The following is a 110,303-nucleotide window of genomic DNA, read 5'->3' as shown; positions in this document are numbered from 1 at the left end:
GTCTTTGATGGTGATGATGGCCAGCTGCGCATCTGATTCGATCAGATCGCCGGCGTCGACCAGCTCGCCGTTGACGCGGCCGGCGATACAGGCTTTCGCCAGGCCAGGGCCGATATCGCGCGCGACATCCATCGGGGAAACGGGGTGATCGAAATGACGCTGACTTCCGTCAGGAAGGGTAATAACAGGCATTAATAATTCCTTATCTACAGTGGTGACCCACACGACAGATCACATGCAGTACGAAAATTGGATTTTGGGTTTGGTCAGCCAGGTTTCAGATCTCGCCCACAATTGCCAGATTGAAACCTCACTGGGTATACAGAATGGAACGCATACCTTCTCAGCCGCATTCGGCTAAGCGAATAGTATCACTAAAATTGTTCCGGATAAATAAAGCGCCGCCGCCCTCACGCTTTCGCTCTGTCCGGCGCAAACACGCCTTTCAGGTAGCTAAGGGTGGCCAGCAGGCACAGGCCGTAGCCCAGCAGTTCGCATCCCTCTTCCACCATGTTTTTCACCACCCGGTTGTAACCGTCCAGCATCAGCGTTTGCCACAGCGCGCTCATGCCGAACAGGCGTGAAAACACCAGGATGCACAGCAGGCCGGCGCACATCATGCCGTAGCCGGGGTGCGACACGATATAGACCAGGCCGCGCGCCGTCGCCGCAATATGCCTTGCGGCATGCCACAGACAGCCCAAGGCGACCGCCAGCGCGAACCACACCCAGGCGCCGTGCCACAACGCATCGAAAGCGAAGTCCATCTCGCGGATCAGCATGCAGAGAAAGAAGCCGCCAACCAGCAGCCAGGCGGAACGACGCTCGGCCTGTCGCCGAGCCGCGGTGAAGAAACCGCCGGAGATGGCGAGCAGCAACAGTTCCTGCGCCGCTTCGGTCAACGAGGTTTCATGCACGAAGTTATGCAGCCAGTGCACATCGATAAACACCAGGCCGACCAATGCCGCCATGAAGGCGGCGGAAAGCGCGAATGCGCCGATTTTCCCCAGTAAAATATGCAGTTCTTGTTTCATAATCACACTCATTATTATTTACAGCGCATCTATGGTATCCACCTGTTCTCAGGGATCGTGGCAATTGATGCCTAATGCCCTGCGCCGCGCGAAAGGTGGTCGTTAATTACGCCGAAACAATAAAAAACCCCGGCACCTGGGCCGGGGTAAGGCCAGTCTTTCCTGGCAGTCACTTCATCGTCGTCAGTATTCCAGGCTCTCATCCCTATATCATCGAGACGCGCAAAGGAGCTTGAAGATTACGCCTGCGCAGGTGATACCGCGATACGGCGGACATTGGTGTTAACGCCCCACAAGCCGGCCAACGCACTGACCACTGCGCCAATCAACAGCGCAAAGAACGACCACAATGCGGCCCGCGACAATTCGTCCGCAGCAGCGGCAGCCTGTTCGCGCGCCTTCTGTTTCAGCTCCACATACTCCTGTTTTGCCTGATTGATTTTTGCTTCGGCGTCATCCAAACGCTGATTAACCAGCTGCGCAGTTTTATTTTTGGCTTCGACCAAATTCTTCACCGTCTGGTCCACTTCCTGCGGCGTCATATCGGTATTTTCCGCCAAGGCCTTTTTCAGGGCGTCTTGATCCACATCTTGCGAGATGGCCTCACCCTGTTTTTTAAGCTTGGCGACCAGTTGATTAATAATGGCGTCGCTATTGTCAGGCTGAAGTGCCAGAGCTTTTACTGCGTCCGCCAAATCAGTTTTGGCCGCATTCAACTGCTGTTGCATGAATTCAGGCTGCAATGACGGGATACCGCTTTTTTTAAGCGCCGTAACCACATCGCCTTGCAGCTGTTCAGGTTCCAAGGTTGTGTCAATGCCCAACTTGTCAAACACTTTACCGCCGGCGTCAGCCAATCCGGATGCCCCTTTGCCAATCGCTGAACCGGCGCCGGAGAGCAAGCTGCCGGAGGTCGAAGCGATAGCGCCCAGCGCATTGCCGGTCGCCTTCACGGCAGACCCGACCAGCATCCCCCCCAGCACCGCCGCCACAATCAGTGAGGTCGCCCATACCAGGAAGCCATGAATAAGTCCGTCATTAGCAGCCAAACGCCCGGCAATAAAAGCGCCGGCGGCCAAACTAATAATGATTGAAACAGCGGACCAAATCACTACGGTGGTACCGGCGCCGTTTATCGGATCGTCTGATGTCGGATCCACGATGGAGAATCCAAGACTGGTGCCTAACGTCGACAGCAACAGTGAAACAGCCAATACGGTGATCACGCCGCCGATGACGCTGCCCCAGGAGATTTTTTTCGCCGCTACCCATTCTTTTGCCACTTCCATAGTAAAACTCCTTTTAAGTTTTCGATTATAAAGAAATGCCAGAAAGCCTTACCATTATAGACTCGCTTCATCAATCAGGCGGTTAAAGGGTGAAAACAGTTAAAAATAATTAATGATAGTAACTTCAGACGTGCGTTTATTTTCAGCGGCGCTACGCTGACAGACCGCCTTAGCGTCACTATTCTTACGCTATCCACCAATGAACAAGGTCTTAGCGCACAACATGAACCGGTTACTCGCAGCCCTCATCGTGGCGTGCGCGGCATTGGCGACGTTATATGGGCTGGTGCATTTTGGCGCACGTTCGGTGCCGCGCGCGATTGCGGTCAACGAGGCGCCGCTGGGGTGTGAGGATGAACCTGAGCTCGCCGGCGAGTGCGGCGATGACGATGAGTCTCGCGCCGACGAATTTCGCCGGCCGGCGACGCTGACCGCCCGGGCCGACGGTTAATTAACGTTACGAGCTATCCCCATTGCCGCCAGGCGTACGGCAGGCTAGGCTGTTCAGCTCATGGGCCGCCGTTTGGCGGCTTGAACGTTGCACAGGGAGTCTATTTTATGACGGGTATTTTGCAGTTATTCCAGGCCATCGGACTGGGTTTGGTGCTGCTGTTGCCGCTGGCCAACCCGCTGACCACGGTGGCGTTGCTGCTCGGGTTGTCCGGCAATATGACGCGCGAAGAGCGTAATCAGCAGTCGCTGATGGCCTCGGTTTATGTGTTCTGCATCATGACGGTGGCGTTTTACGCCGGGCAGGTGGTGATGAACACCTTCGGCATTTCGATCCCCGGCCTGCGCATCGCCGGCGGCCTGATCGTCGCCTTCATCGGTTTTCGCATGCTGTTCCCGCAGCAGAGCCCCGAAGACGCGCCGGAGGTGGAGAGCAAGTCGCACGAGCTGCGCCACAAGACGTCGGCCAACATCGCCTTCGTGCCGCTGGCCATGCCGAGCACCGCCGGGCCGGGTACCATCGCGATGATCATCAGCTCGGCGTCGAGCGTCAAAGCGAACTCGCTGGGTTTTGAACCCTGGGTGTTGGCCGTGGCGCCGGTCGCCATCTTCCTGACGGTCGCGGTGATCCTGTGGGCCTGCCTGCTCAGTTCCGGCGCCATCATGCGGTTGGTCGGGAAAAGCGGCATCGAGGCGATCTCGCGCCTGATGGGGTTCCTGCTGGTGTGCATGGGCGTTCAGTTCATCATCAACGGCGTGCTGGAGATCATCTCCACCTATACACCGGCCGCCGCCTGACCATGAAAAACGGGCGCGACACCGCGCCCGTTGCCGTTATTTCCCCGCCGGCGCCTGCGCGCCCAAAATGCCCTTGCCTTCCGGCACTTCGGTAAAGCGACTGAGGATCTCGCTGTAGGTCTTGGCCGGATCCAAATCCGGGAACTGCGCCGGATAGATAAACTTCGCCAGATACTCTAGCCCGACGATGTTGTACGGGTGGTTGTAGAAGTTATGGTAGATGCCGTAGAACCGCCCTTCCTTCACCGCCGACACCTGCGAGAACCCCGGGCGCTGCTTCATGCGGTTGAAGGCCTCATCCACCTGCTGCTGCGTCACGCCATAGCCGAACGGCACCGCGGCGTTGGTCTTGCTGGCCCACTGTGAGCCGGAAACGATATACGCATCCGGTTTCATGCTGATCACTTTTTCCAGCGCCACGTCGCCGGTCGCACCTGGCAGCAGCGCAGAACCGATGTTGCGCGCGCCGACCGCTTCGACCAACGCGCCCCAGCCGACGTGCGCATGGGTGAAGCAGCAGGATTCCAGGCCATTCAGACCGGCCTTGGCTTCAAAGAACACCAACGGTTTAGGTTCCACCGCCTGCGTTTTGGCCAGAATGGCCTGATAATGCTGCTGATAATAATCGGTATATTGCTTGGCTTCGCTTTCACGGTTGAGGGTTTCCCCCAGCAGCGTCACGCTTTTCGGCGTGTTTTCCACCGGCTTGAGCATGGTATCGATAAACAACACCGGCACGTTCAGCGCCTTCAGCTTATCCAGCACGCCGGTTTGGCTCAGCGAAGGCTTGGAGCGCAGCTGGGCGATCATCAGATCGGGGCGCTTGGCGATCACGCTCTCCAGATTCACTTCGCCTTTATCGCTGAATCCCATGTCGATGATGTTTTTCGCCGCCGGCCATTTGCTCTGCAAGATTTCCCAGGTCGCAGCGTCGCTTTTCTTCAGCAGGTTATTCCAGGCCACCAGCCGGCCGAACGGGTTGGCGCGATCGAGCAGCGCCAGCGTGAGAATGTCGCGCCCGTCCTGCACCACGATGCGTTTCGGCTCCTGCGGGAGGGTGACCGTCTGGCCGGAGGTGTCGGTCAGGGTCAACGGATAGGTAGTGGCCATCGCCGGAGAGGCGAGTAAGGCGGCGCAAACCAGCGCCGGCAAAGTGATTCGACGGTGCACGAAAGACTCCTTAGTCATGAATACATTCAGGAAATACTAATGAGAATGGCTTGCATTATCAAAGATAACGCCCGGCATGCCTGCGATTAATTGCAAAGGGATGTGTAAAGGAAGGATAAGAGGCGCGCCGGAGCCGGCGCGCCCAGGGGATCATATCAGGCCGTAGATCAGCGCCGAGAGCGCGATCAGCCCCATCACCAGCACGAAGACGTTGCTCGCCGCGCGATATTGGCGCATGGCCGGCACCGCACGCACGGCGTACATCGGCAGGATGAACAGGATCGCCGCAATCAGCGGGCCGCTGATGGTTTCGATGATATGCAGCGCGCTGGGGTTCCACACCGTCGCCGCCCAGGTGAGCAGGAACAGCGACACCGCCGAGATGCGGTGCGTCATGCGCGAGCTGAGCGGCTTGCCGACCGCGCGCGTGACGCCGTCGATCAGGCTGGTCGCCCCTTCCGTCACCCCCAGCGAGGTGCCGAGATAGGATTTGGCCATCGCTAGCATCGCCATCACCGGGCCAAGGTAGGCGATCAGCGGGTTGGAGAACTTGTTGGCCAGCGTGGTCAGCACCGTGATGTTCTGCTCTTTCGCCTGCAGCATGTCTTCATGAGACAGGCTCAGCACGCAGCTGAACACGAAGAACAGCACGGTAACGCAGATCAGCACATAGCTGTAGCGCATGATGCGCGCGCAGCGGCGTTCCGCCTTGTCACCGTACAGGCTCTTCTGGGTCGAGGCGAAGGAAGAGATGATCGGCGCATGGCTGAAGGAAAACACCATCACCGGCACGGCCAGCCACAGTGAATGCCACAACCCCGGCGTGTCGAAGCGGGTGGCGGCCAGGCCATGCACGAAGTTGGCGGTATTCCAGCTCGGCATCAGATAGAGCGAAATGCCCATCAGGAACACCAGCAGTGGGAACACCAGCATGCCCATCGCCGCCACGATGCTGTCTTTGCCGCGCAGCAGCACCAGATTGAGCACCACCACCACGGCCAGGCTCAGCCACAGGCGCGGCAGCGGCGCCACGTGAAACTGATGGATCAGGAAGCTGTCCAGCGCGTTGGTGATCGAAATGCTGTACACCAGCACGATCGGGAAGAACGCCATCAGATACAGCACCATGATGATTTTGCCGGCCAGCACGCCGAAGTGTTCCACCACCACATCGTGAATGTTGCCGTCGCGGCTGGAACCGGAAAGCACGAAGCGGCTGAGCGCGCGGTGCGGCAAATAGGTCAGCGGGAAAGCGAACAGCGCCATCAACAGCAGCACCAGCGGGCCGTTCAGGCCGGCGTTGATCGGCAAGAACAACGTACCTGCGCCCACCGCAGTCGCATAGAGACCGAACATCCAGACGGTGTCGGTTTTGTTCCATTTGGCAGTCTGAGCGGCCGTCAGCGTGCCTGAATCGGGAGAAATCGTACTCATGAGACAGTCTACCTTAATCTGCGGCGACAACGATTGCGCCTAACGGGATATCCTTCTCCGCGAGTTTTTTAATAATAATCAGTGAATTAAAGCGATATTTCATACTTACGCCTGATGAAAGGACGGCAAAGGATAATGAAAAATCCGCTGCGGGTCTATGTTTTATCGGCTGAACGGACGATTTGCGAACACAATCTGCTGAAAAAGCAGGCGGCAGCAGAAAAACTAAGGGCCCCTTGCGGAGCCCTTAAACGGTTTACTTCTTCGCGTCCGGATGGTCCGGCACCTCGGCGCTGCCCATCTCCTTCTCATCGCGGATCATCGAGCGGTCTTTACGCACGTCGGCCACGTCGGAGGCGCTCACCGGTTTGGCGCTGTTGCCCCAGCTGGAGCGGATGAAGTTCACCACGTCCGCCACCTGCTGATCGTTCAAACGCCAGCCAAACGGCGGCATGGTGATGTTGGACACCGCGCCCTGCACCGCCGGCGTGGTGTTGCCGGTCAGCACGATGTGGATCAGCGAGGTCGCGTCCTCGGTCTGCACCACCGGATTGCCCTTCAGCGACGGGAAGGCGCGCTTGTAGCCCACGCCGTCGGTGCGGTGGCAGGCCGCGCAGTTATCAACATACAGGGCCGCGCCGGGCTTGCTGTCATTCCCGCGCCACAGATCCTTGGCCACGCTGTCTTCGACCGGCGCCGCCTGCTGCTTGCCGTCTTTCGGCGGCAGCGATTTCAGGTAGCGCGCGATGGCGGTCAGATCGTCGTCGCTCAGGTATTGCAGGCTGTGCTCCACGACGTCGCTCATGCCGCCGAACACGATGGCTTTGTCGTTACGGCCGGTTTTCAGGAACTCGGTCAGCTCGGCTTCGCTCCAGCTGCCCAGGCCGTCCTTGCGGTCGCCGCGCAGGCTGGAAGCCACCCACCCGTCGATCGGCGCGTTGCTCCCGGACAGGTAGTCGTCGCTTTCGCTGTTGCTCAACGCTTTCTCCTGCATGGTGATGCTGCGCGGGGTATGGCAGGCGCCGCAGTGGCCCAGGCCTTCCACCAGGTAGCGGCCGCGCTCAATCACCGGATCGGCCTTGGCGTCGGCGACAAAATCCGCCGGCGACGGCGCAAACATGCCGCGCCAGATGCTCAGCGGCCAGCGCATCGACAGCGGCCACGGGATGTCGGAGTCCTTGTTGGCCTGCTCCACCGGCTGCACGCCGTGCATGAAATAGGCATACATGGCGCGCATGTCGTCCTCTTTCACCAGCGCGAACGACGGGTACGGCATCGCCGGGTACAGGGTGCTGCCGTTTTTGGCTACGCCCTTACGCACCGCGTTGTCGAAATCCTCGAAGCTGTAATCGCCAATGCCGGTTTTCTTGTCCGGCGTGATGTTGGTCGAGTAGATGGTGCCGATTGGCGTCTCCATCGCCAGGCCGCCGGCGAAGGTCTTGCCGTTCTTGCCATCGGTATGGCAGGCCACGCAGTCACCGGCGCGCGCCAGGTACTCGCCGCGCTTGATCAGCTCGCTGCTGACGGTGGCGTCCTGCGCCCAAACGGAGAAACTCACTGCACTGAGAACCAGTGCCGGTACAAATGCTTTCATCGTTCGCCGTCCTTATGCCTGCACCAATGGGCCTGGGTTTTTCAGATACTGCTCGCGAATGGCGCGGGCAGACCAATAAGCCAGCGCCGCCACGGTGCCGGTCGGGTTGTAGCCCAGCCCTTGCGGGAAGGCCGATGCGCCGATCGAGAACACGTTGTGCACATCCCAGCTCTGCAGATAGCGGTTGACCGCGCTGGTCTTCGGATCTTCCCCCATCACCGCACCGCCGTTCATGTGGGTGGTCTGGTAGCTGGTGGTATCGAAGTGGCTGTTGGCGTTTTTCGGGCTGCCGGCGATCAGTTTCGGGTTCATCGCCTTGGCGATCGGCGCCATCTTGTCGTACATGAACTGCGCCATCTTGATGTCGTTTTCCTGCCAGTCGAACGTCATGCGCAGCAGCGGCTGGCCGAACACGTTCTTGTAGTTGGGATCGAGATCCAGATAGTTGTTGCGGTACGACTGGTGCGCGCCGTGGGCGTCCATCGAGACGTGGTGGGTGTAGGCATCCGCCACCGCCGCTTTCCACTTGCTGCCCCAGGCCGGGGTACCCGGCGGGGTCGGCAGGCCGGAGATCGGCTTGGTGCCCGCCTGGTTGACCCAGAACGGCGAACCGCCGACGAAGCCTTCTTTGGCGTGATCGAAGTTGTCGGCGTTGAAGTCATCCACGCCCACGCCGTTGCCGCCGGCGCCGATGAACGGGTTGGTGAAGACGTCTTTATCAAAGAACGCCTTGATGGTGGTCATGTTCTGGTAGGCGAAGTTGCGCCCGACCACGCCTTCGCCGGTCACCGGATCGTAAGGCTTGCCGATGCCGGACAGCAGCATCAGGTGCACGTTGTGGAACTGGAACGCGCCCAGGATCACCAGGTCGGCCGGCTGTTCAATCTCACGGCCCTGCGCATCGACGTAGTTCACGCCGGTGGCGCGGGACTTGTCATCGGTCAGGTTGACCTTCAGCACGTTGGCGTTGGTGCGCAGCTCGAAGCGTTTCTCCATGCGCAGCGCCGGCAAGATGTTGACGTTCGGCGAGGCTTTGGAATACATGTAGCAGGCGTAGCCGCTGCAGAAACCGCAGAAGTTGCATGGGCCCATCTGCGCGCCGTACGGGTTGGTGTAAGAGTCCGAGGTGTTGGCGGACGGCAGGTTGTAAGGGTGGTAACCCACCTCCAGCGCCGCTTTCTCGAACAGCTGGGCGGAGTAGGTGTTTTTCTGCGCCGGCAGCGGGAAGTCGTCGGAGCGATCCGGCGCAAAGCGGTTGCCGCCCTTCTGCGCCACTTTCTGCCCCTTGATGGTCCAGGCGGTGCCGGAGGTGCCGAACACTTTCTCCGCTTTGTCGAAGAACGGTTCCAGCTCGTCGTAGGTCACGCCGAAGTCCTGGATGGTCATGTCCTTCGGAATGAAGTTTTTGCCGTAGCGCTCTTCATAATGGCTGCGCATGCGCAGTTCGATCGGATCGACGCGGAAATGCACGCCCGACCAGTGCAGACCGGCGCCGCCGACGCCGGTGCCCGGCAGGAACGCCGCCAGCTGGCGGTAAGGCACCGCGGTCTGGCTGCTGTTGTGGCGAATGGTGACGGTGCTTTTCGACAGATCCTGGAACAGCTTGCGTCGAATGTTATAGGTCAGCTCGTCGATCACCTGCGGATAAGAACCGTCCGGGTAGGTGTCGCGCATCGGGCCGCGCTCCAGCGCCACCACGTTGAGGCCGGCCTCGGTCAGCTCTTTGGCCATGATCGCGCCCACCCAGCCGAAGCCGACGATCACCGCGTCTACTTTTTTCATTACCGTTGCCATGGTTAGCCCCTCTCCCCACGAATCGAGACCGGCGGGAAGGGATAACGCTCCCCTCGCTCAACCCAGTCCATAAAATCGGCGCGCGCGCCCGGAAAATTAATCAGCTTCCAGCCAACCATGTCTTTGTTGCCGCCATGGATCGGATCGCTGAAGAAACCTTCACGGGTGTTTTGCAGCAGATAGGAGAAGAACAGTTTCGACGGCAGTTGCTGGAACTCCGCCTCGCCGGACTCGAACTTTTGCAGCAGGGCGTCTTGCTGCGCGCCATCCAGTTCGGCGAAAGGCTTGCCGGCGGTTTTCTTGCTGTAGGCGTCGGCGTCATGGATGCCGAGGTTGTAGATTTGCTTGGGCACCAGCGGCAGCTGGTAGCCCATCTCCTTCGGCACATCGGGGTTGAACGGCCCCTGCATGTACCAGATGGAACCGGTGGCGTACGGCGTGTTCATCTGGCGATCGATAAACTCCGGCACGCCGGCTTCCAGCGCGCCAGGGCCGCGTTCGTCGGCCGGGATCAGGCGCGCGACGGCGGCCTTGATGAAGGCCCACTCTTCCGGGGTGAAAAAGGTCGGTTGGTAATCGTTCTGCGTTGAAGTGTTCGAGGCAGCGACCGCTGGTGCTGGGGCCGTCAGCGCGCCAACGCCGCTGCCACCAATTACCGCCGCAGGAATTAAGGTCATCGATTTCAACAAGAAATCGCGCCGCGAATTGTTGGTTTTATGATTCGACATGTCACATTCCATCCAAAGATAGTCACAACTATTTAACCGCAACCTTGCGATCGATACGGGTTTTTAAAATAATTTGTTACTTATTTGTCTATTTATTGAAGGTCAGAATGCGAGCAAAAGCAAAAATGTTACCGGTAACTTATTGAATGAACGTAAAGATTTATCTGCTAACGTAAATTTAACTTTTTGTGCGGTTTTTCTGATAAGCGATGAGGAAATAACGAAAAATGAGAGGCGGGTCGCGCTAAAAACTGACGCCGAAAACAAAATCGGCCGCGTTCGGCGGCCGATTCAAAGGATGGGATTACTGCGACATCGCCTGATAAGCGGTGGTCACTTTCCATAAATAGCGCGGCGCCTGCGGTGCCGGGTGCTTTTTCTGGATGTGCTGATAAAACTCATCCGGACTCATCTGATTGATGCGATTAACCGCCACGCGCTTGTCCGAGGAGAAAGTGCGCAACATGGCGCCCGCCCCGTTCACATACGAAACGATGGTGGCGTAACGCAAAGTCTGTGGGTTGTTGATCCCGGCTAGCTGCTGGCTTTGAAGAATATTGATATAGGCCGTTCCCAGATCAATATTGACCGCCGGATCCTTCAGCTCACGCGAGCTGGGTTGCCCGCTTCGTCCTTTCATGCGATAGGCGTCGCGGCCGGCGGTAGAAGCCTTCAGCTGCATCAATCCCACTGCGTTCGAGGTGCTGACCACGTTCGGGTTAAACCCGGACTCCACCTGAATAATCGCTTTAATCAGCGTTTCGTCGACGCCGTAGTTGCTGGCGGCCTGACGAATGTAATCGTTATAAGCAACCGGGGTGCCTGTGCGGTTTACCGGTGCCTGCGGAGGGGGTTTTAACCAACCGCCGCGCGTTGTGCCACTGCCTGAAATATTGCTCGCCGTTTGCGGGTCTTTGGCGCACCCCGACAAAAGCAAAATTGCCGTAAGGCAACCTATTTTTGTTTTCACAGAATCCCTCACTCCTTTCAATGAGTTGCGTAGCATATACAACTTGTAAGGACACCTGCAGTAATTTTTTGGACTAATCTCAAGCTATCCATATACCAAGAGGTGATTTATGAGTCAATCTGCAACAAGCTGCTTTGTGGTGACTTTTCGCTATCAGGAAGCGGGACTGACCGACCTGGCCAAGCTGACCGGGCAATTGACCCGTGAAGGTTTTGTCACGTCGGTGACAGACGAAAATGGCGTTCATCATGAGCTCGGCAGCAACAGTTTTGCGTTCATAACCGTTCTGGATCAAGAGGATGTGCAGCGACTTGCGCAGGGGTTCGGGCAGTTGGCGTTGGGAAAACAGCCGGAGGTGGCGATCTGCACCTGTAAGGACTACCTTCAGCGGTTACATACTGATACATAAAATGCTATAACTCCCCGGACGGAATTATTTTTCAGTTGGAGAAATAGCCCCGCCGGCGGTGGGCAAGTGACGCTTGACTTCGCTTCAATTGATATTGATAATCATTTTCATTTGAACCAGGAGACGTCATCATGCCATTGATAACTTGCGCTTTTCGTCGCAGTCGCCCTCCCCGCGCTGCCGCACTGTTACGCCCCTTCACGCTCGCCTGTTTGCTGCTCGGCGCCGCTCTGGTCAGCCAACCCGCGCTGGCAGAAAAAAAGCTGCGCGTGGTGACCACTTTCACCATCATTCAGGATATCGCCCAGAACGTGGCGGGTGACGCCGCCGTCGTGGAATCCATCACCAAACCGGGCGCCGAGATCCACGATTACCAGCCCACCCCGCGCGATATCGTCAAAGCGCAGCACGCCGACCTGATCCTGTGGAACGGCATGAACCTGGAACGCTGGTTCCAGCGCTTCTTCGAGAACATCAAGCAGGTGCCGGCGGCGGTCGTGACCGAAGGCATCACCCCGCTGCCGATCCGTGAAGGGCCCTATAACGGCAACCCGAACCCGCATGCCTGGATGTCACCGAGCAACGCGCTGGTATATATCGAAAACATCCGCAAAGCGCTGGTGGCGCACGATCCGGCCAATGCGGAAACCTACAACCGCAACGCCAAGGCCTACGCAGAGAAAATCGGCGCGCTGGACGCCCCGCTGCGCGAACGCCTGGCGCGCATTCCGGCCGCGCAGCGTTGGCTGGTGACCAGTGAAGGCGCCTTCAGCTACCTGGCGCAGGACTATCAGCTGAAAGAAGTCTATCTGTGGCCGATCAACGCCGATGAGCAAGGCTCGCCGCAACAGGTCCGCCGGGTGATCGACGCGGTGCGCGCCCATCATATTCCGGTGGTGTTCAGCGAGAGCACCATTTCCGACAAGCCGGCCAGACAGGTGGCGAAAGAGACCGGCGCCAAATACGGCGGCGTGTTGTACGTGGACTCGCTGTCCACCCGCGATGGCCCGGTGCCGACCTATATCGATCTGCTTAACACCACCGTGCAAACCATCGCCAAAGGATTCGATCAATGACCCATGAGCTGTTTGTCCGCCCTGAATTGAGCGTGGACGACGTCACCGTGACCTACAACAACGGGCACACCGCCATTCATAACGCCAGTTTTACCCTGAGCGGCGGTTCTATCTGCGCGCTGGTGGGCGTTAACGGCAGCGGTAAATCGACGCTGTTCAAAAGCATCATGGGGCTGGTCAAGCCCACCAGCGGCCGGGTGTCGCTGAGCGACAAACCGGTAGCGGACGCGCTGAAAAAGAACCTGATCGCCTACGTGCCGCAAACCGAAGACGTCGACTGGAACTTCCCGGTGCTGGTGGAAGACGTGGTGATGATGGGCCGCTACGGCAAGATGAATTTCCTGCGCATTCCGTCGCGCGAGGATCGCTTGCGGGTCGACAAGGCGCTGGAGCGCGTCGGCCTCAGCGAGCTGCGCGGCCGGCAGATCGGCGAACTCTCCGGCGGTCAGAAAAAGCGCGTGTTTCTGGCGCGCGCCCTGGCGCAGCAGGGCACGGTGCTGCTGCTGGATGAGCCTTTCACCGGCGTGGATGTGAAAACCGAGAATGCCATTATCGATCTGCTGCGCTCGCTGCGCGACGAGGGGCATCTGATCCTGGTTTCCACCCATAACCTCGGCAGCGTGCCGGAGTTCTGCGATCGAGTGATCCTCATCAACCGCACGGTGTTGGCCGCCGGCCCGACCGAAACCACCTTCACCCAGAGCAATCTGGAGCTGGCGTTCGGCGGCGTGCTGCGCCATATCAACCTCTCCGGCCCGGATCTGCACGACGACAACGATCCGCGCACCGTCACGGTGTTGACCGACGATGAACGCCCGGCGGTGTTCTATGGCCACACCAAGAGCGATCCGCCTGCCAACAGTCAGGCCAGGGAGAAACAATCCTGATGCTGGACCTTCTGCTGCAACCTTTCAGTTATAACTACATGGTGAAGGCCATCTGGGTCAGCGCCATCGTCGGCGCCGCCTGCGCGTTTCTGTCCGCCTACCTGATGCTGAAAGGGTGGTCGCTGATGGGCGATGCGCTGTCGCACTCGGTGGTGCCCGGCGTGGCCGGCGCCTATGCCCTCGGCCTGCCCTACGCCGCCGGCGCCTTCTTCACCGGCATGCTGGCGGCGCTGGCGATGACGCTGGTGCGCCACATCACCCGGCTGCGCGAAGACGCCATCATCGGCTTTATCTTCTCCACCTTCTTTGCCGTCGGCCTGCTGATCGTGTCGCTCAACCCCACCTCGGTCAACGTACAGTCGATCATCTTCGGCAATATCCTCGGCATCGCCGACGAAGACGTGCTGCAGGTGGAAATCATCATCGGCGTTTCGCTGCTGATCCTGTGCCTGGTGTGGAAAGATCTGCTGGCGGTGTTCTTTGACGAAAGCCACGCGGTGTCGATCGGCCTGTCGCCGCTGAAGCTGAAGATCCTGTTCTTCACCCTGCTCAGCGCCTGCACCGTCGCCGCACTGCAAACCGTCGGCGCCATTTTGGTGATCGCCATGGTGATCACGCCGGGCGCCACCGCCTATCTGCTGACCGACCGCTTCAGCCGGCTGGTGATCATCGCCATCATCATCGGCGCATTGACCAGCGGCATCGGCGCCTACCTGAGTTTCTTCCTCGACGGCGCCACCGGCGGGGTGATCGTCACCCTGCAAACGCTGGTGTTCCTGGCGGCGTTCTGCTTCGCGCCGAAACACGGCCTGCTGGCGGCAAAACGTCGCGTAGCACAGTCACCAACCGGAGGCCGCTGATGGACACGCTCTACCAACTGCTCAGCGAACCCTTCGCCTACCCGTTCATGCAGCGGGCGATCGTCGCCGCCATCGTCACCGGCGTGGTATGCGCCGTGCTCTCCTGCTATCTGGTGCTCAAGGGCTGGTCGCTGATGGGCGACGCCATCTCGCACGCCGTCTTGCCCGGCATCGTAGTGGCGTTCGTCATCGGCATTCCGCTGGCGATCGGCGCCTTCCTCTCCGGCATCTTCTGCGCGGTGGCCACCGGCTACCTGAAAGAGAACAGCCGGGTGAAAGAAGACACGGTGATGGGCATCGTTTTCTCCGGCATGTTCGCCTTCGGCCTGGTGCTGTTCTCGCGCATCGACACCGACCAGCACCTGAGCCACATTCTGTTCGGCAACATGCTGGGCATCACCGACGGCGAGCTGAAGCAAACCCTGCTGATCGCCGGCTTCACCCTGGCGGTGGTGTTGCTTAAACGCAAAGACTTCATGCTCTACTGTTTCGATCCGCACCATGCGCGGGTGATTGGCCTGCCGGTCAAGCTGCTGCACTACGGGCTGCTGTGTCTGCTGGCGATGACCATCGTCGCCTCGCTGCAGGCTGTGGGGGTGATCCTGGTGATCGCCATGCTGATCGCCCCCGGCATCATCGCCTTTATGCTGTGCCGCCGCTTCGATCGCATGCTGATGGTGGCGACGGTGGTGTCGGTGTTCTCTTGCGTGCTCGGCACGCTGATCAGTTTCCACATCGACGGCGCAACCGGGCCCTGCATCGTCATTGTACAGGCCGTGCTGTTCGTTATCGCCTTACTGTACGGTAAACTGCGTCCGTTACAGCGTAACCAAACCGCCCTGGGCGACAGTTAAACGCCCTCCTCTGATGCGGCGGCGCTCTCCGCCGCATCCTGTTTCCTCTGCCCCCTTATCCGTTGTCATCAAGTTGCAACCGGTATTGCGCTTAAATTAATCAATAGGGTATATACTGTGAGCTGGCGGGATGCTGAAAAAATCGCCGCCTTTGACGCCGGCTGTGCGCCGCGTCGTGTTTTCACCACGGGAAAGACGCTAACCTAATGAATTATCAGGCAGCACAGAGGGGGAAATACCATGTGGCAAGCCGTTAGCCGTCTGTTAAGTGAACATCTTGGCAGCGCAGAGATACGCGAAAGGATTGAACTGCCCGGGGGCGACATTCACCCGGCGTGGCGCGTGAGTTACGGTGACAACGAGGTGTTCGTGAAATGCGACGCCCGTGAACAACTGCCGATATTCACCGCCGAGGCCGATCAGCTGGCGCTGCTGGCGCGCAGCAAAAGCGTGCGGGTGCCGGAAGTGTACGGCGTCGGCAGCGATCGCGACTACAGCTTCCTGCTGCTGGAGTATCAGCAGTTGAAACCCCTCGACGCCCATGGCGCCTACTGCCTGGGGCAACAACTGGCGCATCTGCACCAGTGGAGCGAGCAACCGCAGTTCGGTCTCGACTTCGACAGCGATCTGACCACCACCCCGCAACCCAACGCCTGGCAACGCCGCTGGTCGGAATTCTTCGCCGAGCAGCGCATCGGCTGGCAGCTGCAGCTGGCGGCGGAAAAAGGCATGACCTTCGGCGACATCGACGACATCGTCGATCGGGTGTATCTGCGCTTGCAGCACCACCAGCCGCAGCCTTCCCTGCTGCACGGCAACCTGTGGCCGGGCAACTGCGCGATGACCGCCAACGGGCCGATACTGTTCGATCCGGCCAGCTACTGGGGCGACAGAGAGTGCGATTTGGCGATGCTGCCGCTGTATCCGGAGCTGCCGCCGCAGATCTACGACGGCTATCAGAGCGTGTGGCCGCTGGGGGCCGGATTTATCGAACGCCAGCCGCTGTATCAGCTGTACTACCTGCTCAACCGCAGCAATCTGTTCGGCGGCCAGCATTTGGTGGCTGCCCAACGCGCGGTGGAGGCGCTGTTGCAGCCCGAAGCGTCATAACGTTCCGGGGCGCCGAGCGGCGCCCCGTTCATGGTTCAGGCCGCGCCGGCCAACTGCCCCAACAGGCGGATCACGAACCAGGCGATCACCGCAATCACGATCGGCAGGATGTACAGCGGGAAGTACTGCAGGAAGATGGTGTGGTGCGGCAGCGTAATGCGCTCCTCAAGCTGTTGGCGCGTGTGCCCTTCGCTGCCCTTGGCCTGCTCCAGGATCATCTGGTCTTCCAACCCTTCGCGGATGAACTTGACCTGACGCGACATGCGCGCGCCGGAAGCCTGCAGCGCCAGCCCGACGAAGATCAGAATATAGATGATGATGAACATCAGATTGGCGCCGCTGAACAGGCTTTTATCCACGTCGGGCACCGGTGAGTTGTACCAGAAAAGGTTCAGGAACGGCGTGTTGAAACGCACCATGTCCACCATCACGTGGACGAAATCCAGCATCACCGCGTTGATGCCCTTGGTTTTTTCACTGTGCTGATAGATAAAACCCAGCACGGAAATCAGCGTCGACAGCAACGCCGGGATAAAAACCACCCATCCGAGAATGCGTTTCAAAATGGCGAGACGCCCGGCCTGTTGATACGTCATGTGTTCCCCTTGTTAGCGACGTAACCGAATCGGCTAAGTCTACCTGCTGTTGGCGAAACTCGCCCACCGTTTTCTTCACTCCCGCTGTGCTACAAGCTTAGCCGAATTAGTCGAAATCAAAAACTTAACCGCGCCGGCACACTATCATTGAAGAGATAACGTTATCCATTCGGGCAGAGGCCGCCATGATTCGACTGATTATCTTATTGCTGGGCGCGCAGGCGCTGCACGGTCAGCGCCGTCTGCTGGTGCTGTTCGGTTGGCTGTGGATAGCCGCAGGGGCGCTGATGCTGTTCGACATCCTGCAGGATGGCCGGTCGGTGCTGGCGCTGGATGCGCTGGCGGTCATCCTGGCGCTGGAGGGGTTGGTGGCGGTATCCGCCGCGCTGGTGATCGGCTCTTCGGCCAGCAGGCCGGTGCTGCTGAAAGGATTGGGTTTTGTCTTTATGGCCTTTTTAATGCTGGACGTGCCCGCAGACGATAACATCGTCGCCACCGTGGTGTTTGGCAGCGCGCTGCTGCTTGACGGCGCCGTGCGCATCGCCTCCTCCACGGTGATTCAACACAGTCGATGGAAAGGCGTGGCGCTGGCGGGCAGCGGCGAGATCCTGCTTTCGTTGATGATTTTTGTCGGCTGGCCGGCGCCGCATCGGATGACGGTGCCCTTTTGCCTCGGCGTGATGATGGTGCTTTCCGGCTGGGCCTTATTGCGTATCGCCCGGAGACTGACAAGCTTCTCTCTGAATCAGCACCCCGCGCGGCAGCCACCGCACCCGGAGGATGAGACTGCGCCGCTCACGGTGTATGTCTGGACACCGATTGGTGCGGCTAAAGATCCGCGCCGGCGTTACATCGTCGACCGATACATCGCGGCGGTCGACGGCGGCGGCAATATCTCCACCGGTCACGCCGCCCTGGCGCTCGCGCCGGATGTGTATATCAGTCACTACCCGCTCAACGACATCAGCCATTCCGTTCAGGATTTCCGCCAGTTGTTGCATGCCGGCGAACAGAACAACGTCGACGGGCGTTTCCTGCCCGACCTGGCGGGCGAGATCGCCGCCTGGTGCCCCCCGGACAAGAAAATTCAATTCTACCGCTATAACCCGGCGGCGCTGCGCGCATTCTGGCTGCGTTATCGGCAGGACGCCACCTACAATCTGACCCGGCGCAACTGCTCCACCACGGTCATCGGCGCGCTCGACAGCGCGTTGGAAGGCGTGCTGGGCGATAAACATCTGTGGCGCCGCTTTCTGTTGCTGGTGCTCGATCCCAACCTGTGGATGCTGGCGGTACTGCGCAGCCGCGGCGAAAGCATGACCTGGACGCCGGGTTTGGTGCTGGACTACGCACGCATGTTGCAACAGGTCACCGAGCGTCAACACCAGCGCTGGTGGCTAAAATTGCGCGAGGTGTGGAATATCCTGCGTTTTGGCAAAAGCCAAACGCGCAGGCAAAGGTTTTAGTCTCGTCACCGGCGATGATAAAGTGTCGGGCACATTCACCCGCGCCGGCAGGAGTTAACCGTTAATGGCTTATTCGCAACGCATTGAAACCGCAATTTTTGATATGGACGGCTTGTTGATCGACTCGGAACCGCTGTGGCTGCAGGCTGAGTTGGATATCTTCGGCGCGCTGGGTTTGGATCTGTCCGACCGTCACAAGCTGCCGGACACGCTGGGGCTGCGCATCGATCTGGTGGTGAAGATGTGGTATCAGGCGATGCCGTGGCAAGGGGTTTCGCTTGATGAGGTGTCGGCGCGGATTATCGAGCGCGCCATCGAGCTGGTGCACGAGACGCGCCCGCTGCTGCCGGGCGTTCAGCAGGCGCTGGAGCTGTGCCGCCGCCAGGGGCTGAACATCGGTCTCGCCTCCGCCTCGCCGCTGCACATGCAACGGCAGGTGCTGAAGATGTTCGAGCTTGAGGATTACTTCGATCAGCTGGTTTCCGCCGAATACCTGCCGTACAGCAAGCCGCACCCGGAGGTCTACCTGATCGCCGCCGAACGCCTGGGCAGCGATCCGCTGCGCTGCATCACGCTGGAAGACTCGTTTAACGGCATGATCGCCACCAAGGCCGCACGCATGCGTTCCATCGTGATCCCGGCAGCCGAATACCGTCACGATCCGCGCTGGGCGCTGGCGGACCACAAGCTGGACACCCTGGAACAGCTCACCCCCGCCCACTTTGCCTGACCTGCGACGCCGGCCATCGGCGCCCTGGGTTTGCCGCTCTGCGTCATAAAAGGGATCCGCACCGCAAAATAAACGAAACACCGTTTCATTTTATTGAATTGGCATGACGTTCTCATTATGCTGCATGGCAGGGAAAGCGACGGCCCGCGGCGCGTTGTCACTGCCACGCAGCGCGGTTCAAGGCCGCCGCTTCCTCCCGCCACACGCCGAGCAACCGTCTTTTTTCTCACCGCCATACGTCCCCCATCGCCCGCTTTTTGTTCTCGCCCGTCAAAATCGATGCTTTGTTACCCATTGCCGTAACAAGCCGTTGTAAAACAGGGGAAAATAAACAATTGGTTACAGGGTAACTGCTTCCACTACTGGGAATTTTCCCATATACTGGATAAATTAACAGTTTACCAGTCGGAATCGCAACAGCATGACCGCGGAAGGACACCTTATATTCTCTGTCGCTTGCGCGATCTTCGCCAAGAAGGCGGAAGTGACGCCAGAGCTGGCTACCGGCGACTGGTGGCACATCATACCCGCCGCGCTGCTGACCTCACTGCTGCCGGACATAGATCACCCCAAGTCGGTGCTGGGCCAGCGTCTGCGCTGGATCGCCATTCCCATCGCCCGCGCCTTCGGCCACCGCGGTTTCACCCACAGCCTGCTGGCGATCGCCGGCGGCATGGCGCTGTTTCAGCTTGATGTGCCGCGCAGTTGGCCGATCCCGGCCGACGCGCTGCACGCCATGATCATCGGTTACTTCAGCCATCTGCTGGCCGACATGCTCACGCCCGCCGGCGTACCGCTGCTGTGGCCGTGCCGCTGGCGTTTTCGCCTGCCGCTGCTCAACTCGCAAAAAGGCAATCAGTTGGAGCGCGTGCTGTGCCTCTGCCTGGTGGCGTTTGCCATCTGCTGGCAAGGTGATTTCACCCTCCCGGTGCAATCCTACGTAGAGCAAATCAGAAATATTAGACTCTGATCACAAAAAATCGCTCAACCCATCACCCATGTGTATATAAAACGAACAAAGTCACACAAAAAGCTATATTAAATTCCATTTGGATATAAGTAGGCCCCTCGGCAAACTGTTACGATATTTACATCGCGACACACCTAATGGTGCGTAGTCGTTTTTATATAAGAAAGATTATTGGAGATATTGGGGATGAATCTTCCGCTCGTGATTAACGTGCTGGTGTTTGTCGCGCTCCTTTTGCTGCTGGCGCAAACCCGCCACAAGCAATGGAGCCTGGCGAAAAAAGTGCTGGTCGGCCTGGTGGTCGGCGTGGTGTTCGGTCTGGGGCTGCAGCTGGTGTACGGCGCCGACAACCCGGTACTGAAAGAATCCATCAGTTGGTTCAACATCGTCGGCAACGGCTATGTGCAACTGCTGCAAATGATCGTCATGCCGCTGGTCTTCGCCTCTATCCTGAGCGCGGTCGCCAAATTGCATAACGCCTCTTCGCTGGGCAAAATCAGCGTTCTGACTATCGGCACATTGCTGTTCACCACGCTGATCTCGGCGCTGGTGGGCGTGCTGGTCACCAACCTGTTCGGCCTGACCGCCGAAGGCCTGGTGCAGGGGGCGCAGGAAAGCGCGCGCCTGACGGCGATCCAGACCAACTACGTAGGCAAACTGGCCGATCTGACCGTGCCGCAGATGGTGCTGTCGTTCATCCCGAAAAACCCGTTCGCCGATCTGACCGGCGCCAGCCCGACCTCAATCATCAGCGTGGTGATTTTCGCCACCTTCCTCGGCGTGGCGGCGCTGCAGCTGCTGAAAGACGACAAGCCGAAAGGCGAGCGCGTGCTGGTGGCTATCGATACCCTGCAGGCCTGGGTGATGAAGCTGGTGCGTCTGGTCATGAAGCTGACGCCGTACGGCGTGCTGGCGCTGATGACCAAAGTGGTCGCCGGCTCCAACATTCATGACATCGTCAAGCTCGGCAGCTTCGTGGTGGCCTCCTATATCGGTCTCGCCATCATGTTCGTGGTACACGCCATCCTGCTGGCCTTCACCGGCGTGAACCCGATGAAGTTCTTCCGCAAGGTGTGGCCGGTAATCACCTTCGCCTTCACCAGCCGCTCGAGCGCCGCCAGCATTCCATTGAACGTGGAAGCGCAGACTCGCCGCCTGGGCGTGCCGGAATCCATCGCCAGCTTCTCGGCGTCGTTCGGCGCCACCATCGGCCAGAACGGCTGTGCGGGCCTCTACCCGGCGATGCTGGCGGTGATGGTTGCGCCGACCGTCGGCATCAACCCGCTGGATCCGGTGTGGATCGCCACCCTGGTCGGCATCGTCACCCTCAGCTCCGCCGGTGTGGCGGGCGTGGGCGGCGGCGCCACCTTCGCCGCGCTGATCGTGCTGCCGGCGATGGGCCTGCCGGTGACGCTGGTCGCGCTGCTGATCTCGGTCGAACCGCTGATCGACATGGGCCGTACCGCGCTGAACGTCAACGGTTCCATGGCGGCGGGCACCATCACCAGCCAACTGATGAAGCAAACCGATAAAGCCGTGATGGACAGCGAAGACGAAGTCGAATTGGCTCACCGTTAACGCCTTCCGCGAACGAAAAAACCGGGGATGATCCCCGGTTTTTTTATGCCCTGCGTTCGGTCGTTACGGCCGCTCGCCGTTCGCCAGCCGCCGGTTGATATCGGCGATCACACCCGGCAATTGCGCCAGCGTATCTATCACATAGTGCGCGCCCGCCGCGTACAGCTTGTCGGCGGCGGCCGTGCGGCGGCGCTCGATCTCCCCTTGCGGCATTTGGCGATACTCCTGCCAGGTCGCGCCAAACTCGTTGCCGGACAGCGCCAGCCCGACGCTCCACATCCCGGCGTTCAGCCCTTCGGCAATGCCCGGCACCGCGTCATCCACCTTCACGCAATGCGTCACCGCATCGATGCCCAGCGCAATCACGTTTTGCAACGCCATCCACGGCCCCGGTCGCCCGCCGGCCGCGAGATCGTCGGTGGCGACCCAGTAATCCGGCGCGTAGCCGCGCTGCGCTGCGGCAGGCGCCAGCACCGCCATCACCGCGCGCGGATAACCGGAGCAGGAGCCGATTTTGATGCCCTGTTCACGCAGAGCGGCAATCACCTGCGGCACGCCCTCGATGGGATCGGCGAAGTCGACCACTTTGGCGATTTGCAGCGGCATAAACGCTTGATACAGCGCGTCGATATCCTGGTGGCTCATCGAGCGGCCCAGCTTCTGCCGCCAGCGCGCGTCAACCGCCGGCAACTTGCCCAGCGCCTCGATGTGTTGCCATTTGCCGAGCCCCATCGGAATGCGCGCTTCCGCCAGGCTGATGTCGATATCGAAAGTGCGTTTGAACGCCTCGACGAAAATCTGCGTCGGCGCAAAGGAGCCGAAGTCCACCGTGGTGCCGGCCCAGTCGAGGATCACTGCCTTGATCTGTTTCATGGTCAATCCTTATTGATTCCAGTACATCGCCTGCCCGACGGCCGCCAGCAAACGTTCGATATCCTGCGGATAAATTTCGCCGATGTTGCCGATGCGGAAGCAGTCGCTCTGCGACACTTTGCCGGGATAAATCACGAAGCCCTGCTGCTTCAGGCGCTGATAAAACTCGGCGAAGCGGTAAGTGTCGGCCTTCGGCGAATAGAACGCCGTGATGATCGGCGAATGCAGCGCATCGTCCAGCAGGGTCTCAAAGCCCAGTTCACGCATGCCCGCCACCAGCCGACGCTGATTGGCGTGATAGCGGTCGTGACGCGCGGCAATGCCGCCCTCTTGTTCCAGCTCTTTCAGCGCCTGCGCGAAGGCCAGTACGGTGTGAGTGGGCGACGTAAAGCGCCATTTGCCGGCCTGGTCTTCCATACAGCGCCACTGGGCATACAAATCCAGTGACAGCGAGCGCGAACGGCCGGCGCATTTCTCCAGTTCGCTGCGGCGGGCGATGACGAAAGCGAAGCCCGGCACGCCCTGAATGCATTTGTTGGCGGAGCTGATCAGAAAATCGATGCCCAGCGCGTCCACATCCAGCGGAATGCCGCCGAAGCTGCTCATGGCGTCGACGATAAAGGTCTTGCCGTTGCGCGCCGCCAGGCCGGCGACTTTCTGCAGCGGGTTGAGCATGCCGGTGGTGGTTTCGCAGTGCACCATGGCGATATGGCTGATGCGCGCATCGCTTTTCAGCACCGCCTCCATCACCGCCACGTCCGGCTCATTGACCTCGCCGCAGTCGAAAGCGTGGTGGTCGATATCCATCAGCCGCGCCATTTCGATCATCCGTGCCCCGTAGGCGCCGTTGTTGACGATCAGCAGCTTGTCCTGCGGGCCGATGACCGTGCCCAGCACGCCTTCCACCGCAAAGCTGCCGCTGCCCTGCAGCAACACCGAGGTGTAACCGGCGGACGGCGTCGCCAGCGCCACCAACTGCTGGCGGATGCGCTGCACCACGCCGAGGTTGTAATCTTCATCCCAGGTGCAGCTGTCAAACAGCATCGCCTCTTTTACCGTTTTCGACGTGGTCAATGGGCCGGGGGTCAACAGCAGGTAGTTACGATCGGACATGTTATTCACCTATTTGGTCTATACCAGATTGCAATCATTGTGGCGGCAAATTCCTTCCCCGGTCAAACGACAAAGCGCGGTGAAACAAAAAATTCATCTGGCTATGTATAATAAGCGCGTGCCGGAATGTCGGGCCGATGCCATAGCGAGATGAAATGAAAGAACATCAGGGCGATATGCCCCACTACCTGCAGATCAAGGATCAGCTTCAGGCGCGTATCACCCGCGGCGCGCTGCAGGCGGGCGACAAGCTGCCTTCGGAGCGCGAGCTGTGCGCCATCTTCTCCACCACCCGCGTTACCATTCGCGAGAGCCTGGCGCAGTTGGAGGCCACCGGCGCCATCTACCGCGCCGATCGCCGCGGTTGGTTCGTCACGCCGGAGCGGCTGTGGCTGGACCCGACGCAGAACACCAACTTCCACCGCCTCTGCCAGGAGCAGGGGCGCGCGCCGCGCACCGCGCTGCTGTCCGGCGAAAAAACCACGGTGCCGCTCGACGTGATGCAGCCGCTGGCGCTCGAACCGTTCGATCAGGTGTATCTGCTACGCCGCGTGCGTTACGCCGACGGCCGCGCCATCTGCTATTGCGAAAACCACTGCCTGCCGCAGCGGGTGCCGGAACTGCTCAGCCACGATCTCAACGGCAGCCTGACCGAGGTTTATCAGCAGCATTACGATTTGATTTACAGCAACATGCACCTGTCGTTCTACCCGACTGCCCTGCCTTATCGCGCCGCCAACGCGCTGGGTGCCATGGTCGGCCTGCCCGCGTTGCTGCTGCGCCGCTTGAATTACGATCAGCACGGCCGCATTCTCGATTTCGATATCGAATACTGGCGCCACGACAGCCTGCGCATCGAAGTCGATACGCTTTAACCCCCTGCCCAACGGGGCCTGCGCACGCAGGCCCGCCTTTCTCTCCCGCGTCGTCCTCCCCGTTTCCGGCAATGATATTTTGCTGATTTCATTTGTTTGTCATATTCGCCGATTAGCGTGGCCGCATATCTGGTGTATACCAGTTTCGCATTAACCCGTAACAGTGAGGCTGAAGCTATGAAACTTTCTCGACTGGTCGTGATGACCGCCATCGCACTCGGCTCCGCGCCGCTCTGGGCCGCCGAGGCGGTGGTGACCGTCTACTCCGCCGATGGTTTGCACGACGGCGATCACAGCTGGTATCAAACGCAGTTCGACGCCTTCACCCAGGCGACCGGCGTCAAGGTGCAGTACGTCGAAGGTGGCTCCGGCGCCATCGTGGAACGCCTGTCGAAAGAGCGCAGCAACCCGCAGGCCGACGTGCTCGTGACGCTGCCGCCGTTCATTCAACGCGCGGCGGCGGAAAAACTGCTGCAGGACTTTACCCCGCAGGCGGCCGCGCAGATCGCCAACGCCCAGCCGCAGTTCGTGCCGCTGGTGAACAACTACCTGAGCTTCATCTATAACGCCAAACTGCTGCCGCAGGCGCCCGCCAGCTACCAACAGCTGCTGGACGCGCAGTTCCGCAATAAGCTGCAGTACTCCACGCCGGGCCAGGCGGGCGACGGCACTGCGGTGATGCTGCAAGCGTTCCACAGCTTCGGCGGCAAAGACGCCGGTTTCGACTACCTCGGCAAGCTGCAAAGCAACAACGTCGGCCCTTCCGCCTCCACCGGCAAGCTGACCGCGCTGGTCAATAAAGGGGAGCTGCTGGTGGCCAACGGCGATCTGCAGATGAACCTGGCGCAGATGCGCAGCAACCCGAACGTGAAGGTGTTCTGGCCGGCCGGGCCGGACGGCAAGCGCAGCACGCTGGTGCTGCCTTACTACATCGGCCTGGTGCAAGGCGCGCCGCAAAGCGCCAACGGCAAAAAGCTGATCGATTTCCTGCTGAGCAAAGAGGCGCAGAGCAGCGTCAGCGCCATTTCCTACGGCATGCCGGTGCGTAAAGACGTGACCCCGGCCGACGATAACTTCAGGCAGTCGCAGGCTGCGCTGCAGGGCGTGGATATCTGGGCGCCGGACTGGAATCAGGTGGTGAGCAGCCTGCCCGCCGACATTTCCCGCTGGCACAAGGTGACAGAATGACGCTGACCATGCATTCCCTTCTCGCTTCCCGCGCCGAGGCGCGGGATAACAGCCAGGACATCGCCGGGCCGTCGGGCATTCAGCTCGACCGCGTCAGCGTGTCGTACCGCGGCACCGAAGTGCTGAAACCCCTGACGCTCACCATCGCGCCCGGCGAAGTGCTGGCGCTGATCGGCCCCTCCGGCTCGGGCAAAACCACCGTACTGCGAGCGATTGCCGGTTTCGTGCAGCCGTCCGCCGGACGCATCGCCATCGGCGATATCGATGTCACCGACGTGCCGCCCTATGAACGCGGCCTGGGCATGGTGGTGCAGAACTATGCGCTGTTTCCGCATATGCGCGTCGAGGACAATGTGGCGTTCGGCCTGCGCGCCCAGGGCAAGCCGCGCGGCCTGACCGCCGAGCGCGTCGAAGAAGCGTTGGCCATCGTCGGCATGTCCGCCTACGCCAGGCGCTATCCCAGCCAGCTTTCCGGCGGCCAGCAACAGCGGGTGGCGATCGCCCGCGCCATTGCGGTGCGCCCCAAAGTGCTGTTGCTGGATGAACCGCTGTCGGCGCTGGACGCGCAAATCCGCCACAGCATGGTGGAAGAGATCGCCCGCCTGCACCGCGAGCTGCCGGATCTGACCATCCTGTACGTCACCCACGATCAGGGCGAAGCGCTGACGCTGGCGGACAAGATCGGCATCATGCGCGACGGCCACCTGATCGCCCACGGCGAAACCCGCGCGTTGTACCACCATCCGACGAACCGCTTCGCCGCCGAGTTTCTCGGCCGCGCCAACCTGCTGCCGGCCACCGCGCTGGAGACCACCACCGGGCAAGGCATGACCACCGTCAGCTGCGCCGGCAAAGTGATCGGCTGTTTCACCTACGGCGCACAACGCGGCTTCGACAAGCTGCTGTGCATCCGGCCGCAGCATATTGCGCTCGATGCCGACGCTCAGCGCAGCAACTGCCTTATCGGCACGCTACGCGATATTCATTGGCAGGGTGAACTGACGCACCTGCAGTTCGACGCGCAAGGCCACCCGCTGCGCGTGGTCACCACCCATCGCAGCCGGATGCCGCAGATCGGCGAACGGGTGCCGCTCTATTTCGCCCCCGACGATGCGGTACTGATCGAGGACTGACATGACCGACTCTACGCTTACTCGCCCGGCCCAGCGGCTGCGTTTGTCGCGCCGCCTGTGGATCCTGTTGCCGCTGCTGGCGCTGGCGACGCTGTTTTTCTACCCGCTGGCGTTGATCGTCAAACAGGCATTTACCGACGACCAAGGGCTGTTCAGCGCCGCTGCGCTGCAGCAGGCGTTCGAATCACGCCGCTTTGTCGGCGCCCTTCTCAACACGCTGCAGATCGCGCTGCTGGCGACGCTGGGCTGCCTGGTGCTCGGCACCCTGCTGTCGCTGTTGCTGGTGTTCACGCCGTTCCCCGGCAGCCGTCTGATCGCCCGGGTGATCGATACCTTTATCGCCATGCCGACCTTCCTCATCACGCTGGCCTTCACGTTCATCTACGGTTCCGCCGGCCTGCTGAACGGCACGCTGATGGCGACCTTTGGTTTCACCTTGCCGCCGGTGGATTTTCTTTACTCCATCTGGGGGGTGATCCTGGCGGAAATCACCGTGTTTACCCCGCTGGTGATGCGCCCGCTGATGGCGGCGCTGTCGCAGATCGATCGTAGCCAGCTCGAGGCCGCCAGCATCCTCGGCGCCCGGCCGGGACGGGTGGTGCGCCAGGTGATTTTACCGGCCGCGCTGCCGGCCTTGCTGGCCGGCGGCAGCCTGTGTTTGTTGTTGACCACCAATGAGTTCGGCATCGTGCTGTTTATCGGCGCCAAGGGCGTCACCACGCTGCCGATGATGGTCTACGCCAAAGCGATTTTGGAATCGGACTACGCCGTCGCCTGCGCGATCGCCGTCGTGAATATCGCGCTGTCGCTCGGGCTGTTCTCCCTTTACCGCTACGCCGCGGCGCGCGCCGGGCTGAGGAACTGACGATGTTGATTTGGTCTCGCACCGGACGCACCCTGACCTGCACACTGGCGGTCACGCTGTTCGCCCTGTTCTTCTGCCTGCCGCTGGCGGTGATCCTGATGTCCAGCCTCAGTGAACAGTGGAGCGGCGTGCTGCCGAGCGGCTTCACCCTCAGCCACTTCCGCCAGGCGTTCAGCGGCGCCTCCTGGGACGCGCTGATCGCCAGTCTGGCTATCGGTTTCAGCGCCAGCCTGTTCGCGTTGTTGTGCGGCACCTGGGCGGCGTTGGCGCTGCGCCACGTGCCTGAACGCGGCCGACGGCTGCTGGGCACGCTGTTTTTCATTCCCAGCGCGGTGCCTTCGGTCTCTATCGGTTTGGGGATGCTGGTGGCGTTCAGCCAGGGGCCGCTGCAGATGAACGGCACCTTCCTGATCGTGCCCGCCGCCCACTTCGTGCTGATTTCCGCCTTTACCTTCGGCAACGTCATGGCCGGGCTGACCCGGCTGCCTGACGACTACGAGAACGTCGCCGCCAGCCTGGGCGCTTCGCCGCTGTTTCGCCTGCGCCACGTCACCCTGCCGATGATCGCCCCCTACATGATCTCCGCCTTCGCGCTCAGCCTGTCGCTGTCGATGGGGGAGCTGGGCGCGACCATGATGATCTACCCGCCGAGCTGGGCGACGCTGCCGGTCACCATTTTTAGTCTGACCGATCGCGGCAGCATCGCCAATGGCGCAACGCTGACCATGATCCTGGTGGCGGCCACGCTGTTGCTGATGTTGGTGCTGGAGCGGATTTCTCAGCGGCTGACGCCCGGCGCAAAATAACAGCAAGGCGCCGTCATGGCGGCGCCTTGCTCATCGAAACGCAGGTCAGAACGGGTAGTCGTGATAGCCCTGCTGTTCGGAAATGCGTCGGGCGGCGACGTGCAGCAACGCCACATACTCCTCCCGCGCCGCTTCGGAAAAGCGCAGCGTCGGGAAAGAGATGCTCAGCCCGGCGATCGCCACCCCGAACCTGTCAAAGACCGGTACCGCGATGCAGCGGATCCCCGCTTCTTGCTCTTCGGCATCTTCGCCGTATCCCTGCGCACGCACCCGATCCAGCACCGGCAACAGTTCGGCGGCGCTGGTCAGGGTATGCTCGGTGCTGCGGGTAAATTCAATCTGCGACAGGATCCGCGCCACCTCATCCCGCTCGCGCCAGGCCAGCAGCACCTTGCCGATGGCGGTGCTGTGCAGCGGGTTGCGGCGGCCGATGCGCGAATACATGCGCAGGTTGTACATCGCGTCGATCTTGTGGATGTAGACGATGCCATCCTCGTCCAGGGCGCCGAGGTGGATGGTTTCACGGGTATGATTCGACAGCTCGCGCATCTGCACGTCGGCGCTGCGGATCAGATCGACGTTCTGCAACGATTTGGCGCCCAGTTCGAACAGCTTGAGCGTCAGCGCATACTTTTCCGTCTCGCCCTCCTGTGAAACGTAACCCAGCGCTTTCATGGTCTGCAGAAACCGGTAGACGGTGCTTTTAGACATCATCACCCGCTGGGACAGTTCGGTAATGCCGATCTCGCGCTCATCGCCGAGCGCCTGCAAAATGCCGAACACTTTCATCACGGATGAGACGGCATCCGGTTGCTTGTCTGAATCTGCGTTAGCCATGGCGAATACCCTACTTAACGGTTTTGTTTCAGGAAATTTAAACAAGGGTTTCAGTATAATCGGAACAGATCGCGACGCGCAACGCAGCTGAAGGCTAAGCGATTGAAGCCAAATGAATAACCGCCTGCCGCTCACCGCCGTTTACAATTAAGCGGACAAGGGGCATGCAATCGCAGGCGAATATGATTAGCATGATAATACTCTCCTGAATAAATACCGCTGAGACCTGCATGCGTCCTTGTTCCGACGGCCTCCCCGTCCCGCAACGCTATGGGGCGATCCTCGCCATCGCCCTCGGCATTACCGTATCCGTGCTCGACGGCGCGATAGCCAACGTGGCGCTGCCCACCATCGCGCGCGATCTCAACGCCAGTCCGGCCAGTTCCATCTGGGTGGTTAACGCCTATCAACTGGCGATCACCGTCTCTTTGCTGTCGCTGGCGTCGCTCGGCGATCTGGTCGGCTATCGCCGCATCTATCAAGCTGGATTGCTGGTGTTCAGCATCACCTCACTGTTCTGCGCCCTGTCCGACTCGCTGCTCACCCTGACCATCGCCCGCGTGCTGCAGGGCTTTGGCGCCGCCGCCATCATGAGCGTCAACACCGCGCTGATCCGCATCATCTACCCGCAGCGTTTTCTCGGCCGCGGCATGGGCATCAACTCGCTGATCGTCGCCTGCTCCTCGGCGGCCGGGCCGACGGTGGCGGCCGCTATCCTGTCGGTCGCGTCCTGGCAATGGCTGTTCGCCATCAACCTGCCGATCGGCATCGTCGCGCTGCTGCTGGGGATGAAATTCCTGCCGGCCAACGGCCAAAAAAGCGATAACCGCCGTTTCGATCCCACCAGCGCCGTGCTGAACGCGCTGACCTTCGGCCTGCTGATCACCGCCATCAGCGGCTTCGCCCAGGGCCAGAGCCTGACGCTGATCTTCAGCGAGATCGCCGCGCTGCTGGCGATTGGCGCGCTGTTCGTGCGCCGCCAGCTGCGCCAGGAATTTCCGTTGCTGCCGGTCGATCTGCTGCGCATTCCGATCTTCGCCCTGTCGATGGGCACCTCAATCTGCTCGTTTGCCGCGCAAATGCTGGCGATGGTGTCGCTGCCGTTCTTCTTGCAAAGCGCATTGGGCCGCGACGAGGTGGCGACCGGGCTGCTGCTGACGCCGTGGCCGCTGGCGATCGTGGTGATGGCCCCGATCGCCGGCCGGTTGGTGGAACGCGTGCATGCCGGCCTGCTGGGCTGCATCGGGCTGGCGGTGTTCGCGCTCGGGCTGTTCTCGCTGGCGCTGCTGCCCGCGGCGCCGTCGAATATGGACATCATCTGGCGCATGGTGCTGTGCGGCGCCGGTTTCGGCCTGTTTCAGTCGCCCAACAACCACACCATCATCTCCGCCGCACCGCGCAACCGCAGCGGCGGCGCCAGCGGCATGCTGGGCACTGCCCGTCTGCTGGGACAAACCTCGGGAGCCGCCCTGGTGGCGCTGATGTTCAACCTGTTCCCAGCCTCCGGCACCCACGCTTCACTGATCCTGGCTGGGGTGTTCGCCACCCTGGCGGCGGCCGTCAGCAGCCTGCGCATCACTCAACCGACGACGCAAACGGCGCAGCCCAGCCGCGAGGTGAAATAGCGCACATAAAAGAGCCGAGCCCTCATCGATTGTAAAACCGACGGGGCCAGCACTGGCGGCCGGGCCGCGTCGGGTGCGGTGCCGGGAGCATGGCAGGCCAGGCGTCAGTCGCCGCACCTCAACGGGCTGCGGCCTTGTCGTAAACAGGCTAAATAGGCGTCGTCATCCGGATACCAGCCAACAAGGCGTTGGCCGTCGTTATCCATCCCCTCGAAGGCCTTGAGCAGGCCGGGGGCGAACATGCGCTTTATCAGATCTTCGGACTGCGCGCTGTCGATGCGGCAGTCGCAGCGCGTTTCTCCGTCAACCTGAACGAAGTTCTGCAACGAAGCGAGACATCGCGCGTCGAGATCGCCATGAACATGGATAAACTCCCCCGTTTCTACCAGGGTGAGCGCGGTCAGGTCTCCCCCCACCACGAACGCGCCGTCGTTTCCTGAGCTGCAATAGGCATGGCGTATGCGGACATCGTCACGCACGACCAGCCCGCCCCAGCAAATCAGCGTATCCGCCTGCAGCCGCCCCAGCACGACAATGCCGCCGTCCTCTCGCTGCGGTGACACCGCCAGGCATCCCTCCACGATCACATCGCCGTCCACGATCAGGTAATCGTAATCGTGGCCGTCGTGCTCGTCGGGGAAAAACGCCGGCTGGCGCAGATCGCCTGAATGCCAGCGAATAACCGGTGGCTCATCATCGTCATCATGCCGGTTCAACAATTCCGCAACCGCATCGGCGACACCGCCAGCCAATGCGGCCAGGCGCGCCGACACCTCATCACCGTTGAGTAAGGGAAGGTGGTTGATTTTCATAGGGCCTCAGGGACAAATGTCATTGTGCCAAAGCATATAACATGCGCTTCCAAAGCCAAACAGGCGGTCGTGACCGGGCCCGATGCGGCTTGCCCTCTCACCGGGTGATCTGGCACCGCGCCAGCCCAGGCTGAGAGGCCGAAAGACGCGGTTTGCAGGTGGGATTCAGGGACTTCGGGCGCTGCTGCACGGCATTTACGCCCGCAAACTTTGGTGAAGCGCTCACCCCATTCATTGCCGAATTTCATTGTTGAATCCGTCGCCGCCGCTGAAAAAGCGGTTCAGGCATGCCATAAAAAAACCCCGGCAAGCCGGGGTTTTTCATTTCATTCAGCCGATTACTTCAGGTACTGACCGGTGCGCAGCGCTTCGATGCGCTTGTCGAGCGGCGGGTGCGACATGAACAGCTCGCTGAACGACTTGGATTTGCCGTTGATGCAGAACGCCATCATGCTACCCGCTTCCTGCGGTTCATAGCTGGTTTTCAGACGCTGCAAGGCGGCGATCATCTTCTCGCGGCCCACCAGTTTGGCGGAACCGGCGTCGGCATAGAATTCGCGGTGACGCGAGAACCACATGGTGATGATGCTCGCCAGGATGCCGAACACCAGTTCCAGCACCATCGACACGGCGAAGTAAATCATCGGGTTGCCGTTGCCTTCCCCTTCACCGTCGCGGTTGCCCAGGAAGCCGGCGGCAACCTGTGCGATCAGGCGCGAAATGAAGATGACGAAGGTGTTCACGATCCCTTGGATCAGGGTCATGGTCACCATATCGCCGTTGGCGACGTGGCTGATTTCGTGCGCAATAACCGCTTCCGCTTCGTCGCGGCTCATGCTCTGCAGCAGGCCGGTGCTGACGGCGACCAGCGAAGCGTCGCGCCGTGCGCCGGTGGCGAAGGCGTTGATGTCCGGCGCGTGGTAGATAGCGACCTGCGGCATGGCGATGCCCGCCTGCTGCGATTGACGGCGCACCGTTTCCAGCAGCCAGTTTTCGGTTTCGTTACGCGGCTGTTCAATCACTTCCCCGCCCACGGAGCGCAGCGCCATCCATTTGGACATCAGCAACGACACGAAAGCGCCGCCGAAGCCGAACAGACCGGCCATGATCATCAGGCCCTGAACGCTACTGGATTGGATTCCTGTCAGGCTGAGCACCAGCCCGAAAACCAACATCACCGCCAGGTTGGTGAGCAGGAACAGAGCTATACGCATCATAAAATGTTTACTTCCTCATAAATGTTAACAAAACACTGTCCAGATACCCTGGATCGTATGGGCATTCGTCACAGTTTCAAGAGTTGCGCGCCATTAACCTACTAAAAATACGAAACTTTACAAAAACGACGCGCGACCGGGATTTGGCAAATTGTAAACGATTGTTGCGCAAGGCGGAGGGATTTTGCAGAAAAATTTCTTTGCCCGCACGCCATGACAACGAGAACCGTTATCCTCACGCTTTATAGGCCAATATCCGCTCAGCGCGTTTCATCATACCCCGCCTGATTCAGCGGCGATGAAAGTTTGAATCTCGCGATTAATTGTTACATTATAACATCACAATTAATCGTAAAGGGATGTCAATCATGTTATCGCGTATCGTCTGGATGCTGGCGACGTGGCTGCTTTTCTGCCAGGTCGCGCACGCTGAAATTCACCTCACCGACGTTGAAGGACGCCAGGTTACCCTGGCCGCCCCCGCACAGCGCGCCTATATCGGCTTTTACTACGAAGATTTTCTGGCGGTGAACGGCCCGGAGAGTTATCAACAGGTCGTCGCCTTCTCCAAAAGCGACTGGGCGTTGCGCGCCAGCCAATGGACGCGCTATCAGGCGGCGCTGCCACGGCTCGCTCAACTGGTCGATGTCGGTTCGCTCTATAACCAGAGCTTCGATTTTGAACGCCTGCTGACCACGCGGCCAGACCTGCTGATCCTGGCGAAGTGGCAGCTCGACGGCTTCGCCAACTACCTGCCGGTGCTGCAACAGCTCAACATTCCTTACATCGTCGTCGACTTCAATCAGGGCGTTGAAGTCAAGCTCGCCAGCATCCGGTTAATGGGCCAGGCGATGGGCCACGCCGAGCGAGCGGAACGGCTGGCCGACGAATATCGCCAAAGTCTCGAGGATACCCGGCGGCGCATCCGCCAGGCGCAGCTGCCGCCGCCGGTCACCTACATTGAGCTGGGGGACAAGGGCCCCGGCGAGTACGGCAGCAGCTATGGCGCATCGATCTGGGGGCCGCTGCTGCAGCTGGCCGGCGCCGACAATATCGCCGCCGGCGTCGTCGGCAGCCCTTCCCCCTTGCGCGCCGACTATGTCCTGACCCAACGGCCCGAGGTGATTTTTCTCGCCGGTGGCGACTGGGAAAACATGCCGAACGCCGTGCCGATGGGTTACGGCACGCAGGCAGCCCCCCTACAGACGCGCCTGACGCAATACGCCCGGCGGGCGGGATGGCCGCAACTGCCGGCGGTAAAAAATCAGCGTCTTTATGCGCTTTACCATGGCGGCGCGCGCACGATTTACGATTTTATCTTTGTCCAGTATCTGGCGAAAGCGCTCTATCCCGCCGCGTTTGCCGATGTTGATCCCGCGCGCAATCTGGCGCAGTTCTACCATCAATATTTGCCGATAGAGGCGGACGGCGTCTTCTTGCAACGCTGGCAAGGAGAATAACCGTGGCCCACACAGGACGTGCGTTTTTGCGACGGCGCAGGCTGCGCCGCGGGCTATTGACGCTGGCGCTGCTCGGCGCGCTGCTGGCGGCGACCGCCATCGATCTCACCGTCGGCGCCGCGCAACTTGGCCTCACGGATATCGTGCGGATGCTTTGGCCCGGCTCTGCACCTGGCAACGCACTGCATCAGGCGGTTTTCTGGTCGATTCGCTTGCCGATGACGCTCACCGCCTTGGTGGTCGGCGCCAGCCTGGCGCTGGCGGGCCTGCTGATGCAGACCGTGCTGGCCAATCCCCTCGCCAGCCCCTATACGCTGGGGATCTCTGCCGCGGCGGGGTTCGGCGCGGCGCTGGCGATCCTCACCGGCTTCAGCCTGGGCGGCGCGTTGGCGCTGGGCACGCCGTTGCTGGCTTCGCTGATGGCGCTGTTGGCTTGCGTGCCTATCTATCTGCTGGGACAACGCCGCGGCATGACGCCGCAAATATTAGTGTTGAGCGGCATCGTGGTGCTGTTTTTCTTTCAGTCGCTGCAATCGCTGCTGCTGTTTCTGGCCTCGCCGGAAGCCATGCAGCAAATTGTCTTTTGGCTGTTCGGCAGCCTGCTCAAAGCCAATATGCACGGCGTGGCGATCACCGGCGTCGTGTTGCTGTGCGCGCTGTTCGTCAGTCTGCGGCTCGCCTGGCGGCTGACGGCGCTGTCCGCCGGCGAAGAGCAGGCCCAGGGGCTGGGCATCAATGTCAGCGCCTTGCGCAAGCTGGCCTTTCTGCTGGCGACCTTGCTGACGGCCGCCTCGGTCTCGTTTGTCGGCACCATCGGGTTCGTCGGGCTGATCGCCCCGCATTTCGCCCGCTTTCTAGTGGGTGAGGATCAGCGCTACCTGATCTGCATTTCCGCCCTCTGCGGCAGCCTGCTGCTGCTGTGCGCCTCGATCGTCGCCAAGCTGGTGATGCCGAACGGCGTGGTGCCCATCGGCATCGTTATCGCCCTGATCGGCGTGCCGGTGCTGTTTTACTTCGTCACTCGACAGGTTAAACGCCCATGACTCAACTGACCCTCACCCGCGTCGGCGTCTCGCTGCATCGCCGCTCGCTATTGGCAGACGTTTCATTGAGCTGGCCGGAGGCGCAGCTCGGCGGCATCATCGGCCCCAACGGCGCCGGCAAATCGACGCTGCTGAAAGCGATTAACCGCATGGTGCCGTGCAGCGGCGAGATCGCTTACCGCGAGCGCCCTCTCGATCCGAAAACCAGCCGTATCGCCTATGTGCCGCAGCTTAATCGCTGCGATTCGGCATTGACCGCTTTTGACATGGTGCTGCTGGGCAAGGTACGCCAGTTGAGCTGGCGCGTCAGCGCCGCCCAGGCCGATGCGGTCGAGCAGGCGCTTACGGAATGCGGCATTTCCGCGCTCGCCGATCGCCCCTTCAACCGTCTCAGCGGCGGCCAGCGACAGTTGGTGATGCTGGCTCAGGCCTTCGTCTCTCAGCCGCAGATCATTTTGCTCGACGAACCCACCAGCGCGCTGGATATCCACCACCAGCTGCGCGTGCTCAATCAGATCGCCGACTACGGCCGGCGCCACCGCTGCATCACGCTGCTGGTGATCCACGATCTGGGATTGGCGCTGCGCTATTGCCACTCACTCACGCTGCTCGCGCACGGACGCGTCGTTTGCCACGGCGATACCCATCAGATGATGGGACATCCGATGGTGTCTCGCGTATTTGGCGTCGGCATCGAAAACGGCGTCAGCCCGCAGGGCTACCCCTATCTGCTGCCGACACAGCTGTTACACGCACACGGAGAATCCCCATGTACACTCTGACCAAGGCGGACATGCTGGCGCAACTCGCCGGCTTGCAACAGGAAATTCACCAGCTTCACCGCTCCGCCCGGCAAGACAGGCGCCATTTTTCCCTGCTGGAACGTCGTTTCAGCCGCCTGCAGGCCTTTAACGACGAACCGCAGCTGCAGGCCTATCGTCAAAAGCTGGAAAACGACCGTTTGATAACGGCGCAGATCACCCAACTGCGGGCGACGGCCAACGCCGCGTTGTGCGACTACGAGAAGCATCGCGTCTCGGCGCTGTGCCGGGAACCGGCGCAAACCAACGCCTACCTGAACAGTTTCGACCGCGCGCTGCAGCTGGAGATCGCGGCCGCCGACATTAAACCCGGCGAACGGGTGCTGCTGGTGGGCAGCGGCGCATTGCCCACCACGGCGCTGGCGCTGGTCGCCAGGCTCTCCGCCACCGTCATTTGCTACGATTGCGATCCGGCGGCCCAGCGTTTTGCCCGCCGGCTTACGCGCCACCTGGGGCTGGTGCAGCAGATGCCCTGCATCGACAAGCTGAACGGCCTGACGCGCAACGATATCGATCACATCATCATCGCCTCCCTGGTGGCGGACAAGCAGGGTTTGCTGAAGGCGCTGCGGCCTTTGCTGCCCCAGTGCGGCAAATTGCTGGTGCGCTATGGCAATGGCCTCAAGTCGATCTTCAACTGCCCTTACCACCACCAGGCCGCCGGCTCGCCCTGGCGCGTCAGCGGTAAACCGCTCAGCACCCCGCTGTACGATCTCTTGATTTTGGAGCCTCACCGCCATGAATAATGCCTTTCCCACCCTGATCCTCGGCGCCGGCCCGGCGGCGATCCAACTGGCGGCGGACATCAAGGCCGCGGGCAATGCGCGCATCGGCCTGTACAACCGCCCCAGCGAAAAAGGGCGCCGCCTGAAGCAACATCTGGCGCACACGCCCAGCCTGTGGCTGACAGGCGCCGGTAAGGCGCAGCGCACCCAAGACGATGCGCAGGTGACGATTGATCGCTATTGCGATGATCTGGCGCTCGTCGGCGGCGACTGGCGCAGACTGATCCTTGCCGTCCCCGCCGATCAATACCATGACGTGCTGCAACAGGTGCCATGGGCGGCGTTGCCCCAACTGCGCTCACTGATCCTGCTCTCTCCCTCCATCGGCTCCGGCTTGATGGTGCAAAGCCTGCTGCAGGAGGCCGGGCAATCCCACGTCGAGGTCATCAGCCTGTCGAGCTACTACGCCGACACCAAATACCAGAACGCCGAACAGCCTTACCGCGCCTACACCAAGGCGTTCAAGCAGCGGATTTATCTGGCCGGCGCAGGCGCAAGGTCAGACTGCGCCGAACTCGACTGGCTTTGCTCGCTGCTGGCGCGTCACGGCATTGACGCCCAACGCTGCGACAGCCTGCTCGCCGCCGAGCGCTTCAGCATCACCAATTATGTTCATCCTCCGCTGGCGCTGGCCGAAACCACGCTGCAGGCGATATTCCAGCCGCAGGCGCCGATCCAGTACCTGTATAAAACCCACCCTGAGGGCCCCATCTGTCCCGAGGCGATCGCCGACATGCTGGCGCTCTCGCAGGATTACCAGCAGTTGCTCAACCGGCTCGGCATCGAGGCCATTAACCTGCTGCGCTTTTTGAATGACGACAACTACCCGGTTCCGCCCCGTATGGTGAGCCGCCGCTGGATTGACCAATTCCCGCAGCTCGCGCCGACGGAGCAATGCTATGCGCTGTTTACGCGTTATACCGCGCTGCTGGTCGACCCCTATTCCGAGCCGGACGCGCAGGGCCGCTACTATGATTTTTCCGCCGTCAGGGTCGCCCGCGTCTTCCAGGATGCCCAGGGGCGCTGGCGCCTGCCGCGCGTGCCGCAAGAGGACGTGCGCAAACTGCGCGTCCTGGTCTTGCTGGCGCAGCGGCTTGACGTCGAGATGCCCGCCGCCCAGCGTCTGTTGGCCCGCTTTCAGCAGGCGCTGCAGCACTTCGTCACCCGGATCGGCGCCGAGCATTGCCATCGCTCGTTGCTGGACGATACCTGCGACGAGCAGGCGGACATCATTTACCGACAATGGCGGAGGCAAGCATGAATCAGGGTGCGCTACTGGCCATTTTTGCCTCATTGATTTTCAGCGTCATGAACGCGCTGGTTAAAACTATCTCCGATGCTATTCCCACCGGTGAAATCGTGTTCTTTCGCAGCAGCATCGGCTGTGTGCTGGTTCTGCTGCTGATGTACCGCCACCGCATCGCCTTCAGCCGCGTAGACCGGCCGCTGCTGGTGTTGCGCGGCACCATGGGCGGGCTGTATCTCATTTGTTATTTTTACAGCATCGCCCATCTGACGCTGGCCGACGCCAGCATGCTGGCCTATCTGTCGCCGTTTTTCTCCATTTTGCTCTCCTTGCTGGTGCTGCGTGAACGGGTCAGCGCCTGCACCGCGTTTTGGCTGGCGATGGTCATCATCGGCGCCGTGCTGCTGGTGCGGCCGTGGCACTTCTCGGCCTATACCCTGGCGTCGCTGGTCGGCGTGATGAGCGCGGTGTTCGCCTCGATCGCCTATCTGTCGGTCAACAAACTCAGCAAGCGCCACCACAACTACGAGATCGTGTTCTACTTCCTGTTCATCGCAACGCTGATCTCGCTGCCGCTGATGTGGAACGCGTTCGTTTGGCCCAACGCCTATCAGTTCGCCATTCTGCTCGCCATCGCTCTGGTGTCGCTGTTGGGGCAGGTCGTCTTAACCCAGGCCTTCTCTTCCGATAACCTGATCGTGGTCTCGGTGGTGCGCTATATCGGCATCGTGTTCAACATCGCCTGGGGTTGGCTGTTCTGGCATGAGATCCCGCTGCTGCTGTCGCTGTTCGGCTGTCTGCTGGTGGTGGTTTCCTGCATTCAGCTCGGGCTGCGTCACCGTAAGAAACCGGCTTAAGCCGGGCTTGCCGCAACCAAAAAAAAACGCACCCGAGGGTGCGTTTTTCACAGGCAAAGCCGTGGCCTTATTTGGCCGGCGTCGGCTGCTGAGCAGGCTGATCCTTTTCCAGATGAGCCAGGTCCAGCGCGATATGCACGGTTTCATCCAGGTACGGATCCGGCTCCTGGTAATCCTTCGGCAGATCGTCGAGCGATTTCAGCGGCTTCTTGCCCGCACGTTCCAGACGCTCGTTGATGCGTTTCAGACGGGTCGCGTCGTCATCGTGATTCTCTTTCTCGCGTACCGCCAGATTGAGGGACACGATGTTGCGTTTATCCTTCAGCGCCTTGTAATGCGCGATATCCTGCGCGATGTACTGGAACTCCGGATTTTGCGCGATGCGCTGCTGGTGATCTTTCAGCAGCTCCGGCTCGAACGGCGCCATATCGCCGGTCTTGCTGTAGGTCGCCGCATTGATGCTGTCCCACGGCATGGCGTTGTCTTCAAACGCTTCGCCGGTTTCCGCCGGATCGACGCCGGTCGGCATCAGAATGTCCGGCGTCACGCCCTTGCGCTGGGTGCTGCCGCCATTGACGCGGTAGAACTTCTGAATGGTGTACTGCACGGAACCGAGCGCCGGCCACTCAGGGCGCAGCATCTGATCGTAGATACGGTTCAGCGAACGGTACTGCTGCACGGTGCCTTTACCGAAGGTTGGCTCGCCGACAATCAGCGCGCGGCCGTAATCCTGCATCGCCGCCGCGAAAATTTCGGAGGCGGAGGCGCTGAAGCGATCGACCAGCACCACCAGCGGGCCTTTATAGTAAGTCACGCCGTCGGTGTCGGCGTCTTCGCGCACTTTACCGTTGTTGTCGCGCACCTGCACCACCGGGCCGCTCGGAATGAACAGGCCGGACAGCGACACCGCTTCGGTCAGCGCGCCGCCGCCGTTGGTGCGCAGATCGATGATCACGCTCTTGACGTTCTGCTTGGCCATCTTCTGCAGCTGCACTTTCACGTCATCGGTCAGACCGACATAGAAGCCGGGGATGTCGAACACCGCCACCTTCTCTTTGCCGACGGTCTTGATGGTCATTTTCACCGCGCGGTCTTCCAGACGGATGCGCTCGCGGGTCAAGGTGACCACGCGGGTTTTGGTGCCCTTGCCGGCCGGCAGGATCTCAAGGCGCACCTTGCTGCCCTTCGGCCCTTTGATCAACGACACCACGTCGTCCAGGCGCCAGCCGATCACGTCCACCATCGGTTTGCCGGCCTGGCCGACGCCGACGATGCGATCGCCCACGGTGATCGCTTTGCTCTTCGCCGCCGGACCACCCGGCACCATCGAGTTGATCAGGGTGTAGTCGTCATCCATCTGCAGCACCGCGCCGATGCCTTCCAGCGACAGGCTCATCTCGGTGTTGAACTGCTCGGTGTTGCGCGGAGACAGATAGTTGGTGTGCGGGTCGATTTCATGCGCAAAGGCATTCATCGCCAGCTGGAAGACGTCTTCGCTGTTGCTTTGCGTCAGGCGCTTGATGGCGAACTGATAGCGCTTGGTCAGCGTGTCGCGGATTTCTTTGTCGGTCTTGCCGGTCAGCTTGAGGTTCAGCTCGTCATACGTGACTTTCGCATCCCACAGGCTATCCAGCTCGGCCTTGTCTTTCGGCCACGGCGCTTTGCTGCGGTCGAGATCGATAGTGCCGTTGCCGGTGAAGTTCATCGGCTTGTCCAGCAACGACAACGCATAGGTGTAACGCTCAAAGCGGCGTTTCTGCGCCAGATTGAACAGCGCGTAGAAGGTGTCCAGCTTGCCGGTTTTCAGCTCTTCGCCAACCTGATTGCGTTTGCCGGCGAACTGCGCCACGTCGGAGGCCAGCAACACGTTATGGTTGTAGTCCAGCATGTTCAGGTAGCGATCGAAGATCTTGCCTGAAAATTCCGCATCGAGGGCGAACTGGCGGTAATGAGAGCGAGTGAAGCGCGAGGTGACGCGCTCACTCACCGTAGCGTGCTGGGGTTCCTGTTGCAGTTGGGGCAGTTGGCCGATGCGGATGTTGGCTGTTTCCGCGCCGTAACTGACACCCGCCCACAGCAGCCCTGCAATCGCTGTTAATCTGACGAATTTGTTCATGCCTGGGTTGGCCTCCGTATCAGAACTGCAAGTGTTCTGCGCGCACAATCATCGCCAGACCGGAAGAGAGCTGCACACGTACGCCATCTTTAGCGATTTCGAGTACGGTAGCATCCATCGCGCTCTTGCCTGCTCTGACTTTGATTTCCTGGCCAATTTGCAGTTTAGAGATATCCGTGACTGGCGCATAACGCGGCTGGCTTTCCTCTTTGGCTGCACGAGGTTGGCGAGCGGGCTGTGGGCGAGTTTGTGGGCGCGGCTTGCGGTTTTCCGGCGCGGCTCCGCCTTCGCGACGCGCAGCGGGCTTTTTACCGGCTGGGCGCGGACGGCGCGGAGCGGCATCGGCGGATTCGCCGGCGGCTTCACGTTTTTTGGCGTTTTGTTCGGCACGCTGTGCCTGAACGCGCGCTTTGGCTTCTTCAAGCTGCTGGCGAGCATGATCGACATGCTGCTGCTCCAGTTCACCGCACGGATTGCCGTCCAGATCGACGCGCTGCGCGCCAACCTTGACGCCGTACAGGTAACGCCAGCTTGAGGTGTATAGGCGCAGGGCAGAACGCAATTGCGTTTTGCTGAGATTCTCTTCCCCCTGCACGCGCTCTACCAAATCCTGAAAAATACCGATTTTCAGCGGACGAGCTTCGCCTTCGGCGCTAAAGCAGAGCGGAAAACGCTCGGCAAGAAAAGCAATGACTTCTTTACTAGAGTTCAACTTAGGTTGATTTTCCATGAAATTTCCTGATTACAACGGTATTGCCAACAAGCCACAGGCATGAACAGGCGTCATTATAATGACGCCATCGGTAATTGCCACGTTAACCGTCGATCAACTTGCCGCCACAGTCACATATTTCGCACTGTCACACTGTTCCAGTTGCTCACAAAGCCCCGCCACCACTGCTTTCAGGCCCACTTCGTCCTGTTCGTCGAAGCGTTGATAAACCGTGCTATCGATATCCAAAACGCCGATCGCTCGGCCGCCAACCGCCAGCGGCAGCACGATTTCCGCGTTACTGGCCGCATCGCAGGCGATATGGCCCGGAAACGCATGCACGTCGCCGACGCGCTGCACGCGATTTTCCGCCACCGCCGTGCCGCACACGCCCTTGCCCACCGGAATGCGCACGCAGGCGATCTTGCCCTGGAACGGCCCCAGCACCAGTTGGTCGCCATCCATCAGATAGAAACCGACCCAGTTCACGTCATCCAGACGCTCGTTGAGCAACGCGCTGGCGTTGGACAGCGCCGCGATAAAGTTGGTTTCCCCGCCGAGCAACGCGCTCAGGTCACGTTTTAATTCCGCGTAGAATTGTTCTTTTGTCATGTGTTAACCATTGAAACAGTGAAGATGGCCAGAAGCCCAAAGCTTAGGCCCTATAAAATAAGCATTAAATGCGTATAGCCACAAGGTTAATCATCTGTTGCTTCACAAAACCCCGTCGCTCGGGGTATGTTTGCCGCTCAGAATCCCGGTTTACCTCGTTTTACCGTCCGGCGCCCGATCGCCGGTGACGCGGCCGGTTTATTTTTCAGCTACGCTGACAGTTCCGGCGGGCTCAAGGGCAGCTACTTGTCAAAAATGAAAATACACGCGATCACCGCCCCCCTTTCCAAAGCGCGCCACCAACGCTGTTGCGAGTGCGACCTGCTGTTCGTGCTGCCGCCGCTCAGCGGCAATCAGGCCGCCTATTGCCCGCGCTGCAACGCCAAGGTGGTGAGCGGCCGCGACTGGTCGATGACGCGCCTGACCGCCATGGCGATCGCCATGCTGCTGCTGATGCCGTTCGCCTTCACCGAGCCGCTGATCAGCATCCGCCTGCTCGGCACGCGCATCGACGCCAGTTTGCTGGAGGGCATCTGGCAGATGAGCCGCCAGGGCGATCCGCTCACCGCCAGCATGGTAGCGTTTTGCACCATCGGCGCCCCGCTGACGCTGGTGCTGTCGCTGCTGTACCTGCGTTTCGGCCATGCGCTCGGCATGAACCTGCGCCCGGTGCTGCTGATGCTGGAGCGGCTCAAAGAGTGGGTGATGCTGGACATTTATCTGATCGGCATGGCGGTGGCGGCGATCAAAGTGCAGGATTACGCCGACATCCAGCCCGGCAGCGCGCTGATCGCTTACCTGTCGCTCACGGTGCTGAGCATCCTGACGCTGATCCACGCCAACCTGGAGCAGCTGTGGGAGCGCTACTATCCGCAGGAACAGCCGGAAGGCCCGCCGACGGCGCTGCACATTTGTCTGTCCTGCCACTATACCGGCTATCCCGACGCGCGCGGCCGCTGCCCGCGTTGCCATGTGCCGATGTGCCATCGCCAGCCCTACAGCCTGCAGAAAACCTGGGCGGCGCTGATCGCGGCGATGATCCTGCTGATACCGGCCAACCTGCTGCCGATTTCCATCATTTACGCCAACGGCACGCGGCTGGAAGACACCATTTTCTCCGGCGTGGTCTCATTGGCCACCTCCGGCAACGTGCCGATCGCCGCCATCGTGTTCATCGCCAGCGTGCTGGTGCCCTTCACCAAGGTGATCGTGCTGATCGTGCTGTTACTGAGCATCCACTTCAAAACCTCGCACAGCCTGAAGACGCGCATTCGTCTGCTGCGCCTGGTCACCTGGATCGGCCGTTGGTCGATGCTCGATCTGTTCGTTATCGCCTTGATGATGTCGCTGGTAAATCGCGATCAACTGTTATCTTTTACTATGGGACCGGCCGCGTTTTACTTTGGCTCGGCGGTCATTTTGACTATTCTTGCCGTTGAATGGCTCGATAGCCGATTGATTTGGGATGCACATGCAACAGGAAACGCCGACTACACCGACTGAAGCGCGGGTCAAGAACAAACGCCGCATTTCACCGTTCTGGTTACTGCCGTTCATCGCCCTGCTGATCGCCGGGTGGCTGGTCTATAACAATTTCCAGGAGCGCGGCACCACCGTCACCATCGATTTCCAATCGGCGGCGGGCATCGTCGCCGGCCGCACGCCGGTGCGCTACCAGGGCGTTGAGGTCGGCACGGTGCAAAAAATCAGCCTGAGCAAAGATCTGCGCAGCATCGTGGTGGAAGCCAGCATCAAAAGCGATCTGGAAGACTCGCTGCGCGAAGGCACCCAGTTCTGGCTGGTGACGCCCAAGGCCTCGCTGGCCGGGGTTTCCGGGCTCGATGCGCTGGTCGGCGGCAACTATATCGGCATGATGCCCGGCAGCGGCAAGGAGCAAACCCACTTCACCGCGCTCGATACCCAGCCGAAGTACCGCCTGAACACCGGCGAGCTGATGATTCACCTGCACGCCGACGATCTGGGTTCGCTCAACAGCGGCTCGCTGGTCTATTACCGTAAAATCCCGGTCGGCAAGGTGTATGACTACACCATCAGCGAAGGCAACAAGGGCGTAACCATCGACGTGCTGATCGACCGCCGCTTCGCCAACCTGGTGAAGAGCAACAGCCGCTTCTGGAATGTCTCCGGCTTCAAGGGCGATTTCAGCCTGTCCGGCGCCACGGTGCAGATGGAGAGCCTGGCGGCGTTGGTCAACGGCGCCATCGCCTTCGATTCGCCGGCCGATGGCCAGCAGGCCAAGGGCGATCAGAACTATACCCTTTACCCGGACCTGGCCCACAGCCAGCGCGGCGTCAATATTCTGCTGGATCTGCCGAGCGGCAACAATTTGAGTGAAAACCGCACGCCGCTGATGTACCAGGGGCTGCAGGTCGGCACCCTGACCAAGCTGACGTTGCAACAGGACAGCAAAGTCATCGGTGAACTGACCATCGATCCTTCGGTGGTCGATCTGATGCGCAGCGGCACCCGCATCGTGATGCGCAGCCCGCGCATCAGCCTCAACGACGCCAAGCTCAGCCAACTGCTGACCGGCACCACGCTGGAACTGGTGCCGGGTGAAGGCGAACCGCAGCAGCGCTTCAACGTGCTGGACAGCAGCGAAACGCTGTTGCAACAGCCGGGCGTGTTGACCGTCACGCTGACGGCGCCGCAAAGCTACGGCATCGACGTCGGGCAACCGCTGGTGGTGCACGGCGTGAAAGTCGGCCAAATCCTGAGCCGCACCTTGACCGCCGGCGGCGTGGTGTTCACCGCCGCCGTTGATGCGCAATATCGCGGCCTGCTGCACAAAGACAGCAAATTCGTGGTCAACAGCCGCCTCGACGTCAAGCTGGGAATAGACGGCATGGAAGTGCTCGGCGCCAGCGCGCAGGAGTGGGTAGACGGCGGCGTGCGCATTATCCCCGGCAGCAAAGGGGAGCCTGGCGGCCAGTATCCGCTGTACGCCAACAGCGAAAAAGCCGAGGAAGGCATCGTCGGCAACGCCCCTTCCACCACCCTGACCCTCAGCGCCACCAGCCTGCCGGACGTGCAGGCCGGCTCAGTGGTGCTGTATCGTAAATTCCAGGTGGGCGAGATCGTTAACGTTCGGCCGAAGGCCAACGAGTTTGAGGTGGATGTCTACATAAGCCCGGAATACCGTAAGTTGCTGACCCGTGAAAGCATCTTCTGGGCCGAAGGCGGCGCCAAGGTGCAGCTCAACGGCAGCGGCCTGACGGTGCAGGCTTCGCCGCTCAACCGCGCGCTGAAAGGCGCCATCAGCTTCGACAACCTGCAGGGCGTGACGCTGAACAAAGGCGCCAACCGCGTACTGTACGCCAGCGAAACCGCCGCCCGCGCGGTGGGCAGCCAAATCACGCTGAAAACCTATGACGCCAGCAAGCTGTCGGCGGGCATGCCGCTGCGTTACCTCGGCATCGACGTCGGCCAGGTGGAGTCGCTGCAGCTGGCGCCGGAGCGCAACGAAGTGTTGGCCAAAGCGGTGCTGTATCCGGAATACGTGCAGACCTTCGCGCGCCTCGGCAGCCGCTTCTCGATCGTGTCGCCGGAGATCTCCGCCGCCGGCGTCAGCAACCTCGATACCCTGCTCCAGCCTTATATCAACGTGGAGCCGGGCCGCGGGCGCGAGCTGCGCACCTTCGAACTGCAGCAGGCCAGCATCACCGATTCGCGCTATCTCGATGGGCTGAGCGTCGTGCTCGACGCCGCCGAAACCGGCTCGTTGCAGATCGGCACGCCGGTGCTGTTCCGCGGCGTGGAGGTCGGCACTATCACCGGTTTCTACCTCGGCGCCATGTCCGATCGGGTGCACGTCGCGCTGCGCATCAGCAAGAAGTACCAGCATCTGGTGCGCAACAACAGCGTGTTCTGGCTGGCGTCGGGTTACAACCTGCAGTTCGGCCTGACCGGCGGCGTGATCAAGAGCGGCACCTTCCAGCAGTTCATCCGCGGCGGCATCGCCTTCGCCACGCCGCCAACCATTCCGCTGGCGCCGAAAGCCACGCCGAACAAGCACTTCCTGCTGAATCCGGAAGAGCCGAAGGACTGGAAAACCTGGGGCACCGCCATTCCGCGCGATTAACTTTCGCGTTTCCCTCAGGGCCCGGCAATGCCGGGCCCTGTTTTTTTCCGCTTTGTGATAAACTCTCGCCCTTGTCTTTATTGCACCCTGAGAGTTCGCCCCGTGGCCAAATCCACCGCCGTTTTTCTGCCCCCCGCTTTCCTTGACGCCACCCGCGCCATCATGCCCGCCGAGCTGGCGATGGACGATTTTATCGCCGCCTGCCAGCGCCCGCTGCGCCGCAGCCTGCGCGTCAACACGCTGAAAATCAGCGTCACCGACTTCCTGGCGCTGGTGTGGGACTACGACTGGCGATTGGAACCCATTCCCTGGTGCGCGGAAGGGTTCTGGATCGAGCGCGACGATGAAGAGCTGCGATTGGGCAGCGCCGCCGAACATTTGAGCGGCCTGTTCTATATTCAGGAGGCCAGCTCGATGCTGCCGGTCAGCGCGCTGTTCGCCGGCGGTGCAGCGCCCCATCGGGTGCTGGACGTGGCGGCCGCGCCGGGCTCCAAAACCACCCAGATCGCCGCGTTGATGGATAATCAGGGCGGCATCGTCGCCAACGAATACTCCGCCAGCCGGGTGAAAGTGCTGCACGCCAATATCAGCCGCTGCGGCGTGAAGAATACGGCGCTGACCCACTTCGATGGCCGGGTGTTCGGCGCCGCGCTGCCGGAGAGTTTTGACGCCATTCTGCTCGACGCCCCCTGCTCCGGCGAAGGCGTGGTGCGCAAAGATCCGGACGCCATGAGCAACTGGTCGCCGGAAAGCGTCGCCGAGATCGCCGCCACCCAGCGCGAGCTGATCGACAGCGCGTTTCATGCGCTGGCGCCGGGCGGCGTGATGGTTTATTCCACCTGTACCCTCAATGCGCAGGAAAATCAGCAGGTGGTGCGCTGGCTGCTGGACACCTATGGCGACGCGGTCAGCATCGAGCCGCTGGGTGAGCTGTTCCCCGGCGCCGACAAGGCGTTGACCGCCGAGGGCTTCCTGCACGTCTTCCCGCAGATTTACGACAGCGAAGGGTTTTTCGTCGCCCGCCTGCGTAAAAAACACGCCGTGGCGCCGTTAGCAAAGCCGACCTATAAAGTCGGTAAATTCCCATTCAGCCCGCTGTCCGGCAAAGAGGCGGCGCTGGTCGCCCAAGCCGCCGCGGCATCCGGCTTAACCTGGGGCGATGACAGCCGGCTGTGGGAGCGCGACAAGGAAATCTGGCTCTTCCCGGCCGCGCTGGAGCCGCTGTTCGGCAAAGTGCGCTTCTCGCGTATCGGCCTCAAGCTGGCGGAGCGCTTCCCGAAAGGTTTCCGTTGGCAGCACGAAGCGGCGATCGCCCTCGCGGGCGCCGACGGCAAACAGCATTTCGAGCTGGACGCCACGCTGGCCCAGGAGTGGTATCACGGCCGCGATCTCTACCCTGAGCAGCCGCCGGCGGGCGACGAGTGCGTCGTCACCTATCAGGGGCAACCGCTGGGCATCGCCAAACGCATCGGCAGCCGCATCAAGAACAACCTGCCGCGCGAGCTGGTGCGCGACGGCGCGCTGGATTTTCACCTGTAATCGCCCTGGCGCCGGGGAGCCGCTTTCCCCGGCGATAAATAAAGATAATAATATTCCCATCGTCATTCGTTATTATTCTAATCATTTCACCATCACGTTATTTCACCCACGCACGCTTGCCCTGTGCCAATTAAAAAGTTTTGACCTTTGATAAAGACAATTTCACGTTCTTATCCTATTAATTTAAATGTAAGTAAATAAATGCGTGCAACTCAGCTCTGGGTGGCGTTTTTGCGGACTTTCTCTGACATGGCAAGGAATCATGATGAAAAAAACTCTGCTGGTTTTGCTCTCGTTAACACCTCTGCTGTGCATCAGTGGCGCAGCCAACGCAGCGGGCACCATTCAGGGCACGCTGGGCGTGACAATGACCATCGGCGCCGGGTGCGTGGTCACCGGCGGCAACAGTTCCGGCACCACCAACGACTTTGGTTCCATCAGTTTCGGCACCTACTCGTCGCTGGCTAACGTCATCACCGCCAGCGCCACCGGCAGCGGCGGCACCGGCACCTTGGGGCTGAACTGCACCACCGGCACCAACTACACCGTGGCGCTGGACAACGGCCTCAACGCCTCCGGCAGCCAGCGGCGCATGGCCAGCGGCGTGCCCGCCTACATCAGCTATAACCTCTACCAGGACAGCGCCCACGCCGTGCCGTGGAACAGCACTACCGGCGTGCTGACCGGCACCGGCACCGGCTCGGCGGTCCCGCTGATCGTCTACGGTCTGGTGCCCGCTGCGGGCACCACCCCGGCCGCCGGCGTGTACAACGATACCGTCACCATGACCGTAACCTGGTGATGCCTGCCGACACGGGGCGCCACCACGGCGCTCCGTTATTCATTAATATAATAATATTCCTATCAATCCTTTCGTTATCTCAAACACGATTCCCCTGATGTGTTTACGCTGCACGCAACCTGCGATCTCGCTTAAAAATAAATAAATTTTTTAATCTTTAGGCAAGACATTCCCCCGTTCTTATTCTATTAATTAATCTGTAAATAGATTAATGCATTTGACTCATTTTTCGGGCTTTTTGGCAGGCTTCTCTACTACGGCAAGGAACCATGATGAAAAAGACTCTGGCGGCATTAACCTCGGCAGCGGCCCTGCTGTGCACCTCTGGCGCCGCCTTTGCGGCAGGCACCATTCAGGGCACGCTGGGCGTCACTTTAACCATCGGCGCCGGCTGCGTCGTTACCGGCGGCAACAGCTCCGGCACCACCAACAACTTCGGCTCCATCAGCTTCGGCACCTACTCGTCGCTGGCTAACGTCATCACCGCCAGCGCCACCGGCAGCGGCGGCACCGGTACCTTGGGGCTGAACTGCACCACCGGCACCAACTACACCGTGGCGCTGGACAACGGCCTCAACGCCTCCGGCAGCCAGCGGCGCATGGCCAGCAGCGTGCCCGCTTACATCAGCTATAACCTCTACCAGGACAGCGCCCACGCCGTGCCGTGGAACAGCACCACCGGTGTGCTGACCGGCACCGGCACCGGCTCGGCGGTCCCGTTGATCGTCTATGGTCTGGTGCCCGCCGCGGGCACCACCCCGGCGGCAGGCGCGTACAGCGATACCGTCACCATGACCGTCACCTGGTAAGCATGACGCGCCTGGCCGTCACCTGCATGCTGCTGTCGTTGGCAGGCGCTTGCCGCGCCGACGTCAGCACTGCGACGGTCGGCGTCAGCGCCACCTTGGTCAAATCCTGTGTCGCAGGCACCACCAGCGGCGGCAACACCACGTTCGGCACCTTTAACTTCGGCACGGTTTACTTCCTCAATACGGCAATAAAAGTGACCGGCCAGGCGAACGCCGGTGCACTGCAGATCAACTGCAACAACGGCACCAGTTACACGGTGCTGCTCAGCGGCGGACAGAGCGGCAATACCGCTTCGCGCTATCTGCAAAGCGCGGCGGGCGCCCGCGTGAACTACAACCTGTATACCAGCGCCAGCTACGCCACCGTCTGGGATAACGTCACCGGCGTGACGCAGACCGCCACCGGTCAAAGCGTCTGGCTGCCGGTGTACGGCATGATTCCGGTGCAGGCGACGCCGGCGACGGGCACTTATACGGACACGGTACAGGTGACGATAAATTGGTGATTAACGGAACGCTGCGCACCCTGCTGCTGACGGCGCTGTTTGGCGCTCCGGCGGCACATGCCGATACCGTCAGCCAGGGCTTCACAGTCAATGCTTCGATCATCAAAGGCTGCGTGCTCGGCAGCGGCGTCACCAACGTTACCTCGTTCGGCAGCATGAGCTTCGGCCAGGTGGCGTCTTTAAGCAGCCCGATAAAAATTGTCTCGAGCGCCGGCGCCGGCTCAATCCTTATCCGCTGCAACCCCGGGCTCAGCGTCACCCTGGGATTGAACGTCGGCAATAACGTGACCGGCTCCATCGCCGGCGGACGCAAGCTGTTGAACTCGGTCACCTCGGAAACGCTGATTTACCAGCTCTACCAGGATGCCAACTACGCCGTTTTGTGGGGAGACGGCGGCAACGGCGGCGCCGCCCAAACCGTCTCCTCCACCGGCAGTACGCAGGAAATAAAAATCTACGCCAGTTTAATGGCGAGCAGCACCTTGCCCACCAGCGGCACCTACAACGATACGGTCTTAGTGACGGTGAGTTATTGAGCTTTTAAAAGGATCACATTATGCGTACTACTCTGCTTCGCCTGCCTCTGCTGGCAGGATTGTTGTTAGCCGGCCAGCCGCAGGCCTTCGCCGCCGCCTCCATTCTGATTTGGCCCATCGATCCGGTTATTGAAGACAACCAGCAGGCGACGGCCCTGTGGCTGGAAAACCGCGACAGCAAGCCGGTTTACATGCAAATTCGCGTGCTGGGCTGGCAACAAACCGGCGGTAAGGACGATTACCGCAACCAGAGCGAGGTGCTCGCCAGCCCGCCGGTCGCCACCATTCTCCCCGGCAAACGCCAACTGATTCGCCTGATCAAGCAGACGCCGGCCGCCGCCGGACAAGAGCGGGCTTACCGCATCCTGGTCGATGAAGTGCCGATCAAAGATAAAGATGGCGCAGCGCCCGACAAAGGCGCGCAGATGGGGCTGAAATTCCAGATGCGTTATTCGGTGCCGCTGTTCGTCAGCGGCAAAGGCGTCTGGACCAAGCAAGACTTCGAACACCCGCGCGACTACGCCACCGCCAACCAGCCGAAGCTCAGCTACCGGCTGCTGCAACAAAACAGCCAGCGCTGGCTCGACGTGCGCAATGACGGCATCGTGCATGCTCGCCTGTCGCAGGTCAGCATTCAGGGCAAGCCGCTCAACAACGGGCTGCTGGGCTATGTGCTGCCGGGTTCGCAAATGCGTTTCGCCCTGCCGCCGTCGGGCAGTTTTGCCGCCGGCAAGCTGCAGGCGATGGTCAACGACAATAAACAGCCCGTAACCCTCCCGTCTTACTGAGCCCGAGGCGCAGGTGATGCGGATGTCGCCATCGCCCTCACGCGGCATGCAGCTCAAGCCGCTGGCCCTGGCCGTACTCTGTATGGCGGTAGAACTGTGCCCGCCGCCTGCCGCCGCCGACGATTTGCCACCGCCGCCCCGCGCCGTCAGCATGCCGGATACCACGCTGTATCTGGAGCCGGTGGTGAACGGCCGCCCGACCGGCAAAGTCGTGCCGGTCGCCTACCGCGGCGGCCATTACTATTTAACGCCTCAGCAGCTGATCGATGCCGGCCTGCCGGTGACGGACAAACAGGTGAAAGAGATCGCCGTCGATCAACTGGATAAGGTCGACGTCACCTACAGCGGCGAAACGCAGCAGTTGCTGATCTCGGTGCCCAACGATTGGCTCCCCAGGCAAACCCTCGGCGACGCCAACCCGGAGCAGCGGCTGCCGGCGCAAAGCAGCCTGGGCTTCTTGCTGAATTACGACGCCTACGTCAGCCAAAGCGGCGGGCGCGGCAATCCGGGCTATTTTTCCGCCTGGAGCGAACAGCGCCTGTTCGACGGCTTCGGCGTTATCGCCAACACCGGCATTTTCCGCAGCAGCTTCAACGGCGAGACCGCCGCGCAGCAGAACAATCGCTATATCCGCTACGACAGCAGTTGGCGCTACAGCGACGACGACACCATGCTCAGCTACACCGCCGGCGATCTCACGACCGGCTCGCTGCCCTGGACCAGTTCGGTGCGCGTCGGCGGTCTGCAGGTAGCGCGTAATTTCGCCACGCGGCCGGATCTCATTACCTACCCGCTGCCGCAGTTCTCCGGCCAGGCCGCCGTGCCGAGCAGCGTCGATCTGTACATCAACAGCTATAAAAACACCTCCGCCAACGTGAATCCCGGCCCGTTCACCCTGAATACCGTGCCCTACATCAACGGCGCCGGTCAGGCGACGGTGGTGACGACCGATGCGCTCGGCCGCCAGATCAGCACGACGGTGCCGTTCTATGTCGCCAGTTCGCTGCTGCAGGCCGGGTTGAGCGATTTCAGCCTGTCGGCAGGCGCGCTGCGCCAAAACTACGGTTACCGATCCGCGGACTACGGCCAGTGGGTGGCCAGCGGCAGCGGGCGTTACGGCGTCACGGACTGGCTCACGATCGAAGGGCGGGCGGAAGGTGCGGCGGAGTTGGCGGTCACCGGCGCCGGCGCCGGCATGCGCATCGGGCAGTTAGGGGTGCTCAACGCCTCCTACAGCTACAGCCAGGCGGGCCGCGACGCTTTCAACGCCCCTCCGGTCACGCCGCGGTATTACGATCCGGTCACCGGCCAACCGGTGCAGCAACCGGATGCCGGTCCGGTCTATCAGTACGCCGGCCGCCACGGCGATCAAACCAGCCTGAGCTACACCTACAGCAATCAGTATTTCAGCCTCAACGCTCAACGGGTGCTGCGCAGCGCGGACTTTGGCGATCTTTCCACCTATAAGAGCAGCTATCGGCTGAGCCGCCGCACCGATCAGCTGACCGGCAGCATCGGCCTGAGCCGCTTCGGCAGCCTGGGCGCCGGTTATTTCGACGTGCGCGACGCCATCGGCCAGCGCACTCGCCTGGTCAACCTGTCGTACAGCCTGACGCTGTGGCGCAACATCAGCCTGTACGCCTCGGCAAACCGCGAGATTGGCGGCGACGGTTACAGCTCTCAGCTGCAGATCAGCATTCCGTTCGATACCTGGGGCACCGCCAACGTCAGCACCGCCCGCGACGCCGGCAACCGCTGGAGCGAACGCGTGGCTTACAGCCGCGCCGCGCCGACCGACGGCGGTTTCGGTTGGAATCTGGCCTATGCCGGCGGCCAGGGCAGCAACAGCGATTATCGTCAGGCGGATGTGACCTGGCGCACCTCGCTGTTGGAAACCCGCGCCGGGCTGTATGGCAACCGTAACGACTACACCCGCTGGGGCGAAGTCAGCGGTTCGCTGGTGGCGATGAACGGCGGCGTTTATGCCACCAACACCATCAACGATGCCTTCGCGCTGGTATCGACCGACGGCTACGCCGGCATTCCGGTCAGCTACGAGAACCAGCGCATCGGCGTCACCAACGACAAAGGTTATCTGCTGGTGCCCACCGTCACCTCGTATTACCACGCCAAGTTCCAAATCGACCCGCTCAATTTACCGGCGGACGTTAACCTGCCGGCGGTCGAAAAAACCGTCGCCATCCGCGATCACAGCGGCTACCTGGTCGAATTCCCCGTCCAGCGCCTGTCCGCCGCCGACGTGGAGCTGGTCGATGCGCAAGGCAAACCGCTGGCCAACGGCAGCCAGGTGGCGGTGCTCGGCGGCAATCAACAAAGCTACGTCGGGTGGGATGGCATGACCTATATCGATCCGGTGCAGCAACACAACCGGTTAAGCGTAATCCCGGCCGACGGCGGCCCGCCGTGCCAGGTCAGTTTCAGCCTGGCCAACCCGCAGGGGTTGCAACGCGTCGGCCCTCTCGTCTGCCAGTAACACACGGAGAAGAAGAATGATGTCTCGGCAAGTGAAAATCTTTTTGGCGGCGCTGCTGTTGATGTGTGGACAACGCGCGCTGGCGGACTGCGCCACCACCAACGGCACGGTTACCCTGCCCAGCAGCAACTCCTTCGCCGTCTACAACGGCCAGATAAGCGCCCAAGGCACCGCGGGGCTGAACTGCACCGGGCTCGGGCTCAATTTGCTGACGCAAAACACCGTCACGGTCAAGATCGCTTCCACCACTAACAACATGGCCCTGCTGAACGGCAACGGCTCAGGCGATAAAATTTCTTATTTGATCTACCCGGATTCGAACTACCAGTATCCGTATAGCGTCGGCCAGACCATCGATTACAGCTCGCTGAATCTGCTGTCGCTGATCCTGATCTCTTCCAACGTCAACTTTCCGGTGTATATCAAAACCGTCGTCGGCGCGAACGTCAGCGCCGGCACCTATACCGATACCATCAACCTGGTGTGGAACTACCATATCTGCGGCCTGGGCCTGATAGGGCTTTGCATCTGGTGGGACGGCACCAATCAACCCAGCACCGTGACCGTCACCGCGGTCATCACCAAGAGTTGCCTGATCAATACCGCCAACAACGTTAACTTCGGCAGCATGGCCTTAGTGGGGCAATTCAATCCGATCAACCAAAACATCACGCTGACCTGCACCAAATCCCAGTCTTACAGCTCCTACTTCACCAACGGCAACAACCCGATCACCGGCTGGCGGCGAATGATCAGCGGCACCAGCAACTTCCTGCAGTATCAGATCTATTTGCCCAATACCAGTACCGTGTGGAGCAGCACCAACGCGCAAAGCGGCACCGGCACAGGCCTGGCGCAAAGCATCCCCTTTACCGCCGCCGTCAATCCGGCGCAGACCGAAGTGCCGGTCGGCACCTATCAGGATAACGTCAGCTATGTCGTGACTTACTAGCGCAGCCGCTAGCCGCCCGGCCAAATGTTGCCAGAATGTATTTTTTATGTGGCATTTTTTGCTCATTTGGCTATGCTCATACCGATGACCTGACTGGTCTAACCTCCTACCACATCATTGAGCAAGGAGTTCCCATGAGCAAAACCGTCGTAAAAATTGGCAGCTTCGAGGTCGATGACGCGCATCTTCACGCCACCGCCGACCGTGCAGGCACCCTGAGCATCCCCTGCAAGTCCGATCCGGATCTGTGCATGCAGCTCGACGGCTGGGATGAACACACCAGCATTCCGGCCATCCTCAACGGTAAGCAGTCGCTGCTGTACAAGCAACACTACGATCGACAGACGGACGCCTGGGTGATGCGGGTGGCATGAAAATGTATCCAGTCGGCTGACGACGCGCTGCTTTCATCAGAAACAGCGCGTTTTTTTATGCGATGGCGATGCCGCGGCCGGCAAAGAAGTGGGCGAAGCGGTTGAGTGACAGCTGTACTCGCTCGCGCGTCGCCGGGCTGTCGCCCGAAGGATTATGGAAGGTCACGCTTTGCGCATCGGCGGCGGTGATCAACACCAGATGCCCGCCCCGCTGCGGCGGTATGCTCTCGGGCCGGCGAATGGCGGGATGCACCGAGGCGATAAAGTAGCGGCATTCATGAAGCAGCGCCGGCACATCGGCGGCCGCCAGCCCCACCTTCACCTCCGCCTGCAGCGCGAACTGCTCGCGCACGTACTCGACGAACGGCGCGTAAATCAGTCCTTTTATCCGCTCGTTCTCACGCACATAGGCGCCATAAGGCAGGCTGCGGCGCGCCAGTTCCAACAGCGGCGGCGCTTCGCCATCGCGGTGGCCCAGCACCATTTTCAGGCAGGCCATACCGCACACGTGGTTGGCCCACTCGACGTACTCCGCCCGATCGCGGGCGCCGCTGCGCGCCCAATGCTCGTCTTGCGCCAGCGTCGCGCGGCCGGCGATCAGATCGGCGGCCATCTCCGGGCTCGCCCACTGGCACTCGTAGGGAACGGCGCGCATCAGTTTAGAACTTGTCGACGACTTTGAAATTCATCAGCACCAGCGTCATGTCCGGCGAGAACAGATCGTACTCTTCGAAGAAGCGTTGTAGCTCTCTGCGCCAATGCGCCAGCGAACGATCGCCCTCGCCTTCGGCAAAGGCGTGCGCTTCATCGACCTGATCGTACGTTTTCATTTCCACCGCGGTCAGCTCAACCGCGCAGACCGGCTCTCCCTTGCCGTCCACCACCAGGAACCGATCGCCGGCCTGTGGGATGCCCTCGCCGTCCAGGTTGGAGCAGGTCGCCGTTTTGGTGCCGTTCAAAATCAATTGCACCACTTCATCGGCCTGCTGTTCGGTATCGCCGAACGCCCAGCGCTCAAGGTGCTCGTATTTCTGTGGAATTGCCGTCGCCATGATTATACCTTTTGGAAAAATGCCTCAATGCAGACAGGATAGTACAACGTATTGGCGGCCGTCTGCATCCGTCACAAGCACGACTGCGCGTTACGCCAGCGCCGTCTTTACGAGTTTTTACCGTTCTTCGCTGTGCCTTCAGCGCTACGGGGCGCATACTGTGAACATTATTCACTCAATGGCAACGCCAGGCGGCAACATGCGGCAAGACGATTTCGATGCTGACGATACCTTCAGCGATTTACTCAACAGCGTCGCGTTGGCGACGCTGTTGCTCATCGCCATCGCCGGCGGATGGTATTTCAGTTAAGAGAGGGCGACGTGGCGACAAAACGCATGGGCAACAAGCTCAGTAAAATGGTGGTGGTGCTGCTGCTGATCTGCCTGGCGTTGCTGCTGTTGCGTTGGGCAGCGATAGCGTTCGGTTAATCCCATAAAACGACGCCGGCCAACCGCCGGCGCCCTGCTCACCGCCGCGGCGCCGCGGTCGGTTCCAGTAACTCGCGCAAATAGGCAAGACGCGCTTCCCCCTGTGGCAACCAGCGACGGCACAGCCAATGTTGCGTTTCACCCGTGCGGCTGAGGCGGTAGTACTCCGCCAAGGTTTCGACCCAGTTCATGTTGTGTTCTCCTGCTTTTCGACATTGCCAGTATTGAGCGCAAAAACCAGAAGAAATACTGATGGCTTGTTTTTTATGCTTCCTGTTTTTGGCCGTCGGTAGCGAAGCCGCAGTTCAACTGCTACATTGGGCGAAAATCAACCCACCGAGGTGTAGGCCATGACGTTCTCGGAACAGGAGATTAAACCCGTATGGGATGAAGTCGCGCGGCTGATCGGCGACAGCGTGATGCAACTGCGCCATCGCGGCGAGGCGCTGTCGGTAGAAACGCTGGAGAAACATCTGGCGCGGCAGCTGGCCGAGAGCAACGACATCGAACGGCGTATCCTGCTCGGCGCCGCCATCAACATGCTGAAAGGCGGAAAATGAATCGCCAACCGAAAAGGTTGGCGATCCGACAGAAGCCCGAGGTATGCAAGCCCGGCCTTCTGCGCGCTACTATGTCACGCTAATATGACGTAATTAATAGGAATTGTCGGGTTTTTGCCCAAAACGCCCTATTTTTGTTGCCTGAATTACGCCAACACGAAATCGCCGGCATCCAGCGGCTGCCCCACCACTTTCACCAGGAAATCGTTGCCGTCAAAGGCGCCGCCCAGGTTGATCGCCACATCGCTGACGTGATTTTGCGCATCGTAGCTCAGCTTCGCCTCGCCCGCCTTGCCGCTGAACTGATCGACGAAGCGGATGCCGTCGGCGCTGCCGGTGTTGAACAGCGTCAGATCGATCTTGTCCTCGCCGCGCACGAAGTCGCGGATCCAATCCGGCGCCGCCGCCGTCGACTCATCCGCCGCGAAGTAGACGAAGGTGTCCTTGCCGGCGCCGCCCCACAGCTGATCCGCCCCTTTGCCGCCGTACAACACATCATCGCCCGCGCCGCCCTTGAGCACGTTATCGGCGGCGTTCCCGACCAGCACATCGTTACCCGACCCGCCGATGGCGTTTTCAATCGTTACGCCCGCCGCGATCGACACGTTGCCTTTCAGGCCGCCGACGTCCGAGAACGCCTTTTCATTCAGGTTGATGCGCTGATTTTGGCCGAAGCCGGAGAAGTCGAAGGTGTCGTTGCCGCCGGCATCCCAGGCGGTGAAGATTATCTTGTCCTGCGCGCCGGTGGCGGTGAGGAAGTCGCGATCGGTGTTGGAATTGAAACCGTAAACCGTGTCGCCGGTGCGGGTGTTCATGTTGGCGCCGTAGAAATGCTGGATCGCCGTGATGTCATTGAGCAACGGCCCGGAAGAGTACGCGCCTTTAAAGTCCTGCCCGGTGTTGCTTTCGCTGAAATAGCTCATCAGGCTGTGGGCGCGGCTGTCTTCGAAGTAGGTCGCGTCTTTAGCGTAGGTGATGCTGACGCCCGGCGCGGCGTTATAGTCGCCCGGGTGCTGCAACCCCAGCGCATGACCGATCTCATGGGTGAAGGTCTGGCGGCCGTACTCGTTTTCATGGATCTGGTTGTTGACGAAGGTGTGGTTCTTGGCGTTATACCAGGTTTGACCGGCGACCGAAGGCGATGAATCCGGGTTATACGCAAAGGCATAGGAGCCGCGCGAGCTGTAATCGAACAGACCGAATTTGATGTTGGCGGCGGCGGTGTTGCTGGTCTCGGTGAAGGTGATGTTGGCCACGTCGGACCATGACTGCAGCGCCAGTTTGGCCTGCTCGCGCTGTTCCGCGTTAAAGCTGCTGAAGCCGCTGATGCTCATGCTCGACATATTGCCCGGCGCCTTTTCCCAGAAGCTGTAGGTCAGGGAGACCGGCTTTTCGGTCACGCCCTTGTCGTGCCAACTGCGATCGCCGCGCACCAGTTCCAGGCCGGCATTCTCGAACGTTTTCGACGGATGAAGCACGGTAATGGTGTCGTCTTCATCGGGTTTATAAGCGCCCAGCAGGGCTAATACGCCTTCGGCCTTAACGGAAGCATTGCTTGATGACATAACCTTATCTCCATATTCGTCAATTCAATCGGGGTGATGCCCCAACTGGCGGATTGCCTGAACGGCAGCGGCCCGGTGTTGAATCAATACGGGGATATCGGTAATGCGCTGGCGCCTTCCATCGGCACTCTGAATGAGAACGATAATCCCTTAAGAGAAGAGAATAGACACATTTTACCGAGAACAGATTTTTCTTATCAAAAGTGTGACAGGGATTTTCCGCCATGTGAATGATTTTCAAGGTAATAATCAGCATTATCACGATGTCGAAAAAAGTATAAAAAAACCGGGGCAATCCAACCCCGGCTATCCATAACACACTCTGGACTCAGACTAACCAACCGAGCAACAGCGTCGCGCCAATGACCGTGGAAGCGCCGCCGATGCGCGTAGCGATTTGGGCGAACGGCATCAGCCCCATGCGGTTGGACGCCGACAGGATCGCCACGTCGCCGGTGCCGCCCAGGCCGCTGTGACAGCAGGTGACGATCGCCGCTTCCACCGGGAACATCTTCAGGTAAGGCGCAATCAGGAAACTGACCAACCCCATCGACAGCACCACCGAGCCGCAGACCACCACATAGCCGACCGAGAACACCGCAACCACGCTTTCCAGCGGCACGTACAGCATGCCCAGACCGATCATCAGCGGCCACACCAACGCGGTGGAGACGAACTTATAGAAACTGTGCGCGCCGGTCTCCATCGAGGCCGGGATCACCCGGCAGTATTTGCACAGCACCGCGAACAGGATCATCAGCACCGGGCCAGGGATATGCACGATATGCTCGAACAGGCCGCCGACGATAAAGAAGGCGCAGATCACCAGCAGCCCGCCGCCCATAAGTTGGAAATCGACGTTGCCGCTTTGTTCCTTGATGGCGAACATCGCGTTCTCCTGCGCCGAACGGATCAGCATGCCGTCGCCGCTCAGCGCCTTGCGCTGCATGCCGATGCGCGCCAGCACCCCGGCGGTCACGATGGCGAAGATATTACCCAGCACCGCCGCCGGCGCCAGCTGCGCGACGTAGACGTCCGGTGTCGATCCCAGGATCGCCGAATAGGCCAGCGACAGCGGTAAAATGCCCTCGCCGATGCCGCCGCCGATGATCGGCACGATGATAAAGAAGAAGGTGTGATAGAAGGTGAAGCCGAACAGTTTCCCCACCAGCAGCCCGGTGATCACCGCCGTGACCGTGCCCACCACCAGCGGCACGAACATGCGAATCATCCCCTGGATCAGGATCACCCGGTTCATGCCGAGAATGCTGCCGACCACCAGACTGGCGATGACGAAATAAAGCAGGTTGGCGTCTTTCATCAGCAGATGGACGGTGCCCATGACGTTGGGCTGGAACACGTTGAAGTAGACCAGCACCGACGGCACCATCAAACACAGAATGGCCGGCCCGCCGATATCGCGCAGCACGGGAATGCTTTTACCCAACTGCGCCAACGCAAAGCCCAGCGTCATTATCACCGCCAGGCCGCCGATCATATTCTTCGGCAGGAAGTTGGCGTAGGCGGAAATCGCCACGATGGCGCAAATCGTGATAAACAACGCGATCGGCACCGCACCGATATCTATTTGACGAAGTTGATTAATTAATCCTGATGATTCGGACGATGCCGTATTTTTATCACAGGCTATTTCTGCATTTATCTGTTTCATTATTCACCCTGCTGACAAGCGTACAGTACGGTTAGATTCACCTGGCGCAATAATCCCGCCATAGCCAAGTGAAAACAACTAATTACAAAAATCCTATTGCGGATTTCGCTTTTTCTAATAAGAAATAAAACAGTAGACAGCACTGACAATATGATAAAAAATAAAAATGCAAAACTAAATTACGCTGAGGGAATTCAATATTGTGACCCTCCGCCAAGGTTGGTTTTAATTAATTATCGTCAGCATTTTGTAATTAAAGTAATCAGGCTTAAATTCGCTGCTATGCTATAGGAGGGCGAAAAAGCCCCCTGCTTTATTAATAAAGAACCGGAAACGCCATTAGCTGAATCCGGTCAGCTTGATCCGAACCTTAATCCTGCGCGCGGCACCGCACGGGAAAAAGGCATAATATGACTCATAAGGAAGTAGAATATGTCTTCACGCGCTGTTACCCCACAAACCCTCGCTCGCTACGGCATCCATCAGGCCGCCGACATCGTCTATAACCCCAGCTATGAATTGCTGTTCGCCGAAGAGACCCGCGCCGACCTGCCGCCGCTGGAACGCGGCACCCTCACCCAACTGGGGGCGGTCAACGTCGCGACCGGCGAATTTACCGGCCGTTCGCCGAAAGACAAATACATCGTGCGCGACGACACCACGCGCGACACCGTCTGGTGGTCCGACAACGGTACCGGCAAGAACGACAACCAGCCGCTGTCGCCGGAAGTCTGGCAGCATCTGAAGACGCTGGTGGGCAACCAGCTCTCCGGCAAGCGTCTGTTCGTGGTGGATGCCTTCTGCGGCGCCAACGCCGATACGCGCCTGAAGGTGCGCTTCATCACCGAGGTGGCCTGGCAGGCGCACTTCGTGAAAAACATGTTTATCCGCCCAAGCGACGCCGAGCTGGCGGACTTTGAGCCGGACTTCGTGGTGTTGAACGGCGCCAAATGCACCAACCCGGACTGGCAACAGCAAGGGCTGCACTCGGAAAACTTCGTCGCTTTCAACCTGACCGAGCGCATGCAGCTGATCGGCGGCACCTGGTACGGCGGCGAGATGAAGAAAGGCCTGTTCTCGATCATGAACTATCTGCTGCCGCTGAAGGGCATCGCCTCGATGCACTGCTCGGCCAACGTCGGCGAGCAAGGCGACGTCGCGGTGTTCTTTGGCCTGTCCGGCACCGGCAAAACTACCCTCTCCACCGATCCGAAACGCCAGCTGATCGGCGATGACGAGCACGGCTGGGACGACGACGGCGTGTTCAACTTCGAAGGCGGCTGCTACGCCAAAACCATCAAGCTGTCGCCGCAGGCGGAGCCGGAAATCTATCAGGCGATCCGCCGCGATGCGCTGCTCGAAAACGTCACCGTGCGGGCCGACGGCAGCATCGACTTCGACGACGCCAGCAAAACCGAGAACACCCGCGTCTCTTACCCGATTTATCACATCGAGAACATCGTCAAACCGGTGTCCAAAGCCGGCCACGCGCGCAAGATCATCTTCCTGACCGCCGACGCCTTCGGCGTGCTGCCGCCGGTGTCGCGCCTGACGCCGGAGCAGACCCAATACCACTTCCTGTCCGGCTTCACCGCCAAGCTGGCCGGCACCGAGCGCGGCATCACCGCCCCGACGCCGACCTTCTCCGCCTGCTTCGGTGCCGCGTTCCTGACGCTGCACCCGACGCAATACGCTGAAGTGCTGGTGAAACGCATGGAGGCCGCCGGCGCCCAGGCTTACCTGGTCAACACCGGCTGGAACGGCAGCGGCAAGCGTATCTCGATCAAAGATACGCGCGGCATCATCGACGCCATCTTGAATGGCGACATTGAGCAGGCCGACACCTTCACGCTGCCGATCTTCGGGCTGGCAGTGCCGACCGCGCTGCCGGGCGTCGATCCGTCGATCCTCGATCCGCGCAAAACCTACGCCGACGAATCGCTGTGGCAGGAGAAAGCGCAGGATCTGGCGCAGCGCTTTATCGATAACTTCGCCAAATATACCGTCACCCAGGCGGGCGAAAAGCTGGTGAACGCCGGGCCGAAGCTGTAACGCAGACGTTTAGCATCCTGCTGTTTAAGGGCCGAACTTTCGGCCCTTTCTTGTTTTCATCCTTCCGCCAGCAAACCCGGCATCACCAGCGCCACCGCCGCCGCGATGCGCTCGTCGATCGCGCTGCCGGGCGGCAACAGCCCCAGCGTCATCTGCCGCAGCGGTTCGGCGATGGCCATCGCCAACAGCAGATCGCTGGTTTGCGCCCAGTCGCGCTCACGCAGCCACCCGCACTGCTGCTGGCGCCGCAGCCAGTCCGCCACCGTCGCCCGTCCGCGCAGAATGCCGTTGCGCTGATAGCTGTCCAGCAGCGCCTCGCGCCCCGGAAACTCGCTTTGCAGCAGCCGAAACATCCCCACCGCTTCGGCGCTCAATACCTGCTGCGCCACCGCCTTCAGCCCTTTTTCCAACAGCGGCGCCACCGCCTCCCACCGCCCGGCATCCTGGGCGAAGGCCGGCTGAAACGCATCGGTCCAGCCGCTCACCGCCTGCGCCACCAGTTCGTCGCGATTGGCCGCAAAGCGATACAGGGTTTTTTTAGCCACCCCGGCGCGTTTCGCCACCGCATCCACCGTTGCCGCGGCATAGCCGCCGTCGAGCAACAGCGCCAGCGTCGCCTGCGCCAGCGCGGCGCGCAGCGCCGTTTCCGGCGTGGCCGGCCGGCCGCGAGCACGCAGCGGTTCTTCATTCGGGTTCGCCATATTTATTCCTCACAAGCATTGACAGACTCAGCATAGCGGCATAACTTTATTTTGGAAACACGATTCGTTTCCAAAATAAAACAGGAACCCATTATGACACATCCTTCCCTGCTGGCGCCGTGGGGCGTTAACGATATCAACGAGTTGCTCAAACCTGAACCGCTGCGGCTGGAGATGGGGCTGAGTCGCAGCGCCGACGGTTTGCTGACCGTCGCGGTCCGTACCGATCTGCACGGCTGCAAGGGGCGCATGCTGGACTGGTGGTTCACCTTCTTTGAGAACACGCAGCACATCAACTGGTGGCACCCGCACGATCACGTCGAACATCGCGGCTGGGACCGCCATTGGAAAAAAGGGGAAAGCTACGTCGGCGCCAGCATCGAAGCGGTCGAATGGCTGGCGGAGCTGCCGCCGGTCGCGGCGCGCCTCAAATTCCACGCCGCCGAGGACTTCTTCGCGCCGCAACCGCTGCGCCAGGCGCGTGACGCGCAGGCGCTCTCCGCCGCCGTGTGCGCGCGCATCGGCTTCGGCGACCAGGTGGCGTTGGATGACAACGGCGATCCCTGCGACGGCGAAATGCTGCATCTGGCGCGCGATACGCCCTACGGGTGCGTGCTGCGCAGCCGTTTCCTGCTGGGTAAAGCCTGCGCCAACGCCCACGACGAACTGTCGGACGACATCGGGTTTAACCTGATGCGCCACTGCTACAACGAGTTCAGCTATCTGGCGCAGTTCCTGCCGTCGCTGTACTACGCCGAAAACGGCCGCGAGCCGGCGCCGTTGCTCTGGTAATGCATCAGCGGGGACCTGTTAATTTTTCGCGATATCGCTATAGTGATTTTCATCGTTTTCCCCTGCGCTCATGACGGAGACATCATGGAAAATCCCTGCTATAGCGGCGGCTGCCTGTGCGGGCATATTCGCTTTCAGGCACGCGGCCTGCCTGGCAATCCGCACAGCTGTTCCTGCGATTTTTGCCGCCGCCACTCCGGCGCGCCGACGCTCTGCTGGGTCGAATTTCCGCGTCAGGCCATCGAGTGGAACGGCCCGGGCGGCATGCCCACACTCTACCGTTCTTCACCCTATTCCAGCCGCGCCTTTTGCCCGCGCTGCGGCAGCACGCTGGGGGCGATCGACGACGAGCCGACGGTGGCGCTGGCCACCGGCAGCTTCGATCGGGCCAATCTGCCGGAGCTGCGCCCGACCTCACATGCGTTCGCCGATGTTTGCCCCGAATGGTGGCGTATCGACGGCATGCGCTGAGCGCCTCACAGTTCCCGCTGAAATCAATTGATTGTTTTGTCGTATAAATTTAGAACTGACGAACAATAATTCAAATGTATGGGAACGGGGATGAATCAACAGACTCTCGACGCGCGCCGGTCGCGTCAGGCGTTGCTGGCCGGCTCGGTCGGCAACTTTATCGAATGGTATGAGTTCGGGGTATACGGTTTTCTGGCCACCGTCATCGCCGCCAATTTTTTCACGCTGCAGGGTGAAAATGAAATCACCAGCCTGATCCTCACCTACGCCGCCTTCGCGCTGGCATTTTTCTGCCGGCCGATCGGCGCGGTGATCTTCGGCCGTATCGGCGATCGCATCGGCCGTCGTCCGACGCTGATTACGGTCCTGCTGCTGATGACGCTGGCGACGGCGTTGATCGGCGTCATGCCGACTTATGCCTCGATCGGCGTCGCCGCCCCGCTGCTGCTGACGCTGCTGCGTATGTTCCAGGGGCTGTTCGCCGGCGGCGAATTCGGCGGCGCCGTGTCGCTGATGACCGAGTTCGCCCCAAAGGGCAAGCGCGGGCTGTTCGGCGCATGGCAATCGCTGACCGTCGCGCTCGGCCTGTTGGCCGGCGCCGGGCTGGTGGCGCTGCTGGCCGCGCTGCTGAGCGTGCAGCAGTTGCATGACTGGGGCTGGCGCATTCCCTTCCTGCTGGCGCTGCCGATGGGCGCCGTGGCGCTGTGGCTGCGGCTCAAGCTTGAGGAAACGCCGACGTTTACTCAGGCGCAGCAACATGCGGAACACGCTATCACCCCACCGGAAGTGAAGCTGGGCGGCGTGGTGAAAACCATTCTGGTCGGCATCGGCCGCATGATGGGCTGGTCGGCCGCCGGCTATACCTTCCTGGTGGTGATGCCTTCCTATTTGCAAACCTCGCTGCACGCCACCTTCCAGCAAGCGCTGGTGGCGACGGTGCTGGCCAACGTCGGTTTCGCCCTGACCATCCTGCCGGCGGGCATCATCAGCGACAGGCTGGGACGAAAAACGGTGATGCTGACGGCGGTGGCGGCGGTGATCCTGTTCACCTTCCCGCTGCTGCACCTGTTGCAGGATGCGCAGAGCTCACTGTGGATCAAAGGGCTGGCAGTCATGATCGCCGGCGCCGTGGTCGGCCTGCTGGCCGGTCCCGGCCCGGCGATGCTGGCGGAGATGTTCCCGACCCGGGTGCGCTATACCGGCCTGGGGCTGGCTTACTCGCTGTCCAATGCGGTGTTTTCCGGCTCGGCCGGGCTGATTATCACCGGCCTCATCAAACAGACCGGCAATATCGACATTCCCGCCTACTATGTGGTCGCCACGTCGGTGGTCAGCCTGTTTGCGCTGATGACGCTACGCCGCGACGATCATCTGCGCTCGCTGAACGAACGTTAATCCTCCGGGGGCGCATCGCCCCCATTCCAACTCGTGATAATGATCACAACACAAAAATGTTAACGTTAACTTTTGTGATTAACATCGCATGAGTGATAACTGACAGCTTCATCCATCCGCGAGTTAACGTTAACAATAGAGCTAACTTCACTCACCGGGGCCCTACCCATGAACCGCGAAACGAAAAAATATTACGTGCTGCTCAGCGGCCTGCTGTTCTTCTTTTTCTTCACCTGGTCTTCCAGCTTTTCGCTGATCTCGCTATGGCTGAATCAAAAGATCGGGCTGAAAGGCGCCGAGACCGGCCTGATCTTCTCCGCCATCTCGCTGGTAGCGCTGTGCGCACAGCCGTTGTACGGCTTTATTCAGGACAAACTTGGGCTGCGCAAACACCTGCTGCAGTTTCTCGGCGTGATGCTGCTGCTGACCGGTCCGTTCTTTATCTACGTTTATGCCCCGCTGCTGGCGAGCAGCCTGCCGCTCGGCGCTTTGGTCGGCGGGGTGTTCATCGGCGCGACCTTCTTCGCCGGCATCGGCGCGCTGGAGTCTTATACCGAGCGCGTCAGCCGCATCAGCGGTTTCGAGTTCGGCCGCGCCCGCATGTGGGGCTCGCTCGGCTGGGCCAGCGCCACCTTTGTGGCCGGTTTTATCTTCAATATCAATCCGAACATCAATTTCTGGCTGGCCTCCGCCGCCGCCGTGGTGTTCCTGTTGCTGCTCAGCCAGGTACGCGAGCTGAAGCCGAACGCCATGGCCGGCCTGGCGTTCGGCAAACCGGAGAACCTGCGGCTGCAGGACGCGCTGGCGCTGCTGCGCATGCCGGGCTTCTGGGCGCTGGTGGTGTTTGTGCTGGGGATCAGCGTATACAACGTTTTCGATCAGCAATTTTCTGTCTACTTCGCTTCACAGTTCGCTTCTCGCGCACAGGGCAACGAGATGTACGGTTTTCTCAACTCGCTGCAGGTCTTCCTCGAAGCCGGCGGCATGTTCCTGGCCCCGCTGCTGGTGAACCGTATCGGCGCCAAGCAGGGGCTGTTGCTGGCGGGCAGCGTGATGGCGCTGCGCATGTTCGGTTCCGGGTTGGTCAGCGGCGCCCTGATGATCTCCGCCATGAAACTGCTGCACGCCGTAGAATTGCCAATCCTGCTGATCGCTATCTTCAAATACATCGCCAGCCGCTTCGACAGCCGACTCTCCTCCACGCTGTACCTGGTAGGCTTCCAGTTCATCACCCAGGTGATGGCCAGCTTCCTGTCGCCGCTGGCGGGCTACGGTTATGACCGCATCGGCTTTGCCGACACTTATCTGCTGATGGGCTGCGCGGTCGCCGCCACCACGCTTGTCTCCTGTTTCTTGCTGCGCGGCGAACGCTCCGCCACGGCAACGCCCTTTCCATCCGCCATTAAATCAAGTGAGTCTGTCCAATGAACACTGCTTTAGCTCAAGCCGACCATGCGGTCGAAGCCCTGTGCGCAGAGCGCCGAGACGATTATTATCCGCAGTTCCATCTCGCACCGGCCGCCGGCTGGATCAACGATCCCAACGGCCTGATCTGTATTGACGGCGTCTATCATGCGTTCTTCCAACATCATCCCCATAGCGAGCACTGGGGGCCCATGCACTGGGGGCATGCGACCAGCCGCGATCTGATACGCTGGCAGCGCCAGCCCATCGCCCTGGCGCCCGATGCGCCCTATGACAAAGACGGTTGTTTTTCCGGCTGCGCCGTGGATGACAACGGCGTGCTGACGCTGCTTTACACCGGCCACGTGTGGTTGGGCGAACCCGGTGACGACAGCCTGGTGCGGGAAGTGCAATGTCTGGCCACCAGCGAGGACGGCATACGCTTCGTCAAGCACGGACCGGTACTGGCCCCGCCGGACGGCATTCAGCATTTTCGCGATCCGAAAGTCTGGCGCGAAAACGGCGAATGGTGGCTGGTGGTCGGCGCCAAAGAAAACGGCCTGGGCCAGGTGCGCCTGTACCGCTCTGCCGACCTGCGCGCCTGGCGCTTCGATCGGGTGCTGGCCGGCGCGCAAACGGCGCATCAGGGCTATATGTGGGAATGCCCGGATTTCTTTCAGCTGGGGGAGCAACACCTGCTGCTGTTTTCGCCGCAGGGGCTGGCGGCGCAGGGCTACCGCTACCGCAATCGCTTCCAGAGCGGCTATCTGCTCGGCCATTGGCGGCCGGACGGCGACTTTACGGTAACGCAGCCCTTCTGCGAGCTGGATGCCGGCCACGATTTCTATGCGCCGCAGACCTTCACCGCCGCCGACGGCCGTCGGCTGCTGTTTGCCTGGATGGATATGTGGGAATCACCGATGCCCAGCAAAGCGCACCGCTGGGCCGGCGCCCTCACCCTGCCACGCGAGCTGACGCTGGCCGCCGACGGCAGCGTCCGCATGAATCCGGCGCGTGAACTGGCGGCGTTGCGCCGAGGATCGCAGACGTTGTCGGCGCAGACGCTGACCAATCAGCATCTGCCGCTGACGAACGATATGCAGGAGCTCATCCTGACGTTGAGACCGGCCGACAGCGACGCCGAGCGGTACGGTCTGGCCATTGGGAGTGCGGCGCGGCTGTTCGTCGACAATCAGTCACACCGATTGGTGCTGGAGCGTTTTAATGAACACCCGGCGCTGTGCACCTGCCGCAGTGTGCCGCTGCCGGAGGGTGACATTCTGTCGCTGCGGATCTTTATCGATCGCTCCTCACTGGAGATCTTCGTTAATCAGGGGCAGGCCTGCCTGACCAGCCGCATCTATCCGACGGCGGGCGATCGCCGCCTCAGCCTGTTCGCCGAAGGGGGACGGGCGCTGTTCGAGCCCATCACGGGATGGCAGTTGGCAAGCATCTGGGGGTAATGGGAATGAGCACCGGGCGCGTAGCGACGCCCCCGGTGCGTTTACAGCGAACCACGTTCCAGCAGCGGGCAAGGCACTTTCACCGTATCACGCTGTTCCCGCCGCTCAATCACATGCAGCGCCGCAAGGCGACCCAGTTCATAATGCGGCAGCTGCACCGTCGTCAATGCCGGCAGGAACAGCTCGCCGGTGCCGACCATATTGTCGTAGCCCAGCACCGCCACCTGCTGCGGTATCCGCCAACCTTGCGCCAGCAATACCTGATACGCCAGAAACGCTATCCGATCGTTCCCACACACCACGACATCGCAATCGCGCCGGCCGGCGGAAAAATGCCGCTCCAGCAACGCTACGCAGTCGCGATAGCTTTGATCGCCGGCGCTCAGATCGAGATGATACTGCCGCAGCTGTTCAACATCGCGCCCCGCTTCGCGCCAGGCGCGTTCCAGACCGCGGCGGCGCAGCCCCGCCGCCAGCGTATCCGCCGGTAAATGAATGCACAAAGGCGCGCGATAGCCTTTGGCGATCAGCGTGCGCGCCGCGTCATACTGCCCTTGCTCATCATCAGGAATGTAGCTGGCGATCGAATGCGCCGGGCTGACGCAGTTGGCCAACACCAGCTTTTTGTCCAGCAGTTTGGCCGGCAGCGTCACCTCACGCAGTCCCATCGTGGTGAAGATCACCCCATCCGGCCGATGCGCCAGCAGCAGATCGACGGTCTGTTCGGCGTTGTCGTCGGCGAACAGGTTGACGACGAAGCTGTTCCAGCCGCGCTCGCGCGCGGTTTTCTCAATCGACAGGATCATTTCCACCGAGAACGGCGTCGTGGCGGTGTCCAGCGCCAGCACGCCGAGCGTCTGCACGCGATTTCCGTCACCGCGAATACGCCGCGCCGACAGATCCGGCACATAGTCCAACCGATCGATAGCTTGTTTGACGCGGCGGTAGGTTTCCGGCCGCAGCTTGCCGGGATCATTGATGGCGCGGGACACCGTCATCAACGAGACTCCGGCAAGTTTTGCGACGTCTTTCAGCGAAGCCATGCGCCCTTCTTTATGATTAATGGGAAAAAGTGAATAATCCCATAACCGAGCGCAGGACTCTACTCTGCGTTAACGGGGTGTGATGTCCGCCCACAGGATAGCGCTGTCGGCCCTTAACGGCGCCACGTCGCCCCCCGCCGCCGATGCCGTCCACCAGACGCCCTCGCGCGCGCTCAGTTCGCCGCCCCCCGGCAGCGACCAGAGCCCGCTCAGCACATACAGCACCCCCGCCCGCCCCGGCGGCAAGGTTAGCGGCTCGGCGCTGCGTTGCACCTGCGCCGCTAGCCGGCCGCGGCGCGTCATGATGTTGAAATCCTGACTGGCGCCGCCCAGCAGCGTCGCTTCCAGCGCCACGTCGCCGGAAAAGGCGAACGGCTCCCCGATACGCGCCAACTGATGGTCGATATGCCCGGCGCTGAACAGCCGCACGCCGTCGCCTTCCAGCAGCGTGATCGAACGGTCAATGCCCGCAAAGGCGGAAAACGGCCCGTCCTGCGCGATGGTGGCGATGCTGGCGCGCCAGTCGAAATCCGGCTCGCCCGGCGGCCAACTGACGATTTCACGGGTTTCCCCGCCGCCGTTGCGCCACGGGCTGACCGGCAGCCCAGCGAAATTAAAACGGGTCAGGCTCATCACGCCTCCTGCTGAAAGGTTTTCAGCACCTGCAGGAACTCGGCGCTGCTCTGCTGCTGCAGCGCGTGCCGCCCCTGCTCGATCACCTGTCGGCCGCCGACGAACACGTCGCGAATTTGCTCTTTGCCGCCGGCGAACAGCCAGCGGTTGAGGATCGAGGCATCCGGCGCCGCCGCCAAATACGGATCGTCGCCGTCCAGCACCAGCCAGTCGGCGCGATAGCCGCTCTGCAAGCGGCCGATCGGCGCGCCACACGCCTGCGCGCCGCCTTGCAGCGCCTGGTGATACAGCACATCGCCCACCGCCGATTGCTGCGGTGTCGTCAGGCGATTGCGGCGCTGATCGCGCAGCCGCTGCCCATATTCAAACCAGCGCAGCTCTTCCACCACGTTGAGCGAAACGTGGCTGTCGGAGCCGATGCCCCAACGCCCCTGCTGCTGCAGATAGGCGTCGCCGGGGAAAATGCCGTCGCCGAGGTTGGCTTCGGTGGTCGGGCACAGGCCGGCCACCGCGCGACTGCGCGCCAGCGCTTCCAGCTCATCGCGATCCAGATGGGTGGCGTGCACCAGGCACCAGCGCTGATCCACCGGCAGATGGTCATACAGCCAGGCCACCGGTCGCTGCCCGCTCCACGCCAGGCAGTCGTTCACCTCTTTTTGCTGCTCGGCGATATGAATATGCACCGGCAAGGTGCGATCCGACGCGGCCAAAATCTGTTGCATCTGGCCAAGTTCCACCGCGCGCAGCGAATGGAAACACAGACCGTGATTCTGCAACGGGCGATCCGCCAGTTGGCGAGCAATCACCTGCTGCTGTTGCAGATAGCTTTCGGCATCCTGGATAAACCGTTTCTGCCCCGGCTGGGCCGGCTGGGCGCCGAAACCGGCGTAGCTGTACAGTACCGGCAGCATCGTCATGCCGATGCCGGCCTGATGCGCGGCCGCGCTGAGGCGGCCGGTCATTTCACCGCGATCGGCGTAAGGCTTGCCGTCGGCGTCGTGATGCAGGTAGTGGAATTCGGCCACCTGGGTATATCCGCCCTTGAGCATTTCGATATACAGTTGACGGGCGACCACCTCCACCTGCTCCGGCGTCAGGCGCTGCACCAGCCGATACATCAGATCGCGCCAGGTCCAGAAGCTGTCCTGCGGGTTGCCCGCCACTTCCGCCAACCCGGCCATCGCGCGCTGAAAGGCGTGGGAGTGCAGGTTCGGCATGCCCGGCACCGCATCGCCGTGCAGCCGGGTGCAGCCTTGCGGTTCAGCGTTGGCGGTAACTTGAGTCAGATAACCTTGCGCATCGACGTCCAGCCGGACGTTATGCGCCCAGCCCTCAGGGAGCAAAGCGCGTGGGGCAAAATAAGCAGGCATGGCAGTATTCCACGGTTGATGTAACGGCGAATGAGGCGCGGCGATGGCGCGCATTCAGGAATTTTTGGCGGTCGCCGGCAAGTTTCTGGCGCGACGGCCACTAGTTGTATATACATATACATACGCCGACATCAACAGTAAACTGGTGTTATTATTTTTTTATTTGACGAGGTTAACGTCGTGGCTGAACAACAGACCGTGTTACAACTGGCGGCTGCAATGAGCGATGCCCCCGCCCCGATCTACCAACGGGTCAAACAGGCGATCGTGAATCAAATTCGTGCGGGGCATTGGCAACCGCACCAGCGCGTGCCCTCCGAAAGTGAACTGGTGGCGGAACTGGGCGTCAGCCGCATGACCATCAACCGCGCGCTGCGCGAGCTGACCAGCGAAGGTTTTCTGATCCGCATGCAAGGCGTCGGCACCTTCGTCGCCGAAGCCAAGGCGCACACCGCGCTGCTTGAAGTGCACAACATCGCCGATGAGATCGCCGCGCGCGGTCATCGCCACAGCAGCAAGATCCTCGAGCTGAAGGCCCGCCCGGCCAGCGAGGAAGAGGCGACGGCGCTCGGCATTCACCCCGGGCAACGGCTGTTCTACTCCCAGATCGTGCATTACGAAAACGACGTGCCGGTGCAGGTGGAAGACCGCTGCGTCAACCCGCTGGTGGCGCCGGATTACCTGAAGCAGGATTTCGACCGCGTCACGCCTTACACCTATCTGACGCAGGCCGCGCCGCTGACCGCCGGCGAACACATCGTCGAAGCGGTGATCCCGACCCGACGTGAACGCGAGCTGCTGCAGCTGGAAGACCACGAACCCGGCCTGCTGATCCACCGCCGCACCTGGTCCGGCAAAACCGTGGTGACCTCGGCCCGGCTGCTGTACCCCGGCAGCCGCTATCAACTGTTCGGCCGCTTCACCAGCGAAGTCTGATCCCCGTCGGGCGCGCCCTGCGCCCGCATCTCCGCTGTCGATCACATCCTGATAACAAAATCTCTCCCGCCTCTTGTGACATCCCGGTGAATGCGTTAGGTTGTTTTTAATTGTATATACAACCATGTGGGAGCTGCGGCTCCGGCGGAGGAAAGCAATGACGTCTGAGATTCACTGTGACAGCCTGTGGCACGGCGCCGATATCGTCACCATGCGCGACGGCAAATATCACACCCTGACCGACGGCGCGATCGCCGTACGCGACGGCAAGATCGTCTGGATTGGCGAACATGCGGCGCTGCCGCCCGGCCTGATCGCGGACGAAACGGTGAAATTCGACGGCGGCATCATCACCCCCGGCTTTGTTGATTGCCACACGCACCTGGTGTTCGGCGGCAACCGCAGCGGCGAATTCGAACAGCGGCTGAACGGCGTAAGCTACGCCGACATCGCCGCGCAGGGCGGCGGCATCATCTCCACCGTGAAAGCCACCCGCGAAGCCGACGAAGCGCTGCTGCTGGAACAGGCGCTGTTCCGCCTGCGTCCGCTGCTGGCGGAAGGCGTCACCTGCGTGGAAATCAAATCCGGCTACGGTCTCAGCCCGGAAAGCGAGCTGAAAATGCTGCGGGTGGCGCGCAAACTGGGCGAGCTGCTGCCGGTCGAGGTGAAAACCACCTGTCTGGCGGCCCATGCGCTGCCGCCGGAATACGCCAACCGCGCCGACGACTACATCAATCTGGTCTGCGATACCATCATCCCGCAGGCCGCCGCCGCCGGCCTGGCGGATGCGGTTGACGCCTTCTGCGAACATCTGGCGTTCTCACCGGCGCAGGTGGAGCGAGTCTTCGCCGCCGCCGAAGCCGCCGGTTTGCCGGTCAAACTGCACGCCGAACAGCTCTCCGCCCTCGGCGGCAGCACGCTGGCGGCGCGCCATCACGCGCTCTCCGCCGACCATCTCGAATACGCCACCGAGCAAGATGCCCGCGCCATGGGCGACGCCGGCACCGTGGCGGTGCTGCTGCCGGGCGCCTACTACCTGCTGCGTGAAACCCAATGCCCGCCGGTAGAGCTGTTCCGCAAACACAACGTGGCGATGGCGCTCGCCAGCGACGCCAATCCCGGCACGTCGCCGGCGCTGTCGCTGCGCCTGATGATCAACATGGCCTGCACGCTGTTCCGCCTGACGCCGGAAGAAGCGCTGGCGGGCGTCACGACCCACGCCGCCAAAGCGTTGGGGCTGCAACACAGCCACGGCACGCTGGAAACCGGCAAGGTGGCGGACTTCGTTCACTGGCCGCTGTCGCGGCCGGCGGAACTGGCTTATTGGTTGGGCGGCCAGCTGCCCTGTACGGTGATTTTCCGAGGAGAAGTACGTCAATGACCATTCGCGATCCTTTTAGCTTCCAGACCGGCAGCCTGCCGCTGCTGATCAGCATCCCGCACGCCGGCACGCAACTGACGCCGGCGGTCGAGGCCGGGCTGACCGACGACGCCCGCCCGCTGCCCGATACCGACTGGCACATTCCGCAGCTGTACGACTTCGCCCGGGCGATGGGCGCCAGCGTGCTGGTCGGCAACTATTCGCGCTTCGTCATCGATCTGAACCGCCCGGCGGATGACAAACCGCTGTACACCACCGCCACCACCGGTCTGTATCCCGACGTGCTGTTCGACGGCCGCCCTAGCTTCCTGCCGGGCAAAGCGCCGACGGACACAGAACGCGCCGGCTATCTGCAGCAAATTTGGCAACCTTATCATCAGCAGCTGCAGAACGAGCTGGCGCGCCTCAAAGCGCGGCACGGCTATGCGTTGCTGTTCGACGCGCACTCCATCGCCTCGGTGATCCCGCGGCTGTTCGACGGCAAACTGCCGGATCTCAACCTCGGCACCAACGGCGGCGAAAGCTGCGCCCCGGCGCTGAGCGATCGGCTGGTCGCCTGCTGCAAGCAGCAACAGCAGTACACCCACGTGCTGAACGGCCGCTTCAAGGGCGGTTACATCACCCGTGCCTACGGTCAACCGCAGCAGCAACAGCATGCGATCCAGCTCGAGCTGGCGCAGGTCAACTACATGTCCGAACAGTATCCTTTCGCGTTCGAACCGCAGCGCGCCGCCTCGCTGCAGCGCCTGCTCAAGCAGATGGTTGAAAGCCTGTTGGACGGTGCCGCCAGGCTGAACTGATCCCCCTTTACAGGCGCCGCCGGGCGCCTGTTTTTCTCCTGCCTTTAACCGCAACGCCAGCGGCAATCTGCGCGCTATATCAAAGTTTCGCGTGATTCCCCGCTAACTGGTCCAAACAGCGCACAAAACAGCGGCCGACGAAAAACGCACTGCGCCACAATCAGCCCAAAAGCCCGTGTTCATCGTCAGCACCGGGCGGCCTGTGGCCAACTGGCCCGTTTCGAATATCTCTCTGGAGGCCCTATGTCTGTAACACCGTTAAACTGGCGCGCTGCCGGCGCCGTCGCCGAACAACTGCTGGCCGGCTGGCAACGGCGTGGCGAACCCGGCGGCGCCATCACCCTGTTTGACGCCGAACAACTCCGCGCCACCGCCTGCGCCGGCCTGGCCGATCTGGCGCAGAACACCCCCTTCACCGCCGACAGCGTGGTGCGCTACGCCTCAGTGACCAAGCATATCTTCGCCGCGCTGGCGCTGAACGCCACCGATCGCGCCGTTCGGCTGGAACAACGCCTGGGTGAACTGCTGCCCGCCCTGCAGCCTGCGCTGGCGGACGTCACCGTCGGCCAGGCGCTGGACATGACCGGCGGCCTGCCTGACGTGCGCGAGACGCTCGGCCTGCTCGGCATCTCGCTGCATGCCGTCAGCGAGGCGCAGCCGGTGATGCAGTTTGTCGAGGGGCTGGAAAGGTTGAACTATGAGGCCGGCAGCGAGATCGCCTACAGCAATACCGGCTATCGGCTGCTGGAGGCCGCGCTGCGCAGCAAAGGGTATGATTTCGACCAGTTGGTGCAACGGCATATCGCCCAGCCGCTGCAGGTGCAGATGCGGGCGCCGGAAAGCTGGTTCGACGTGGTGCCGGGGTTGGTGCCGGGTTACTGGCGGGCGCCGCAGGGCTGGCAACACGCCAGCGCCGGCCTGCACCTTTCCGCCTCCGGCTGCCTGACCGGCAGCGTCAACGCCCTCACCCGCTGGCTGCAAACGCTGTTGGCGGACCAAGGCCCCGGTCAGGGCGTGCTGGCGCAACTCAGCGCGCCGCGCCGCCTCAATCAGGGCCAACTCAGCGCCTATGGCCTGGGGCTGGCGCGCACGCCGCTGGGCCGCCGCAGCCTGCTGGGCCACGGCGGCTCCCACGCCGGTTACAAAACCTATTTCCTGCTGGCGCCCGACCGTCAGGCCGGCGTCGCGCTGGTGGCCAACCGCGAAGATTGCGACAGTTTCGGCATGGCTTTGCAGGTGATGGCAGCGCTGCTGGGCGAACCTTTGCCGCAGCGCAGCACGGCGATCCCCGACGGTCTCTACGCCACGCTGGCGGAGCCGCACTGGCTGGAGGTCAAAGACGGCAACCTGGCCTATCTGGGCAGCGATGAACCGCTGTATCAAGGGGAGGACGGGTACGCGGTGTCGCTGTCCGCCCATATGCCAATCAAATTGAAGTGGACCGGCGAAGCGGTCGAGGGCGAGGTCGGGCATGTGGCGCGCCGTTTCCTGCCGGTCACGGCCAACGGCGACTGCCTGAAGCATGTGCAGGGGCTGTGGTACCACCCGCACTATCGCACCGCCTTTGAAATTAGCGGCAATCGGGTGCATATCGGCGTCGGCCCGGCGGCGCAGACCGGCACGCTCAGCCCGCTGGGCCAGGGCCGCATGCTGGTGGAGTGCCAGGACGGCCCGTGGTTGAAACGCTTTTGCCTCTATTTCCGCGGTTACAACGTGGATCTCATCGCCAACCGCAGCCGGATGCTGACCTTCCGCCGCAGCACCGTCGGCCGCGACTGACGATCAGCGCGCGCTGTCGGCTTTGACCGCCAGCAGCGCATCCGCCAGCCGCCGCTTGTCGGCGGCGCTGAGATTCACCTGTTCCACGGACGCCATAAACGCCGCCCGATCCGCCGCGTCAAGCGGGCCGGCGCGCAGCCGCGCCGCCAAACGCTGCAGTATCCGGCTGCTTAATTGCCCGATCTGCACCCGCACCTGCGCCAGCGGGCGCGGCTGCCAATCGCTTTCCGGGCTCGCCAACCAGTCGGCGCGATAGCGGTACTGAATCGCCTTGGCGGCGTCCATCTGCGCGGTGATAAAAGGCCGTACCGACGCCGGCTCCAGCCCCAAACGCCCCGCTTCCGCCTGCGCGTTGGCCAACACCTTCGCCTCCTGCGCCAGATCTTCGATCGGCAAATGCTGCTGCGCCTTGTAACCGGCCACGTCTTTCATCAACGACAGCCGTTGGTTCACCAGCTCGCCGATAGCGGCGCCACCGTCCGCCAACGCCGGAAAACTGGTCAGGCAACACGCTATCAATAACGCCCTGAACATGGCGCCTCCCTTATGATGCAGTGAAAAGGTCAGGCGCCAAGTTCACCACGTCAGCCCCGCGCCGGCAAATAAAAAAGGCCCCGCCGCAGCGAGGCCCGATGAGACCCAACCGGCGTTAATCGAACACGCCGTTGATGACGGAAGCCACAATCGCGGTGCTGAGCGCGACCAGCACCAGATCGTCGCCGGCGATGCGCCATTCATAACCCGGATACTGCGGCAGTTCACGCAGCATCGAAGACGGCACCATTTTTTTGGCGATGCCCGGCGGCAGCGGTTTGCCGCGCGCCAGATTCTTGGCGATGCCCGGCGGCAACGAGCGGTAGCCGGTCAGCCCGTAGGTGTGCGCCAGCGAACGGGCGCGGTCGCGCGAGAGGCTGACGGAAACCAGATTGTCGTCGTTTCTATAGTCTCTATAGTCGCCTTTATCTTTGTTGCCGTGATTGCCGTTGTTGCCGTTGTTGCCGTGGTTACCGTTATTGCCGTGATTGCCGCTGTTGCCATGCCCGTTGCCGTTGCCGTTACCATTGCCGCCTTTGTCGGCCATGGCCGGGGCGGATGACAACCCCAGCGATGCAATCAGTGCCAACACCGTGAGAGTCGTACGACGTTTGTTCATGTTGTGTATTCCTGCGTGGGGGACTCTGTTTACTATAGTTGGCCTTTTCCGGGCAAAGTATAAGGAAAACTCCGAGATGACAGTGCGGTTTTACGGCATTCGCGCCACTCTCTTGTTTTAGCGCAAAACGCCTCGAGAATTCCGAAATCTACCCCCGATTTTTCTTGAAGAAAAATAAGCCTTCCGCTAGCGTGGGACGGTAACAAAAAAGAGTTAGCGTGCTCTTTTTCGTCGCACCTCAAATCTTATTCTTATCATCCAGAATGATAATATCGAACACTTCCCGCCTTTCCGTGCGGGATTCTTTTTCCCACCGGCGTCGCTCCTATTTGGTGCTTTATGTTGAGATTTCGTTGCCGATAATTTACATTCGCTGTCTGAGAAACCTTAACCTCCCGCGGTGGCCAGGCTGGCAACGGGTGGGCGTTCAGGAGCAAAAGACGTGCAAATGACCCTCATGGAATACATCACTCGGCACTTTAACGGCGATCTTCATCGTTACGCGCAGTCGGAAGGCGTCAGCCGTGAACAAATCATTAGTTGGATAAATAATGAATGTCACGTGATCAAAGGCAGGCTGTTTATGCCGGTGAGGCATCTCCCGGTAGAACAAGCCCAGTGATGACGAAAAAAAACCCCGCCAGGCGGGGTTTTCTGTTTCTGATAACACGGAAAATCAGAAGTTATAGCCGACCACCAGGTAGTAACCCCAACCGGTAGACTTGATCGGGCCCTGCGGCGTGCCGATCTCCGCGCCATCCTGCCACTGGCCGCCGTTATGGAAGTAACGCGCCACGAAAGAATAGTGCCAGTGATCGTAGTTCAGCGCCAAAATATGGCTGGAGGCGATAGAATTGCCGGTGCGCACCTGTTTGCCGGTGCCGTCAACCCAATGGCTGTCCTTGCCAAGATCGGAACCGAAGTCGAAGTTGGTGAAGCCGATGTAGCTCAGATTGCCGCCCCACACCTGGGTCAGCGGCACGAAGTATTTCACCTTAAAGCGGTAACCGTCCCAGCTGTTCTCGTTGGCAGCCTGGTAGTTTTCCCACTGGTATTTGGCATAGATGTTCATCGACAGGCTCATCGGCAGGCCGGTGTCGATATCGGTACCCAGGCCCATGTACCAGGTGTTCTGACGGCCGTCGGCGTTATGGCCCAGGTCATAGATGTAGTTGTTGGCGAAGTACCACTCTTTGAACGGACCGAAGCTCAGATCGGTGCCGGTCAGCTTGTCGATGGAGAAGCGCGGTTCAATCTCCATAAACAGCGGGGAGCCTTTGTCCCAGATGCCGCGGTCCGGGGTATTGCCCACGCCGAAGAACTTCGGCACGTCAACGTAGCCGTAGAAATCGAACCAGTCTTTCTTGGCGAAGGCTTCGTATTCGAGATACACGTCGTTATTCAGTTGCGGCCCGAAACGGGTGTGGTAGCTGCCCACCACGTTAACGCTCTGGTGCCACCAGTCGGAGACATATTGACTGTCTTTGCTATCAGCCATTGATGATGCACTGTAAGACGCTGCGAGCAGTACACCTGCTGCGAGAGCTATTTTTTTCATTTTATTACCACATGCTTAAAGGGCCATTTCCTGCCCGTTTAGAAAAGATGACAATGAGTCTGTCGACACCTGGCGTTGTCTTCACACAGAAACTCGGATGACGCGCGCATTATAGAAACCACTGACTGTAAGAATCTGTGATCCAGTTACGCATTTCGCGAATAGGTAATCGATTGCGTTCACATTTGTCAAATTATGTTTCATGCAAATTCACATTCGCTGTGATTTTTGTCATGTGTCGCGTTTTTTAGCGCAGTTTTTAAGCCAAATGACATCAGGGCGTCATCACGAGGTGGAAAAGAAAAAGCCGACGCGCAAGCGTCGGCCTTCATCAGCATCAGGAGAAAGTGCGGAACGTGAAATCAGCTTACCGCCGGCACCGCTTTGGCGATGTTTTCCTGGCGGAACGCCACCTCTTCACCGTTTTTGACCTCCCAGCTGGCGACCGGAATATCGGTTTTGGGCGCCGCCGCGACGACCGAACCGTAAATCAGCTTGTCATCGCGGCGCAAAATATAAACATCGAGCTGATATTCATGCCGCAAATTCGCCGTGGTCAGGCGCACGGTATCGCCGCGCTCATAATGATGCACGTCGATTTCAGGCTGCTGAATAAATTGAATGTCACTTCTCATTGTCGTCGTTCCTTCAGGCAACATGGCTAGTTAAATTCTAGTTCAACATTGCGGCGATGGCGGATAATTTCCGTTAATTTCCGCGAGTTGCCCGCCAACAGATCAGCGAACCCAGGGTAACCATCGCCACGCCCTGCCAGAAATTGACGGTCAGCGAGGTGTGCAGCACCAGCGCGGCGAACACCGCCGACAGCACCGGGGTAAAATAGGAGACGGTCGCCAGCAGCGTCATGTTGCCGTGCAGAATGCCGACGTTCCAGGCGGCATACCCCGCCCCCATCGCCACCCCGGCGCACAGCAGCGTCACGGTCACGCCGACGCTGAACTGCATGCCGCTTTCCGCGCTGAAGGCGTACTTCAGCCACAGCGCCAGCGCGGTCAGCACGATAAACAGCACCACACCGTTGCTGCCCTGGGCGATCTTCTTGGTCAGGTTGCAATACAGCGCCCAGATCACCGCGCCGCTGAACGCCAGCGTATAGCTGAGCGGATTGCTGCGCACGTTGGCCAGCATCTGCGCCGGTGACCAGCCGCCCTCGCCGCTCATGATCCAGCCGATGCCGAACAGCGACAGCAACAGCCCCGGCAGCAGCCACCATTTCGCCTTTTGGCCGTTGAGCGCCAGCGCCATCAGCACGGTGAAACAGGGCCACAGGTAGTTGATCATGCCCACTTCTATCGCCTGCAGGCGGGTATTGGCGTAGCCGAGCGACAGCGACAGGCAGATCTCGTAGCTGACGAACAGCAGGCTGCCGACGATCAGGTAAGGCCGCGGAAAGCTGCGCCATTTCGGCACGCCAAGCGCCACCAGCAAAAACACCGCGCTGACGCTGTAGATCATCGCCGCGCCGCCGACAGGCCCCAGCCCTTCGCTGACGCTTCTGATCAGGCCAACGACGCTGCTCCACAGCACGATGGCCAACAAACCGAACAGCGTGGCACGGGTACGCGAGGGCAAAGCGGGCATAAGGCAGGTCCAATAGGTTATTTTTTATCAGGTTTTTCACTCTACTGCCGCACGTGCCAAAAAGAAAGGCGGGAAACTCCCGCCTGTGAATTTATTGCTGCGGTTGCCGCTCCAACTGCGGCGGCGGCTGGCGAAAGCGTCGGGTCAGCCAGGCCAAATAGCCGAAGCCCAGCGTCGCCCAGATAAGCCCCATGGTCAGCGAGCTTTTCTCCAGGTTCAGCCACAGCACCCCCACCGTCAGCGCCCCCACCAACGGCAGGAACAGGAAGTTGAAGCGATCCTTCCAGCTTTTGTTGCGCCCTTCGCGAATAAAGAAGTGGCTGATCACCGACAGGTTAACGAAGGTAAAGGCCACCAGCGCGCCGAAGTTGATCAGCGCCGTGGCGGTCACCAGATCGAATGACAGCGCCGACAACGCCACCAACCCGACCATCAGTACGTTCAGCGCCGGCGTACGCCATTTGGGGTGGATATAGCCGAAGAATTTCTCCGGGAACACGTTGTCACGCCCCATCACGTACAGCAGGCGCGACACGCTGGCGTGCGACGCCAGGCCGGAGGCCAGCGTGTTGATAAAGGTCACGCACAGGAAGATCGATTGGAACAGCTTGCCGCCGACGTACAGCGCAATCTCCGGCAGTGCGGCGTCGGGCTGATGAAAGCGTTGAATGGACGGGAAAAACAGCTGAATGAAGAACGACACGCTGATAAAGATCACCCCGCCGTACAGCGCGGTCAGGAAGATGGCGCGCGGGATCACCTTGGCGGCGTCGGGCGTCTCTTCACACAGCGTGGTGACTGCGTCAAAGCCGAGGAACGAGAAGCACAGGATAGTCGCGCCGGTAATGATCGGCAGCAGGTGCGCATTCTCGCTGAGGAACGGCCGCAGGCTCCACACCGTGCCCATCCCCTCGCCGTTGTGCAGGCCGCGTACCACCAGGTAGATAAATACCAGAATGATCGCCACCTGCGCCAGTACGAACAGGGTATTGAAGTTGGCCACCAGATTGACGCTTTTCAGGTTGATGGCGGTGATCAGAATCACGAAGCCCACCACCCACACCCAGGGCGGCACCTCCGGGAACAGCGCGGTCAGGTAGATCTTGGCCAGCAGCGTGTTGATCATCGGCAAGAACAGATAGTCCAGCAGCGACGACCATCCCACCAGGAAACCGACGTGCGGGTTGATCGCCTTCTGCGCATAGGTGTAGGCGGATCCGGCGGTGGGAAACTGGCGCACCAGTTTGCCGTAGCTGATGGCGGTGAACAGCACGCCGGCCAGCGCCAGCAGGTAGGAGGTCGGCACATGGCCGTCGGTGAGGCCGGAGACGATGCCGAAGGTGTCAAACACCGTCATCGGCGTCAGATAGGCCAGGCCCATCATCACCACCTGCCACAGCTTGAGGGATTTGCGCAGCTGCGGTTTGCCCGCCTGGCCGCCGTCGATGGCTTTAGTCGTCATGGCATTTCCCCTTTTGGTCCTCTGCTGTCAACCGTGCAACGTCATTCAGAGAGGCCGCAGGGAAACTGCTGCTCAGGCGGCGGTAAAAACGGGTTGGGATCGCTGTCGGGCGGCCGGCGACCGGCCCGTCGGCACTGCGGCACAGGCAAACGTCTGCGCAGGGGGATGACTGAGTCATGGTTATTTCCTCGTCGGCGTCCTGTACGCCGTGATAGAAGAAATTCTGTACCGCAGCGCGCAGCCTCGCCGGCCACAGGAGAGCCGATGAAATGCGCCGGACGCGCGCGGTAGTCACAGGGTGAGCGGGATCAGGCGTTTTTCAGCATCCACTCGATCTCGGTTTCGGTGATCAGGCGCTCAAACTGCACCAGCTCATCGGTTTTGCAGGCCAGGTAGACATGGCTGAAGCGTTCGCCCAACAATGCATTGAGCACCGGCTGATGTTCGAACTCGTACAGGGCGTCGCTCTGGCGGATCGGGAACGGCAGCCCGTCCTGCTCCAGCCCGTTGCCGGTCACCGGCTCAGGCAGCGGCAATGCGGTTTCCAGGCCGTAGACGATGCCGGCCAGAATGGTCGCCATCACCAGATACGGGTTGGCGTCGGCGCCCGCCACGCGATACTCCACCCGGTGGTTATCGCGATCGCCGCAGGGAATGCGCAGCGCCACGGTGCGGTTGTTATGCCCCCAGGAGGCCTGGGTCGGCACATACATGCCGGGCTGGAAGCGGCGGTAGGCGTTGACGTTCGGCGCCAGCAGCGCCATCGAGGACGGCATCAGGGCGATCATGCCCGCCAGCGCCTGTTTCAGCAGCGCCGAATCTTCGCCGTCGTCATCGGCGAACACGTTGTCGCCTTGCGCATTCAGCATGCTGATGTGCACGTGCATGCCGCTGCCGGCGTGCTCCTCATACGGCTTGGCCATAAAGGTCGCCTGCATATTGTGGTTCTCGGCCACCATGCGCACCAAGCGCTTCAACGCCAGCGCATGGTCGCAGGCCTGCAGCACATCATCGGTATGGTGCAGGTTGACCTCGAACTGCCCCGGCGACGCCTCCGCCACCGCGCCGTCCGCCGGAATGCCCTGCAAGCGCGCCAGTTCGTCGATCTCGCTCAGCACGTCGGCGAAATGATTCAGGTTATCGACGGAGTACACCTGGCTTTGGGTGTTGCGCTCCTGGGTCCCCGGTGCGCACGGCGGCTGCAGATACCCCTCCGCATCGCGTTGACGATCGATGAGATAGAACTCCAACTCTACCGCTACCACGGGGGAGAGCCCGCGCTGACGCAAACGCTGCCACACTCGGTTCAGCACATTGCGCGGTTCAACGTCAAAGGGAGTGCCATCTTCATCCAACATGGTGAGCAGCACCTGCGCGATATATTGCGGATCCGCCGCCGATGGCGTCAGCGTGCCCGGTACCGGCACGCACACGTGATCCGGCTCGCCCAGCTCCTGCCCCAACCCGGCTTCTTCCACCACGTTGCCGAGAATATCCATCGCAAATACCGACGCCGGGAAGTAACAGCCTTTTTCCAGCTTATTCAGACCGCCGACCGGGATGCGTTTGCCGCGGAAGCTGCCGTTCAGATCGGTCAACAGGACGTCGACATGTTGGGTTAACGGATAACGTTCCAGGTACTTCTTCACTTCGCGCTGGAACGCGCTACTTCGTCTCTCTTCACTGTGCTGAACAAAGTTTTCCACTTCTACGATGTTGGTCTGCATGGTTCACCCGCCGTTTGTGTTTTGCTGTCGTCGATGTTTATTGACCGTATTGTTCAATATAATGCCCACAATTGAAACGTAGATGAAACAAATTTGTTTTGCAAGTGTTACTTTTGGTTTGAATATTGGCCAATCGACTGCTAGATTTATAGAATATTGAACGAAATCGGCGGTGGAGAAGCTTATCGTTCATAATTTCGAACGTACCAAGGGGATAGCATGGACAATATATTTAACAGACCAGTCATTGGCGTCGTCATGTGCAGGTATAGGTTAAACGGGCACCTCACACAGACCTTGCAAGAAAAGTACCTGAATGCCGTTATCACCGCCGGCGGCTTGCCGATCGCCCTGCCGCACGCGCTGGCGGAGCCGGAAATGCTGGCAGAACTGCTGCCGCGCCTCGACGGCATTTTGCTGCCGGGCAGCCCCAGTAATGTGCAGCCGCACCTTTATGGTGAAAACGGCGATGAGCCTGACGCCGATCCTGGCCGAGACGCGTTGAGCCTGGCGCTGATCCGCCAGGCATTCGACAGGCGCATTCCCCTTTTCGCCATTTGCCGCGGCATGCAGGAGATGGTGGTCGCCACCCAAGGCACCCTGCATCGCCGCCTGTACGAACTGCCCGAGCTGCTGGAGCATCGTGAAGATCACGACCTGCCGCTGGAACAGCAATACGCCCCCGCCCACGAAGTCATCGTTCAGGAAGGGGGGCTGCTTTCGCAACTGATACCGGATTGCAACAGATTCTGGGTGAACTCGCTGCACGGCCAGGGCGCCAAAACCCTGGGCGCGAGCGTTCGCATCGAGGCGCACGCCGCCGACGGGCTGGTGGAGGCGATCAGCGTGCGCGATCAGCCCTTCGCGCTCGGCGTGCAGTGGCACCCGGAGTGGAACAGCGACGAGTATGCCCTATCGCGCCTGTTGTTTGATGGTTTCATTACCGCCTGTCGGAACTATCAAAAGGAAAAACGCCCATGAGCGACGTCAGCTTGGCACCGGGAAAACGTCTGTCGCAGATCCGTCAACAATTAGGGTTGTCGCAGCGCCGGGTCGCCGAACTGTCTGGGTTAACCCACAGCGCCATCAGTACTATCGAGCAAGACAAGGTCAGCCCGGCCATCAGCACGCTGCAAAAGCTGCTGACGGTATACGGTCTGTCGCTGTCGGCGTTTTTCGCCGAACCGGAAAAACCGGCTGAGCCGCAGATCGTGATAGACAGCGACGACCTGATCGAGATCGGCAGCCAGGGCGTATCGATGAAGCTGATCCATAACGGCGATCCGAATCGCACGCTGGCAATGATGATCGAGACCTACGAACCGGGCACCACCACCGGCGAGCGCATCAAACACCAAGGGGAAGAGATCGGCACGCTGCTGGAAGGCGAAGTGGTGCTGCAGGTCAACGGCCAGAGCTATCACCTGCAGGCCGGGCAGAGCTACGCCATCAATACCGGCATTCCCCACAGTTTCAGCAACACGTCGGCGCGCATTTGCCGGATTATCAGCGCCCATACGCCGACGACATTCTGATCAACGGAGCCAGGCATGAACTTTCACCATTTGCAGTATTGGCAACAACGGGCGCAGGCCCTGAAGATTGAGCACCAGCTGTTTATCGACGGCCGCTACCAGCCGGCCGCCGCGGGGAAACGTTTCGCCGTCGAAGATCCCGCCGGTCGCCGTGAGCTGGCGCAGGTCGCGCGCGGCGAAGCCGCCGACATCGATCGGGCGGTCAGCGCGGCGCGCGCCGCCTTTGAACGCGGCGACTGGGCCCAGGCCGTGCCGGCGCAGCGCAAAGCCACGCTGCTGCGCTTCGCCGAGCTGATGGAACAGCATCACGAAGAGCTGGCGCTGCTGGAAACGCTGGACACCGGCAAACCGATTCGTCACAGCCTGCGCGACGACGTGCCGGGCGCTATCCGCTGCATCCGCTGGTACGCCGAAGCGATCGACAAGGTGTACGGCGAAATCGCCCCTACCGGTCGCGAGGCGCTGGCGCTGATCGAACGCGAGCCGATCGGCGTGGTCGGCGCCATCGTGCCCTGGAACTTTCCGTTGCTGCTGGCCTGCTGGAAGCTCGGCCCGGCGCTGGCCGCCGGCAACAGCGTGGTGCTCAAACCCTCCGAAAAATCGCCGCTGAGCGCCATCCTGCTCGGCAAACTGGCGCAACAGGCCGGGCTGCCGGACGGCGTGCTGAACGTGGTGCCCGGCTACGGCCACGACGCCGGCAAGGCGCTGGCGCTGCACCGCGACGTCGACGCCCTCACCTTTACCGGCTCTACGCTGGTGGCGAAACAGCTGATGATTTACGCCGGCGAATCAAACATGAAGCGTGTCTGGCTGGAGGCCGGCGGCAAAAGCGCCAACATCGTCTTCGCCGACTGCCCGGATCTGGATCAGGCCGCCCGCAGCGCCGCCGCCGGCATCTTCTACAATCAGGGGCAGGTGTGCATCGCCGGCACTCGCCTGCTGGTCGAAGCGAGCATAGAGCAAGCGTTCCTGCAGGCGCTGCGCAAACACGCGGCGGCTTTCGTGCCCGGCGATCCGCTCGATCCCGACACGGTGATGGGAACGCTGATCGACAGCGGCCACTGCGAGAAAGTGGCCGGCTATATCGATCGGGGGCTGAGCCAGGGCGCCGCGCTGTTCCTCGACGGGCGCGACCATCCGCAGGGCGACCACGCCGGTTATCTGGGGCCGACCATCCTCACCCAGGTGGACAATGCCATGAGCGTGGCGCGCGATGAAATCTTCGGCCCGGTGCTGGCGGTGACGGCGTTCGACGACGAGCAACAGGCGCTGCAGCTGGCCAACGACAGCGACTACGGCCTCGGTGCCGCGGTCTGGACCCGCGATCTGGCGCGCGCGCACCGCATGGCGCGCCAACTGAAGGCCGGTACGGTGTTCGTCAACAACTACAACGACGGCGACATGACCGTGCCGTTCGGCGGTTACAAGCAAAGCGGCAACGGCCGCGACAAATCGCTGCATGCGCTGGACAAATTCACCGAATTGAAAACCACCTGGATATCGCTGGAATAAGGGCTTACATCATGACTGAACACGTAAAAAGCTATTATGCGGCCACGGCCAACGCACATCAGCCCTATCCGCAACTGAATGAATCGATCGAATGCGACGTCTGCGTGATCGGCGGCGGCTATACCGGCCTCTCCTCCGCGCTGTTCCTGGTGGAAGCCGGTTACAACGTGGTGGTGCTGGAAGCGGCGCGCATCGGTTTCGGCGCCAGCGGCCGCAACGGCGGTCAGTTGGTCAACTCTTACAGCCGCGACATCGATGTGATTGAAGAGCGTTACGGCGCGGAAAGCGCCCGCCTGCTCGGCAGCATGATGTTCGAAGGCGCGGAGATCATTCGCAGCCGCATCAACCGCTACGCCATCGACTGCGACTACCGCCCCGGCGGCATCTTCGCCGCCCTGAACAACAAGCAGTTCCATGCACTGATCGAGCAAAAACGCAACTGGGAGCGCTACGGCAATACCCAGCTTGAGCTGCTCGACGCGGACCGGGTGCGCCAGGAGATCGCCAGCGATCGTTACGTCGGCGCGCTGCTCGATCACAGCGGCGGCCACATCCATCCGCTCAATCTGGCGCTGGGCGAGGCCGAGGCGATTCGCCTGCAGGGCGGGCGCATCTTCGAGCAATCGGCGGTGACGAACATTCGCCACGGCGAACCGGCGCTCATCAGCACCGCCAATGGCCAGGTGAAGGCGCGCTTCGTCATCGTCGCCGGCAACGCCTATCTGGGCGATAAGCTGGAGCCGCGGCTGGCCAAGCGCAGCATGCCGTGCGGTACCCAGGTGGTGACCACCGAACCGCTGGCGCCGGAGATAGCGCAGGCGCTGATCCCGCAGAATTACTGCGTGGAGGACTGCAACTACCTGCTGGATTACTACCGCATCACCGCCGATCATCGTCTGCTGTACGGCGGCGGCGTGGTGTACGGCGCGCGCGATCCGGACGACATCGATAACCTGATCCGGCCGAAGCTGCTGAAGACCTTCCCGCAGTTGAAAGGGGTGCGTATCGACTATCGCTGGACCGGCAACTTCCTGCTGACGCTGTCGCGCATGCCGCAGTTCGGCCGGCTGGAGAATAACGTGTACTACATGCAGGGATACAGCGGCCACGGCGTGACCTGTACCCATCTGGCGGGCAAGCTGATCGCCGAGCTGATGCGCGGCGACGCCGAACGCTTCGACGCCTTCGCCAAGCTGCCGCACCTGCCGTTCTTCGGCGGACGCAATCTGCAGATCCCGTTCACCGCCATCGGCGCGGCCTACTACACGCTGCGCGATCGCATCGGCGTCTAAAACAACAGGCCCAGTCATGATGGCCGGGCCTGCGCATTAACGCTTAGACGATCTTCGGTTGGCCGTCCGAGGCGGTCGCCCCGCCATCGACCGGAATGTTGGCGCCATTGATAAAGCTGGCGTCGTCGCTGGCCAGAAACGCCATCACCGCCGCCACTTCTTCCGGCTCCGCCGCACGCCCCAGCGCGATGCGCTCATTGAACTTGTCGCGGATCTCCTGCGGCCAGCCGTTGGTCATGTTGGTTTTGACCAGGCTCGGGCAGACCGAGTTGATGCGCACGCCGTCACCGCCGTGATCCAGCGCCATGGCGCGCGTCAGGTTAACCACCGCGCCTTTCGCCGCGCAGTAATAGGCCGCGCCCCAGTCACCGCCCAGGCCGGACACCGATGCGGTATTGACGATGCAGCCTTTGGTTTTCAGCAAGTGCGGCAAGGCGAATTTGGAACAGAACACCACGCCGTCGATATCGACCCCGGCGATGCGACGCCAGTCGTCGATGCTGGTTTCCAGCACGCTGCCCGCCACGTGTACGCCGGCGTTGTTCAGCAGGACGTCGATGCGGCCCAGTTTTTCCGCCACCTCGTTCATCATTTTTTCAACCGCCACGTGATCGGAAACGTCGATATGCACCGCCATCGCGCGGCCCTTCGGCAGCGAAGCGGCGACCTTGTCTACCGCTTCCTTGGCCCAGTCGGCCAGCACCACAATGGCGCCCTCGGCGGAGAAACGCCGCGCCGCCGCTTCCCCCATGCCATTGCCCGCACCGGTGATAACCACGACTTTATTGTCAAAACGCATGAGACCTCCTCCATGTAAACGCATTTATATAAGTCATACAAATCTCATTGCCCCGAGGATAAGACGCAGGCTCCCTGAGAGCCAGTCAAAACGTGCGGTTTATTAACCAAAAGGAGGTATGCGAGTCATTTCAATGCGCTGGGTTAATCTTTATCGGATTTTGGCCAACATATTGATGGAGATAATAAAATTGCGGCCAGTCACTATTTTCCTGGCGGATTGTCAGCAAGCGGGATTATTGCGGATAGACGGTTATGGCCGCTCAGAGATAAGCGATGCGAATGAAAAAAGCAGCCGCCCGCCGGCGGCCGCGACTATTTTTTCTCGATGGGGATCACCAGCAGATCGACGTTCAACTCATTGATCGCCTGACGCGCCGAAGAAACCAGCCGGCTCCAGACATCGTGGTGATGGCCGAAGATCACCAGATCGAACCCTTTTTCCTTCGCCACCCGATTCAGCTCTTCCGTCAATGCGCCACGGCTGACGATCACCTCTTCCACCGGATAGGAAGACTGCCCTTTGATCGCATTGAGCATATTCTTCACCCGCTCCGAAAACGTGCGATCGGTGTAGTTGTAATCTCCCACGCCCAGATCGACATAATAACCGGCGCGGTGAATATCGATATAAATCAGTGAAAGTTTGGCCTGGAGCGCGGCGGCCAGCCTGGCGCCCTTGCCCAACAGGAACTCGGCGTCTTCGCTGAGATCCGTGGCGACAACGATATGCTGATAAGCCATGACGGCGGCCCTCCGCGTCAAACCCATGAACAGGATGGCGTTCCTTGCCGCATGTTTCTCATGCACCTTAAGTTTAGCCCAGCGCCGGCCCCCTCGCCTGCTGCAGTGTCGTTCTATTAATGGAACGATGCATCCCGGCTTTAGGCTCTACCGGATTTATCTCCTCTCTCTACACTGTAGGCAAGTGCTGAGTTTCAGCCTTATCAATCAAAGAAGATACCCACTGACCTCACGACGAGAAAAGGAAAATACCATGAGCACTCCAGCCAACTTCAACGGCCAGCGTCCTGTTATTGATGCTAATGACGCGGTCATGCTCCTGATCGACCACCAGAGCGGTCTGTTTCAGACCGTCGCCGATATGCCGATGACCGAACTGCGCGCTCGCGCCGCCGCCCTCGCCAGCATCGCCACCCTCAGCAAACTGCCAGTGATCACCACCGCCTCGGTGCCGCAGGGCCCCAACGGCCCGCTGATCCCGGAGATTCACCAGAATGCGCCGCACGCGCAATACGTCGCCCGTAAAGGGGAAATCAACGCCTGGGACAACCCGGACTTCGTGGCGGCGGTCAAAGCCACCGGCCGCAAAACCCTGATCATCGCCGGCACCATCACCAGCGTCTGCATGGCCTTTCCGTCCATCAGCGCGGTGGCCGAAGGCTATAAGGTCTTCGCGGTGATCGACGCCTCCGGCACCTACTCGAAAATGGCGCAGGAAATTACCCTGGCGCGCGTGGTACAGGCGGGCGTGGTGCCGATCGACACCGCCGGCGTCGCCTCCGAGCTGCAGGGCAGCTGGAACCGCGCCGACGCTCAGCAGTGGGCCGAGGTCTACACCAAAATCTTCCCGGCCTATCAGCTGCTGATCGAGAGCTACCTCAAGGCGCAGGACGTGGTGAAAAATAACGAACTGCTGGACTCGCAGCGTTAAGATCGCGGGCATAAAAAACCCCGGCCAAGGCCGGGGCTATTAATCGTGTGCCGGTGACTTTCCCGGCTGTCATGTTATGGCGTAAGCGTCCATCCCACACTCCAACATTACGCAGCCTAAGCGCGACTTTTTCACAACAGAAAAATAGACTGAAACGCGGCGTTATTAATTCTGCGGCAATCTGTTTTTCTGTTGCCAATAATCATTAATTATTGGAACGTCATCGAGGAATCGAACCCCAGTCCGCCAACGAATAATTTCGCTGCCGCTCTTCCTGCTGAGCTAATGACGTATCGAGAAAGACTCCGGGCGAACCCGGAGTTTATTCAGGCTGAGGATTTCATTGCTTAACTGCTCCGGCTTAAACCATCATCGCTGTCGTAAGAAATTGCACCTCGGCCGAAAATTATAACGCGACTACGTTGCCGGCAGAAGGCCCCTTCATGCCATTTTCGATAGTGAACTCAACCTGTTGGCCTTCGTCCAGCGTTTTGAAATCGTTGCTCTGGATAGCGGAGAAGTGTACGAACACATCTTTGCCGCCGTCTGCCGGGGTGATAAAGCCAAAGCCTTTACCTGCATCAAACCATTTTACCAAACCCGTCATTTTATTGGACATAGAGATATTTCCTTTATATTTTTGCGACGCCATAGGGCGATAGAGGTCTGTTTTTATTGGAAACTTATGGGGCACTAGAGAAGAGAATTCGCGGAAGAAGAGGTATCTGAGGGATATCGCTAATACTGAGAACTGCTTTACTAAAACTGCTTTCATAAGGTCTGTACTACAAACCGATGACGCTATTTACACACAGCTAAATTATTTAAGCAAGATATATTTTAAATTATATTCATCTGCCTCATAAATTTATTACCGCAAAGCACCGCCTGCATCTGCCGCTAACGGCCTATGAAAAAATTTTTTCGCACTGCTGGATCATACCGGCGATTCATTATAGAACTAGGTTCCCCCTTCTTACAGGCCGTTAACCGATGATTGATATGCCAGCCGTGCTCGCCGTCTTCACCGTGTATATTGTCGGCGTGGTGATCCCCGGCCCCAACTTTGTCGCCGTTGCACACAAAGCCGTTTCCGCGCGCCGCAGCGAGGCTTTCGCTCTGGTGGCAGGTATTGTCTTGGTCAACCTGTTCTGGGCGAGCAGCGCCCTGCTCGGCGTCGGCATGATTTTCACCCTGTTCCCTTGGCTGGCGCTGGCGGTAAAAGTGGCCGGCGCAGGTTATTTGATTTGGTTCGGTTATCGGCTGATCGCCCATGCAGCTCCCGGCTCAGGGGTTGTCGGCGCGGCGGGTGGGGTGAACTCCGGCTTCAGATCGGCATTCTTGCAAGGGGTCGCCACCAACATCGCCAACCCCAAATCCGTCGCCTTTTACGCCGCGGTGTTTTCGTCGGCGGCGCCTGCCCATGTCTCCATGCCCACCTTCGCCGCCATGCTGCTGGAGGTCGCGGTAGTCGCTAGCCTGTGGTATGGCCTGGTGGCGCTGGTGCTGTCGCACGCGCCGATCGCCAGCGCCTACCGACGCAGTAAAGCCTGGATCGATCGCGCCTGCGGCGTTCTGATCATCAGCCTGGGCATCAGGCAGCTCTTCAGCCGATGATTGCGATCCCCAGCCGCTCCAGCAGTTGAGCGGCCTGGTGACTGTCCATTTTAACGCCCTGCAGATCGGTGGCGCGCAAATCCAACTCGCCCAGTTCCGCGTTGCTCAGATCGCACTGGGTGACATCGGCGGCGCGCCAGTCAAAACCGGAGAATTCGCCGCCGGACAGATCGGAGCCGCTGAAGCTGGCGCCGAGCACCTGCGCGCCGTGCCAACGGTTTTCCCACAGCTCGCATTTCTCCAACACCACTTTGGCAAAATTGGCGTAGCTCAGGTTGCTCTTGGTGATATAGGCGCTGCAAAACCAGGTGCGGCTGGTGATCATATTCATAAAGCTGGCGCCGCGAAAATCTGCTCCCTGCGCGCGACATTCGCGGATCTCCAACCCCAATGCGTCAACGTGGCGGAAATCGGCCATCGATAAATCGCAGCTTCTAAAACTCGCGTCTTTCAGGATTGCGCGGCTGAAGTTACCGCCCTGTCGGCTCTCGCGATCGTAAAATTGACAGCCGATAAATTCGGTGCCGGTCAGATCGGCGCCCGAAAAATCACACAGCATAAAGCTGCCGTTTTCAATTTTTTCGCCGGTAAAGCGGTTACGCGCGATCTTCTCACCCTTCAGCGCCAGGCTCATTGCAACACCCCTGTTTATTTATACAGTCAGTGCGGCATTTAATCCTATTCCGGCGCGGTTGGCAACCGCCGTCGCTCAGCGGCCATCCGCTGCGGGCGGTGCGAACGCCACCTTGACGATGCTGAAGCGCTTGACGCTTTCCGCCTGAGCGACGTCGGCAAAAAGTTTGGGGTAACGCGAGTTGACCACCCACACCTCGCCATCGCGCAGCGCGGCGCCGGTCGGCCCATCCAGCCCCGGCGGCGCGGCGACGGCGACGATATGCGTGCTGGCCCAGCCGTCCGTCGAGGAGAGCAGCGACACGTCACCGGACATGCCCCCTGTTCTCCCCGGATAAGACTGTACGATCACCAATTCGTTGGCGTTTTTGAGCCGCAGCCCGTCCGGCCCTTTCAGCCGATGCGGCAGCCTGATTTCACTTATCGCAGGCGTGTTATCCAGCGTCACCTTCCACAGCAGCCCGCGGGTGTAGTCCGACGCAATCAGGTAGCCATCCGGGTGATACACGATGCCGTTGAGATAAGGTTGCGTGCCCTGCGCAGCCGCAGGCGCGTCGGCGGGCAGCAGAAGCGATGAGCGCACCAGGATCGACACCTGGCGCGTTGCCCGGTCGATCTTGTAAATCTGCGGCTGGAAGCTGTCGGTGACGTAGATATTGCCCTGCGCATCGAGCGCCAGATCGTTGGCGAGCGTCGGCCCACGGCTTAACGAAGACAGATCGTACACCTGCTGCAGCGCACCGGTATCGAGACGAAATTCCAACACCTGCGCCACGCGATTGCGCGTGCCGGGCGAAGAGTGGAGGGACACCCCTACGTCTTCATTGCACACCAGCACCCGGTTGCGCTCGGTGTCCACCAGCATGCCGGAGGTGGTAATCAGTCCCTTGCCGGTGGAAAAACGCCGATAGCGGCCATCGGGATAAACCAGGCCAAGTTGCCCGCCGCGCAGGGAAGACACCAAAAACGCGCCGGCGCGCGCATTCCAGGCGACGCCCTCTGGGTAAGCGCCGGCGGGATCCGGCGAAAAGTCGATGCGTTGCGTCGCGTGCGCCTGCACAACGCCGCCGATGAACAGTGCGATGCCGGCCAGCCGGGCAGCGCACCGACGTTGCGGCAATAACAAAGAGAATACGCGGAAGGGAAACATGGGCGTGCACCTGATGAGGAGTCGGATCGCTAGGGTAGCGTCGCGCCGCCGGCGGCACCAGCCGGGAAAAAGGCAATACGCCGCTAAAAAAATCGCAGTAATCGGCGCAAAAAAAACCGCCCGATATGGGCGGTTGACGTGACGGCGAACCGTTACTTCAGGGCTTCCTGAATAGCGTCGGCCATCGGGCCGATGTGCTTCTCCGCCGCCTTCAGCTGGAAATCCACGCCGTTGCCATCGTTGGTGTCTGACAGCGTAGCCTTGATAAGCTCCAGCGCCGCCTGCACCGCCACCAGCCGCTTGTGCTGTTCGTCCGTGACCGGTTCGGCGCCCATGTTTGCCGGATAGTAATGCTCTAACATCGCGATCTCCTTTTGATGACGTTAAACCTTAACCTACCAGAAAACCGCGCATTTATTAAGGAAACCGCGCCCGGCGCGGCCGAATGGCGATAAATTGCACTATACTGGGCAAACCCGCCCTCCTGCCACAGGATCACCGCCATGTCATTCCAGGGAAGCTGCCACTGCGGCGCCGTCACCTTCTCCGTAGACGCCGAACTGCCGACCGAAGCCCTCAGCTGCAACTGTTCGATTTGCCGCCGCAAGGGGCTGCTGCTGTCGTTCTTCCCCATCAGCGCTTTCACGCTCAACAGCGGTCAGGACCAGCTCAGCACTTACACTTTCAATCACCACAAGATCCGCCATCAGTTCTGCCGGACCTGCGGAGCCCAGCCCTTCGCCTACGGCACCGCGCCGGACGGCGCCGCGATGTGCGCCGTTAACCTGCGCTGCGTGCCTGACGTCGCGCTGGATGCGTTACAGATCCACGCCTATGACGGCGCCAGCGTCTGAGATTCCGCGTTTTCAGCGGTAGACGGAGAACTTCTTGGTAAGCGGTTTAAGCTGTTCGGTGTCGCCGTAGAGCGCCACCGCCACGAAATCCAGCTGCTCGTAAGGGGTGTTGGCGGTGTCGGCGATCTGTTGTTCGGCGGAGTGCGACAGCATGGTGGTAGTGAAGAAGTTGGCCAACACGCCCTCTTCCTTACACTTCAGAATCAGGTTGCTAAGCTGGCTGCTGTTCTTGGCCTGCAGGATCACGATCGGGTAGTGGCTCATATTGGCGCTGACGCCGTCGAGGCTGCTCGGATAGTGGTGAAACTCGCGCTGCTCGATAAGATCGGTGATGCCCGCCGTCAGATGGCAGGAGGCGTTAAACAGGGTGGCCGGTTCGTGGTTGCGGTTGAGGATGATGTAGAATTTTTTCTCGTTGTCGCTGTACATACTCTTCTCCTTGAATAGGCAGCCAGTTTTACCCAAGCTGCACACGGTTTCAAGGCGTGAAAAGGGGCCGCGTTCGGCCCCCATGATAACGCTGCCGGCTCAGACGGCGCCTTCACCTGGGCCGAGCGGTTGCGCCACCTGATGCAGCACGGTGATGTTCTGCAGGATAGTGCCGCCGTCGATCGGTTTCATCTGGCCATCGCGATCTTTATAGTGCGTCGGTTTGGCACCGTGGAAGAACAGCCCGGCGTTGACCTGCACACCCAGATAGCCTGCGCTGGCCGGCAGGCGCTGCACGTCGGTCCAGGGATTGGAAACCGGCACATACTGGAATCCCTCGCTCGTCCTGGCGTATAGCGGGCGCAGCAGCGTGACAAAGGCCATCATCGGCGACAGCGCGTCTTTAAAGATCTGCACCGGCCGGTCAACCGTCATCAAGAAACCCTGCGGCTGCTCCTCGACCGTGTCGAGACTCAGGCTGCTGCTGATATCGTCACCCCGGCCGCCATAGCTCCATTCAATGGCCGGCGCCCCACTCTCGTTCATCATCTCTGACATACACTGCTCCTTATAAAATGAATTCAACACGCCTGCTGCGTGCCGGAACAGTAAACCGCCGCAGGGGGACCCGCGTCCACGCCGGGCGGCACGCTGGCGAACCAAACAACGAAGGCGCGCAATCAATAAAGCTCGAAATGAATAATTTCCCCGCGTGATAGCGCAGCATTTGAACGACCTCAGCCGTTGCAAGGGCACATAGTGATGGCGTTACCGCCACTGGAGAGTGTTATGACCACGATTAAACCGGACGCCATCGACCGCGTTTCCCCTACCGCCACGCCCTGGCTAGCCGTCATCAACGTACTGTTCGCCGGCATCGCCGCGGCGCTGCACGTGGGTAAGGCCACCATCGCGCTGCCGGCGCTACAGGCCGAATTCGGCCGTTCGCTCGAGGCGCTGAGCTGGGTCATCTCGGCCTTTCCTTTCGTCGGGGTATTCGGCGGCATCGCCGCCGGGTTGCTGGTGCGCCGCTGGGGCGACCGGCGCCTGCTGGCGGTGGGGTTACTGATCATCAGCGCCGCCAGCTTTACCGGCGCCACGCTGCACGACTTCAGCGGATTGATCGTTAGCCGCTTTGTCGAAGGCCTCGGCTTCGTGATCGTGGTGGTCGCCTCACCGGCGGTGCTGAACCGCATCGTCGCCCCGGCGCAGCGCAGCCTGGTGTTCGGCATCTGGAGCACCTTCATGCCGGCGGGCATCGCCATTTCACTGTTTTTCGGCCCCCATCTCGCCGACTGGCAACAGAGTTGGCAGGCCGGTGCGGCGCTGACGCTGCTGGCCGCCCTGCTGTTGCCGCTGACCACGTCCCGCAACGCCGCCAAGGCGCACGCTCCGCCGTTGCAGCTGCGGCAAGCGCTGGGCGTGCTGCTGCGGGCGCGGCAACCGCTGTTGCTGGCGCTGATGTTCACCACTTACAACCTGCAGTTTTTCTCGGTGATGACCTTCCTGCCGATCTTCCTGATGCAGCGCATCGGCCTGTCGCTGGCGGTCGCCGGCGGCATCAGCGCAGCGGCGGTGGCGGCGAACATCATCGGCAACCTCGCCGCCGGGTTCTTGCTGTCGCGCGGTCTGCGGGCCGGTAGCCTGCTCGCGGCCACCAGCCTGGTCATCGGCATCTTCGGCATCGGCATTTTCCTGCCGATGACGCCCAATGGCCTGCTGATCCCGCTGTGCTTCCTGTTCTGCGCCATCGCCGGCATGCTGCCCGCCACCATTCTGGCCGCCACGCCGGCGGCGACGCCGGAGCCCACGCTGCTGCCGCTGAGTCTGGGGTTGGTGATGCAGGGGAACTACCTCGGCCAGGTGATCGGCCCGGTCGCGCTGAGCGCCATCGTGGCCGCGGCCGGTTGGGCGGCGCCGGCGTGGCTGGTGCTGGCGGCGGCGGTGTCAGGGGCGGGCTTGGCGCTGATTTTTCGCCGCGAGCCGCGCAATGCGGCGTAATGGCGCAATAATGAGAAAGGAGGTTCTATTTATTATTAGCGGTGCTGAATATTCCCTGGTGCGGGCGCGTGCTTATCGTGAAGGATAAGGCCAGTGATGATCCAGGCCCGACAATGACAAGGCGCCGGTCGCAACAAGATAAATCAGCAGACCGGCGAAAGCGATCAGCAATGCCTTTTCGATAACGGCAAGTCGTTTGTGTTCTGTCATTTGCATACTCCTGCGTGGTATCGGGCGAACGGCCGCCCTCATCAACACTAGGAAAGTCTGGCGCAGGCGGCAAGCGCAACACACAAAATGAAACACAATCAATAAATTTTGTTAACTATTTAGCGTTCTTTCTTTCCTTGCGCCGCCGCCTGAGCCTCGCGCGGCGCCCTCCTTTCCCCTTAGTAACCCTATGGAATACGCCGTTAAAAATCCCCTACCGGATAAGCAAAGGTAATGATAGTGTTGTTTTCATTCAGTTCATCTATGCTGAAAATTCATCTTTTGAGGGACGACTATGATGTCTAAAGGCATTTCCAAGGGATTCTTTATTCTGATCCTGTTCATCGTTACCGCCGCCTTTCTCGACGTGCTGGGGCCTTATTACTCCTCGGTGCTGTGGGCGGTTATTCTGGCGGTGATTTTCCATCCGGTGAAAAAGAAGTTGAAACAGTACGTCGGCGAACGCAACGGCGTGGTGTCGCTGCTGACGGTGGCGCTGATCTGCCTGATCGTGTTCACGCCGTTAGCGATCATCGCCTCATCGCTGGCGATGGAATTCAACATGATTTACACCAAGCTGCAGACCAACAACAGCCAATTGCCGACCATGCTGGCGGACTTCATGCGTCATCTGCCCGGCTGGGCGCAGCGCTTCCTGGCGGAACATAACCTCAACAGCGCCGCCGAGATCCAAAAACAACTTTCCGAGGTGGCGCTCAAGGGCGGGCAATACCTGGCGGGCAGCGTGTTCCTGATCGGCAAAGGCACCTTCAACTTCGTCGTCGGCTTCGGCGTGATGCTCTACCTGCTATTCTTCCTGCTGAAAGACGGCCCGTACCTGGTGAACCTGGCGCTCGAAGCGCTGCCGCTCTCACAGCACGTGAAGCACCACCTGTTCGTGAAGTTCGCCGCCGTCTCCCGCGCCACCGTCAAGGGCACGGTGGTGGTCGCCGTGGTGCAAGGCGCGCTCGGCGGGCTGGCGTTTTACTTTACCGGCATCGACGGCAGCTTGCTGTGGGGCGCGCTGATGGCGTTCCTGTCGATCATCCCCGCCGTGGGCTCCGCCATCATCTGGGTGCCGGCGGTGATCTACTTCTTCGCCACCGGCATGCTGTGGAAAGGCATCTTCCTGGTGGTGTTCTTCGTGGTCGTAATCGGCCTGGTGGACAACATTCTGCGCCCGCTGCTGGTAGGCAAAGACACCAAAATGCCGGACTACCTGATCCTGATCTCCACCCTGGGTGGCATGGAGATTTACGGCATTAACGGCTTCGTCATCGGGCCATTGATCGCCGCGCTGTTCATCGCCTGCTGGAACATCCTGTCCGGCCGCGACAGCAAGGAAAACATCGAAGAGATCGACGAAGAATTCATCGAAGAAGGCAAGAATCATCCCGACGTGGCGGAGTAAACCTCTCGCGCCGTATCGCACCGGGGCCCGTTTGGGCCCCTTTTTTGTCTGTGGTATCCTTGCCGCGCTAACAAGGAAGAACGGGTTTCGTTATGCTTATTCTCTACGCCACGCTGGCCATCGCCTTCACCCTGCTGTGCCTGCTGGCCTTTATCTCTTGCGCTTACCAGCTTTCGAAGCAGGGCGACGTCAAATTTTTGGCCTCGCTTTCCGTGCTGATCTTCGCGCTGCTGGCCTTCTATGCCGCTTATGGCTACGTCAGCACCTGGCTGCAACAGCAGGCGGTGGATGTCCGGCTGTATTAGCGCAGCGGGATGAAAAAGACCTGCTCCGGATCGCCGTCATCGAGATTGTCAATTTGGCCGCTGGCGACAAACCCGGCGTTCAATAGCAGCCGCTGCATCGGCAGGTTGGAATGATTGGTGGAGGTGAACAGCTTCGGGTGCCGGCAGTGCAACTTAAGCGCCGCAATCAGCGCCTGCCCGACGCCCCGGCGGCGATAGCGCTCGCCGACCATCAGCATCTCCACAAAGCCGCAGCCGAAGAAGTGATAGTGCAGCACACCGTATCCCATCGCCATGCCCTGCTCCTCGGCAAGATAACAGACGCCCTGCCCGCACCAGGCGCGGATCTGCGCCGCGCGCTGCGGCTCGTATTCGGCGACGCTGTCGAGGGCGATCAGGGCTGAGGCATCGCTGTCGGTGGCCTGGCGAACAAACATGTTTTAATCCTCATGCTGATGGATAACGGCGATACCGCATCAACGAAACGGCAACCGCGGCGGGATAGTTTTTACATCCCGGTCGAATTTTGTAATCCTATTATAGAGTTACCAAAACACACGCCAAGGAAGGAAAGCATTTCCCGATGAGAATACCGCAAATCTCCGCCGCCCTGCTGTTTACCCTGCTGCTGGCCGGCTGCCAGTTCCACAAAACCGTGTTCCCGCCGCCGTATATCGGCACCCCGCAAGAGATCGGCACCTACGAAGTGAAAGGGCTGACGTTCGTCACCACCGTCACCTTCAGCGGCCTGTTCGCCGAAGATCTGGTGCGCGAATACGCACAGAAACACCACTATCGCTACTATGTGGTAACGATGCGCAGCAACGGTTTTAAAGACCGAAGCGAGCGCGTAAGCGCGATGATGTATCGGTAGAGAGTGGCGCCACATGCCGTGAAATAATGCCGAAAAAACGGGCTTTAGCATGAGGAAGCGCTATACGAAATATTGCACAACCCAATACTCACAGGCCGCATGAAAATACGGCCTGTGACTTTGGTTTAATTGTCTGACATCGCAGTTTCCGCCCTGCATTTTCACTGCGGACGAAATTCCAATACGCTGCTTTTGACCGCTTCGTAAGCCGCGGCCGTTGGCGGTTTAGGCAAACGTGCATTGACGATTGCTTTTATCGCGGCCTGGCAAAGTTCCGGATCCCCTTGAACAGCCCGAATGCTGATCAGCAGGCCATCCGGCGCCAGCTTGATGCTTAATGTACAACTTCTGCCTGAGTAGGTTTCGGCGTCTTTAAAATGGCGTTGGATCTCCGCTTGCACCTGAGACAGGTAATGTAATTCCTCTTTTCCCGGCGCCTTTGGGTTGCCAAGGTTGGCGAAAAGATCGTCAACCTCTTTATTTGCCGGATCGGTTTGGCTGAGGGCAGTACTCTTGGCACACCCGGTTAACGCCAGTGCGAACATTCCCGCCAATAATGTGGCGGCGCCGGTTTTAAAGCCTGAATGCGTGATTTTCATATCCCTGTCCTTATGGATGACTATCAGCCAAAATCAACGTGGTATTCGACAAGATCCCCGGCGCATACTTATACAGAATTAACGCCAAACCGCCAGAGACATTGCGAGTATCAAGCATCGGCATGCGGAGAATCGTGGGCCGATGATGACATGAAGCCATAGCTCCCCAGGCGGGGCGTACAGCTGAAAACCCTGACCTATCGATAACCTTGTTATCCGAACGAGTAATCACTCCATCAATAAATTAAGTTATTCTTAATTTTTTATCCCATTAGAAGCGCTTTCAACCCTGGCAATCTGGAAAATCTGCCTATACTTACTTTCCTGATATTAAATTTGTTTAAGTAACCAGGATGGTAGGTATGAAAAGCAAACGCCCCTTTGCCGCGCTGCTGGCGGCAACAGCATTGATGTCCCTGGTGGGCTGCGCTTCCAATCAGGCGATCAAAACGACGGACGGTAAAACCATTGTTACCGACGGCAAGCCCCAGATCGATAAAGATACCGGATTGGTCTCCTATCGAAATGCTGAAACGGGCAAAACGGAACAGATCAATCGAGACCAGATTGCAAACATGAGTGAGTTGAATAACTAAAAGGAGCTACAAATGAAAAAAGCGCTTGTTCTTCCCGCGATCGCCCTGGTTGCCATCGCCGCACTGTCAGGCTGCACACGCACCAGCTACGCTATTCATACCCACGATGGCCGAACGATCATCAGTGACGGCAAACCGAAAGAGACTTCTGCCGGGTTGATCGGGTATACCGACGCCAATGGCGTCAAACAGCAAATCAACAAGACGGAAGTCAAAGAGGTGTCGGAAATCCCGCATTAAGGTTCCGATCATCTCAGCCAGCTAAAACCAAGGGAGCCGATGGCTCCCTTTCTATTCAAACACCAAGCGTGCCTTGCCGCGTTTAACGAGAACGTCGATAACCACCTGACATTTCAGCACCAACATTCTCAGGTTTGCCATAGGGATCTCTCCTTTCCCTGCATCAAGCAGCTATAATCCAGAAAGTGGAGTTATTTGATAATGATAAGGAGGGAGTATGTATAAAACTATCTTGGTTCCCGTGGATATTACCGAGCCGGAATTAACACAGCAGGTCATCCCGCATGTCAACGCGCTCGCCAGGCTCGAAGACTCCCACGTCCATTTCCTGGCGGTGATCCCGTCACGCGCCACCTACGCCGCTTTCGGCTTTGCCGCCACAGCGGCGATAGAAACCAAAGATGAAACCATTGCGCTAGCGAGCGAGGGGCTGGCAAAAGCGGCAAAACAATTCAGCGTGCCTGAAGATAGAGTGACCACGCATGTCGCCGTCGGCGATCCTAAAGATCAGATCCTGGAACTCGCCGATGCGCTTAACGCGGAGATTATCGTGATGGGTTCCAACCGCCCTTCTGCGATCACTTATCTCCTTGGCTCCAATGCCACCGCCGTCGTCCGCCACGCCAATTGCCCGGTGCTGGTCGTACGTGAATCGGCTAACGCCGCTCAGTGAGCCTGTTCGATAATACCTCACTCATCTTTGAACAATAAAAAACGGGAGCCCTAAGGCTCCCGCTCTCATTCAAGCGCCAAACACGCTTACATGTGTTTAACGATAGCGTCGCCAAACTCTGAACATTTCAGCAGCTTAGCGCCGTCCATCAGGCGCTCGAAGTCATAGGTCACGGTCTTGGCGGCGATGGCGCCTTCCATGCCTTTAACGATCAGGTCAGCCGCTTCGAACCACCCCATGTGACGCAGCATCATCTCTGCGGACAGGATGATGGAGCCTGGGTTCACCTTGTCCTGGCCGGCGTACTTCGGCGCGGTGCCGTGAGTCGCTTCGAACAGCGCGCAGTCGGAGCCGATGTTGGCGCCCGGCGCAATGCCGATACCGCCTACCTGGGCCGCCAGGGCGTCGGAGATGTAGTCGCCGTTCAGGTTCATACAGGCAATCACGTCGTATTCCGCCGGGCGCAGCAGGATTTGCTGCAGGAAGGCGTCGGCGATCACGTCTTTAACCACGATCTCTTTGCCGGTGTTCGGGTTCTTGATCTTCAGCCATGGGCCGCCGTCGATCAGCTCGCCGCCGAACTCTTCGCGCGCCAGCTCATAGCCCCAATCCTTGAAGGCACCTTCGGTGAACTTCATGATGTTGCCTTTGTGAACCAGGGTCACGGAGTCACGGTCGTTGGTGATGGCGTATTCGATCGCCGCACGCACCAGACGCTTGGTCCCTTCCTCGGAGCATGGCTTCACGCCGATACCGCACTGCTCTGGGAAGCGGATTTTCTTCACGCCCATTTCGTCGCGCAGGAATTTGATCACTTTGTCCGCTTCGGCGGAGCCGGCTTTCCACTCGATGCCGGCGTAGATGTCTTCGGCGTTTTCGCGGAAGATCACCATGTCGGTCAGCTCAGGCTGTTTCACCGGGCTTGGAGTGCCCTGGTAGTAACGCACCGGGCGCAGGCACACGTACAGGTCCAGCTGCTGGCGCAGGGCCACGTTCAGAGAACGGATGCCGCCGCCGACCGGGGTGGTCAGGGGGCCTTTGATGGCGACGCGGTAGTCGCGGATCAGGTCCAGAGTTTCGTCCGGCAGCCACACGTCTTTACCGTAAACGTGGGTAGATTTTTCGCCGGTGTAGATTTCCATCCAGGAGATTTTACGTTCGCCGTGGTAAGCCTTTTTAACGGCCGCATCAACCACGTGGATCATGGCAGGAGTCACGTCAACGCCGATGCCGTCGCCTTCGATGAACGGGATGATCGGGTTATGAGGAACAACCAGTTTACCCTGGGCGTCAACCGTGATTTTTTTACCTTCTGCCGGAACAACTACTTTGCTTTCCATCAACCTCTCCTTCAAGCGCAATTTTGTTAATGCTTTGTAAGATGCGTGTAGATACTACTTGAATATTCGGTCCGCGCCAATCCGAAACGGATTCGGTTATAATGCGCTTATCATCCGTAATCTCAACTGTTATGAAAAAATTCTCTGTTAGAAATCACAACGTTAAACGATTCAGCAAGCCGAATGCCGCCAAACCCGCCGCGCCGAAGGGGCCACGTCGAATTGTGTTATTCAACAAGCCCTTCGACGTGTTGCCGCAGTTCACCGACGAAGCCGGCCGCGCCACGCTGAAAGAGTACATCCCCTTCCCCGACGTTTACGCCGCCGGGCGCCTGGATCGCGACAGCGAAGGGCTGCTGGTGCTGACCAACGACGGCCAGCTGCAGGCGCAGCTCACCCAGCCGGGCAAGCGCACCGGCAAAATCTATTATGTGCAGGTCGAGGGCGCGCCGCAGGAAAGCGATCTGGCGCCATTGCGCTGCGGCGTTACGCTGAAAGACGGCCCCACGCTGCCCGCCGGGGTGGAGCTGGTAGCCGAGCCGCAGTGGCTGTGGCCGCGCAACCCGCCGATCCGCGAGCGTAAATCCATCCCCACCAGTTGGCTGAAAATCACCCTGTTCGAAGGGCGAAACCGCCAGGTGCGTCGCATGACGGCGCATATCGGGTTCCCTACCCTGCGCCTGATTCGCTACAGTATGGGTAATCTTTCGCTGGGCTCACTGCAGCCTGGTGAATGGAAAAGCATCGATTCTCTGTAGACCGATAACTGATGGAGGCGCCATGAAATCCACGCCGATCGCGCTGCTGCTCGCCGCTCTGGCGGCCCCGTTTGCCGCCCAGGCCGCCAGCTTCGACTGCGCCAAGGCGGCAAGCCGCGATGAGCAAGCCATCTGCGCCAACCGCACGCTGAACGATTTGGATGTGCAAATGGCCACCCAATACCAATTGCTGCGCGGCCTGTTCGCCATGGGCGCGCGCGGCGCGATGCAGGACAGCCAGCAGGCCTGGCTGGCAAAACGCCAGCAGTGCGGCGGCGACACCGCCTGTCTGCTCAAAAGCTACCGCACCCGCATCGCCGAGCTGGACGATATCTATCGGCGCATCGACAAACCGCTGTAAGGAGACCGCATGTTCAAACCGCACGTCACCGTGGCCTGCGTGGTGCACGCCGCCGGCAAATTTTTAATTGTCGAAGAGACCATCAACGGCAAAGCGCTGTGGAATCAGCCGGCCGGCCACCTGGAGGCCGACGAGACGCTGGTGCAGGCCGCCGAGCGCGAGCTGTGGGAAGAGACCGGCATCCGCGCCACCCCGCAGGCGTTTTTACGTCTGCACCAATGGATTGCGCCGGATCGCACGCCGTTCCTGCGTTTTTGCTTCGTCATCGAGCTGGAACAGCCGCTGCCGACCGAGCCGCACGACAGCGATATTGATCGCTGCCTGTGGTTGAGCGCCGACGAGATTTTGCAGGCGCCCAACCTGCGTTCCGCGCTGGTGGCCGAGAGCATTCGCAGCTACCAGCAGCCGGAGCGCTACCCGCTGTCGCTGGTCGGCAGCTTCGCCTGGCCGCATTGAGGGCGCCGGGCAGCACAAGATGAACAGTGCGCCGGCGCGGGCAACGTGGTAAAATCCTGCGCTTGTTTTTATCAGCACGGTTCGTGTTCAAGTTCGTGAGATCCCCATGTCAGACAACAGCCAGAAAAAAGTAATCGTCGGTATGTCCGGCGGCGTCGACTCTTCCGTTACCGCCTATCTGTTACAGCAACAGGGCTATCAGGTCGCTGGGCTGTTCATGAAAAACTGGGAAGAAGACGACGACGAAGAGTACTGCTCCGCCGCGACCGATCTGGCCGACGCGCAAGCGGTCTGCGACAAGCTGGGCATCGAACTGCACACGGTGAACTTTGCGGCGGAATACTGGGACAACGTGTTTGAGCTGTTCCTGGAAGAATACAAGGCCGGCCGCACGCCGAACCCGGACATCCTGTGCAATAAAGAAATCAAATTCAAAGCCTTCCTGGAGTTCGCCGCCGAAGACCTGGGGGCCGATTTCATCGCCACCGGCCATTACGTGCGCCGCCAGGACGTGGACGGCAAAAGCCGCCTGCTGCGCGGCGTCGACGGCAACAAAGATCAGAGCTACTTCCTCTATACCCTGAGCCACGAGCAGGTGGCGCAAAGCCTGTTCCCGGTTGGGGAACTGGAGAAGCCGGAGGTGCGCCGCATCGCCGAGCAACTGGAGCTGGTCACCGCCAAGAAGAAAGACTCCACCGGCATCTGCTTTATCGGCGAGCGCAAATTCCGCGACTTCCTCGGCCGCTACCTGCCGGCGCAGCCGGGCCCGATCGTCAGCGTCGACGGCCAGACCGTCGGTGAACACCAGGGCCTGATGTATCACACCCTGGGCCAGCGCAAAGGGTTAGGCATCGGCGGCCTGAAAGACAGCAGCGAAGATCCGTGGTACGTGGTGGATAAAGACGTGGCCAATAACGTGCTGGTGGTCGCGCAAGGGCACGATCACCCGCGCCTGATGTCAGTCGGCCTTATCGCGCAGCAGCTGCACTGGGTTGATCGCCTGCCGCTGACCGGCCCGTTCCGCTGTACGGTGAAGACCCGCTATCGCCAGCAGGACATCCCTTGCACCGTGACCCCGCTCGACGACGAACGCATCGAAGTGCGTTTCGACGAGCCGGTCTCTGCCGTCACCCCCGGCCAGTCGGCGGTGTTCTACCAGGGCGAAATCTGCCTCGGCGGCGGCATCATCGAACAGCGCCTGGCGTAGTTCGCCTGCCGCCCAAGAAAAACGCTGCGTTTACCGCAGCGTTTTTTTATTCAGAATTCCACCTGCGCCCCCAGTTCGATCACCCGGTTTGGCGGGATTTCGAACAGATCCGGCGCCCGCAGCGCGTTGCGCTGCAACAGCTGGAACACCTTGCCGCGTACGCGCAGATACCAGGGGCGCTTGCCCAATACCAGCGTATCGCGCGACATGAAGAACGAGGTCTCGTTCATGGTGAAACTCATCCCCTCCAGGCCGCAGCGATAAAGGATATCCGTCACGTTGGGCGTTTCGCGCCAGCCGTAGCTCGCCACCACCCGCCAAAAGCTCGTCGACAGCTGTTCGATCGCCACCCGCTGCACGTTGTGCACATACGGCATGTCGGTAGTCACGATAGTCAGCAGCACCACGCGCTCATGCAACACCTTGTTGTGCTTCAGGTTATGCAGCAGCACCAGCGGCACCGCATGCGGCGTGCGCTCCATAAACACCGCGGTGCCCGGCACCCGCTTCGGCGGCGCCTTCTCCAGCGACTCGATCAGCGCGGTCAGCCCTTCCTGGTTGTCGCGCAGCCGGCGGATCAGGCGCGAGCGCTCGGTCTTCCAGGTCAGCATGATCAGCAGAATGATCAACCCCAGCGCCACCGGCAGCCAGCCGCCGGTCGCCAGTTTGATCAGGTTGGCGCCGAACAGCGGCACGTCGATGCACAGCATGGCAAGCAGCATCAGCCCACCCAGATAGCGCGGCCAGCCCCAGTTTTTCACCGCCACGATGCTCAGCAAAATCGACGACAGCAGCATGGTGCCGGTCACCACGATGCCGTAAGCCGAGGCCAGGTTGCTGGAGTGTTTAAAACTGATAATCACGATCAACACCGCCGCGAACAACAGCCAGTTCACCACCGGAATGTAGATCTGCCCGGACTCCTGATCGGAGGTATAGATGATGCGCATCGGCGGCAGGTAGCCCAGCCGCACCGCCTGGCGCGTCAGGGAGAAGACGCCGGAGATCACCGCCTGCGAGGCGATCACCGTCGCCAACGTGGCGATCACCAGCAGCGGGATCAGCGCCCAGGTGGGCGCCAGCAGGAAGAACGGGTTATTGATCGCCGCCGGGTTGGCCAACAGCAGCGCCCCCTGGCCGAAGTAGTTCAGCACCAGCGCCGGCGCCACCAGCGTAAACCACGCCAGGCGGATCGGTTTTTTGCCGAAGTGGCCCATGTCGGCGTACAGCGCTTCGGCGCCGGTGACCGACAGCACCACCATGCCCAGCGCGAAGAACGACACTGCCTTGTACTCGAGGAAGAAATTCACCGCCCAGTAAGGGTTCAGCGCCCGCAGCACGCAGGGGTGATGCAAAATGCCGCCGATGCCGAGCAGCGCCAGCGTCAGGAACCAGATGACCATCGCCGGGGCGAACAGTTTGCCGACGCTGCCGGTGCCGTGTTTCTGGATCGCGAACAGCGCGGTCAACACCAGCAGCGACAGCGGCACGATAAAGCTGTCCAGCTCGGGGGCAATAATCTGCAGGCCTTCGATAGCCGAGAGCACCGAAATGGCCGGGGTAATCACCCCATCGCCATAAAAGAAGCTGCCGCCCACCAGCCCGACCAGCACCGCCGCCGGCACCCAGCGCGCATCCAGCTTGCGGATCGCCAGCGACATCAGCGTCAGAATTCCCCCTTCACCGTCGTTGTCGGCGCGCATCACGAAGCAGACGTATTTGATCGACACCACCAGCGTCAACAGCCAGAAAATCAATGACAGAAAGCCGTAGATCGACGTCGGCGTCAGGGTGATCCCTTCTTCCGCCGTCAGGCATTCGCGCAGGGTATACAGCGGGCTGGTGCCGATATCGCCGTACACCACGCCGATGGCCGCCAGCGTCACCGCCGGCAGCGGCTGCTTGTTTTTTACGTGCATATAAAGGTCTTTATTTGAGGGGTCACGTTGGCAGTATAGATGCAGCCGCCGCACTTTATTTGCCGCCGCAACAATAAGTTCGTGCCGCGCCACCGGCGATTTTCGCCGTCTATTTGCGCAGTTCTGCGCCGCACGGCGCATCCGCCTCGCCACAGGCGTATTAGACGCTGGGTTTACCCTCAATTTTATGGCATGATCCGCGGCATTCGTTGTCATCGTTGTTACAGCCACGCCCGATCGTTACCGTTCGCGGCCGCCGCCGTTACCCTGGCGATACGCACAACCTTATACAGTAAGCCATGTACCGTTCACCGCGTTTACAGGAGTCATCGTGGCGAAGAATTATTATGACATCACGCTGGCCATGGCGGGTATCAGCCAGTCGGCGCGTTTGGTTCAGCAATTGGCCCATGAAGGGCAATGCGACCGCGAAGCGTTTCACACCTCGCTGAAAAGCCTGCTGCAGATGGACCCACCCTCTACGCTGGCGGTGTTCGGCGGCGAGGAGCGCAATTTGATGGTCGGCCTCGAAACCCTGATGGGCGTGCTTAACGCCAACAACAAAGGGCCGGGCGCGGAACTGACCCGCTACACCATCAGCCTGATGGTGCTGGAGCGCAAGCTCAACGCCAACAAACAGGCGATGAACACGCTCGGCGAACGCCTCGGCCAACTCGAGCGCCAGCTGGCGCACTTCGATCTTGAGTCGGACACCATCATCAGCGCGCTGGCCGGCATTTATGTCGACGTGGTCAGCCCGCTCGGGCCGCGCATCCAGGTGACCGGCTCACCGGCGATCTTGCAGAACCCGCAGGTGCAGGCCAAAGTTCGCGCCACGCTGCTGGCCGGCATTCGCGCCGCCGTGCTGTGGCAACAGGTCGGCGGCAGCCGCCTGCAGTTAATGTTTTCCCGTAATCGTCTGTTCAAGCAGGCGCAAAATATCGTTGCTCATTGTTAATCGATCCCAGGAGTTGCTACCGATGGAATTATCCTCACTGACCGCCGTTTCCCCCGTTGATGGACGCTACGGTGATAAAGTCAGCGCACTGCGCCCCATTTTCAGCGAATACGGTCTGCTGAAATTCCGCGTACAGGTTGAAGTACGTTGGCTGCAAAAACTGGCCGCCTGCGCAGAAATCAAGGAAGTTCCCGCTTTTGACGCCGACGCAAACGCTTTCCTCGAC

Annotated in this window: 115 protein-coding genes and 1 pseudogene (2 of these 116 only partly in view); 68 read left to right on the top strand and 48 right to left on the bottom strand. The window is 60.4% G+C overall.

All coding sequences use genetic code 11. The features are described from left to right. The 3 genes from thrS to EDY99_RS07775 form a co-directional block, all read right to left on the bottom strand. Positions 1–192, bottom strand: partial view of a threonine--tRNA ligase gene (gene thrS / locus EDY99_RS07785; protein ID WP_025159696.1) — the start only. The gene continues 1,737 nt to the left of window position 1, outside the view; the window shows 192 of its 1,929 coding nt (coding positions 1–192); the start codon lies at positions 190–192; its stop codon lies beyond the left edge, outside the window. Positions 193–410: 218 nt separating this feature from the next. After that, positions 411–1,034, bottom strand: coding sequence for a hypothetical protein (locus EDY99_RS07780; RefSeq protein WP_123061645.1), 624 nt, complete (start codon positions 1,032–1,034; stop codon positions 411–413). A gap of 239 nt (positions 1,035–1,273) precedes the next feature. Then, on the bottom strand, positions 1,274–2,323 hold the full coding sequence (locus tag EDY99_RS07775) for a YrzE family protein (protein ID WP_033642876.1): 1,050 nt from the start codon (positions 2,321–2,323) through the stop codon (positions 1,274–1,276). Between the two features lie 223 nt (positions 2,324–2,546). Between EDY99_RS07775 and EDY99_RS07770 the strand changes: the two genes are divergently transcribed. Both EDY99_RS07770 and EDY99_RS07765 read left to right on the top strand, forming a co-directional pair. Next, positions 2,547–2,774 (top strand): hypothetical protein, encoded by a 228-nt coding sequence (locus EDY99_RS07770; RefSeq protein ID WP_123061644.1) that lies wholly within the window; start codon positions 2,547–2,549, stop codon positions 2,772–2,774. Positions 2,775–2,881: 107 nt separating this feature from the next. Next, positions 2,882–3,571, top strand: coding sequence for a MarC family NAAT transporter (locus EDY99_RS07765; protein WP_033652461.1), 690 nt, complete (start codon positions 2,882–2,884; stop codon positions 3,569–3,571). Between the two features lie 36 nt (positions 3,572–3,607). On the opposite strand, the gene EDY99_RS07760 is transcribed toward EDY99_RS07765, so the two are convergent. The 6 genes from EDY99_RS07760 to EDY99_RS07735 form a co-directional block, all read right to left on the bottom strand. Then, positions 3,608–4,741, bottom strand: a complete 1,134-nt coding sequence (locus EDY99_RS07760) for an ABC transporter substrate-binding protein (RefSeq protein ID WP_116286382.1) — start codon at positions 4,739–4,741, stop codon at positions 3,608–3,610. Between the two features lie 150 nt (positions 4,742–4,891). Beyond that, positions 4,892–6,175 (bottom strand): serine/threonine protein kinase, encoded by a 1,284-nt coding sequence (locus EDY99_RS07755; protein WP_033652462.1) that lies wholly within the window; start codon positions 6,173–6,175, stop codon positions 4,892–4,894. A 256-nt stretch (positions 6,176–6,431) separates the two neighbouring features. After that, positions 6,432–7,769, bottom strand: a complete 1,338-nt coding sequence (locus EDY99_RS07750; protein ID WP_033642870.1) for a cytochrome c — start codon at positions 7,767–7,769, stop codon at positions 6,432–6,434. Between the two features lie 12 nt (positions 7,770–7,781). Beyond that, on the bottom strand, positions 7,782–9,563 hold the full coding sequence (locus EDY99_RS07745) for a GMC family oxidoreductase (RefSeq protein ID WP_004931432.1): 1,782 nt from the start codon (positions 9,561–9,563) through the stop codon (positions 7,782–7,784). A 2-nt stretch (positions 9,564–9,565) separates the two neighbouring features. Beyond that, positions 9,566–10,291, bottom strand: coding sequence for a gluconate 2-dehydrogenase subunit 3 family protein (locus tag EDY99_RS07740; protein WP_033642869.1), 726 nt, complete (start codon positions 10,289–10,291; stop codon positions 9,566–9,568). A 304-nt stretch (positions 10,292–10,595) separates the two neighbouring features. Beyond that, the gene (locus tag EDY99_RS07735) at positions 10,596–11,261 is read right to left on the bottom strand and encodes a transglycosylase SLT domain-containing protein (protein WP_004931439.1); all 666 of its coding nucleotides are present in this window, start codon (positions 11,259–11,261) and stop codon (positions 10,596–10,598) included. 109 nt (positions 11,262–11,370) lie between these two features. On the opposite strand from EDY99_RS07735, the gene ghoS reads away from it, so the two are divergent. The 6 genes from ghoS (at position 11,371) to EDY99_RS07705 (ending at position 16,457) form a co-directional block, all read left to right on the top strand. Then, positions 11,371–11,670 carry a type V toxin-antitoxin system endoribonuclease antitoxin GhoS gene (gene ghoS, locus EDY99_RS07730; RefSeq protein WP_033642868.1) on the top strand — a complete coding sequence of 100 codons (300 nt, stop codon included), beginning with the start codon at positions 11,371–11,373 and terminating at the stop codon, positions 11,668–11,670. Between the two features lie 131 nt (positions 11,671–11,801). Beyond that, a complete protein-coding gene (locus EDY99_RS07725; RefSeq protein WP_033642867.1) occupies positions 11,802–12,746 on the top strand; it encodes a metal ABC transporter substrate-binding protein in 945 nt (314 codons plus the stop codon). Beyond that, complete coding sequence (locus EDY99_RS07720; protein WP_033642866.1) at positions 12,743–13,633, top strand: manganese/iron ABC transporter ATP-binding protein; 891 nt, start codon at positions 12,743–12,745, stop codon at positions 13,631–13,633. The genes EDY99_RS07725 and EDY99_RS07720 overlap by 4 nt, the downstream gene beginning before the upstream one ends. Then, positions 13,633–14,493 carry an iron/manganese ABC transporter permease subunit YfeC gene (gene yfeC, locus EDY99_RS07715; protein WP_016927980.1) on the top strand — a complete coding sequence of 287 codons (861 nt, stop codon included), beginning with the start codon at positions 13,633–13,635 and terminating at the stop codon, positions 14,491–14,493. Before EDY99_RS07720 ends, yfeC begins: the two co-directional genes overlap by 1 nt. Further along, on the top strand, positions 14,493–15,347 hold the full coding sequence (locus EDY99_RS07710) for a metal ABC transporter permease (protein ID WP_033642865.1): 855 nt from the start codon (positions 14,493–14,495) through the stop codon (positions 15,345–15,347). Before yfeC ends, EDY99_RS07710 begins: the two co-directional genes overlap by 1 nt. Before the next feature lie 240 nt (positions 15,348–15,587). Continuing rightward, a complete protein-coding gene (locus tag EDY99_RS07705; protein WP_033642864.1) occupies positions 15,588–16,457 on the top strand; it encodes a fructosamine kinase family protein in 870 nt (289 codons plus the stop codon). Between the two features lie 35 nt (positions 16,458–16,492). On the opposite strand, the gene EDY99_RS07700 is transcribed toward EDY99_RS07705, so the two are convergent. Next, positions 16,493–17,053 carry a YniB family protein gene (locus EDY99_RS07700; protein ID WP_025302601.1) on the bottom strand — a complete coding sequence of 187 codons (561 nt, stop codon included), beginning with the start codon at positions 17,051–17,053 and terminating at the stop codon, positions 16,493–16,495. Positions 17,054–17,238: 185 nt separating this feature from the next. Here EDY99_RS07700 and EDY99_RS07695 point away from each other — a divergent pair, with 185 nt between their 5' ends. The 4 genes from EDY99_RS07695 (at position 17,239) to EDY99_RS07680 (ending at position 21,797) form a co-directional block, all read left to right on the top strand. After that, positions 17,239–18,519: an HdeD family acid-resistance protein gene (locus EDY99_RS07695; protein ID WP_046686946.1), complete on the top strand. Its 1,281-nt coding sequence runs from the start codon at positions 17,239–17,241 to the stop codon at positions 18,517–18,519. A gap of 64 nt (positions 18,520–18,583) precedes the next feature. After that, positions 18,584–19,249, top strand: a complete 666-nt coding sequence (gene hxpB / locus EDY99_RS07690) for a hexitol phosphatase HxpB (RefSeq protein WP_033652469.1) — start codon at positions 18,584–18,586, stop codon at positions 19,247–19,249. A 421-nt stretch (positions 19,250–19,670) separates the two neighbouring features. After that, entirely contained in the window at positions 19,671–20,219 is a 549-nt protein-coding gene (locus EDY99_RS07685; protein WP_033642861.1) for a metal-dependent hydrolase, read from the top strand. Positions 20,220–20,405: 186 nt separating this feature from the next. Further along, the gene (locus EDY99_RS07680) at positions 20,406–21,797 is read left to right on the top strand and encodes an L-cystine transporter (protein WP_047576041.1); all 1,392 of its coding nucleotides are present in this window, start codon (positions 20,406–20,408) and stop codon (positions 21,795–21,797) included. A gap of 63 nt (positions 21,798–21,860) precedes the next feature. Here the strand turns inward: EDY99_RS07680 and phnX are convergent, their stop codons facing one another. Continuing rightward, positions 21,861–22,670 carry a phosphonoacetaldehyde hydrolase gene (gene phnX, locus EDY99_RS07675; RefSeq protein ID WP_116286383.1) on the bottom strand — a complete coding sequence of 270 codons (810 nt, stop codon included), beginning with the start codon at positions 22,668–22,670 and terminating at the stop codon, positions 21,861–21,863. A gap of 9 nt (positions 22,671–22,679) precedes the next feature. Further along, positions 22,680–23,783: a 2-aminoethylphosphonate--pyruvate transaminase gene (gene phnW, locus EDY99_RS07670; protein WP_116286384.1), complete on the bottom strand. Its 1,104-nt coding sequence runs from the start codon at positions 23,781–23,783 to the stop codon at positions 22,680–22,682. Between the two features lie 155 nt (positions 23,784–23,938). Between phnW and phnR the strand changes: the two genes are divergently transcribed. The 5 genes from phnR (at position 23,939) to EDY99_RS07645 (ending at position 28,650) form a co-directional block, all read left to right on the top strand. Continuing rightward, positions 23,939–24,658 (top strand): phosphonate utilization transcriptional regulator PhnR, encoded by a 720-nt coding sequence (gene phnR / locus EDY99_RS07665; protein WP_047576048.1) that lies wholly within the window; start codon positions 23,939–23,941, stop codon positions 24,656–24,658. A gap of 177 nt (positions 24,659–24,835) precedes the next feature. Next, the gene (locus tag EDY99_RS07660; protein ID WP_047576050.1) at positions 24,836–25,846 is read left to right on the top strand and encodes a 2-aminoethylphosphonate ABC transporter substrate-binding protein; all 1,011 of its coding nucleotides are present in this window, start codon (positions 24,836–24,838) and stop codon (positions 25,844–25,846) included. Between the two features lie 8 nt (positions 25,847–25,854). Beyond that, entirely contained in the window at positions 25,855–26,979 is a 1,125-nt protein-coding gene (gene phnT, locus EDY99_RS07655) for a 2-aminoethylphosphonate ABC transport system ATP-binding subunit PhnT (protein ID WP_052133800.1), read from the top strand. A gap of 1 nt (position 26,980) precedes the next feature. Continuing rightward, positions 26,981–27,844: a 2-aminoethylphosphonate ABC transporter permease subunit gene (gene phnU, locus EDY99_RS07650; RefSeq protein ID WP_047576055.1), complete on the top strand. Its 864-nt coding sequence runs from the start codon at positions 26,981–26,983 to the stop codon at positions 27,842–27,844. 2 nt (positions 27,845–27,846) lie between these two features. Continuing rightward, on the top strand, positions 27,847–28,650 hold the full coding sequence (locus EDY99_RS07645; RefSeq protein ID WP_042784335.1) for an ABC transporter permease: 804 nt from the start codon (positions 27,847–27,849) through the stop codon (positions 28,648–28,650). A 45-nt stretch (positions 28,651–28,695) separates the two neighbouring features. Here EDY99_RS07645 and kdgR read toward each other — a convergent pair whose 3' ends face one another. After that, on the bottom strand, positions 28,696–29,487 hold the full coding sequence (kdgR, locus tag EDY99_RS07640; RefSeq protein WP_047576059.1) for a DNA-binding transcriptional regulator KdgR: 792 nt from the start codon (positions 29,485–29,487) through the stop codon (positions 28,696–28,698). Positions 29,488–29,717: 230 nt separating this feature from the next. Between kdgR and EDY99_RS07635 the strand changes: the two genes are divergently transcribed. Then, positions 29,718–31,112: an MFS transporter gene (locus tag EDY99_RS07635; protein WP_033642854.1), complete on the top strand. Its 1,395-nt coding sequence runs from the start codon at positions 29,718–29,720 to the stop codon at positions 31,110–31,112. Positions 31,113–31,216: 104 nt separating this feature from the next. Here the strand turns inward: EDY99_RS07635 and EDY99_RS07630 are convergent, their stop codons facing one another. Both EDY99_RS07630 and htpX read right to left on the bottom strand, forming a co-directional pair. Next, positions 31,217–31,924 carry a hypothetical protein gene (locus EDY99_RS07630; RefSeq protein ID WP_047576061.1) on the bottom strand — a complete coding sequence of 236 codons (708 nt, stop codon included), beginning with the start codon at positions 31,922–31,924 and terminating at the stop codon, positions 31,217–31,219. A 338-nt stretch (positions 31,925–32,262) separates the two neighbouring features. Further along, on the bottom strand, positions 32,263–33,141 hold the full coding sequence (gene htpX / locus EDY99_RS07625; protein ID WP_033652481.1) for a protease HtpX: 879 nt from the start codon (positions 33,139–33,141) through the stop codon (positions 32,263–32,265). Positions 33,142–33,509: 368 nt separating this feature from the next. On the opposite strand from htpX, the gene EDY99_RS07620 reads away from it, so the two are divergent. Genes EDY99_RS07620 through EDY99_RS07595 form a run of 6 tightly spaced genes read left to right on the top strand, consistent with a single transcriptional unit; the run spans position 33,510 to position 39,353 of the window. Continuing rightward, positions 33,510–34,601, top strand: coding sequence for an ABC transporter substrate-binding protein (locus EDY99_RS07620; protein ID WP_046686943.1), 1,092 nt, complete (start codon positions 33,510–33,512; stop codon positions 34,599–34,601). Between the two features lie 2 nt (positions 34,602–34,603). Then, the gene (locus tag EDY99_RS07615; RefSeq protein ID WP_052133798.1) at positions 34,604–35,644 is read left to right on the top strand and encodes an iron ABC transporter permease; all 1,041 of its coding nucleotides are present in this window, start codon (positions 34,604–34,606) and stop codon (positions 35,642–35,644) included. Next, a complete protein-coding gene (locus EDY99_RS07610) occupies positions 35,641–36,426 on the top strand; it encodes an ABC transporter ATP-binding protein (RefSeq protein ID WP_004931489.1) in 786 nt (261 codons plus the stop codon). Before EDY99_RS07615 ends, EDY99_RS07610 begins: the two co-directional genes overlap by 4 nt. Beyond that, on the top strand, positions 36,414–37,211 hold the full coding sequence (locus tag EDY99_RS07605; protein WP_060660799.1) for a nicotianamine synthase family protein: 798 nt from the start codon (positions 36,414–36,416) through the stop codon (positions 37,209–37,211). Before EDY99_RS07610 ends, EDY99_RS07605 begins: the two co-directional genes overlap by 13 nt. Further along, on the top strand, positions 37,204–38,511 hold the full coding sequence (locus EDY99_RS07600; protein WP_123061643.1) for an opine metallophore biosynthesis dehydrogenase: 1,308 nt from the start codon (positions 37,204–37,206) through the stop codon (positions 38,509–38,511). Before EDY99_RS07605 ends, EDY99_RS07600 begins: the two co-directional genes overlap by 8 nt. Beyond that, entirely contained in the window at positions 38,508–39,353 is an 846-nt protein-coding gene (locus EDY99_RS07595; RefSeq protein WP_033642846.1) for a DMT family transporter, read from the top strand. The genes EDY99_RS07600 and EDY99_RS07595 overlap by 4 nt, the downstream gene beginning before the upstream one ends. 67 nt (positions 39,354–39,420) lie before the next feature. Here the strand turns inward: EDY99_RS07595 and prc are convergent, their stop codons facing one another. The 3 genes from prc to EDY99_RS07580 all read right to left on the bottom strand — a co-directional run bounded on the left by prc (position 39,421) and on the right by EDY99_RS07580 (position 42,793). Beyond that, entirely contained in the window at positions 39,421–41,469 is a 2,049-nt protein-coding gene (gene prc, locus EDY99_RS07590) for a carboxy terminal-processing peptidase (protein ID WP_033642845.1), read from the bottom strand. 19 nt (positions 41,470–41,488) lie between these two features. Next, positions 41,489–42,199: an RNA chaperone ProQ gene (gene proQ, locus EDY99_RS07585; protein ID WP_004931497.1), complete on the bottom strand. Its 711-nt coding sequence runs from the start codon at positions 42,197–42,199 to the stop codon at positions 41,489–41,491. 96 nt (positions 42,200–42,295) lie between these two features. After that, positions 42,296–42,793, bottom strand: a complete 498-nt coding sequence (locus tag EDY99_RS07580; RefSeq protein ID WP_033642843.1) for a GAF domain-containing protein — start codon at positions 42,791–42,793, stop codon at positions 42,296–42,298. Between the two features lie 255 nt (positions 42,794–43,048). Between EDY99_RS07580 and yebS the strand changes: the two genes are divergently transcribed. From yebS to EDY99_RS07525, 11 genes are all read left to right on the top strand, one after another. Next, positions 43,049–44,296, top strand: coding sequence for a membrane integrity lipid transport subunit YebS (gene yebS, locus EDY99_RS07575; protein WP_047026336.1), 1,248 nt, complete (start codon positions 43,049–43,051; stop codon positions 44,294–44,296). Then, positions 44,265–46,895, top strand: coding sequence for a PqiB family protein (locus EDY99_RS07570; protein ID WP_033644262.1), 2,631 nt, complete (start codon positions 44,265–44,267; stop codon positions 46,893–46,895). The genes yebS and EDY99_RS07570 overlap by 32 nt, the downstream gene beginning before the upstream one ends. 102 nt (positions 46,896–46,997) lie before the next feature. Next, positions 46,998–48,434: a 16S rRNA (cytosine(1407)-C(5))-methyltransferase RsmF gene (gene rsmF, locus EDY99_RS07565; protein WP_123061642.1), complete on the top strand. Its 1,437-nt coding sequence runs from the start codon at positions 46,998–47,000 to the stop codon at positions 48,432–48,434. 265 nt (positions 48,435–48,699) lie between these two features. Further along, on the top strand, positions 48,700–49,236 hold the full coding sequence (locus tag EDY99_RS07560) for a spore coat protein U domain-containing protein (protein WP_033642841.1): 537 nt from the start codon (positions 48,700–48,702) through the stop codon (positions 49,234–49,236). Between the two features lie 272 nt (positions 49,237–49,508). Continuing rightward, positions 49,509–50,045 carry a spore coat protein U domain-containing protein gene (locus EDY99_RS07555; RefSeq protein ID WP_046686938.1) on the top strand — a complete coding sequence of 179 codons (537 nt, stop codon included), beginning with the start codon at positions 49,509–49,511 and terminating at the stop codon, positions 50,043–50,045. A 2-nt stretch (positions 50,046–50,047) separates the two neighbouring features. Further along, the gene (locus tag EDY99_RS07550) at positions 50,048–50,551 is read left to right on the top strand and encodes a spore coat U domain-containing protein (RefSeq protein ID WP_033642839.1); all 504 of its coding nucleotides are present in this window, start codon (positions 50,048–50,050) and stop codon (positions 50,549–50,551) included. Positions 50,552–50,571: 20 nt separating this feature from the next. Further along, a complete protein-coding gene (locus EDY99_RS07545) occupies positions 50,572–51,087 on the top strand; it encodes a spore coat U domain-containing protein (RefSeq protein WP_046688467.1) in 516 nt (171 codons plus the stop codon). Between the two features lie 20 nt (positions 51,088–51,107). After that, entirely contained in the window at positions 51,108–51,875 is a 768-nt protein-coding gene (locus EDY99_RS07540) for a molecular chaperone (RefSeq protein WP_046686936.1), read from the top strand. 22 nt (positions 51,876–51,897) lie between these two features. Then, on the top strand, positions 51,898–54,369 hold the full coding sequence (locus EDY99_RS07535) for a fimbria/pilus outer membrane usher protein (RefSeq protein ID WP_370453958.1): 2,472 nt from the start codon (positions 51,898–51,900) through the stop codon (positions 54,367–54,369). Between the two features lie 16 nt (positions 54,370–54,385). Then, positions 54,386–55,321, top strand: coding sequence for a spore coat protein U domain-containing protein (locus EDY99_RS07530; protein WP_187307549.1), 936 nt, complete (start codon positions 54,386–54,388; stop codon positions 55,319–55,321). A gap of 134 nt (positions 55,322–55,455) precedes the next feature. After that, positions 55,456–55,695 carry a YebV family protein gene (locus EDY99_RS07525; RefSeq protein ID WP_033652110.1) on the top strand — a complete coding sequence of 80 codons (240 nt, stop codon included), beginning with the start codon at positions 55,456–55,458 and terminating at the stop codon, positions 55,693–55,695. A 55-nt stretch (positions 55,696–55,750) separates the two neighbouring features. Here the strand turns inward: EDY99_RS07525 and EDY99_RS07520 are convergent, their stop codons facing one another. Then, positions 55,751–56,350: a C39 family peptidase gene (locus EDY99_RS07520; RefSeq protein WP_033652109.1), complete on the bottom strand. Its 600-nt coding sequence runs from the start codon at positions 56,348–56,350 to the stop codon at positions 55,751–55,753. 4 nt (positions 56,351–56,354) lie between these two features. Next, positions 56,355–56,747, bottom strand: coding sequence for an ASCH domain-containing protein (locus tag EDY99_RS07515; protein ID WP_123061641.1), 393 nt, complete (start codon positions 56,745–56,747; stop codon positions 56,355–56,357). A gap of 336 nt (positions 56,748–57,083) precedes the next feature. On the opposite strand from EDY99_RS07515, the gene yniD reads away from it, so the two are divergent. Continuing rightward, complete coding sequence (gene yniD, locus EDY99_RS24785; protein ID WP_016928013.1) at positions 57,084–57,176, top strand: small membrane protein YniD; 93 nt, start codon at positions 57,084–57,086, stop codon at positions 57,174–57,176. Positions 57,177–57,214: 38 nt separating this feature from the next. On the opposite strand, the gene EDY99_RS24560 is transcribed toward yniD, so the two are convergent. Then, positions 57,215–57,367: a hypothetical protein gene (locus EDY99_RS24560; protein ID WP_162837208.1), complete on the bottom strand. Its 153-nt coding sequence runs from the start codon at positions 57,365–57,367 to the stop codon at positions 57,215–57,217. A gap of 159 nt (positions 57,368–57,526) precedes the next feature. Between EDY99_RS24560 and EDY99_RS07510 the strand changes: the two genes are divergently transcribed. Continuing rightward, positions 57,527–57,736, top strand: coding sequence for a hypothetical protein (locus EDY99_RS07510; protein ID WP_033642834.1), 210 nt, complete (start codon positions 57,527–57,529; stop codon positions 57,734–57,736). Between the two features lie 146 nt (positions 57,737–57,882). Here EDY99_RS07510 and EDY99_RS07505 read toward each other — a convergent pair whose 3' ends face one another. Both EDY99_RS07505 and EDY99_RS07495 read right to left on the bottom strand, forming a co-directional pair. Next, positions 57,883–59,301, bottom strand: coding sequence for a serralysin family metalloprotease (locus EDY99_RS07505; protein WP_046686934.1), 1,419 nt, complete (start codon positions 59,299–59,301; stop codon positions 57,883–57,885). Between the two features lie 328 nt (positions 59,302–59,629). Continuing rightward, positions 59,630–60,973 (bottom strand): 2-hydroxycarboxylate transporter family protein, encoded by a 1,344-nt coding sequence (locus tag EDY99_RS07495; RefSeq protein ID WP_033642832.1) that lies wholly within the window; start codon positions 60,971–60,973, stop codon positions 59,630–59,632. 432 nt (positions 60,974–61,405) lie between these two features. Here EDY99_RS07495 and pckA point away from each other — a divergent pair, with 432 nt between their 5' ends. Next, entirely contained in the window at positions 61,406–63,025 is a 1,620-nt protein-coding gene (gene pckA / locus EDY99_RS07490) for a phosphoenolpyruvate carboxykinase (ATP) (protein WP_033642831.1), read from the top strand. A gap of 56 nt (positions 63,026–63,081) precedes the next feature. Here the strand turns inward: pckA and EDY99_RS07485 are convergent, their stop codons facing one another. Then, positions 63,082–63,726: a TetR/AcrR family transcriptional regulator gene (locus EDY99_RS07485; RefSeq protein WP_033642830.1), complete on the bottom strand. Its 645-nt coding sequence runs from the start codon at positions 63,724–63,726 to the stop codon at positions 63,082–63,084. 93 nt (positions 63,727–63,819) lie between these two features. Here EDY99_RS07485 and EDY99_RS07480 point away from each other — a divergent pair, with 93 nt between their 5' ends. The 5 genes from EDY99_RS07480 to EDY99_RS07460 all read left to right on the top strand — a co-directional run bounded on the left by EDY99_RS07480 (position 63,820) and on the right by EDY99_RS07460 (position 69,251). Beyond that, on the top strand, positions 63,820–64,518 hold the full coding sequence (locus EDY99_RS07480; RefSeq protein ID WP_025302572.1) for a DAPG hydrolase family protein: 699 nt from the start codon (positions 63,820–63,822) through the stop codon (positions 64,516–64,518). An 84-nt stretch (positions 64,519–64,602) separates the two neighbouring features. After that, on the top strand, positions 64,603–64,989 hold the full coding sequence (locus EDY99_RS07475) for a GFA family protein (protein WP_033642828.1): 387 nt from the start codon (positions 64,603–64,605) through the stop codon (positions 64,987–64,989). A gap of 90 nt (positions 64,990–65,079) precedes the next feature. Further along, positions 65,080–66,384, top strand: a complete 1,305-nt coding sequence (locus EDY99_RS07470; protein ID WP_123061640.1) for an MFS transporter — start codon at positions 65,080–65,082, stop codon at positions 66,382–66,384. 168 nt (positions 66,385–66,552) lie between these two features. Continuing rightward, positions 66,553–67,812 carry an MFS transporter gene (locus tag EDY99_RS07465; RefSeq protein ID WP_046898547.1) on the top strand — a complete coding sequence of 420 codons (1,260 nt, stop codon included), beginning with the start codon at positions 66,553–66,555 and terminating at the stop codon, positions 67,810–67,812. Further along, a complete protein-coding gene (locus EDY99_RS07460) occupies positions 67,809–69,251 on the top strand; it encodes a glycoside hydrolase family 32 protein (RefSeq protein WP_116286389.1) in 1,443 nt (480 codons plus the stop codon). Before EDY99_RS07465 ends, EDY99_RS07460 begins: the two co-directional genes overlap by 4 nt. Positions 69,252–69,292: 41 nt before the next feature. On the opposite strand, the gene EDY99_RS07455 is transcribed toward EDY99_RS07460, so the two are convergent. The 3 genes from EDY99_RS07455 to EDY99_RS07445 form a co-directional block, all read right to left on the bottom strand. Further along, positions 69,293–70,294: a LacI family DNA-binding transcriptional regulator gene (locus tag EDY99_RS07455; RefSeq protein WP_033642823.1), complete on the bottom strand. Its 1,002-nt coding sequence runs from the start codon at positions 70,292–70,294 to the stop codon at positions 69,293–69,295. Positions 70,295–70,363: 69 nt separating this feature from the next. After that, entirely contained in the window at positions 70,364–70,927 is a 564-nt protein-coding gene (locus EDY99_RS07450) for a HutD family protein (protein WP_123061639.1), read from the bottom strand. Continuing rightward, positions 70,927–72,297: a formimidoylglutamate deiminase gene (locus EDY99_RS07445; protein WP_046686930.1), complete on the bottom strand. Its 1,371-nt coding sequence runs from the start codon at positions 72,295–72,297 to the stop codon at positions 70,927–70,929. The genes EDY99_RS07450 and EDY99_RS07445 overlap by 1 nt, the downstream gene beginning before the upstream one ends. A 180-nt stretch (positions 72,298–72,477) precedes the next feature. Here EDY99_RS07445 and hutC point away from each other — a divergent pair, with 180 nt between their 5' ends. The 4 genes from hutC (at position 72,478) to EDY99_RS07425 (ending at position 77,193) form a co-directional block, all read left to right on the top strand. Further along, positions 72,478–73,233 (top strand): histidine utilization repressor, encoded by a 756-nt coding sequence (gene hutC, locus EDY99_RS07440; RefSeq protein ID WP_063989639.1) that lies wholly within the window; start codon positions 72,478–72,480, stop codon positions 73,231–73,233. Positions 73,234–73,390: 157 nt separating this feature from the next. Next, positions 73,391–74,614 carry an imidazolonepropionase gene (hutI, locus tag EDY99_RS07435; RefSeq protein WP_123061638.1) on the top strand — a complete coding sequence of 408 codons (1,224 nt, stop codon included), beginning with the start codon at positions 73,391–73,393 and terminating at the stop codon, positions 74,612–74,614. Further along, positions 74,611–75,414 carry an N-formylglutamate deformylase gene (gene hutG / locus EDY99_RS07430; protein WP_072627742.1) on the top strand — a complete coding sequence of 268 codons (804 nt, stop codon included), beginning with the start codon at positions 74,611–74,613 and terminating at the stop codon, positions 75,412–75,414. The genes hutI and hutG overlap by 4 nt, the downstream gene beginning before the upstream one ends. A 243-nt stretch (positions 75,415–75,657) precedes the next feature. Continuing rightward, positions 75,658–77,193 (top strand): serine hydrolase, encoded by a 1,536-nt coding sequence (locus tag EDY99_RS07425; RefSeq protein ID WP_123061637.1) that lies wholly within the window; start codon positions 75,658–75,660, stop codon positions 77,191–77,193. A 3-nt stretch (positions 77,194–77,196) separates the two neighbouring features. Here EDY99_RS07425 and EDY99_RS07420 read toward each other — a convergent pair whose 3' ends face one another. Together EDY99_RS07420 and EDY99_RS07415 are read right to left on the bottom strand one after the other, a co-directional pair. Further along, positions 77,197–77,727: a chorismate mutase gene (locus EDY99_RS07420; protein WP_033652093.1), complete on the bottom strand. Its 531-nt coding sequence runs from the start codon at positions 77,725–77,727 to the stop codon at positions 77,197–77,199. 115 nt (positions 77,728–77,842) lie between these two features. Further along, positions 77,843–78,346: an anti-virulence regulator CigR family protein gene (locus EDY99_RS07415; protein WP_123061636.1), complete on the bottom strand. Its 504-nt coding sequence runs from the start codon at positions 78,344–78,346 to the stop codon at positions 77,843–77,845. 442 nt (positions 78,347–78,788) lie between these two features. On the opposite strand from EDY99_RS07415, the gene EDY99_RS07410 reads away from it, so the two are divergent. Beyond that, positions 78,789–78,968, top strand: coding sequence for a hypothetical protein (locus EDY99_RS07410; protein ID WP_033642811.1), 180 nt, complete (start codon positions 78,789–78,791; stop codon positions 78,966–78,968). A gap of 54 nt (positions 78,969–79,022) precedes the next feature. Here the strand turns inward: EDY99_RS07410 and EDY99_RS07405 are convergent, their stop codons facing one another. From EDY99_RS07405 to EDY99_RS07380, 5 genes are all read right to left on the bottom strand, one after another. Further along, the gene (locus EDY99_RS07405; protein ID WP_033642808.1) at positions 79,023–79,904 is read right to left on the bottom strand and encodes a nucleoside-specific channel-forming protein Tsx; all 882 of its coding nucleotides are present in this window, start codon (positions 79,902–79,904) and stop codon (positions 79,023–79,025) included. Positions 79,905–80,266: 362 nt separating this feature from the next. Beyond that, on the bottom strand, positions 80,267–80,539 hold the full coding sequence (locus EDY99_RS07400; protein ID WP_033642807.1) for a hypothetical protein: 273 nt from the start codon (positions 80,537–80,539) through the stop codon (positions 80,267–80,269). A 73-nt stretch (positions 80,540–80,612) separates the two neighbouring features. Continuing rightward, entirely contained in the window at positions 80,613–81,506 is an 894-nt protein-coding gene (yddG, locus tag EDY99_RS07395; protein ID WP_033642805.1) for an aromatic amino acid DMT transporter YddG, read from the bottom strand. 91 nt (positions 81,507–81,597) lie between these two features. Next, on the bottom strand, positions 81,598–82,968 hold the full coding sequence (locus tag EDY99_RS07390; protein ID WP_033642803.1) for an APC family permease: 1,371 nt from the start codon (positions 82,966–82,968) through the stop codon (positions 81,598–81,600). Between the two features lie 308 nt (positions 82,969–83,276). Next, positions 83,277–84,695, bottom strand: a complete 1,419-nt coding sequence (locus EDY99_RS07380; protein WP_015377637.1) for a glutamine synthetase family protein — start codon at positions 84,693–84,695, stop codon at positions 83,277–83,279. Between the two features lie 219 nt (positions 84,696–84,914). Here EDY99_RS07380 and puuD point away from each other — a divergent pair, with 219 nt between their 5' ends. Genes puuD through EDY99_RS07360 form a run of 4 tightly spaced genes read left to right on the top strand, consistent with a single transcriptional unit; the run spans position 84,915 to position 89,034 of the window. Continuing rightward, positions 84,915–85,676: a gamma-glutamyl-gamma-aminobutyrate hydrolase gene (puuD, locus tag EDY99_RS07375; RefSeq protein WP_025302552.1), complete on the top strand. Its 762-nt coding sequence runs from the start codon at positions 84,915–84,917 to the stop codon at positions 85,674–85,676. Then, positions 85,673–86,230, top strand: a complete 558-nt coding sequence (puuR, locus tag EDY99_RS07370) for an HTH-type transcriptional regulator PuuR (protein ID WP_033642801.1) — start codon at positions 85,673–85,675, stop codon at positions 86,228–86,230. The genes puuD and puuR overlap by 4 nt, the downstream gene beginning before the upstream one ends. A gap of 15 nt (positions 86,231–86,245) precedes the next feature. Next, positions 86,246–87,742 carry an aldehyde dehydrogenase PuuC gene (gene puuC, locus EDY99_RS07365; RefSeq protein ID WP_123061635.1) on the top strand — a complete coding sequence of 499 codons (1,497 nt, stop codon included), beginning with the start codon at positions 86,246–86,248 and terminating at the stop codon, positions 87,740–87,742. An 11-nt stretch (positions 87,743–87,753) separates the two neighbouring features. Next, the gene (locus EDY99_RS07360; protein WP_096242173.1) at positions 87,754–89,034 is read left to right on the top strand and encodes an FAD-binding oxidoreductase; all 1,281 of its coding nucleotides are present in this window, start codon (positions 87,754–87,756) and stop codon (positions 89,032–89,034) included. Positions 89,035–89,077: 43 nt separating this feature from the next. Here EDY99_RS07360 and EDY99_RS07355 read toward each other — a convergent pair whose 3' ends face one another. Together EDY99_RS07355 and EDY99_RS07350 are read right to left on the bottom strand one after the other, a co-directional pair. Next, on the bottom strand, positions 89,078–89,833 hold the full coding sequence (locus EDY99_RS07355; RefSeq protein ID WP_016928044.1) for an SDR family NAD(P)-dependent oxidoreductase: 756 nt from the start codon (positions 89,831–89,833) through the stop codon (positions 89,078–89,080). 314 nt (positions 89,834–90,147) lie between these two features. Further along, on the bottom strand, positions 90,148–90,576 hold the full coding sequence (locus EDY99_RS07350; protein ID WP_033642798.1) for a universal stress protein: 429 nt from the start codon (positions 90,574–90,576) through the stop codon (positions 90,148–90,150). A 253-nt stretch (positions 90,577–90,829) separates the two neighbouring features. Between EDY99_RS07350 and EDY99_RS07345 the strand changes: the two genes are divergently transcribed. Then, a complete protein-coding gene (locus EDY99_RS07345) occupies positions 90,830–91,507 on the top strand; it encodes an isochorismatase family protein (RefSeq protein WP_016928046.1) in 678 nt (225 codons plus the stop codon). A gap of 213 nt (positions 91,508–91,720) precedes the next feature. Here EDY99_RS07345 and EDY99_RS07340 read toward each other — a convergent pair. Together EDY99_RS07340 and cspA are read right to left on the bottom strand one after the other, a co-directional pair. Beyond that, a pseudogene (locus tag EDY99_RS07340) lies at positions 91,721–91,799 on the bottom strand. A 114-nt stretch (positions 91,800–91,913) separates the two neighbouring features. Continuing rightward, complete coding sequence (gene cspA / locus EDY99_RS07335) at positions 91,914–92,126, bottom strand: RNA chaperone/antiterminator CspA (RefSeq protein WP_004941268.1); 213 nt, start codon at positions 92,124–92,126, stop codon at positions 91,914–91,916. Positions 92,127–92,500: 374 nt separating this feature from the next. Between cspA and EDY99_RS07330 the strand changes: the two genes are divergently transcribed. Further along, complete coding sequence (locus tag EDY99_RS07330) at positions 92,501–93,124, top strand: LysE family translocator (RefSeq protein ID WP_033642797.1); 624 nt, start codon at positions 92,501–92,503, stop codon at positions 93,122–93,124. Here EDY99_RS07330 and EDY99_RS07325 read toward each other — a convergent pair. The 3 genes from EDY99_RS07325 to EDY99_RS07315 form a co-directional block, all read right to left on the bottom strand. Then, on the bottom strand, positions 93,114–93,758 hold the full coding sequence (locus EDY99_RS07325; protein WP_123061634.1) for a Qnr family pentapeptide repeat protein: 645 nt from the start codon (positions 93,756–93,758) through the stop codon (positions 93,114–93,116). The two genes, EDY99_RS07330 and EDY99_RS07325, sit on opposite strands and share 11 nt — an antisense overlap. Positions 93,759–93,833: 75 nt before the next feature. Then, positions 93,834–94,907 carry an SMP-30/gluconolactonase/LRE family protein gene (locus EDY99_RS07320; protein ID WP_123061633.1) on the bottom strand — a complete coding sequence of 358 codons (1,074 nt, stop codon included), beginning with the start codon at positions 94,905–94,907 and terminating at the stop codon, positions 93,834–93,836. A gap of 152 nt (positions 94,908–95,059) precedes the next feature. After that, complete coding sequence (locus EDY99_RS07315) at positions 95,060–95,269, bottom strand: hypothetical protein (RefSeq protein ID WP_004941260.1); 210 nt, start codon at positions 95,267–95,269, stop codon at positions 95,060–95,062. Between the two features lie 141 nt (positions 95,270–95,410). On the opposite strand from EDY99_RS07315, the gene EDY99_RS07310 reads away from it, so the two are divergent. Continuing rightward, positions 95,411–95,761, top strand: a complete 351-nt coding sequence (locus EDY99_RS07310) for a GFA family protein (protein WP_123061632.1) — start codon at positions 95,411–95,413, stop codon at positions 95,759–95,761. A 12-nt stretch (positions 95,762–95,773) separates the two neighbouring features. On the opposite strand, the gene EDY99_RS07305 is transcribed toward EDY99_RS07310, so the two are convergent. Beyond that, the gene (locus tag EDY99_RS07305) at positions 95,774–96,190 is read right to left on the bottom strand and encodes a DUF2000 domain-containing protein (protein WP_033642793.1); all 417 of its coding nucleotides are present in this window, start codon (positions 96,188–96,190) and stop codon (positions 95,774–95,776) included. Between the two features lie 99 nt (positions 96,191–96,289). After that, the gene (locus EDY99_RS07300) at positions 96,290–96,748 is read right to left on the bottom strand and encodes a hypothetical protein (protein ID WP_046686918.1); all 459 of its coding nucleotides are present in this window, start codon (positions 96,746–96,748) and stop codon (positions 96,290–96,292) included. Between the two features lie 231 nt (positions 96,749–96,979). Here EDY99_RS07300 and EDY99_RS07295 point away from each other — a divergent pair, with 231 nt between their 5' ends. Then, positions 96,980–98,191, top strand: a complete 1,212-nt coding sequence (locus EDY99_RS07295) for a CynX/NimT family MFS transporter (protein ID WP_123061631.1) — start codon at positions 96,980–96,982, stop codon at positions 98,189–98,191. A 72-nt stretch (positions 98,192–98,263) separates the two neighbouring features. Here the strand turns inward: EDY99_RS07295 and EDY99_RS24555 are convergent, their stop codons facing one another. Continuing rightward, positions 98,264–98,401, bottom strand: coding sequence for a hypothetical protein (locus tag EDY99_RS24555; RefSeq protein WP_016928056.1), 138 nt, complete (start codon positions 98,399–98,401; stop codon positions 98,264–98,266). A gap of 295 nt (positions 98,402–98,696) precedes the next feature. Here EDY99_RS24555 and EDY99_RS07290 point away from each other — a divergent pair, with 295 nt between their 5' ends. Next, on the top strand, positions 98,697–99,812 hold the full coding sequence (locus tag EDY99_RS07290) for an AI-2E family transporter (protein WP_123061630.1): 1,116 nt from the start codon (positions 98,697–98,699) through the stop codon (positions 99,810–99,812). Positions 99,813–99,904: 92 nt separating this feature from the next. Continuing rightward, on the top strand, positions 99,905–100,117 hold the full coding sequence (locus EDY99_RS07285; RefSeq protein WP_033652077.1) for a hypothetical protein: 213 nt from the start codon (positions 99,905–99,907) through the stop codon (positions 100,115–100,117). Here EDY99_RS07285 and EDY99_RS07280 read toward each other — a convergent pair. Further along, the gene (locus EDY99_RS07280) at positions 100,114–100,533 is read right to left on the bottom strand and encodes a GNAT family N-acetyltransferase (RefSeq protein ID WP_123061629.1); all 420 of its coding nucleotides are present in this window, start codon (positions 100,531–100,533) and stop codon (positions 100,114–100,116) included. The genes EDY99_RS07285 and EDY99_RS07280 overlap by 4 nt on opposite strands. A gap of 146 nt (positions 100,534–100,679) precedes the next feature. On the opposite strand from EDY99_RS07280, the gene EDY99_RS07275 reads away from it, so the two are divergent. Then, complete coding sequence (locus EDY99_RS07275) at positions 100,680–100,970, top strand: hypothetical protein (protein WP_033642787.1); 291 nt, start codon at positions 100,680–100,682, stop codon at positions 100,968–100,970. 161 nt (positions 100,971–101,131) lie between these two features. Here the strand turns inward: EDY99_RS07275 and tolA are convergent, their stop codons facing one another. Continuing rightward, the gene (tolA, locus tag EDY99_RS07270) at positions 101,132–101,569 is read right to left on the bottom strand and encodes a cell envelope integrity protein TolA (protein ID WP_103101233.1); all 438 of its coding nucleotides are present in this window, start codon (positions 101,567–101,569) and stop codon (positions 101,132–101,134) included. A 362-nt stretch (positions 101,570–101,931) separates the two neighbouring features. Here tolA and EDY99_RS07265 point away from each other — a divergent pair, with 362 nt between their 5' ends. The 3 genes from EDY99_RS07265 to uspF all read left to right on the top strand — a co-directional run bounded on the left by EDY99_RS07265 (position 101,932) and on the right by uspF (position 103,078). After that, on the top strand, positions 101,932–102,165 hold the full coding sequence (locus tag EDY99_RS07265; RefSeq protein WP_033642785.1) for a YgdI/YgdR family lipoprotein: 234 nt from the start codon (positions 101,932–101,934) through the stop codon (positions 102,163–102,165). 12 nt (positions 102,166–102,177) lie between these two features. Further along, positions 102,178–102,405, top strand: coding sequence for a YgdI/YgdR family lipoprotein (locus EDY99_RS07260; protein ID WP_019454813.1), 228 nt, complete (start codon positions 102,178–102,180; stop codon positions 102,403–102,405). 217 nt (positions 102,406–102,622) lie between these two features. Then, the gene (gene uspF, locus EDY99_RS07255) at positions 102,623–103,078 is read left to right on the top strand and encodes a universal stress protein UspF (RefSeq protein WP_123061628.1); all 456 of its coding nucleotides are present in this window, start codon (positions 102,623–102,625) and stop codon (positions 103,076–103,078) included. 86 nt (positions 103,079–103,164) lie between these two features. On the opposite strand, the gene icd is transcribed toward uspF, so the two are convergent. Next, entirely contained in the window at positions 103,165–104,418 is a 1,254-nt protein-coding gene (gene icd, locus EDY99_RS07250; protein WP_046686909.1) for an NADP-dependent isocitrate dehydrogenase, read from the bottom strand. 131 nt (positions 104,419–104,549) lie between these two features. Here icd and rluE point away from each other — a divergent pair, with 131 nt between their 5' ends. The 4 genes from rluE to mnmA all read left to right on the top strand — a co-directional run bounded on the left by rluE (position 104,550) and on the right by mnmA (position 107,200). Beyond that, the gene (gene rluE / locus EDY99_RS07245) at positions 104,550–105,176 is read left to right on the top strand and encodes a 23S rRNA pseudouridine(2457) synthase RluE (RefSeq protein ID WP_046686908.1); all 627 of its coding nucleotides are present in this window, start codon (positions 104,550–104,552) and stop codon (positions 105,174–105,176) included. Positions 105,177–105,198: 22 nt separating this feature from the next. After that, positions 105,199–105,537, top strand: a complete 339-nt coding sequence (locus EDY99_RS07240; protein WP_046686907.1) for a lysozyme inhibitor LprI family protein — start codon at positions 105,199–105,201, stop codon at positions 105,535–105,537. A gap of 9 nt (positions 105,538–105,546) precedes the next feature. Next, the gene (locus EDY99_RS07235) at positions 105,547–105,993 is read left to right on the top strand and encodes an NUDIX hydrolase (protein WP_004941205.1); all 447 of its coding nucleotides are present in this window, start codon (positions 105,547–105,549) and stop codon (positions 105,991–105,993) included. Positions 105,994–106,099: 106 nt separating this feature from the next. Then, positions 106,100–107,200, top strand: a complete 1,101-nt coding sequence (gene mnmA / locus EDY99_RS07230; protein ID WP_016928066.1) for a tRNA 2-thiouridine(34) synthase MnmA — start codon at positions 106,100–106,102, stop codon at positions 107,198–107,200. A 50-nt stretch (positions 107,201–107,250) separates the two neighbouring features. On the opposite strand, the gene kup is transcribed toward mnmA, so the two are convergent. Then, positions 107,251–109,119: a low affinity potassium transporter Kup gene (gene kup / locus EDY99_RS07225; protein WP_123061627.1), complete on the bottom strand. Its 1,869-nt coding sequence runs from the start codon at positions 109,117–109,119 to the stop codon at positions 107,251–107,253. Between the two features lie 331 nt (positions 109,120–109,450). Here kup and hflD point away from each other — a divergent pair, with 331 nt between their 5' ends. Beyond that, positions 109,451–110,077 (top strand): high frequency lysogenization protein HflD, encoded by a 627-nt coding sequence (gene hflD, locus EDY99_RS07220; RefSeq protein ID WP_033642780.1) that lies wholly within the window; start codon positions 109,451–109,453, stop codon positions 110,075–110,077. A gap of 22 nt (positions 110,078–110,099) precedes the next feature. Further along, positions 110,100–110,303 carry the start of an adenylosuccinate lyase gene (gene purB / locus EDY99_RS07215; protein WP_033652066.1) on the top strand. It continues 1,167 nt past the right edge of the window, so the window shows 204 of its 1,371 coding nt (coding positions 1–204); it begins with the start codon at positions 110,100–110,102; its stop codon lies off the right edge, out of view.

Source organism: Serratia sp. LS-1 (assembly GCF_003719595.1).
In the GTDB taxonomy this organism is placed as follows: Bacteria; Pseudomonadota; Gammaproteobacteria; order Enterobacterales; family Enterobacteriaceae; genus Serratia; species Serratia ureilytica.
Note: the sequence above shows the minus strand (reverse complement) of the source record. Positions and strands in the feature narration are given on the sequence as shown.

What these genes read in the sequence shown, in the direction of transcription:
- EDY99_RS07780 (WP_123061645.1), bottom strand. Translation starts at nt 1,034, where the DNA reads ATGAAACAAGAACTGCATATTTTACTGGGGAAAATCGGCGCATTCGCG.
- EDY99_RS07775 (WP_033642876.1), bottom strand. Translation starts at nt 2,323, where the DNA reads ATGGAAGTGGCAAAAGAATGGGTAGCGGCGAAAAAAATCTCCTGGGGC.
- EDY99_RS07770 (WP_123061644.1), top strand. Translation starts at nt 2,547, where the DNA reads ATGAACCGGTTACTCGCAGCCCTCATCGTGGCGTGCGCGGCATTGGCG.
- EDY99_RS07765 (WP_033652461.1), top strand. Translation starts at nt 2,882, where the DNA reads ATGACGGGTATTTTGCAGTTATTCCAGGCCATCGGACTGGGTTTGGTG.
- EDY99_RS07755 (WP_033652462.1), bottom strand. Translation starts at nt 6,175, where the DNA reads ATGAGTACGATTTCTCCCGATTCAGGCACGCTGACGGCCGCTCAGACT.
- EDY99_RS07750 (WP_033642870.1), bottom strand. Translation starts at nt 7,769, where the DNA reads ATGAAAGCATTTGTACCGGCACTGGTTCTCAGTGCAGTGAGTTTCTCC.
- EDY99_RS07745 (WP_004931432.1), bottom strand. Translation starts at nt 9,563, where the DNA reads ATGGCAACGGTAATGAAAAAAGTAGACGCGGTGATCGTCGGCTTCGGC.
- EDY99_RS07740 (WP_033642869.1), bottom strand. Translation starts at nt 10,291, where the DNA reads ATGTCGAATCATAAAACCAACAATTCGCGGCGCGATTTCTTGTTGAAA.
- ghoS (WP_033642868.1), top strand. Translation starts at nt 11,371, where the DNA reads ATGAGTCAATCTGCAACAAGCTGCTTTGTGGTGACTTTTCGCTATCAG.
- EDY99_RS07725 (WP_033642867.1), top strand. Translation starts at nt 11,802, where the DNA reads ATGCCATTGATAACTTGCGCTTTTCGTCGCAGTCGCCCTCCCCGCGCT.
- EDY99_RS07720 (WP_033642866.1), top strand. Translation starts at nt 12,743, where the DNA reads ATGACCCATGAGCTGTTTGTCCGCCCTGAATTGAGCGTGGACGACGTC.
- yfeC (WP_016927980.1), top strand. Translation starts at nt 13,633, where the DNA reads ATGCTGGACCTTCTGCTGCAACCTTTCAGTTATAACTACATGGTGAAG.
- EDY99_RS07710 (WP_033642865.1), top strand. Translation starts at nt 14,493, where the DNA reads ATGGACACGCTCTACCAACTGCTCAGCGAACCCTTCGCCTACCCGTTC.
- EDY99_RS07705 (WP_033642864.1), top strand. Translation starts at nt 15,588, where the DNA reads ATGTGGCAAGCCGTTAGCCGTCTGTTAAGTGAACATCTTGGCAGCGCA.
- EDY99_RS07700 (WP_025302601.1), bottom strand. Translation starts at nt 17,053, where the DNA reads ATGACGTATCAACAGGCCGGGCGTCTCGCCATTTTGAAACGCATTCTC.
- EDY99_RS07695 (WP_046686946.1), top strand. Translation starts at nt 17,239, where the DNA reads ATGATTCGACTGATTATCTTATTGCTGGGCGCGCAGGCGCTGCACGGT.
- hxpB (WP_033652469.1), top strand. Translation starts at nt 18,584, where the DNA reads ATGGCTTATTCGCAACGCATTGAAACCGCAATTTTTGATATGGACGGC.
- EDY99_RS07685 (WP_033642861.1), top strand. Translation starts at nt 19,671, where the DNA reads ATGACCGCGGAAGGACACCTTATATTCTCTGTCGCTTGCGCGATCTTC.
- EDY99_RS07680 (WP_047576041.1), top strand. Translation starts at nt 20,406, where the DNA reads ATGAATCTTCCGCTCGTGATTAACGTGCTGGTGTTTGTCGCGCTCCTT.
- phnX (WP_116286383.1), bottom strand. Translation starts at nt 22,670, where the DNA reads ATGAAACAGATCAAGGCAGTGATCCTCGACTGGGCCGGCACCACGGTG.
- phnW (WP_116286384.1), bottom strand. Translation starts at nt 23,783, where the DNA reads ATGTCCGATCGTAACTACCTGCTGTTGACCCCCGGCCCATTGACCACG.
- phnR (WP_047576048.1), top strand. Translation starts at nt 23,939, where the DNA reads ATGAAAGAACATCAGGGCGATATGCCCCACTACCTGCAGATCAAGGAT.
- EDY99_RS07660 (WP_047576050.1), top strand. Translation starts at nt 24,836, where the DNA reads ATGAAACTTTCTCGACTGGTCGTGATGACCGCCATCGCACTCGGCTCC.
- phnT (WP_052133800.1), top strand. Translation starts at nt 25,855, where the DNA reads ATGCATTCCCTTCTCGCTTCCCGCGCCGAGGCGCGGGATAACAGCCAG.
- phnU (WP_047576055.1), top strand. Translation starts at nt 26,981, where the DNA reads ATGACCGACTCTACGCTTACTCGCCCGGCCCAGCGGCTGCGTTTGTCG.
- EDY99_RS07645 (WP_042784335.1), top strand. Translation starts at nt 27,847, where the DNA reads ATGTTGATTTGGTCTCGCACCGGACGCACCCTGACCTGCACACTGGCG.
- kdgR (WP_047576059.1), bottom strand. Translation starts at nt 29,487, where the DNA reads ATGGCTAACGCAGATTCAGACAAGCAACCGGATGCCGTCTCATCCGTG.
- EDY99_RS07635 (WP_033642854.1), top strand. Translation starts at nt 29,718, where the DNA reads ATGCGTCCTTGTTCCGACGGCCTCCCCGTCCCGCAACGCTATGGGGCG.
- EDY99_RS07630 (WP_047576061.1), bottom strand. Translation starts at nt 31,924, where the DNA reads ATGAAAATCAACCACCTTCCCTTACTCAACGGTGATGAGGTGTCGGCG.
- htpX (WP_033652481.1), bottom strand. Translation starts at nt 33,141, where the DNA reads ATGATGCGTATAGCTCTGTTCCTGCTCACCAACCTGGCGGTGATGTTG.
- EDY99_RS07620 (WP_046686943.1), top strand. Translation starts at nt 33,510, where the DNA reads ATGTTATCGCGTATCGTCTGGATGCTGGCGACGTGGCTGCTTTTCTGC.
- EDY99_RS07610 (WP_004931489.1), top strand. Translation starts at nt 35,641, where the DNA reads ATGACTCAACTGACCCTCACCCGCGTCGGCGTCTCGCTGCATCGCCGC.
- EDY99_RS07605 (WP_060660799.1), top strand. Translation starts at nt 36,414, where the DNA reads ATGTACACTCTGACCAAGGCGGACATGCTGGCGCAACTCGCCGGCTTG.
- EDY99_RS07600 (WP_123061643.1), top strand. Translation starts at nt 37,204, where the DNA reads ATGAATAATGCCTTTCCCACCCTGATCCTCGGCGCCGGCCCGGCGGCG.
- EDY99_RS07595 (WP_033642846.1), top strand. Translation starts at nt 38,508, where the DNA reads ATGAATCAGGGTGCGCTACTGGCCATTTTTGCCTCATTGATTTTCAGC.
- prc (WP_033642845.1), bottom strand. Translation starts at nt 41,469, where the DNA reads ATGAACAAATTCGTCAGATTAACAGCGATTGCAGGGCTGCTGTGGGCG.
- proQ (WP_004931497.1), bottom strand. Translation starts at nt 42,199, where the DNA reads ATGGAAAATCAACCTAAGTTGAACTCTAGTAAAGAAGTCATTGCTTTT.
- EDY99_RS07580 (WP_033642843.1), bottom strand. Translation starts at nt 42,793, where the DNA reads ATGACAAAAGAACAATTCTACGCGGAATTAAAACGTGACCTGAGCGCG.
- yebS (WP_047026336.1), top strand. Translation starts at nt 43,049, where the DNA reads ATGAAAATACACGCGATCACCGCCCCCCTTTCCAAAGCGCGCCACCAA.
- EDY99_RS07570 (WP_033644262.1), top strand. Translation starts at nt 44,265, where the DNA reads ATGCAACAGGAAACGCCGACTACACCGACTGAAGCGCGGGTCAAGAAC.
- EDY99_RS07560 (WP_033642841.1), top strand. Translation starts at nt 48,700, where the DNA reads ATGAAAAAAACTCTGCTGGTTTTGCTCTCGTTAACACCTCTGCTGTGC.
- EDY99_RS07555 (WP_046686938.1), top strand. Translation starts at nt 49,509, where the DNA reads ATGAAAAAGACTCTGGCGGCATTAACCTCGGCAGCGGCCCTGCTGTGC.
- EDY99_RS07550 (WP_033642839.1), top strand. Translation starts at nt 50,048, where the DNA reads ATGACGCGCCTGGCCGTCACCTGCATGCTGCTGTCGTTGGCAGGCGCT.
- EDY99_RS07540 (WP_046686936.1), top strand. Translation starts at nt 51,108, where the DNA reads ATGCGTACTACTCTGCTTCGCCTGCCTCTGCTGGCAGGATTGTTGTTA.
- EDY99_RS07535 (WP_370453958.1), top strand. Translation starts at nt 51,898, where the DNA reads ATGTCGCCATCGCCCTCACGCGGCATGCAGCTCAAGCCGCTGGCCCTG.
- EDY99_RS07530 (WP_187307549.1), top strand. Translation starts at nt 54,386, where the DNA reads ATGATGTCTCGGCAAGTGAAAATCTTTTTGGCGGCGCTGCTGTTGATG.
- EDY99_RS07525 (WP_033652110.1), top strand. Translation starts at nt 55,456, where the DNA reads ATGAGCAAAACCGTCGTAAAAATTGGCAGCTTCGAGGTCGATGACGCG.
- EDY99_RS07520 (WP_033652109.1), bottom strand. Translation starts at nt 56,350, where the DNA reads ATGCGCGCCGTTCCCTACGAGTGCCAGTGGGCGAGCCCGGAGATGGCC.
- EDY99_RS07515 (WP_123061641.1), bottom strand. Translation starts at nt 56,747, where the DNA reads ATGGCGACGGCAATTCCACAGAAATACGAGCACCTTGAGCGCTGGGCG.
- yniD (WP_016928013.1), top strand. Translation starts at nt 57,084, where the DNA reads ATGGGCAACAAGCTCAGTAAAATGGTGGTGGTGCTGCTGCTGATCTGC.
- EDY99_RS24560 (WP_162837208.1), bottom strand. Translation starts at nt 57,367, where the DNA reads ATGAACTGGGTCGAAACCTTGGCGGAGTACTACCGCCTCAGCCGCACG.
- EDY99_RS07510 (WP_033642834.1), top strand. Translation starts at nt 57,527, where the DNA reads ATGACGTTCTCGGAACAGGAGATTAAACCCGTATGGGATGAAGTCGCG.
- EDY99_RS07505 (WP_046686934.1), bottom strand. Translation starts at nt 59,301, where the DNA reads ATGTCATCAAGCAATGCTTCCGTTAAGGCCGAAGGCGTATTAGCCCTG.
- EDY99_RS07495 (WP_033642832.1), bottom strand. Translation starts at nt 60,973, where the DNA reads ATGAAACAGATAAATGCAGAAATAGCCTGTGATAAAAATACGGCATCG.
- pckA (WP_033642831.1), top strand. Translation starts at nt 61,406, where the DNA reads ATGTCTTCACGCGCTGTTACCCCACAAACCCTCGCTCGCTACGGCATC.
- EDY99_RS07485 (WP_033642830.1), bottom strand. Translation starts at nt 63,726, where the DNA reads ATGGCGAACCCGAATGAAGAACCGCTGCGTGCTCGCGGCCGGCCGGCC.
- EDY99_RS07480 (WP_025302572.1), top strand. Translation starts at nt 63,820, where the DNA reads ATGACACATCCTTCCCTGCTGGCGCCGTGGGGCGTTAACGATATCAAC.
- EDY99_RS07475 (WP_033642828.1), top strand. Translation starts at nt 64,603, where the DNA reads ATGGAAAATCCCTGCTATAGCGGCGGCTGCCTGTGCGGGCATATTCGC.
- EDY99_RS07470 (WP_123061640.1), top strand. Translation starts at nt 65,080, where the DNA reads ATGAATCAACAGACTCTCGACGCGCGCCGGTCGCGTCAGGCGTTGCTG.
- EDY99_RS07465 (WP_046898547.1), top strand. Translation starts at nt 66,553, where the DNA reads ATGAACCGCGAAACGAAAAAATATTACGTGCTGCTCAGCGGCCTGCTG.
- EDY99_RS07460 (WP_116286389.1), top strand. Translation starts at nt 67,809, where the DNA reads ATGAACACTGCTTTAGCTCAAGCCGACCATGCGGTCGAAGCCCTGTGC.
- EDY99_RS07455 (WP_033642823.1), bottom strand. Translation starts at nt 70,294, where the DNA reads ATGGCTTCGCTGAAAGACGTCGCAAAACTTGCCGGAGTCTCGTTGATG.
- EDY99_RS07450 (WP_123061639.1), bottom strand. Translation starts at nt 70,927, where the DNA reads ATGAGCCTGACCCGTTTTAATTTCGCTGGGCTGCCGGTCAGCCCGTGG.
- EDY99_RS07445 (WP_046686930.1), bottom strand. Translation starts at nt 72,297, where the DNA reads ATGCCTGCTTATTTTGCCCCACGCGCTTTGCTCCCTGAGGGCTGGGCG.
- hutI (WP_123061638.1), top strand. Translation starts at nt 73,391, where the DNA reads ATGACGTCTGAGATTCACTGTGACAGCCTGTGGCACGGCGCCGATATC.
- hutG (WP_072627742.1), top strand. Translation starts at nt 74,611, where the DNA reads ATGACCATTCGCGATCCTTTTAGCTTCCAGACCGGCAGCCTGCCGCTG.
- EDY99_RS07425 (WP_123061637.1), top strand. Translation starts at nt 75,658, where the DNA reads ATGTCTGTAACACCGTTAAACTGGCGCGCTGCCGGCGCCGTCGCCGAA.
- EDY99_RS07420 (WP_033652093.1), bottom strand. Translation starts at nt 77,727, where the DNA reads ATGTTCAGGGCGTTATTGATAGCGTGTTGCCTGACCAGTTTTCCGGCG.
- EDY99_RS07415 (WP_123061636.1), bottom strand. Translation starts at nt 78,346, where the DNA reads ATGAACAAACGTCGTACGACTCTCACGGTGTTGGCACTGATTGCATCG.
- EDY99_RS07405 (WP_033642808.1), bottom strand. Translation starts at nt 79,904, where the DNA reads ATGAAAAAAATAGCTCTCGCAGCAGGTGTACTGCTCGCAGCGTCTTAC.
- EDY99_RS07400 (WP_033642807.1), bottom strand. Translation starts at nt 80,539, where the DNA reads ATGAGAAGTGACATTCAATTTATTCAGCAGCCTGAAATCGACGTGCAT.
- yddG (WP_033642805.1), bottom strand. Translation starts at nt 81,506, where the DNA reads ATGCCCGCTTTGCCCTCGCGTACCCGTGCCACGCTGTTCGGTTTGTTG.
- EDY99_RS07390 (WP_033642803.1), bottom strand. Translation starts at nt 82,968, where the DNA reads ATGACGACTAAAGCCATCGACGGCGGCCAGGCGGGCAAACCGCAGCTG.
- EDY99_RS07380 (WP_015377637.1), bottom strand. Translation starts at nt 84,695, where the DNA reads ATGCAGACCAACATCGTAGAAGTGGAAAACTTTGTTCAGCACAGTGAA.
- puuD (WP_025302552.1), top strand. Translation starts at nt 84,915, where the DNA reads ATGGACAATATATTTAACAGACCAGTCATTGGCGTCGTCATGTGCAGG.
- puuR (WP_033642801.1), top strand. Translation starts at nt 85,673, where the DNA reads ATGAGCGACGTCAGCTTGGCACCGGGAAAACGTCTGTCGCAGATCCGT.
- puuC (WP_123061635.1), top strand. Translation starts at nt 86,246, where the DNA reads ATGAACTTTCACCATTTGCAGTATTGGCAACAACGGGCGCAGGCCCTG.
- EDY99_RS07360 (WP_096242173.1), top strand. Translation starts at nt 87,754, where the DNA reads ATGACTGAACACGTAAAAAGCTATTATGCGGCCACGGCCAACGCACAT.
- EDY99_RS07355 (WP_016928044.1), bottom strand. Translation starts at nt 89,833, where the DNA reads ATGCGTTTTGACAATAAAGTCGTGGTTATCACCGGTGCGGGCAATGGC.
- EDY99_RS07350 (WP_033642798.1), bottom strand. Translation starts at nt 90,576, where the DNA reads ATGGCTTATCAGCATATCGTTGTCGCCACGGATCTCAGCGAAGACGCC.
- EDY99_RS07345 (WP_016928046.1), top strand. Translation starts at nt 90,830, where the DNA reads ATGAGCACTCCAGCCAACTTCAACGGCCAGCGTCCTGTTATTGATGCT.
- cspA (WP_004941268.1), bottom strand. Translation starts at nt 92,126, where the DNA reads ATGTCCAATAAAATGACGGGTTTGGTAAAATGGTTTGATGCAGGTAAA.
- EDY99_RS07330 (WP_033642797.1), top strand. Translation starts at nt 92,501, where the DNA reads ATGATTGATATGCCAGCCGTGCTCGCCGTCTTCACCGTGTATATTGTC.
- EDY99_RS07325 (WP_123061634.1), bottom strand. Translation starts at nt 93,758, where the DNA reads ATGAGCCTGGCGCTGAAGGGTGAGAAGATCGCGCGTAACCGCTTTACC.
- EDY99_RS07320 (WP_123061633.1), bottom strand. Translation starts at nt 94,907, where the DNA reads ATGTTTCCCTTCCGCGTATTCTCTTTGTTATTGCCGCAACGTCGGTGC.
- EDY99_RS07315 (WP_004941260.1), bottom strand. Translation starts at nt 95,269, where the DNA reads ATGTTAGAGCATTACTATCCGGCAAACATGGGCGCCGAACCGGTCACG.
- EDY99_RS07310 (WP_123061632.1), top strand. Translation starts at nt 95,411, where the DNA reads ATGTCATTCCAGGGAAGCTGCCACTGCGGCGCCGTCACCTTCTCCGTA.
- EDY99_RS07305 (WP_033642793.1), bottom strand. Translation starts at nt 96,190, where the DNA reads ATGTACAGCGACAACGAGAAAAAATTCTACATCATCCTCAACCGCAAC.
- EDY99_RS07300 (WP_046686918.1), bottom strand. Translation starts at nt 96,748, where the DNA reads ATGTCAGAGATGATGAACGAGAGTGGGGCGCCGGCCATTGAATGGAGC.
- EDY99_RS07295 (WP_123061631.1), top strand. Translation starts at nt 96,980, where the DNA reads ATGACCACGATTAAACCGGACGCCATCGACCGCGTTTCCCCTACCGCC.
- EDY99_RS24555 (WP_016928056.1), bottom strand. Translation starts at nt 98,401, where the DNA reads ATGACAGAACACAAACGACTTGCCGTTATCGAAAAGGCATTGCTGATC.
- EDY99_RS07290 (WP_123061630.1), top strand. Translation starts at nt 98,697, where the DNA reads ATGATGTCTAAAGGCATTTCCAAGGGATTCTTTATTCTGATCCTGTTC.
- EDY99_RS07285 (WP_033652077.1), top strand. Translation starts at nt 99,905, where the DNA reads ATGCTTATTCTCTACGCCACGCTGGCCATCGCCTTCACCCTGCTGTGC.
- EDY99_RS07280 (WP_123061629.1), bottom strand. Translation starts at nt 100,533, where the DNA reads ATGTTTGTTCGCCAGGCCACCGACAGCGATGCCTCAGCCCTGATCGCC.
- EDY99_RS07275 (WP_033642787.1), top strand. Translation starts at nt 100,680, where the DNA reads ATGAGAATACCGCAAATCTCCGCCGCCCTGCTGTTTACCCTGCTGCTG.
- tolA (WP_103101233.1), bottom strand. Translation starts at nt 101,569, where the DNA reads ATGAAAATCACGCATTCAGGCTTTAAAACCGGCGCCGCCACATTATTG.
- EDY99_RS07265 (WP_033642785.1), top strand. Translation starts at nt 101,932, where the DNA reads ATGAAAAGCAAACGCCCCTTTGCCGCGCTGCTGGCGGCAACAGCATTG.
- EDY99_RS07260 (WP_019454813.1), top strand. Translation starts at nt 102,178, where the DNA reads ATGAAAAAAGCGCTTGTTCTTCCCGCGATCGCCCTGGTTGCCATCGCC.
- uspF (WP_123061628.1), top strand. Translation starts at nt 102,623, where the DNA reads ATGTATAAAACTATCTTGGTTCCCGTGGATATTACCGAGCCGGAATTA.
- icd (WP_046686909.1), bottom strand. Translation starts at nt 104,418, where the DNA reads ATGGAAAGCAAAGTAGTTGTTCCGGCAGAAGGTAAAAAAATCACGGTT.
- rluE (WP_046686908.1), top strand. Translation starts at nt 104,550, where the DNA reads ATGAAAAAATTCTCTGTTAGAAATCACAACGTTAAACGATTCAGCAAG.
- EDY99_RS07240 (WP_046686907.1), top strand. Translation starts at nt 105,199, where the DNA reads ATGAAATCCACGCCGATCGCGCTGCTGCTCGCCGCTCTGGCGGCCCCG.
- EDY99_RS07235 (WP_004941205.1), top strand. Translation starts at nt 105,547, where the DNA reads ATGTTCAAACCGCACGTCACCGTGGCCTGCGTGGTGCACGCCGCCGGC.
- mnmA (WP_016928066.1), top strand. Translation starts at nt 106,100, where the DNA reads ATGTCAGACAACAGCCAGAAAAAAGTAATCGTCGGTATGTCCGGCGGC.
- kup (WP_123061627.1), bottom strand. Translation starts at nt 109,119, where the DNA reads ATGCACGTAAAAAACAAGCAGCCGCTGCCGGCGGTGACGCTGGCGGCC.